This is a genomic window from Kribbella sp. NPDC031520, from assembly GCF_055580825.1.
On sequence record NZ_JBVIKS010000007.1, the window covers coordinates 1 to 110,656 of the forward strand.

Genomic DNA, 110,656 nt, shown 5'->3' on the forward strand with positions numbered 1-110,656 from the left:
TAGACAGCTCCACTTCACAACCGGAGGCCTTCACCTGTCACACAGACTCACCGCCACCGACCGGGACAACCTCCCTGGACATCACATCTAGAGCTGCTTCGCGAAACAGCGTGAGACGACCTCGTTCTCGAACGGAGGGTACGGCGGCGTCGGGTGGTAGCCGTGGTTCGTGTAGAGCGCGATCGCCTCGACCTGCTTGGTGCCGGTCTCCAGCCGGAGGTTGGTGAGGCCAACGGATCGGGCCTGCTCCTCGACAGCCTCCAGCAGCAGCCGCGAGAGCCCCCAGCCGCGCGCGGAAGGGGCGACGTACATCCGTTTGATCTCCCCGAGACCAGGCCCCACGGGTTGCAGGCCGACGCAACCGACCGGTGCCCCGTCGAGTGCGAGCAGCGTGAACGTGATGTCCGGGTGCAGACCTACGAGCGGCTGGTCCTCGCCGTACAGAGCGGCGAGCTCCGTCTGCTGCGCGGTGGTCAGAGCCAGGACGTCCGGGTCTGTCGGCGGCGCGGTGCGCAGTTCCACTCCCTCGATCACCATGCCATCGGACGGTAGCAACTTGGCATGACGCTGCTGTTTCCGTTTCCTCTCCGTGGTCTGATGTGCGAGTGAGGACACTGCAGGAGATCGCCACCGGGGTGCAGGACGGCACGCTTGACCCAGTAGACCTCGTCGAGGAAGTGCTGGCGCGGGCCGCGGACGCCGCCGGCCTGAACGCCGTCGTGCACCTCGACGTGGACGGTGCCCGCAAGGCCGCGGCCACGCACGACCGCACCGGCGCGCTCGCGGGCGTACCCGTGCTGGTGAAGGAGATCATCGAGGTCGAGGGCCTGCCGTACCGGTGTGGGTCCGCGTCGATGAACCGGACCGGTCAGCAGGACGCGGAGGTCGTACGGCGATTGCGCGCGGCCGGGGCGATCGTGATCGGGCTGTCCCACACGCACGAGTTCGCGTACGGCTGCACCGGTACGTCGAACCGCGTCGGCCCGTGCCGCAACCCGCACGACCTGACGCGAATGACCGGCGGCTCGAGCTCCGGCTCAGCCGCCGCAGTCGCCGCCGGCGTGGTCCCCCTCGCGATCGGCACTGACACCGCCGGCTCAGTCCGCATCCCGGCTGCGTTGTGCGGGGTCGTTGGCTTCAAACCGGCCTACGACACCCTGCCCACCGACCGAGTCTTCCCGCTCGCGCAATCCCTCGACCACGTCGGCCTCCTCACCAGAACGGCCACCGACGCGACCTACGCCCTGACCGCCCTGACCAAGCCGTCCACCCGGCCCACGCCGACCGTCCTACACACCCCTCGCTTGGGCGTAGTCACAAACCCGGAGTACCTCCAGCTCAGTCCTGAGGTCAGCAGCGCATGGACAGCTGCAGTACAAGCGTTCGGAGCAGTCGAGGTACAGCTTCCCGACTGGGACCACAGCTTCACCACAGCAGCCAACCTCCAAGGACCCGAAGCATCCGCCAACCACGCCACCCGCGCCCGCGACCGCTACCAACCCGACGTCCAACAGCGTCTACGTGAGGCCGCACAAGTCCAGCCGGCCGACTACGAGCGAGCGAAACAACAAGCAGAGGTCGTCAGAGCCGAGCTGGATGTTGTTCTTGGACAGGTCGACGCTGTGATCACCCCGACCGTCCTCACCACCGCACCACTCATCACCGCAGCCGACACCTCAGACGGCGGCCTGGAAGTACGCAGGCAACTCCTCAACAACACCCGCCTGGCGAACCTCACCCGCCACCCGGCCGTCAGCCTGCCGATCCCGGCTGACGGCCTCCCGGTCGGCCTGCAGGTCATTGCCAAGAGCAACGAACAGGCCGCCGCGATCGCGTGCTGGCTGGAAGCTCAGCGATAGACCCGCACATCCGCGAGGCTCCACCAGTTGCCGGCCCTCCCGGTCTGCGTGATCCGGACGTACCGCGCGTGCACCGGACGGATGTCCACAGTCGTGAGTTGTCCTGTGGACGAACCGGTCGCCACGGTCTTCCACGCCGAGCCGTCGTTGCTCACCGCAACCTCGTACCCGTGCGCGAAGTCCCCGGCGTTCCCACCGCTGTCCAACGCGACCTGCTTGACGGTCTCCGCCTTTCCGAGGTCGAGTTGCACCCACTGACCCGGCGTCTGCGCGGCCTTGCTCTGCCAGACGGTCGAGCCGTCGTGGTCGATCAGCTGGCCCGCGTCGGCGGAGTTGTCGCTTGCCGTCGCGCTACGCGCCGACAGCTCCTGCGGTAGGTCCGCAGGCATCCGCCCCCAGACGAACGTCGTGATCGCGCCACCAGGCACGTCGTACTCGAACGTCTTGTCGCCGACCGCGACCGCGAAGCTCCGCGGATCGTCGTTCTCGTTGTGGACGACGAGCGCAGTCGTACCGTCCGGGTTCCGGAACGCCGCCGACATCAGCTGACCGTTCCACCCGGTCGTCCCGTACGACGTACTCCCGATCCGCACCGCCCCCGGCCGCACGAACTTCGACGGGTGGCCGATCGTGTAGTACTCCGCGTCGGTGGTGACCGTACCGTCCGGCTGCAGCGTGACCAGCCCGGTGCACGTGTCGCAGCCGCCGAGGTGCGGGCCGCCGGTCGAGTCGAGCGCGAGGTTCCAGTTGACGACCGACTTCGCCCAGTTCCGCGTCGTACCGAGCATCAGCGTCCGCGCGTGCCAGGTGAGCGTGCCGCGGAAGATCTGCGGCGGGGTGTCGTTCGGCCCGTGCGAACCGGAGCACTCGGTGAACCAGATCCCCTTCGACGGGAACGCGTTGTGCAGGTCGGTCTGCTTGGACGGATCGCCGGAGTAGCAGTGGTAGGCCGTCCCCGCGATCCACTTCGCCGCCGGCGTCTGCAGCAGCTTGTACGGGTAGTCCGTCTCCGGGTCCTCGCCGGGCGGGGTCGACGCGATGTCGCCGGGATGCGTGGTCCAGTTGTGGTCGTACCCGAGGATCTTGGTCCGCGGGCTGACCTCCTGCAGCAGCGGTCCGAGGGCGGTGACGACCGCTGCCTCCTGCCGGACGGGCATGTCCGTACCGGGATAGGCGCTGGGTTTGCGGTTCTGCGGCTCGTTCTGGATGGACAGGAAGTCGACCGGTACGCCGGCCTTCGTGTACGCCTGCACGAACTTCACCAGGTAGCGCGCGTACGCGTCGTAGACCTTCGGGTCGTCCTTCAGCCGGCCGCCGACGAGCGAGTCGCCGGTCTTCATCCAGGCCGGCGGGCTCCACGGCGTCGCCATCACCTTGAGCTGTGGATCGAGCTGTTTGGCACGGCGGAGCAGCGGGAGCACCTGCTGCTCGTCGTGCGCGATGCTGAAGTGCTCGAGGCCGAAGTCGGTCTGCCCGGCCGGTACGTCGTCGTACGTGTAGTGCGTGCTCGCCGCGGTGAAGTCGGACGAACCGACAGGCTGCCGAAGGAAGCTGACGCCGATGCCCTGCTCCGGGTCGAACAGCTTGCGCATCGTCTGCTCGCGATCGGCCGGGCTGAGCCGGTACAGAACGGCGGCGGACGAGTCGGTGATCGCGGCGCCGAAGCCGTCCATCGTCTGGTACGTCGTCCGCGGGTCGACCGTGATCGTGGTCCGGTCGCTCGCCCCGTCGTGGAACGAGATCGGCGCGCGCTCGTGCAGCAGCTCGGAGCGATCGGGGGTGGTGACCCAGACGCGGACCTGGGTCGTCGGGGGATGGGCCTGGGCAGGACCGGTGAGTGACGCCGCCGCGAGAGCAAGGGCGACGCCGAAGGCTGGTGTTTTCATCGCACTCCTCGGGATGAAACAAACGGCCCCAGGACACGCCGGAGATCGACCACTGTCAAGGCCTGGGAGCGTAGGTCTAGAGTGCTGAGCGTGAAACAAGGCGATGTAACAAATGCCTCGCGCTAGAGCGACGATGCGCGACGTCGCGGCCGCGGCCGGCGTCTCGCTCGCGACCGTGTCCCGGGTGGTCAACCAACTCGATGGCGTGACGCCGGAGACCCGGCGGCTCGTGGAGCAGGCCATCGAGGAGCTCGGGCTGCCCGCGCCGCAACCTCGGGGCGGTACGGCGAAACCGGTCGAGGGCGCCGTCTACGTCCGCTGCCCGTACGTCCTCACCGACTACTTCGGCCTGATCGTGTCGTCGATCGCCGAAACGCTCGAGCAGCACGGCCGGCAGGTCGTCCTGAACGCCGGCGAAGCCGCGGCGCACGATCCCGTACTGACCCGGCTCGGCTCCCGGCGTGGCATCGGCGGCGCGATCCTGATCCTGCCGCCCGAGCCGAGCGAGGATCTCGTTCGGCTGAGCTCGCGCCGATTCCCGTTCGTGGTGGTTGATCCGCGGACGACGCTCCCACGCGACATCCCATCCGTCTCCGCCGCGCACCACTCCGGCGCCCGGCAGGTGACTGCCCACCTGACCGCGCTCGGGCACCGGCGGATCGGCGTGATCGCAGGGCCACGCGAGTGGCTCGCTGCGGACGCCCGCCTCAGCGGCCACTCCGCCGCGCTCGCCGACGCCGGCATCCTCCCCGACCCGTCGCTCGTACGGCACGACCAGCCGACGACCCTGCACGGCTACCGAGCCGCTCGCGAACTCCTCGCCCTCACCCCGCGTCCCACCGCGCTCGTCGCTTTCAACGACAAGGCTGCGATCGGAGCTCTACAAGCTGCTGCCGAAGCCGGGCTCAGCGTCCCCCACGATCTCTCCGTCACCGGCTTCGACGACCTCGACCTGGCCCGCGCCACGACCCCGCAACTCACCACGGTCCGCCAGCCTCTCCAGGAAATGGGCCGCATGGCAGTCAGCCTCCTGACCCGCCTCCTGGACCGCCACCAACTGGAAGCCCTGCACGTGGAACTCGCCACCGAGCTGATCGTCCGCGGCTCGACAGGTGTCCACAACTGAGCGGTAGGCAGTGCGCGAAACGGCTTGGTTGTGGCAAGTTTTGGGCATGAACCTTCGGATCGGCATTGCCGGGATCGCCATCGAGTCCAGCACGTTCTCGCCGCACCGGGCCGGGCTGGCGGACTTCGACGTACGGCGCGGAGACCACCTGCTCGAGCGGTACGACGACTTCCTCGGCAAGGACTGGGCGCAGGGCATCGAGTGGGTGCCGCTGCTGCACGCACGGTCGCTGCCCGGCGGGGCCGTCCAGCCGGAGGTGTACGACGACCTGTCCGCGGAGATCATCACCCGGTTGAAGGACGCCAGTGAGCTGGACGGGTTCTTCTTCGACATCCACGGCGCGATGAGCGTCGTCGGACGGCAGGACGCGGAGGCCGAGCTCGCCACGCGGATCCGAGACGTGCTCGGTCCCGACGTACTCATGTCCGCCTCGATGGACCTGCACGGGAACGTGTCGCGGGAGCTCGGGACGGCGGTCGATCTGATCACCTGCTACCGGATGGCCCCGCACGAGGACGCACTCGAGAGCCGCGAGCGGGCCCTGCGGAACCTGGTCGAGCGGCTGCGGTCCGGCCTCGGCAAGCCGGGCAAGGCGTGGACCCAGGTGCCGGTGCTGCTGCCGGGGGAGAAGACATCGACGCGGCTCGAGCCCGCCAAGTCGATCTATCAGCGGGTGGCCGAGATCGCGGACGAGCCGGGCGTGCTGGATGCGGCTGTCTGGGTCGGGTACGCGTGGGCGGACGAGCCACGGTGCCGGGCTGCCGTTGTGGTGACCGGGGACGACACCGAGTTGATCACCGCGCGGGCGGAGGAGTTGGCGAAGGCCTACTGGGATGCGCGCGACGGGTTCGAGTTCGTGGCTCCGACTGGGACGTTGGCGGAGTGTGTGGCGGCCGGTCTCGCGAGTACTGCGCGGCCGTTCCTGATCAGCGACTCCGGCGACAACCCGACCGCGGGCGGCGCCGGGGACGTCTCGTGGACCCTCGGCGAACTGTTGAAGGTCGCGGACCTGACGTCCGGCGCGGCCACCGCTATCCACGCCAGCATCACCGACCCGGACGCCGTGGCCGCCTGCGTCGCGGCCGGCGTGGGCAACCCGGTCGAGGTCACTGCCGGCGGCAAGGTCGACCCGGGCCCGTCCGGTCCCGTTGCGCTGTCCGGCACCGTCTTCTCGATCTCCGAGGACCCGGTCGGCGGCACGGTCGCCGTCGTCAAGGCCGGCGGTCTGCACTCGATCCTCACCACCCGCCGCAAGCCGTACCACCACCTGGCCGACTTCACGCTCCTCGGTTTGGACCCCGCGAAGACCGACCTGGTGATCGTGAAGATCGGCTACCTCGAACCCGAGCTCTACACCCTCGCCGCCGACTGGCTGCTGGCGCTGACCCCCGGCGGCGTAGACCAAGATCTCCTTCGCCTGGGACACCACGGTGTCGTCCGCCCCCTCTACCCCTTCGACCCCGAGATGGACACCCCGGACCTGACACCCGAACTCCTACCGTAGGTACCCGGATGCCGCCGGTGGCCGCCCGCTGAGGTTGCCCTGAGCATCTGTTCGACCTCTTGCTGAGGCGTAGGGCCCGGTGTAGCTTCATGACGCCTCGTGATCGTGGTGCTGGGGGTAGCGCTTACGTGGTGACGCTGATCGCTACGGAGCGTTGCCGGGGGTGGGGACCCGACGCCGGTGACGTTCCAGGCGGGGGACCCATGGATCGTCGATGTGTGTCAGGTGTGGCGCGTGCGCCGCCGTGGTTCGGCGTGCCTGACGGCTGATCTCCGACTCGCCCGTTCCCGGGGATTCGCCTGCTGACGTCCTGTGTGACCGCAGGGCGATGCCGCGTCCCCACTGTTGGGGCAGCGCCCGGACACGGCTGTGATACCGCAGTTCCGTGCTCCACATCGGAAGGGCACAAGCGTGACTTCGCGAAGCACGTCGCAGACGCTCCGGCGTCTCCGGCGACCCCTGATATTCGCGTCCACCGCGACGCTGCTGCTGGCCATGGTGCCGGCGGCCGACGCCAACCTGGCGGGCAGTACTTTCGAAGGCAACGACGGCAACATGGTCGTCAACACCACCGGCAACAAGGACTGGGTATCGAGCACCATCAACCGCGTCCGCGGTGACGACCTGGCCAGCGGCTCGACCGACAACTCGTTCGGTCAGGGCACCAAGGAAGACGACCCGGCCGTCACTGTGGTCACCGGGTCCATTCCGCCGCAGAAGAGCGACCTGACCCGCTTCTACGTCGGCAACGAGGTCGTCGGTTCCAACACGTTCCTCTACCTGGCATGGGAGCGCTCGAACGTCCTCGGCTCCGCCAACATGGACTTCGAGATCAACAAGCTGGCGCAGCCGAACCTGACCACGACCGGCCCGAAGACGCTCAACCGGAGCGCCGGCGACCTGCTGATCACGTTCGACTTCACCAACGGTGGCGGCAACCCGGTACTCGGCCTGCTCAAGTGGACGACCACGGGCTCGACCAGCCAGTGCTTCTCGGCGAACGCCTTGCCGTGCTGGGGCCAGCATGTCGACCTGAGCGCCGCCGGCTTTGCCGAAGGTGCGGTCAACACCGGCACCATCTCAGAGGCGGTCGCGGGCGGATCTCTCGCCGCACTGGAGTTCGGCGAGGCTGCGATCAACATGACCGCGGCCGGCATCTTCCCGGCGGGTCAGTGCACCGCGTTCGGCAGTGCGTTCCTGAAGAGCCGTTCGTCGGCGTCGTTCCCGGCCGAGGTCAAGGACTTCGTCGCACCGCAGCCGGTCAACATCTCCAACTGCGGCAAGATCATCATCCGGAAGGTGACCGAGAACGGTGACGCCAGCTTCGGGTACACGACCACCGGTGGACTGAGCCCGGCGACGTTCTCACTGTCGAACGGGCAGTCGGAGACCTACAGCAGCGCGACACAGGTCCAGCCTGGCAATTACAGCGTCACCGAGTCGACCTTGCCGGCCGGCTGGACGCTCAAGAGTTTGGTGTGCACGGTGTCGGGGACCGGAACCAGTGGCACGCCAAGCGGTGCCACGGTCAGCATCACCATGGCGTCCGGCGGTCTGGTCGACTGTACGTACACCAACCACGCCAACAACCACCCGACGATCGCGACAACCCTGTCGGCAAGCACGATTGTCGTCGGCGGCACCGTCCATGACTCGGCAGCGTTGACCGGAGCAACAGCGAACGCCGGTGGAACGGTGACGTACACCGTCTATACCGACACCGCATGCTCGGCCGGCGCGCAGGCGGCCGGAACGGTGACGGTGACGAACGGCGCCGTACCCGACTCCAACGCGATCACGTTCAACTCGACCGGTGACTTCTACTGGCAGGCCGTGTACAGCGGTGACGGCAACAACGACGGCGCGACCAGCCCCTGCACGAGTGAGCACCTGGTCGTAGGCAAGAAGTCGCCGACGATCGCCACCACGCTGTCCGCGACGACCATCGAGGCCGGCGGGGCCGTGCACGACTCGGCGACGTTGTCGAACGCGACCGCGACTGCCGGTGGAACGGTGACCTACACCGTCTACACCGACACCGCGTGCTCGGCCGGCGCGCAGGCGGCCGGAACGGTGACCGTGACGAACGGCGCCGTACCCGACTCGAACGCGATCACCTTCAACACTGCAGGTGACTTCTACTGGCAGGCCGTCTACAGCGGCGACGCCAACAACAACGGAGCGACGAGTGCCTGCACGAGTGAGCACCTTGTCGTGACGAAGGCAAGCCCGGCGATCACCACGGCGCCGAACCTGCTGCCCAACGACGACGCCACGATCAGCGGCGGAAAGTCTGCGACCGGCACTGTCACGTTCAGCCTGTTCGCTCCCGCTGACGCCACGTGCGCCGGCGCCCCTGCGTACACCCAGACCGTGACTGTGAGCGGCAACGGCACGTACAGCACGTCCAACACGTCGTTCATCGCGAGCACCCTTGGTACCTGGCGTTGGCAGGTCACCTACAGCGGCGACGCGAACAACAACCCGACCAGTTCGGCCTGCGGTGTGGAGCGGTTCACGCTCGCCAACGGCTGACCCGAAGGACCGGGGCCGGCCTGACGGGTCGGCCCCGGTCTACAACTTCCGCAGCAGCTGCAGGGCCTCGATCGCGTGCTCGACGAGGTGCTCGGGAGAGTACGGGCGGTCCTCTTCGAGCAGGCCGGACCATTCGATGGCCAGGTCCTCGGTGTACGAGAGCCAGGCGTGGACGCGGAGGTACTCCGCCGACTTCGGGTCGTCGGCCACCTCGGGTACGCCGAGGTACGTGAGGACCCGCTTGGTCAGGCCCGCGCGGGTCTCGTCGTACACCTCGACGGCGAAGTCGTCGCCGCCGGCCGCGCCGCGGACGAACGAGATGTACGCCGTCCGCCGGCGCGTGATGAACGCGACGAACTGGACCAGCATCTCGCGGAGCTGTTGCTCCGGCGAGAGCGACTCGTCCGGCTTGGTGACGCGGAGCAGCCGGCGGCCGGCCGCGGCGATCACCGCGACGTAGTAGTCCCGCTTGCTCGGGAAGTAGTGGAACAGCAACCCGCGGGAGATCCCTGCCTCGGCGGCGATCGCGTCGACGGACAGCTCGTGGATCGGTTTGTCGCGAAGCATCATCAGGCCGATCTTGACCAGTTGCTTCTTGCGGTCGTCCGCTGTCAGACGGTGTTCCATCTATTGAGCATTGCTTAGAGCCTGAGCTACGGTCAAGCCGAGGAGAGGAGTCTTGATGGGGTTCGAACCTTCGGCCCGGGCGCAAGCGCTGATCGGACGCGTGGACAGCTTCCTGCGCACCGAGATCGAGCCGGTCGAGGCCGAGTTGCACCAGGCGATTCGCGCGGCCGGTGATCCCTGGCAGCCGCAACCGATCGTCAAGGAGCTGCAGGCGAAGGCGCGCGAGGCCGGCCTGTGGAACCTCTTCCTGCCACTGGCGGAGCCTGGCAACGAGCAGTACGGCGAAGGCCTGAGCAACCTCGACTACGCCCCGATCGCGGAGCTCACCGGCCGGTCGTTCATCGCGCCGTACATCTTCAACTGCAACGCGCCGGACACCGGCAACATGGAGGTTCTGCTCCGGTACGGCAACGACGAGCAGAAGAAGCGCTGGCTGGAACCGTTGCTGGACGGCACGATCCGGTCCGCGTTCTGCATGACCGAGCCGGACGTCGCGTCCTCGGACGCCACCAACATGCAGGCGACCGCGATCCTCGACGGCGACGACGTCGTACTGAACGGCCGCAAGTGGTGGAGCACCGGCGTCGGCCACCCGGACTGCGAGCTGCTCATCTTCATGGGGCTCACCGACCCGGACGCCCATCGGTACGCGCGGCACACGATGGTCCTCGTACCGCGCGACACCCCGGGCGTGAAGGTCGAGCGTCTGCTGCCGGCGATGAGCCGGTACGACGAGCCGCACGGCCACGGCGAGGTGTCCTTCACCGAGGTACGGGTTCCGGCCGCGAACATCCTGGTCGGACCGGGCAAGGCGTTCGAGATCGCCCAGGGCCGGCTCGGTCCGGGCCGGGTGCACCACTGCATGCGGCTGGTCGGTCTTGCCGAGAAGGCGCTCGAGCTGGCGCTGCAGCGCGGTACCAGCCGGACCGCGTTCGGCAAGCCGCTCGTCAATCTCGGCGGCAACCGTGAGCGGATCGCGGACGCGCGGATCGCGATCAACCAGGCACGGTTGCTCGTACTGCAGACGGCGTACCTGCTGGACACCCAAGGCTTGGCCGGTGCGTTGAGCGAGGTCAGTCAGATCAAGGTCGCCGTACCGCGGATGGCGCAGGACGTCATCGACATGGCGATCCAGCTGCACGGCGGTGGCGGGCTGTCCGACGACTTCCCGCTCGCGGCCGCATGGACGAGTGCCCGCGCGTTGCGGCTGGCCGACGGGCCGGACGAGGTGCATCGTGGGGTGATCGCCAGGATCGAGCTGGCGTCGTACCTCTCCGCCGTTCAGGAGGCCAAGTGAGTCGTGTCCTCGTCACCGGCGCCGCAAGCGGTCTCGGCGCGGCGCTGGTCGCCCGGTTCGTTGCCGACGGCCATCAAGTGCTCAGTACCGACGTGGCTGACGAAGGGGGTCCTTCGTACCTGAAGCTCGACGTCCGGAGCCCGGCGGACTGGGACGCGGCGGTCGCGTGGTGCCAGGACAACTGGGGCGGCCTGGACATCCTGGTGAACAACGCCGGGATCGCGACCGGCGGCCGGATCGACGTCGAGACGCTCGACGAGTGGGACCGGGTCGTCGACATCAACCTGATGGGCGTGGTCCGCGGGTGCCGGGCGTTCGTGCCGATGTTCAAGCGGCAGCGGTCCGGGTACATCGTGAACACCGCGTCGGCGGCCGGGCTGGTGCATCCGCCGATGATGAGTTCGTACAACACGGTGAAGGCCGGGGTGGTCGCGTTGTCCGAAACGCTGTCGCACGAGCTGCATCCGTACGGCGTCAGCGTTTCCGTGGTCTGCCCGTCGTTCTTCCGCACCAACCTGGCCGATTCGATCCGCGGCGCCGACAGTGCGATGGGTGCGACCGCACGGCAGCTGATCGAGAAGTCGCCACGCACTGCCGACGACATCGCCGCGGCGGTCGTTGCCGGGATCAACAAGAAGCGGCACCTGATCATCCCGGACCGGCCGGCCCGGGTCGCGTACTGGACGAAGCGGCTGGCCCGGCCGCTGTACAACAGTCAGATGCGCAGGATCGCGGAGCGGGCGCGGCAGCGGTCCGAGGCCAAGGATGGCTGATGGCGCGCGGGCCGTCCGCGAAGAGGACGCCTTCGACGTACCCGCGGTGGATGCTTGGCTGCGGCAACAGACCGCGGTACCGGACGGTCTGCCGGAGGTTCGACAGTTCTCCGGCGGCGCGTCGAATCTCACGTATCTGTTGAGTTATTCCGGGCACGACCTGATATTGCGCCGTCCGCCGGCTGGTACGAAGGCGAAGAGCGCGCACGACATGGGCCGCGAGTTCCGCATCCAGAAAGGGCTCAAACCGGTCTTCCGGTACGTCCCCGAGATGGTTGCCTATTGCAACGACGAGTCCGTGATCGGTTCCGAGTTCTACGTGATGGAGCGGGTCGCCGGGACGATCCCCGGGCACCATTCGCTCGGCGCCGACCTGACGGCGGCGCAGACGAGGCAGCTCGGGTTCACGTTGATCGACACGCTCGCGGAGCTGCACGCGGTCGATCCCGCGGCCACCGGTCTGCAGGATCTCGGGCGCGGCGCCGGGTACGTCGGACGCCAGGTCAGCGGCTGGTCCGAGCGGTACCGCAAGGCGAAGACGTGGAACGTACCGAGCTACGAACGCGTAATGGCCTGGCTCGCGTCGAACCAGCCTGTGGATGTCCGGACCTGTGTTATCCACAACGACTTCCGGCTCGACAACGTCGTACTCGATCCGGACGATCCGCTGCGCGTGGTCGGCGTACTGGACTGGGAGCTCGCCACACTGGGCGATCCGTTGATGGATCTCGGCAGCGCGCTCGCGTACTGGGTACAGGCCGACGACGACTGGGCGTTCCGCCGGTTCCGCCTGCAGCCGTCCGACGTACCGGGCATGCTCACGCGGGACGAGATCGTGCAGTACTACGTGAAGCAGTCCGGACTGCCTGTGGACAACTGGGCGTTCTACGAGGTGTTCGGGCTGTTCCGGCTCGCGGTGATCGCGCAGCAGATCTACTACCGCTACCACCACAAGCAGACCCGGAACCCGCGGTTCAAGAACTTCTGGCTTCCGGTGAACCTGCTCGAGCGGCGTTGCCGCAGGATCATCCGGCAGGCGTGAGTGGGTGCCATCTACCTGATCCGGCACGCCCAGGCGTCGTTCGGTGCGCACGACTACGACAAGCTGTCGCCGCTGGGTGAGGAGCAGGCTGCGCGGCTGGCTGGGGTTTTGGCGGACGTTAAGCCGGGGCTGGTGGTTTCGGGTTCGATGCGTCGGCATCAGCAGACGGCGTCGCTCGCCGGGTTCACGGCGGAAGTGGATGCGGGGTACGACGAGTTCGATCATCAGGAGGTGCTCGTCGCCTACAAGCCGTCGTACAAGCTTCACGCGGTGATGGTGGCTGATCTTGCGCGTACTGGGAACCCGCGGCGGGCGTTCCAGGACGTGTTCAGCGCCGCGACGCAGCGGTGGATCGACGGCGGCGACGGGTACTCCGAGACGTTCCAGGCGTTCTGCGACAGGTCGGAGGCAGCGGTACGACGTACTGCCGAGCGACTCGGGAAGAGCGAGACTGCGCTCGTGTTCACGTCCGGTGGTCCGATCGCGGCCGTGGTGGGACGGCTGCTGTCCGGCGGCGACGGGCTGTGGACGAAGCTGAACCCGGTGACGATCAACACGGCGATCACGAAGGTCGTGTCCGGGCGGGCCGGGCTGACTGTGGTGAGCTACAACGAGCACGTCCACCTCGGTGCCGACCTGCTCACCTATAGATAGGACACCCGATGCGACGGAACATCCTGATCACCGGTGCCAGTTCGGGCCTCGGTGCGGAGATGGCGCGGCAGTTCGCGGCGAACGGGCACAACCTGGCGCTGACGGCCCGGCGTACCGAACGACTGGAAGCGCTCCGGAACGAGCTGGCCGAGCGTCATCCACAGCTTTCGGTGGTTGTCCACAGTCTGGATGTGACCGATCACGACCAGGTGTTCAAGGTGTTCCGCGCGATCGACGCGGAGCTGCCGCTGGACCGGATCGTGGTGAACGCCGGTCTCGGGAAGGGCGCGCCGCTCGGGAGCGGGCAGTTCGAGGCGAACCGGGACACCGCTTTGACGAACTTCGTCGGCGCGCTCGCGCAGGTCGAGGCGGCGCTGGAGCTGTTCCGGGCGCGGAACGCCGGGCACCTCGTGCTGATCGCGTCGATCTCCGCGCTGCGCGGGTTCCCGAAGACCGTCACGACGTACGCCGCGACGAAAGCCGGCCTGGCGTCGATCGGTGAAGGTCTGCGGCTCGAGCTGATGGCCAAGCCGATCAAGGTCAGCACTATCTACCCCGGGTACATCCGGTCGGAGATGAACGAGCACGTACCGAAGGCGCCGTTCATGGTCGACACCGAGCCGGGCGTGCGGGCGATGGTCGCCGCGATCGAGGCGGAGAAGGCGAAGGCGTACGTTCCGGCGCGGCCGTGGTGGCCGCTCGCCCAGGTGCTGCGGGTGGCGCCGCTGCCGTTGCTGAAGAGGATGATCTGAATGCGTTGGGGGCTGACCGTTCCGCTGACCGGCGTACCGCTGCGTGAGCACCGTGCGCTGATCTCGGAGCTGTACTCGTTGGGGTACACCGATCTGTGGTCGGCCGAGGTGGCCGGCGCGGATGCGTTCACGCCGCTGGTGCTCGCGTCCGAATGGGACTCGTCCTTGCGGTTGGGGACGGCCGTGGTGCCGGTGCACACCCGCGGGCCGGCCGCGCTCGCGATGAGTGCGGCGGCGTTGGCGGATCTTGCCCCCGGACGGTTCGTCCTCGGGATCGGGGCGTCGTCCGAGACGATCGTGACCGGGTGGAACGGGATCGCGTACGACCCACCGCTCGCGCGGACCCGCGACGTACTGCGGTTCCTGCGGCAGGCGTTCGCGGGGGAGCGGGTGGACGGGAAGTTCGACAGCTTCACGATCCAGCGGTTCCGGCTGGAGAAGGCGCCCGACGTACCGCCGTCGATCATGCTCGCCGCACTCCGACCACAGATGTTGCGGCTCGCCGCACGCGAGGCCGACGGCGCGATCACCAACTGGTTGTCGGCGGACGACGTACGGCAGGTCCGCGCCGAACTCGGCCCCGGCAAGGAACTCGCCGCCCGCATCTTCGTCTGCGTCACCGAAGACGCGGAGATGGCCCGCAACATCGGCCGCTACCTCATCGCCACCTACCTGACCGTCCCCGGCTACGCCGCCTTCCACGACTGGCTGGGCCGAGCTTCCGTGATGAAACCCATGCGCGACGCCTGGTCGACCGGCGACCGCAACGCCGCCATGGCCGCCATCCCCGAGTCCCTGGTAGACGACCTGATCGTCCACGGCACCCCCGCCCAATGCCGAACCCAAATCAACCGCTACGTCGAGAACGGCCTGGACACCCCCATAATCGCCACCCTCCCCACCGCCACCAGCCTCGTAGAAGCCGCCCGAGCTCTAGCCCCCAACCAGCCCACGTAAAAGGACACCGCTTCGCGGCGGCTGTCTTGTGGCGCCTTCGGCGCGCCCGGGGAGGTGGTGCGGGACGGAGGTACTCGCGGGGGACGGCTGTACTACCGGGATTGCCGCGGCGGCTCGGCTCGAGGTGATGCGTGAGAGTCCGCCCGCGGCCGGCTGCGCGGACCGATTGGGGGTGGCGTGTTCACCGTGTACGCTGTGTACACCAGCTGGAAGGGGTGCGATGGGTTCGCAGGTTGAGTATCGGAGTGTTCGGGATGCCCGGGAGCACTTCAAAGACATCTTGGATGCGGCTGAGGATGGACGGCCGGCGACCGTGACGCGGGATACGCGGCGGGTGGCGGCGGTGGACGCGGATCGATTGGTGCATTTTCTGACCAGCGTGCATCCATCGGGTGCGCTCGTCGTTGCCGAGAACGACGGCTGGTCGATCATGATCCCGGGGCTTCCGGTCGCCGCGGATGGAGGGACGCTCGACCAGGCGGCGGAGGAGATGGTTGACGCGCTCCGTGCGTACGCCGACGAATGGGTCGACCACCTGCGGCTGGCACCCAACCACGCAGATAACTGGGGGCTCGTCCAGATCGTCGCGTTGTCGTCGGACGAGCAGCTCCATGCGTGGCTGCTGGCCTGAGGACGCATCGTGAGTGAGCATCGCCGTCCGGCCACCCGCACAGATCACCAGAGCTTTTGCCTCGTCGAAGGTTGGACCGAACGCCGGCGCGCGACCGGTAGACGAGGAACCCACCACGTCAACTACGAACTGCCGCTGCCGGACGGACGCATCCTGTACACACGGATCAGCCACCCCGTCGACCGCACCGACTACGGTCCTTCGATCTGGGCACACATCTTGCGCGACCAGCTCGCGGTGTCCGCTGACGAGTTCTGGGCGTGTGTCGAGGACAAGGTGGTCCCGGATCGGCAAGCGCCGGCGGCTCCAGTTGAAGCCATACCTGCTGGACTTGTCCGGGCTCTGGTTGTCGATGCACGTATCCCGGAGGCCGAGGTACGCGCGATGACCAAAGCGGAAGTGGTCCAACGGCTGGCTGACTTCTACACGAACGGCACGTAGTTCAGCCGGGCACGGGTACGCACGGGCTGGGTGTGGCAGCGGGGTCAGGTCAGGCGGTGGGCTTGGAGCCAGGTGGTTGCGCGGCGGGGGGAGGCTCGGGAGAGCCAGGCGTCTTGGATGATCTCGGTCAGTTCTTGTTTGGTCAGGGCGCCTAGGTCGCGGGCTCGGATGAGGACGGAGGGGTGGCCGTCGAAGTGGGGCGTGGTGAAGAACGGGGTCGAGTCGCCGTTGACCAGGGCCAGCTTTTCGGCTTCGGATTCGACCCAGATCATGATCACGTCGTCGTACTTCTCGCCGGTGGCGGGATCTACCGCGTCGGGGCGTGGGGTGCGGAAGAAGACGAAGGACTTGCCGCCGACCTGGTACACGGGGCGGTCGGTGCCGTCGTCGCGTTCCCACTTGGTGACGTGGGGCATGCCGGCGGCGATCTCGTGGACGTCCGCCAGGCGGGCCTTGCGGGGTGCCATGGTCAGTGCTGCAGCGACGTCAGGCGAACGCAGAGTGGGCGGGACGGGACGTCCATGATGTCGACGGTACCGCTCAGCGGGGCGGAGCCGTTCGTCGTGCCGGAGAACGGGACCGAGATCCGCGGGTAGTAGCTCGGTACCGAGACGCCTGGTCCGGTGACTGCCAGCTTGGTGGGTGCGTCGACCATCACGATGAGTTGGCCGGTCAGCAGTTTCCTGCTCTCCTCGCAGCCGAGCGCGGTGGCGTGCGCCTGGTCGTTCGCGTTCAAGTACGCGATGAACCTGGTCGCGAGTGTCCTGGCCTCCGCGAGGCGTGGGGTGGCGGTTGCCGGTGTGGTCGGTGGCGGGACCTGACTCGGGCCGGCGCTCGGTTCCGAGGTGGCGGTGGGTGGGAGCGGGGCGGTCGACGGTTGGGTTGGTCCGCCCGCGTCGTCGCTGCTGGAGCGGGTAGCGAGCAGCACGCCGACGCCGAGCAGGGCCAGCAGGACCAGTACGACGACGACGCCGAGCGCGACGAACAACGGCGCGCGCCGCGGCCCACGACCTCCGTACCGCGGCCCGCCGCCGGGCGGGTACCCCGGCCCGCCGGGCGGGTACCCCGGCCCGTATCCAGGTCCAGCCGCCGGCCCGCCGTACGGCGCCTGACCCGGTCCTCCGTACGGAGGTTGCGCGGGACCGTTGCCGTAGGCGGGCTGTTGTTGCCGGCCGTTGTTCGGAGGGCCGTACGGACCGGGGGCGTTGGGGGGCTGCGTCACCCGGACAGTGTGGCAGCGGAAGGGAGCCAAATCGTGAACGTGGAACCCGATCCGGGACGGCTGGTCACGGTGATCCGGCCTTGGTGGGCTTCGACGAGGTGCTTGGTGATGGCGAGTCCGAGGCCGCTGCCGCCGGTCGTACGGGTGCGGGAGACGTCGGCGCGGTAGAAGCGGTCGAACAGGTGCGGGAGGTGCTCGGGCGCGATCCCGGTGCCGTTGTCGGTGACGCTGAGGTTGTAGCCGTTGTCCACAGGCCGTACGCCGACCACCACGCGGCCGCCGGTCGGTGTGTACCTGATCGCGTTCGACACGAGGTTTCCGAGAGCCTGACGAATGCGGGCGCTGTCGACAACGGCTGGTGCGGGCCCGGACGTTGTGGACGTGAGGGTGACGGAGGCTGCCTCGGCGGTGGGTTGGTGGGCCAGTACGACTTGTTGGGCCAGCTCGGTCAGGTCACGGGGAGCGGGGTGCAGACGCAGCATGCCGGCGTCGGCCAGGGCCAGGTCCTGGAGGTCTGCGACGAGGTGCTCCAGCAAGCCTGTCTCCTCCAGCAGAGAGGTGACGAGGGCACCGTCGAGGGGGACGACGCCGTCCTCGGACGCCACCAGGTAGCCCTTGATGTTGGCTAGTGGGGTCCGCAGCTCGTGCGCCACGTCGCTCACCATCGCCTTGCGCTGGAAGTCGTGCCGCTGGATCGCCTCCGCCATGTCGTTGAAAGCGTGGCCGAGCCGCGCCACCTCGTCCTTTCCGCTGACCGGGACCCGGGCCGCGTGGTCGCCGTTCCGCATCCGTTGCGCCGCTCCGGTCAGCGCGACGATTGGCCGCACCAACCGTCGCCCCGCGAAGATCATCACCAGCGCCGCGATCAGCACCACGCCGAGCGCGGTCGCCGCCGTACGGGCCAGTCCCTCGCCCGAGAACACGTTGAACGTACTCTTCGCCCCGAGGTACAGCTTCGCCGGCGGAGCGACGTACGGCGTCAGCGCCTGCACGTGGGCCTGGGTCACGCAGTTCACGAACGTGTCGTCGAGGTCGGCCTTCGCGATCGGCTCGACGGATCGCAGACCGAAGTAGTCGTTGATCTTGTACCCGATCCCGGCGGCGTCGAGGCAGGCGGTGGAGCGCCGTACCTCGTCGTCGTTGACGATCTTCGCCTTCGCACTCGGCGCGTTCAGCCCGGGCGGCAGGCACTCGTCCTCGCCGGGTGTGCTCGCGTTCACCCGCATCCCGGCCACCGACTGCGTCGACTGGATCATCACCTGTGGAACCGTTCCGGCGCCGTCAGCCACACTCGCCGCCTTGCCCTTGGCGGTCAGGCAACCCACCGCCTGCTTCGCGAGCTGGTTCCGCTGCTTCAGCTCGTCGTCGGTCAAGCCCCAGTCGGGATACGCGCTGAACGGCGGCCCGATCGAAGCCGTCGCGGCGAAACCGCCCGTGATGGTCACCGGCTTGCGGGCCTGCAATACGGTCGTCCCGCTGAGCTTGCCGATCCCGCTGCCGCGTGCGTCGATGGTTGCTGCAGGCACCGATGGGAGTTCGGGGGCGGCGCCGAGCATCCGGGCCGAGTCCGCGATCACCGTCCCGTCCTCGGTGGTCACCGCGATCCGCCGGCCGAGTCGATTCGCGAGGTCGTGCACCACCTTGTCCACTCCCGACCACGTGGGATGGTCGGCCGCGTACTTCGACAGCTCGCCGTAGATCTCGCCGTCGACCTGCAGCTGACCGGTGTTCGCGTCGATCTCACCCTGCAGCTTCTCCGAGGTGCTGTACGTCGCGATCAACGCGGTCGCGATCACCGCGCCGAGCGCGACCGCGAGCGACAGCCCGAGGAAACGAACTAGCACGCTATGCCGCATGTGCCGCCTCCACCAGCTTGTACCCGACGCCGTACACGGTCTTCAGGTACGTCGGTACGCCCGGCGACGGCTCGATCTTCTTCCGCAGGTTCATCACGTGCACGTCGACGGTCCGGTCGAACACGTAGTGGTCGAAGCCGAACGCGTGCTCGAGCAGCTGTTGCCGCGAGAACGCCCGCCCCGGCGAGGCGGCCAGGCAGGCGAGGATCTTGAACTCGGCCGGCGTCAGGTCGATCGGCCGGCCCGCCAGCCGTACCTCGTGCCGCGACGGGTCGATCTCCAGCTCGCCGACCCGGTACACCTCGCCCTCGGACCGGATCCGCGTACGGCGCAGCACGGTCCGGACCCGGGCGACCAGCTCGCGCGGGTTGTACGGCTTGGTCAGGTAGTCGTCGGCGCCGAGGTCGAGCCCGAGCAGCAGGTCGTCCTCGGTGGAACGGGCCGTCAGCATGATGATCGGTACGTCCCCGTCCGCGCGCAGCACCCGGCAGACGTCGAGACCGTCGACCTTCGGCATCATCACGTCGAGCACCAGCAGGTCGGGGCTGCGCCGACGGGCCTCGTCGATCGCCTCCCGCCCGTCGTGCACGACGACGGTCAGGTGCCCTTCCCGTTCGAGGTACCGCCGGATCAGCTCCGCCTGCTTGAGATCGTCTTCGGCGACCAGAATCCGCGCTGGCATACCGACAATGTCCCTGAGGTTGATGAGAATCCGATGAAGATCGGCTGAGAGCATCGGGTGCATACCGGTCCTTCACAGGTTCTTCACGGCCGCGGCGGCACGCTCCACTGCCATGAAGAGAACAGCATTGGCCGTCATCGCGGTCCTGGCGCTGGCCGGTTGCGGAAACGACAAGGCTCCGGTCGCGTCCGATCAGAACAGCGGCAAGAGCCCGCTCGCGGAGTACATGGGCGACGGATTCGTCAGCTCGTCCGGTGGCGGCACGTTCCGGATCGCGACCCGGGCCGGTGGGGCGCAGCAGCCGTCCGAGGAGGACCTGGCCAAGCAGCGCAAGGTCGAGGACGCGACCGCCGCCTGTATGAAGGCGGCCGGGTTCGAGTACGTCGCCGTACCGCCGCAGCAGAACGCGAAGGGCAAGTTCAACGACGCGTTCAACCTGCCGCCGGACAAGTTCGCCGCGCAGTACGGGTACGGGGTCAGCACGATCGACTGGTCGAAGGCCGGCGACGACGACACGAACCCGAACACCAAGATCCGCAACGCACTCTCGCCGGCCGCGCAGAAGGCGTACGACAAGGCGCTGAACGGGCCGAACGCGAATGGGAACGGCTCGGTCGTGATCCAGGGCAGCGGCGGCGGTCCGAGTACGGGCGGCCAGGAGGACCTCGGCTGTCGCGGCAAGGCGGTCAAGCAGGTGTACGGCGACAACAAGGGCGCCGTCGACTTCAAGAAGTTCGACAGCCTGTTCAAGGACATCCAGGCGCTGCAGAAGCGGATCGACGACGACCAGCGGGTCGTGGACGCGACCACCGCGTGGACCGACTGCATGGCCGACGCCGGGCACGCCGGGTACAAGAAGGTCTCGGATCCGCGGGACGAGATCCAGCACAAGCTCGACGCGCTGACCGGTACGCAACCGCCGGCCAAGGGTGGGCCGGCGAAGGGCTTCACCGGCCCACCGTCGTTCGACAAGGTCGACGCGGCCAAGCTGTCCGACCTGCGCAAGCTCGAGATCGCGCTCGCGGTTTCGGACCAGAAGTGCAAGGCCAAGGGGTACGACGACGCGTACAAGAAGGTGCAGTACGAACAGGAGAAGGAGTTCGTCGACCAGCACAAGGCCGAGCTCGAGGCGTACCGCGACGAGATGGCGAACCGGTGACCGCTTCGCCCAAGTCCCGCCGGCGGGTGCTGGTGAGCGTGGCCGGGGTGGCCGTCGTCTCGCTCGGGATCGGGGTCGCGGCGGGCAGCCGGATCAGCTCACCGGAGGACGCGGCGGCGAAGACCGCGCCGCCGTCGGCCTCGCAGATCACCGTTCCGGTGGCGAAGAAGGTGCTCTCCAGCAAGGTGGTGGGACGGGGTGACGCGTCGTTCGACGGTGCCGTCAACATCCGCGTCGAGACGAGCGGGCTGACCACGCCGGCGATCGTCACGGGCAAGGTACCGGCGGTCGGATCGACGATCACCGAGGGCAAAGCCCTGCTCGAGATCACCGGGCGGCCGGTGATCGGGTTGGCCGGCGTACTGCCGATGTACCGGACCTTGTCGCCGGGGAGCAAGGGACCGGACGTGCTGCAGCTGGAGCAGACGCTCGATCGGCTCGGGTACGACCCGGGCACCGTTGACGACGAGTACACGCTGGACACGTCGGCGGCGGTGGAGAAGCTGTACGAGGCCGCCGGGTACGACGCGCCGGAGCCGGATGAACGGTTCACGCAGGCCGTCGACCAGGCGAAGAAGCAGGTCGACGCCGCGAAGAAGCAGCTCCGCCAGGCGCAGTCGCAGCTCAAGGCGGCCAAGACCGCTCACGCCAAGGACACTACGGTCCAGCAGGGCGCCGTGGACGACGCGGAGCAGAACCTGTCCGATGCCAAGACGAGCCTGAACGATGCCGAGTTCAAGGCCGGTACGCCGCTACCGGTGTCGGAGGTCGTCTACGTGAAGACGCTTCCGCGCCGCGTCGACGACGTGAAGGTCGAGCGCGGCGGGACCGTCAACGGTGTCGTGATGTCGGCGAGCGGTGCGTCGCTGGTCGTCACGGTCAAGGTCGACGCGGAGACGGCGCAGCGGTTGAAGGCCGGGATGGCGGCCTCGCTCGATGTCGACGGTACGCCCGTCGCGGCAAAGGTACGGCGGGTCTCCAAGAACGGTACGCAGTACGACGTCGTGGTCGCGCCGAACGCGTTGACCGCGAGCCAGTTGGCCGTACTGCGGGACGCGAACGTGCGGGTGACGATCCCGGTGAAGAGCACCAGCGGCAAGGTTCTCGCCGTACCGGTGGCCGCTCTGTCGTCCGGGTCGGACGGCGCCTCGCGGGTCGAGGTACTGCGGAACGGGCAGGTGGAGCTGGTGCCGGTGACGGTCGGGCTGTCCGCGGACGGGTTCGCGCAGGTGACGCCGAAGGGCGACGCGAAGTTGTCCGAGGGCGATCAGGTGGTGGTCGGGAAATGAGTACCGCAGTTGCTCTGCCGGCGCCGGTGGTGGAGATGATCGGGGTCCGGCGATTCTTCCCGGGACCGCCTGAAGTGCGGGCGATCAAGGGGATCGATCTGACCATCGGGCAGGGGGAGTACCTGTCGATCGTCGGGCCGTCCGGGTCCGGGAAGTCGACGTTGCTGCATCTGCTCGGGTTGTTGGACAACCCAACGGACGGGGTCTACCGGTTGGACGGCGTGGACACGATGAGCCTGCGCGAGCGGCGGCGCGCCGTACTGCGTGGGCAGCGGATCGGGTTCGTGTTCCAGTCGTTCCATCTGCTCGACCATCGGACCGTACTGGAGAACGTCGCGCTGTCGATGGTGTACGTCGGGGTGCCGCGGCGGGAGCGTCTGGCCCGGGCGCGGGTCGCGCTGGAGCGGGTCGGACTGGCGCATCGGATGGAGTTCGCGCCGACCACGCTCTCGGGTGGGGAGCGGCAGCGGGTGGCGATCGCCAGGGCACTGGTCGCGGAACCGAGCCTGCTGCTCGCCGACGAGCCCACCGGAAATCTGGACAGTATGAACGCGGAGGCGATCCTGCAGGTGTTCGACGAACTGCATACCGAGGGCATGACGCTGGCCGTCATCACCCACGACGACAACGTCAGCCGCCGGGCCCAACGCCAGGTGCGCATCGTCGACGGAACCCTCCAGTGGTAACCCAAGCAGGCCTCCCGGACCCGACCGGCGGGCCGTCCACGTCGCGTCGACGCCGGCTCAGGTCCCGTCCAGCGGTAAGAGATCTGCTGGACGAGGCACTGGCCGGTGTCGCCGCTCGACCTACTCGACTCATCCTCACCACGCTCGGGACGGTGCTCGGGGTCGCCGCACTGGTGGGGACCGTCGGGCTGGGGCAGACCGCCGCCGGGCAGATCACGCAGCGGTTCGACCTGGCTGCTGCTACCCGGGTAGTGGTGGAACCGGACGACAACGGCGGTCAGGAAGGAGAGGCGGCGACCCAACTTCCGTGGGACGCCCCGGCCAGGATCCAACGCTTGAACGGCGTCGAAGCAGTCGGCACCGTCAGCAACCTGGAGATCGGCTCGGACCTCGTCCAGAACGTGACCGGCCTGGACGACGGGTCCGGCAAGGCGCTCCCGGTGATGGCCGGATCGGCCGGTCTCTGGGATGCTGTCCGCGCGGTGTTGAAGACCGGCCGGTTCTTCGACGACGGCCACGACCGCCGCGCCGACAAGGTGGTTGTCCTGGGCAAGCATGCCGCGGAACGCCTCGGTATCAACCGGGTGGACGCGCAACCGGCGGTGTTCATCGGCGACGAGCCGTACACGGTGATCGGCATCCTCGACTCGGTCAGCGGCCGTGCCGAGCTGAACGACGCACTGATCATGCCGAACGGCGCCGCACGGCAGGCGTACAACTTGGAATCACCCGACGCGGTCGAGATCCGTACGGCGGTGGGCGCCGCGCAACTGATCGCCCAGCAGGCCCCGATCGCCATCCAGCCGAACGACCCGAGCACCTTGAGCGTCGACGCCCCGCCCAAGCAGGGCGCCGTACGCAAGGGTGTCGAGTCCGATCTGAACGCGCTGTTCCTGCTCCTCGGCGCAGTCGCACTTCTCGTCGGCGGCCTCGGTATCGCGAACGTGACGCTGCTGTCCGTCCTGGAACGCATCTCGGAGATCGGTCTGCGCAGAGCGTTGGGCGCGGCGCGAAGACACATCGCCGTTCAGTTCCTGGTGGAGAGCGTGATCGTCGGCTTCCTCGGCGGGCTACTCGGTACGGCGGTCGGCGTGATCCTGACCGTCAGCGTGTCCTGGATCCGTGACTGGACGCCGATCCTGGACAACCGGCTCGCGTTCGGTTCGCCCTTCCTGGGCGCGTTCATCGGACTCGTCGCCGGTACGTACCCCGCCTGGAAGGCCTCCGCCATCCAGCCGATCACCGCGCTGCGAGGCACGTGAGTACAGCACGGCGCTGATCGCGAAGCCGACCACGATCAGCGCGAGCACTGGGTACGACTTCCCGCTGGCGGGCAGGATCGCCGCGCCGAGTGCGGCCGCCGAGACCTGCCCGACGTTGTAGATCATGTCGTAGAGCGCGAAGACGCGGCCGCGGTACTCGTCGTCGACACCCGTCTGAACGAGGGTGTCGACGCTGATCTTGATGCCCTGCGCGCAGAACCCGGTGAGGAACCCGCCGATCACCAGCGCGGGCTTGGTATAGAACCCGATCGGTACGGCGCTCACGACCGCGGCGCCGGCGAACAACCAGGTGATCCACCAGTGCAGCGACAGCACGCGCGTACCCCACGGTGTGATCAGCGCGGCGACGAACAACCCGGCGCCGACCGCACCGGTCGCGATCGCGAGTGCGCCGAACGCCTCGTTGAGCTGACCGGGGCCATAGAAGTAGTTGCGGTACAGCAGGATCATCGCGACCGTCATCAGCCCGAAGAAGAACCGGAGCGACCCGATGGCGAGCAGGCCGAGCGCGGGCTGCCGGCGTTCGCGCAGGTGCCGGCCGCCGTCGAGCAGGCCGGTAGCGATCGTCCGGAGCGCCTCGAGGATGCCGGGTTCGTCGCCCTTCAGGTCCGGGCCGAGCTGGTCGCGGCGGAGCCTCAGCGCGAGAAGGGATGCGGCCGTGTAGATGATCACGGTCAGCCCGAGGACGGCGAGGTCCGAGTCGGCGAGCAGCTTCAGGCCGGCGCCGATCCCGCCGCCGATCAAGAAGGACGCCGTACCGGACGTGGGCGTGACCGCGTTCGCCATCACCAGCTCGTCGCGCTCGACGACGTGGGGGAGACCGGCGGACAGTCCGGAGAGCAGGAAGCGGTTCACGCCGAGGGTGAGTAGTACGGCGAGGTAGAACGGCACCCCCGCGCTGTCGGCGGCGACGATCGCGCCGATGCCTACGACGAGCGCCGCGCGGGTCAGGTTCGCGCCGAACAGGATCTGCCGGCGCGACCAGCGGTCCAGGAGTACGCCGGTGAACGGGCCGAGGATCGAGTACGGCAGCAGCGACACCGCGAACAGCCCGGCGATTGCAGCCGCGTCCGGCGCCCGCTCAGGCGAGAACAGCACGTACGACGCCAGTGCGACCTGGAACACCCCGTCCCCGCACTGCGACGTCAGCCGAACCGCGAACAACCGCCGGAAGTCCCGCCGCTGCAACAGCGTCCAAAGATCCCGGATGAACCGCACGCCTGCACTGTAGCCGCGCTAGTGCTTGAGGCGCTCCGCTGCGGTGTCGCCGCGCTTGCCCACCGGTACGACCCCCTGGACGCGGCCGAGCCCGAGGAGAGGCATGTTGCCGTAGATCGTCTCCGTGTTGCCCGCGGGTACGACGTACGTCTCGTGCCAGATGCCGACGGCGCCGCCCTTGTAGGAGTTGCGGAAGAAGTCGACCCAGGAAGGACGGTGCTTCCGGCCGGCGTCGTTCGCGAACCCCTGGAGCTTCTCGACCGACTCCCAGTACTGCACGAGCGTGACACCGCGCCACGACGGCAAGGTCCGGAAGCCGAGCAGCCCGCTCTCCTTGTCCTTTGACAGCTCCTGCAACATCGGCCCCATCGCCCGCACCACCGGCAGCCACTCGCGCACCTTCAGCACCGAATTGACGCGCACTCCGATCAGGAACACCACCAGTTCCCCGTCGTACGCCGCCGACTGCCGCCCCTCGATCACATCACCCATGTCCATCCCCCTCACTCGTCAGGAGATAGTTCACCACGGCCAAGGGCTGTCCGAGCATCGGAAAATGCGCTCCCGGCACCTCGTCCGGCATAACCCGAGCCGCTCCCAGGTCACCCGCCGCAGAAACTGCGCGGGAAACAACAGGTCGTCCCGCGCCTCACTGCCCGCGTCGGGACCTCCGGCCACACCTCGAAGGCACACGGATCGTTCATCGGCCCGTCCGACTGCGTCCGCAACCGCCGCCGCGCCTCCGCCGCGAACGCCGGTGGCAGATCGTCGAAGAACGTGTCCACGTCGTCCTCGACCCAGGCGTATCCGGTGTTGCCCCACCACTCGCTGACCCGTTCGCCCGAAAGGCCATCCCCGACGCGTCGCAGGGCGGCGACGACGCCGTACCGGAGTAGTGTCCCGTGAGCATGGAGCGTGACGCGTACCCGCACCACCTGGCGATCACGCTGCGGTGGAAGGACAACGACGTCTACGGGCACGGCAACAACGTCGAGTACTACAGCTTCTTCGACACGGTCATCAACGACTTCCTGATCCGCTCGGGTGGGCTCGATATCCACGGCGGGGACGTGATCGGGCTGTGCGTGGACTCGCAGTGCACGTTCAAGCAGCCGCTCTCGTTTCCGGGGGTCGTGGACGCGGGGTTACGGTGCGGTCAGTTGGGTAATTCCAGCGTGCGGTACGAGATCGGCTTGTTCCGGGAGGATTCGGACAAGCCGGCGGCGGTCGGGCGGTTCGTGCACGTGTTCGTCGACCGGGCGGATCGGCGGCCGGTGCCGGTACCCGAACGGATCCGGGAAGCGCTCGAAGGGATCACGCGATGATCGTGCGCGGCGCCGTACTGCGGGAGATGGGCCTGCCGGCGCCGTACGCCGACTCGCGCCCACTGCGGATCGAGGAGTTGGAGCTCGCGCCACCCGGCCCGGGCGAACTGCTGATCCGGATCCGCGCTACTGGCCTGTGCCACTCGGACCTGTCCGTCATCGACGGCTCCCGCCCCCGCGTGATGCCGATGCTCCTTGGGCATGAAGCCACCGGCGAGGTCGTTCAGTCCCGCGCCGAAGGGTTCGCCCCCGGCGACGTGATCGCCTGCGCCTTCGTCCCCGCCTGCGGGACCTGCGCCCCCTGCACCGAAGGCAGAGCCGCCCTCTGCGAACCAGGCGCCGCTGCCAACACCGCAGGCTCGCTGTTGTCGGGTGCGCGCCGCCTGGCGGGTAGCGGACAGGGTGAGGTGCACCATCATCTGGGCATTTCCGGGTTCGCGGATCATGCGGTGATCTCGGCGCGTTCGGCCGTGAAGATCGACCCGTCGCTCCCACCGGAGATCGCCGCGTTGTTCGGCTGCGCCGTCATGACCGGCGTAGGCGCCGTCGTCAACACGGCTCAGGTCCGCGCGGGCCGCAGTACGGCGGTCTTCGGACTAGGAGGCGTCGGGCTGTCGGCGTTGCTCGGCGCCGTGCTCGTCGGCGCGAACCCGATCGTCGCGGTCGACGTCGTACCAGCCAAGCTCGACCTGGCCCGCGACCTCGGCGCGACCGCGGTCGTGGACGCCCTCGACCCAGACGCGGTCGAGCAGGTGCGGCACGCGACAGCCGGCGGTGCCGACTACACCTTCGAAACAGTCGGCAGCGCCAAGGTCCTCGAACAGGCGTACGCGGCAACCAAACGCGGCGGCACCACGATCACCGTCGGGCTACCGCATCCGTCGCAGTCCTTCAGCGTCCCCGCCGTCAGCCTCGTCGCCGAGGAACGCACCGTGAAGGGCTCGTACCTCGGCTCATCGGTCCCGTCCCGAGACATCCCGAGGTACGTCGCCCTGCACCGGGCCGGCCGCCTCCCGGTCGACCGCCTGCTCTCGGCAACGATCGGCCTGGACGACCTCAACCGCGCCTTCGACGACCTCGCCGCCGGTGCGTCGATCCGTCAGGTGTTGCTCTTCTGAAGGTTCTCGGCTGCCTTCGCGAACGTGACATCGTTCCGGTCGCGCGCCTCGTCGGTGTAGTTGTCACCGAAGAACTCCGCCGTCGCCACCGGCCGGATCTCGAGCAACCCGGACGTCTGGGGATCTCCCATCCCCTTCGCGTCGGCCGCGATACACCGCCAGCCCCACTCGATCGCCTCCTCCCGGGACGCGACCTCGATCAGGCAGAACCCGGCGATCAGCTCCTTCGTCTCGGCGAACGGCCCGTCGATCACCCGCCGTTTGCCCTCGTCCAGCTGCATCCGGAACCCGTGCGAACTCGGCAGCAACCCGTCGCCCGCGAGCAGTACGCCTTTCTCCGCCATCTCGGCCATCACCAGGCCCATCGCGGTCAGGCCCTCTTCGCTCGGCGGCTGCCCTGCCTCGGACTCGGCGTTGCCCTTGAACACCATCATGAACCGCATCGGAACCCTCCCAAGTCGGCGTTAAATCCCGAGACGAATCTATACACCGGTGGGGACCTTCGGGCAGGCTACGCACAGTACGTTCGCGTACACCGTTCGTGAAGATGTCAAGTGAGGCACGCCGAAGTACCCGAGGAGTCCCCGCCCGATGCCAACCCGCCCCCGCCGGATCGGTGCCTTCGCTGTCGCCGGCGTCGTCGCCTTCGGAGCGCTCGCTGTCGCGCTCGGCAGCCAGGCCGACGCGAAGCAGCCCGCCCCACTCCCCATCGACCAGTTGCTCGGCCAGGAGCAGCAGGGCCAGGCCGCACTCGGGCGGATCCAGTCCCGTCTGACCGAGGTCGCCGCGAAGAACAAGCTCACCACCGAGCACCTCCGGCAGATCCTGAGCAGCGACAAGACCGCGTGGCTCGACCAGGGCGGCCGGCTGTTCTACCGCGAACCGGTCGCCACCGCGCCTGAGCGTAAGGCGGACGCCGCGGCGTCCCCGCGCTGGGCGACGACGGCGACCGCGGCCGCGACCGGTCCGGCCTTCGAACTCCACAGCAAGCCCGGCTCGAACCGGGTCGTCTACCTCGACTTCACCGGCCACACGATCACCGGCACGGCGTGGAACCAGAACGGCAAGCCCGCGACGGTCAACGTCACGCCGTACGACACCGACGGCAACACCAGTAACTGGAGTACGGCCGAGCAGGACGTCGTACACGATGTCTGGGCTCGCGTCGCCGAGGACTACGCGCCGTTCGACGTGGACGTGACCACGCAGGAGCCGACCGCCGCCGCGATCGACCGGTCCGGGACGTCGGACCAGCAGTACGGCACGCGCGTCGTCATCGACCCGACCACCTGGTACCAATCCAGCTGCGGCTGTGGCGGGGTCGCGTACGTCGGTGTGTACGACAACACGAGCCAGCACGCGTACTACCAGCCGGCGCTCGTCTTCACCAAGGGCGTCGGGACCGGTGCGAAGAACATCGCCGAGGCCGCCGCGCACGAGGCGGGCCACAACGTCGGCCTGTCGCACGACGGGACCTCCTCCGTCGGGTACTACGCGGGGCATGGTGCGTGGGCGCCGATCATGGGCGTCGGGTACTCCAAGGCGATCAGCCAGTGGAGCAAGGGCGAGTACTCCGATGCCAACAACAAGGAAGACGACTACGCGGTCATCGGCCAGAACGGGCTGACCCTGCGGGCCGACGACCACGGCAACACCACTGCTACTGCCGACCCGCTGACGCTCGGCGCCGGCGTGAAGGGCGTGTACGAGCAGGACACCGACGTCGACATGTTCCGGATCGACCTGCAGGCCGGCACGTACAAGTTCGCCGCTGACGCGGCCGCGTCGGGCGCCGACCTGGACATCAAGCTGCAGCTGCTGGACTCGTCCGGCGCCGTCCTAGCGACCGCCAACCCGGCGTCCGGTCAGTCCAACGCCTCCACACCGACCGGCCTGGGTGCGAGCCTCAGCCGCCAGGTCACTGCCGGCCGCTACTACCTACGCATCGAAAACTCCGGCTACGCCAACCCACTGAACACCGGCTACTCAACCTACGCCAGCCGCGGCACCTACACCGTGCACGTAACCCCCGCCTAACACCTACACCACCCGGCACCTGCACCACCCGGCACCTGCACCACCCGGCACCTGCACCACCCGGCACCTGCACCACCCGGCACCTGCACCAGTCCGGACCTGCACCAGTCCGGACCTGCACGAGTCCGGACCTGCACCAGTCCGGACCTGCACCAGTCCGGACTTGCACCACCCGGGCACTGCTCCACCGGGTACTGCACCACCCGGGCACCTGCACCACCTGCGCCACCCGCCACCCCGGACCTGCACCACCCGGGACCTGTGCCACCGGGGCCGTCGATCCCACCGAGATCGACGGCCCCGGGTTTTGGATCCGCCCGCCCGGGGGGCTTGGGCAGCATGTGTCGTCTCGTTAGATGGCGCGGGCGAGTGGGGCGGTGAGGGCTAGTGGGGCGATCTCCACGCCGTCGAAGCGCCAGCCGTTGGGGGTGCGGCGGGCGGTGTAGTGGTGGACAGCGGCGGCGATCTCCTCGGTCATGTCGTCGCGGACGAGGACCGCGACGTCGTTCGCGCGTACTACCGCGGTGTCGCCGTCGATCTCGATCACCAGGTTGGACTTGTTGTGCAGCGTGCGCGCATAGGCGTCGTGCCCTTTGCGTGCGATCTGGATGAGCGCCTCGATCCCGGTCGCCTCGCCCCGGAGGGACTTGACTACGACGTCGTCGGTGAACAGTTGGTCGGATTCGTCGTACCGGAGCTCGTCCAGCCACAGGCTGTGGCGCGCTACGAGCTCGGCCAGCTCGCTGCGGTCCAAGAGTTCGCGAAGGTCGGTCATGATGCACTCCTGAAATCGTTAGGAAGACTAATGTTGGCGCCGCCAATCAATGTAGATCGTTAGTCCGACTAACGCAAGAGGCGTACGCTATGACCATGCAACCTGCCGACCTCACCCCGAAGACGGCCTGACGGAGACGGCCTGACATGGACGACGACCTGCGGTTCGACCACGGCAACCAGACGCCCGAACGCCTCAAGGCGCAACTGTCCCGCCTCGTCGGCATGACCGCTGCCCAGGCCCAGCGCATCTCGGCCGACGCCCTCCGCGCGATCGGCGCCCACAAGGACCACTTCGTCGTACTGGCCGCCCTCGAGGAATTCGGCCCCGCCAGCCAAGCAGCGGTCGCCGGCCGCGCCCGCGTCTACAAGAGCGACCTGGTCGCCGTCCTCAACACCCTGTCCGACGACGGCCTGATCAGCCGCGCCCCCGACCCCGACGACAAACGCCGCAACACCATCACCATCACGCCCGCGGGCCGCACCCGTCTGGCCGAGCTGGACGCCGTCCTGGCCGAGGTCAACAACTACATCACCGCCCCGCTGACCCCCGCCGAACGCACCCAGCTCTTCGCTCTCCTAACCCGAATAAACACTCACCTCGCTAATCCAGTGGAATGAGATGGCGCGCCGCCAGTTGCGCCAGCGCGGCAGCGTTGTCGGCGAGTACGGCGTCGTCGAAGCGAACGATGCTGGAGTGGTTGGACGGCGCCTCCGCCGCGGTGACGTCGTCAGGGCGAGCACCAACCATCGTGAACGCACCGGGCACCTCGCGCAGCACCATCGAGAAGTCCTCCGCGCCCATCAACGGGTTCGCCAGCTGCTGCACTCGTTCCGCACCGAACAGACCGGTGAGCACCTCGGTCGTCTCTGCCGTACGCTCGGCGTCGTTCACCGTCACCGGGTATTGCGGATTCAGCTGCGCGTCGACCGTGCAGCCGTGCGCCGCAGCGATCCGTTCCGCGAGCGCGGGCAGGTCACGTGTCAACTGCTCCAACCTCGCGTCGGACAACGTACGCACGGTTGCACCCAGCCGGGCCGTGTTCGGTATGACGTTGATCGCCACGCCGGCCTCGAGCTGCGTCACGGTGACCACCACCGGATCGAACACGTCGACCCGCCGCGTCACGTACGCCTGCAACGCGAGCACGAGCTCCGCGACGACCGGCACCGGATCGATCGTTGTCGACGGCATCGATCCGTGGCCGCCCTTGCCGTGCACAGTGATGTGCAGCTGGTTCGAACTCGCCATCATCGTCCCCGGCCGCAGCTGGAAGATCCCCTTCGCGGCCTGCGCCCAGACGTGCAGGGCGTACGCCGCGATCGGTTTGTAGCCGGCCGCATCGAGCAGGCCCTCGCGGAGCATGTACCCGGCGCCGCCGAGCCCTTCCTCGCCGGGCTGGAACATGAAGATCACGTTCCCGTGCAGTTCCTCGCGATGCGCGCTCAGCACGCGTGCTGCGCCGACGAGACCCGCGGTGTGCAGGTCGTGGCCGCAGGCATGCATGTTGCCGTTCTCGGCGGCGTACTCGAGCCCGGTCTCCTCGACCACCGGCAACGCATCCATGTCGCCCCGCAGCAACACAGTCGGCCCCGGAGCCCCACCGCGTAGAACTGCCACCACGGACGTCACCTCACGCCCGGTGCTGACCTCCAACGGAAGACCAGCCAGCGCATCCAGCACGACCTGCTGGGTCCGCGGCAACACCAACCCAACCTCAGGCTCCCGGTGTAACACCCGCCGCAAGTCGACCAACCCGGCCAGCAGCCCAGCACCCTCACCAACGAGATCCACCAACGCTCCTCTCGACCACACCGTTGTCGTCACGTCATCCACACTGTCGCGTCACCGTACCCGTCCTGGCCACGCCGTCCGCCCCAGGCCAGAAGCCCGGTCGCCTCGGCATCCGGTAGAGCTGTCAGGCCGTGCGTGTCAGACCTCCTCGTGAGCCGGCTGGATGGTGGGGACGAGCAGGCGACAGCGTTGGCCGGGAGCTGGTTGTCGGGCTTGCAACCCCGGACAGGGCTACTTGGCGGGCTGTCGGCGGTAGGTGGATCGCGTTGGACGTGTACGCGGACTCGGCGGTCCGGATCTCGTGGTCCAGGTGGGTGAGCAGGTTCTCGGCGGTCAGGCGGGACTTGGTTGCGGCTAGGTCGGGTGGGGTCAGTTCGTAGACGTCCAGGTGGCTGAGGCCGGAGCGGAGGATGGACTCGAGGCGGGAGCGGGTTTCGGCGCCGGGTGCTTCGAGGTCGGGGAGTCGGCTGGAGTTGTAGACGAGGTCGACCAGCAGCGCGAACTGGTCGGCTGCGGTTTGGCGGTTGAGGTCCTGGATGACCTGGCCGGCGGGCAGTCCGGTGCGGGTCTCCAGGTCGGCTGCCAATTCGCGGACAGCAGGGACGAAGGCGGGGTAGTAGCCGCCGGAGCGGACCGTGTTGATGCCGGGGGCAACTTTGTCGATGCCGAGGCGGTTGATGTACTCGTCGAGGTGGTCCTGCGCCCAGGCTTCGGTGACGCCTTCCTCCAGTTGGCGGCTGCCGGGCTTGATGAAACCGTCGCGGGCGGCCTCCTGAGTGGCGCCGGACGGGCCGAGGAAATGGGCATGCTCGTGGAGCAACGTGGCGAGGGCCTCGCGGTAGGCGAGCAGGGTCGGGGGAGATTGGTTCTCGCCTGCGTGTTCGTACAGTTGGTGGATGGGATCGAGGATCACCTCGTTGTCGAGGTAGAGCGTGCCGTCCCAGTGCGCCAGGCCGAGCATGGCGCCCGACGTACCGACGACGCGTCCGTTCCAGGCGGACTGGTCGGCGCCGGCGAGCTCGCGGGCCGTTTCGCCGCTGACGGTGAGCAGCTCGCTGACAGAGGTGGGCGCCAGCAGAGTCGCGGTCACGAGCGCATCGCGATCGCGAGCCGGACGAGCGAGTCGGCCGTGCGTCGGTACCGCGCTTTTTCGGCCGGATCGTGTGCGGCGGCGGCGAGCCGGCTGAGCTCGGTGATCAGCCAGTCGTTGCGGGCTTGGCGTTGGGCATGGCGGTCGGCGCTGGTCGTCGTACCGGTCGAGTGCTCCATGGGTTGTCCTCCCGAGTTGTGAATTCGGCGGAGAACATACGGAGATCGGCGCCGTTTCTACGGGGGACTTTTGGAACTGTGGATAACCAGGCCGCTAGAACAGCGTCGGCGGCTCGGCCTCGACGGGCTCGGGGAGGGGAGCGAGCGTCGGCACGGCGGCGGCAACGGTCGCGTGGAAGCGGCGGGCGAGGTTGAGCGCCTCGACGTTGTCCGGGGTGTGCAGGAAGATCGTCGGCGAGCGTCCTTCGGCGATCCAGTTGACGACCAGGTCGACGAGGTACGACCAGCCGTCGACGGTCTCGTCCACGGAGTCGCGGCCGATGTAGCGGACGATCGGATGAGCTGTCAGCGCACGGGTCCGGCGGGCGACCCGCGGCTTCTTCATCCACGCGTCGCGTTCGGCGAAGCTGGTCGGGCGGCGGGCGAACAGTGTGCCGGTGTCGAACGGGATCCACTCCGCCTGGGCTCGCGCGAGCACCCGTTCGAGGTTCGCGGCGGCCTGGGGATCGTCGAAGAACGAGCGATGCCGGACCTCCACGGCGTACCGATGATCGGCGGGTGCCTTGTGGAGAAAGGCGGCGAGCGTACCGAGGTCGGTGGGGGAGAAGGCGGCCGGCAGTTGGATCCAGACGGCGTGGTTGCGCGGACCGAGCGGCTCGATCGCGCTCAGGAACCCGCGGAGCTCGGCGTCGACATTGGTGAGCCGCCGTTCGTGCGTGATGACCTGCGGCAGCTTCACGACGAACCGGAAGTCGGGCGGCGTCTGCGCAGCCCAGTTCTCAACCGCCGACCGGGACGGCGTCGCGTAGAAGGTCGTATTGCTCTCCACCGCGTTGCACCACGACGCATACGCCCTCAATTTGTCCCGCGAAGGCTGCGGCCATGCGGCATGCGTCCACTGTGCGCATCCGACGTGCAGCAGCATGCCTACAACCTTCGCACGTACTGCCGACACACATGCACCCGCCCGAACCGCTCCCGCATCACGGCCTCACTCGAGGAGTCGCGTTGCCAGGCCGCGGCGCTGGTGGTCGGGGTGTACTGCGAGGACGGCGATCGTCGCGCGGTCCGGGAAGAGTTCGACGTCCATCAGGGCGACGATCGTGTCGTTGTCGACGGCCACCAGGCGGTGGGCCGGGTTGTCGAACGCGGGGCGCTCGACCTCGACATCGTCGAAGTACTCGGTGCCGAAGAAGCTCAGCAGGCGGCAGCGGAGCCAGCCGGCCGCGTCGGAGTCGTGGTACTCACGGATCTCGGTCATCCGGCGTCATGATGGCACGCCGCCCGGCACCCGGCGAGGGTGCGGGCGGCGCCCAATCAGAACGCGTTCAGCGGTCGACCTCGCCGCGGATGAATTTCTCGACGAGGTCGCGGCAGACGTCGTCGGCGTACTGCTCCGGCGGCGACTTCATGAAGTACGACGACGCGGAGAGGATCGGGCCGCCGATGCCGCGGTCCTTGGCGATCTTCACCGCGCGGATCGCGTCGATGATGATGCCGGCCGAGTTCGGGGAGTCCCAGACCTCGAGCTTGTACTCCAGGGACAGCGGGACGTCGCCGAAGTTGCGGCCCTCGAGCCGGATGAAGGCCCACTTGCGGTCGTCCAGCCAGGCGACGTAGTCCGACGGGCCGATGTGCACGTTGCGGGGCTCGATCTCGTCGCGCAGCTGCGACGTGACGGACTGGGTCTTGCTGATCTTCTTGGACTCCAGCCGCTCGCGCTCGAGCATGTTCTTGAAGTCCATGTTGCCGCCGACGTTCAGCTGGTACGTACGATCCACGGTGACGCCGCGGTCCTCGAACAGCTTGGTCAGCACGCGGTGCGTGATGGTGGCGCCGATCTGCGACTTGATGTCGTCGCCGACGATCGGTACGCCGGCCGCGGTGAACTTGTCCGCCCACTCCTTCGTACCGGCGATGAACACCGGCAGCGCGTTCACGAACGCGACACCCGCGTCGATCGCGCACTGCGCGTAGAACTTCGCCGCCTGCTCCGAACCCACCGGCAGGTAGCAGACGAGGACGTCGACAGCAGCCTCACGCAGCGTCGCGACGACGTCGACCGGCGACGCGTCCGACTCGGTGATGGTCTCCCGGTAGTACTTGCCGAGGCCGTCGAGGGTGTGACCGCGCTGCACCGTCACGCCGGTCGGCGGTACGTCGCAGATCTTGATCGTGTTGTTCTCGCTGGCGCCGATGGCGTCGGCGAGGTCCAGGCCGACCTTCTTGCCGTCCACGTCGAACGCGGTCACGAACTCCACGTCGCGGACGTGGTAGTCACCGAACTGGACGTGCATCAGACCGGGGACGCGCTCTTCCGGCTTCGCGTCGCGGTAGTAGTGCACGCCCTGGACGAGCGAGCTTGCGCAGTTGCCGACGCCGACGATCGCCACGCGGATCGAGGTCATCTGGAATCTCCTTGGATAGGCGGATGGTGCTGGTCGTGGGGCCGTTGCTGCCGCCGCTCGCCGTCGATCAACTCGTTCAGCCAGCGGACCTCGCGCTCGGCCGACTCCAGGCCGTGCCGTTGCAGCTCGAGGGTGTAGGCGTCGACCCGCTCCGCCGTCCGGCTCATCGCCGCCCGGAAGTTGGCCAGCCGCTCCTCCATCCGGGCCCTGCGGCCCTCGAGGATGCGCAACCGGGTGGCCGGATCGGTCCGGCCGAAGAACGAGAAGCGGACGCCGAAGGTGTCGTCCTCCCAGGCCGACGGACCGGCTTCGTGCATCGCGTGCGCGAAGTAGTCCTTGCCGTCGGCGGTGATCGTGTAGACGATCTTGGGCCGGCGACCCGACTCCGGCGTCCCGGGGTCGGCCGTGATCAGCCCGTTGCGGAGCATCGCCTTCAGACACGGGTAGAGCGAACCGAACGACAGCACGCGTCCCCACCCGAACTGGGCGTTGACGCGCTTGCGGAGCTCGTAACCGTGCATCGGCGCTTCGTGCAGCAGACCGAGTACGGCGAGCTCCAGGACCCCACTGCGGTTTCCCATGAGCCACCTCCCTCGGTCTAGTTTGTCATGACGTGATGTATCGGCTCGATACATCGTGGTGCCACTGTAAGCAGGCCCGATGCCTGTGGACAACTCTTGACAAAGCCAACCTTTGTCACCTCGGCGCTCGGCCGCGGCCGGAAACCTGTTACGTCAGGCGCCGATCCGCGTTAATCGAATGACACCCAGCGTCGTGGCCCGGGAGCGGACGGTAATGACCGACAGTCATGGGAAGCACGCCAGATCGGACATCGAGGCCGAGCGCGTGCTCGCCCGGCTGGCCCTGAGATTCAGCGCGTTCACCGAGAAGTGGCTGCCGGACGCGTTCGGGTTCGTCCTGGTCGGTACGTTCGTGGTGCTGCTGTTCGGGCTGGTCACCGGTGAGCCGCTGCTGAAACGCCCCGACGACCCGGCGGCCACCACGGGATTCGGGCTGGTCGACGCCTGGGGTGTAGGGTTCTGGTCCCTGATCACGTTCACCCTGCAGATGGCGATGATCATCATCGGCGGGTACGCCGTCGCGACCAGCGGGCCGATCGCCCGGTTGATCACCCGCCTCGCGCGGATCCCGAAGAGCCCGCGGAGCGCCGTCGCCTTCGTGGCCGCGGTCGCGATGCTCACGTCGTACCTGAACTGGGCGTTCAGCCTGATCTTCGCGGCGATCCTCGCGCGTGAGGTGGCGCGCAACGTGCCGAAGGCGGACTACCGCGCACTGGGCGCGATGGCGTTCCTCGGCCTCGGAACCGTGTGGGCGCAGGGTTTGTCCGGATCGGCGGCGCTGCAGGTGGCCAGTACGAGCAGCAGCCCGCCACCGGTGCAGGACGCGATCAAGGCGGCCGGCCATGCCAGTGGCCTGATCGCGCTCAGCGACACGATCTTCACGTGGCAGGCGCTCGTCGCGACGTTGATCGTGTACGTCGTGGGCGTCGGGACGGCGTGGTTCATCGCGCCGGGCGAAGGCAGTGCGCGGACCGCGGGTGCCATCGGCATCGAACTCAAGCCGCTGATCGGGCGCGGATCGCCGTACAACGGTCAACGCCAGGAAGCGCGGAGACCTGGTGACTGGCTGGAGCATTCGCCGCTGTTCAGTCTGCTGATCGTGCTGCTCGGCGCGGTCTACCTGGTGCGCTACTTCAGCGGCAAGAGCTTCTTCAACGCGTTGGATCTCAACACGGTCAACCTCGTACTGTTCCTGCTCGCGCTGCTTCTGCACTGGCGGCCGTGGCGGATGGCGCGAGCAGTCCGGGACGGTGCACCGGCGGCGGCCGGCGTACTGCTGCAGTTTCCCTTGTACGGCGGGATCTTCGGGATGGTCGCCTACACCGGGATCTCCGCGCGCCTGGCCGGCTGGTTGGTGGGCGCGAGCAACCAGTTCCTGTTCCCGCCACTGATCGCTATCTACTCGTGCATCCTCGGGATCTTCGTACCGAGCGGCGGCAGCAAGTGGGTGATCGAGGCGCCGTACGTGCTGCAGGCCGCGAACACGCTGAACGTCGACGCGGGCTGGATGGTCGTCGTGTACGACCTCGGCGAGGCGAGCGCCAACCTGCTGCAGCCGTTCTGGATGCTGCCGACGCTCGCCATCCTCGGGCTGAAGGCGCGGGACATCATGGGCTACACGTTCACGATGTTCCTGGCCTGCTTCCCAGCCGCACTGATCGCCGTGACATTGCTCGCACCGCACGTCGCGAGGTAACCGCTTGCACACCCTGTCGGGACCGATCGTGAGCGCCAGGTCCGGGGTTGCTAGCATCCGATGCGGATTCGGGCCCGTTACCACACCCACCGTAGTCTGTGGGGCAATGACTTCCGCGAGATCGTCGAGGATTGCACTGTGAGTGAAGGTCGTAGAAAGGCTGTCCCGCCGCCCCGGCGCAAGAAACACTGGGCGCTCCGGGTTCTCGGCTGGCTCGCCGCACTCTTCTTCCTCGGCGTCATCGGCGCGGTCGCGGCCTTCTTCATCATGTACCAGACCACGAAGATCCCGGACCCGAACAAGGAGTTCGCCACCAACACCACCACGGTGACCTACGCCGACGGCACCCAGCCGCTCGGTTCCTTCTTCGAGCAGAACCGGCACTCGGTGCCGCTGGCCCAGATCCCGAAGCACGTGCAGGACTCGGTGATCGCGGCCGAGGACCGGACGTTCTGGACCAACCCCGGAATCTCGCCACAGGGCATGGTGCGGGCGGCGTACAACATCGCGCGTGGTCAGCAGTTGCAGGGTGGCTCGACGATCACCCAGCAGTACGTGAAGGTCATGTACCTGACGCAGGAGCGGACCGTCTCCCGGAAGCTCCAGGAACTGTTCATCGCGACCAAGCTCGGCCGGCAGCAGGACAAGAGCAAGACGCTCGAGGGCTATCTCAACACCATCTACTTCGGCAAGGGTGCCTACGGCATCTCGGCCGCCGGTCAGGCCTACTTCAGCCAGCCGGATCCGCGAAAGCTGAGCGTCCCGCAGACGGCGCTGCTGGCGACCGTGCTGAACAACCCGACGCTCTTCGACGTCGACGACACCGATCCGCGGACCAAGAAGCGGATCATCGACAGGTACCGCTACGTCCTGGACGGCATGCAGCAGATGGGCACGATCACCGCGGCCAAGGAGGCGCAGTACGCCGCCAAGCTGCCCGGGCTCAACCCGCCGAAGAAGACCAGCGGCCGCAACCAGGGCCCGAAGGGCTTCCTGCTCGACATGGCCCGCAAGGAGCTACTGCAACGGGGCTTCACCGAGGATCAGATCAGCGGCGGCGGTCTGAAGGTCACGACGACCTTCAGCTACGGCCAGCAGAAGAACATGATCGCCGCAGCGCAGAACGAGCTGCCGGACAAGCGTGACAACCTCCATGTCGGGATGGCGACGGTCCAGCCGGGGACCGGAAGGCTGCTCGCGATGTACGGCGGGCCGGACTTCCTCAAGAGTCAGCTGAACTGGGCGACGACGAAGGCCAGACCTGGTTCGGGCTTCAAGCCGTTCGCGCTGGCCGCGGCGCTGGAGAACGACAAGAGCCTCTACGACATCTTCCAAGGCGACAGCCCGATCAAGATCCAGGGCCAGAAGCTCGGCAACGAGTTCAACCGCGACTACGGCGACGTGACCCTGCTGAAGGCGACCGAGCAGTCGATCAACACGGCCTTCTACGATCTCATCGACAACCAGCTGGACAACGGGCCGGACAAGCTCGTGACTGCCGCGGAAGCGGCCGGCATCCCGAAGACGAAGTACCTCGAGGACGGGCGGCACAACCCGTCGACCGTGCTCGGCCCGGACCCTTACGCGTCGGCGGTCGACATGGCGGAGGCCTATGCGACGTTCGCCGCGGACGGTGTGTACGCACCGCTGCACGTCATCAGCGAGGTCAAGGGACCGGACGGCAAGGTGCTGTGGAGTGACAAGAGCCTCGACAAGGACAAGAAGCAGGCCTTCACCCAGGACGTCGCGCGGACGGTCAACTTCGCGTTGCAGGATGTCGTGACCGACGGAACCGGTACGGGCGCCAAGGACCTCGGGCGGCCGGTGGCCGGCAAGACCGGTACGGCGGGTGGTGTCGCGGTCGAGGACCGCGCCAAGGACAAGGCGTGTGGTGGCTGCATGCAGGGCTCCGCGACCCTGACCTCGTGGTGGACCGGCTACACCCCGCAACTCTCGACCGCGGTGGTGTACCGCGCCGGCAAGACCGGTGAGAGCAACCTCGACCCGTACTCGGACGACAAGGCGTTCTTCGGCGGCAACTGGCCGCTGAAGACGTGGCTCGCGTTCATGAAGCCGGCTCTCGACGGCGTCCCGGAAGCAGATTTCCCGGAGCCGAGCGGGGACCAGACCAAGGACACGACCACCCCGACGTACACACCGCCGCCCACGCCGACGGACACGCCGACCAGCACTCCGCCACCGAGTACGCCGCCTCCGAGCACGCCTCCGCCCAGTACTCCGCCGCCGAACACCCCGACCGGTAAGCCGACCAAGACCAAGCCGACACAGACGACGACCACGCCGGTAATCCCGACGCTGCCGACCGGTGGGCCGACGAAACCGACCAACACGCAAACACCCGGCTAGTTGTCCACGCGGTCGGTCGGTCCCGGGATGAGGGACGATAGGGACGTGACTCGGGCGGATTGTGGTGGGCGGCGTGTTTGAGCGCGCCGCCGACGCGCCCGAGCCCAAGCCCAAGCCTGAGCGGCGGGCTCGGCGGGCCCGGGTCGACAGGGTCTGGTGGCATCGGTGGATGCCGTCGGCCCAGGGGCGGGAGGTGCTCGGCTGGTGGTTGGTCACCCGGGCCGCGTTGTTCCTGCTGTCGATCTCGGCGCCGCTGCTGTTCAACCGGTTCAGCGACTACCCGAACGTCTGGAAGGCCTGGCTGCAGTGGGACGTCGCGCACCTGAACGCCGTCGCCCAGTACGGCTACAACCACGGCGAGCCGTCCGGTGCGCCGTTGGCCGCGTTCTTCCCGGGGTTCCCGTTGCTGGTGCGCCTCGTCAGCTACACGGGCATCGGGTACGTTGCCTCGGGCATCGTGGTGTCCGCGGTCGCCAGTGCGGTCGCGGGTGTGTACCTCGCGCGCCTGGCGCAGTACGAGTTCCCGGAGCTGAAGGACATCGGGCCGAACGCGGCCATGGTCTGGTACGGCGCTCCGGTCGGCGTCTTCCTCGCCGCCGGGTACACCGAGTCCCTGTTCTGCGCGTTCGCGTTCCCCGCCTGGCTGGCGGCGCGGCAGGGGCGCTGGGCGCGGGCGGCCGTGTTTGTGGCGCTGGCGTCGACCGTGCGCGTGTCCGGGCTGTTCTTGATCTTCGCGCTGCTCGTCGAGTTCCTGACGTCCAAGAAGCGCGACTGGCTGTCGCTGCCCTGGTTGGCGTTGCCCGTCGTACCGGTGCTGGGCTTCATGGCGTACCTGAAGCAGATCCACGGGTCGTGGTTCGCGTGGCACGAGGCACAGGAGAAGGGCTGGCCCCGCAAGTTCACCTGGCCATGGACTTCGCTGCAGCACACGCTGCACGCCGCGAACAAGGGCGGCTTCGCTGCGGACCGCACCGACTGGACGTGGATGTTCCGGGCGGAGCTGGTCGCGCTGTTCGTCTGCCTGCTGCTCCTGGTCTGGCTGCTCTGGAGACGGTCCTGGGGCGAGTCGGCGTGGGTCGCTGCCACTCTTGGTGCCTTCTGTACGTCGTACTGGGTCTTCTCGCTCACCCGGGCCACCCTGCTCCTGTGGCCGCTGTGGATCGGCCTAGCTGTCCTTACGAGGCGTAAACCATGGCTCGGCCGGCTCTACCTGGGCCTCGCCATACCGCTGGCTGCCGTCTGGGCGGCCGCCTTCTTCACTGGTCGCTGGTCCGGCTGAGTTCGTGGCACCCCCTGTCGTTGTCCGGCATGTGGACAGTTTTTCGATGAGGCAACCCTCGGACGGGTTCGAGCGTCGATAGGGGTGAAGGGGTGGCAGTCCGGGCGGGGACCGCCACCCCTCCTCGAGTTCCGGCGGAACCTCTCAGGGGCAGGCTCCGCCGGGTAATCCGGTACCGAGGGCGATGGCAGGCAGCCGTCGCCCTCGCGTCGTGATGCAACCTCCGGGCGGCCTCACCCCGTAGTTGCAGGGTGGAGATCACCGACGACGGGAGGGCCGGCCGTGAGCGACCGGGATGCGGAGTTCCTCGAGTACGTGACCGCGCACCGCGGCCGGGTGCTGCGGACCGCCCGGCTGCTGGCCTCGGGTGACGCGCACTGGGCCGAGGACCTGGTCCAGGTCGCACTGACCAAGCTCTACGTGCACTGGGCGAAAGTGCGCCGGGAGGACGGCCCCGCACGGTACGCCGACCGCATTCTGGTGAACAGCTTCCTCGACGAGCGCCGGCGGATGTGGCGTCGGCGAGAGTCGACCACCGAGGAGCTGCGCGACCCGGCGCCGCCGCCGAGTCAGGACCCGGCCGAGCGGCTGACCGTACTGGACGCGCTGGCGAAGCTCCCGCGCCGCCAGCACGCGGTCGTCGTACTGCGGTACTTCGGCGACCTCGACATCCACACCACCGCCGAGCTGATGGGCTGCTCGGAAGGGACCGTGAAATCCCAGACCTCCCGCGCCCTGGCGACGTTACGCGATCTCCTGCACGAGCCCCTCGAAACCCTGGAGAGCCTGCGATGACCGACCTGAAGAACCTCCTCGACGAGGCCGCGGGTCCCGAGCCCGGTGTCACCGACGCCGACCTGACCGCCGACCTGCTCCGCGGACAGCGGGCCCTGAAGCGCCGCCGGATCACCGGTGTCGCGGCCGGCGCGGTCGCCACCGCACTGGTCATCGGCGCCGGCTGGTCGGTGCTCCCGTCCGGTACGACGTCCGGCGCACCGGCGACGAACGTGACCACGAACCCCGGACCGACCTTCCGCGATCCCGACAAGCGCAAGCCGCCGGTCATCCCAGCAACTGCGGTCCCGTTGGTCACGAACCCGAAGGCGTTCCCCGGCGTGATCACCTGCGACCTGATCCCGAAGGGCTGGGCGGTCCGGGTCGCCTACGCGTCCCCGATCGCCCAGCAGCAGGATCTGTACGACCCGAACCTGGACGCGAAGAAGTTCCACGGCGCGACGTACACCGTGACCATCCGGCAGACCGAGCTGATCGACGAGGGCGAGGGCCCCACGGTCGACAAGTACTCGACTCCGTGGACGAAGCTGCCGAAGGTTCGTGCGGGCAAGTACCTGGCGGTGACGAGCGGCGTACCGGGCAGTCCGAACGGCCGGCAGGAGGTCTACATCAAGCCGGGCAGCAGCAACAAGATCGTTGGCGTCAGCAACCACGCCTACAACCTGGCCTGGGACATGAACACGCTGCTCAGGTTCGCCGGCTCCTGCCACTACAAGTAGCGGCAGGAGCCGGCCACGGCGATCAGCCCCAGTTGCGGTCGATCGGTTGTGAGGGGGTCGGGCTCGGCTTCGTCTCGGCGACGCGCTGGTCGCTCGGGTGCGCGCCGGCCTCGACGCCCTTCAGCGTGCCGAGCAGTTCGAGCTCGGACAGCGTGACGCCGTCAGTTGCCGGAGCGAACACCAGGCGGTACTGCGTGTACGCCTTGGGCGACGCCACGCTGAAGGACCTCGTGTACGACGCCCACGCCCAGGACTCACCGGTACGACGATCCACGGTCGTCCACGTCGTACCGTCGTTCGAACCCTCCAACGTCCACGCGGACGGCGCCGTACCGGTGGCACCACTCGTCAGCGTGTACATGCCGACCGGACGGCCCTGCGGCAGCGCGACCGTGACGGTCGGCTGTGCGCCGGTCAGCGTGACCTGTGTCTTCGCGTCGTTGTCGATCAGCGACGACACGTCCGTACCACCGGCACCGATCACCGCACCGGTGTCGGAGGTGGAGTCCCGCCACGTCATCGGGTCCTCGCCGGGCTTGGTGATCGACGGCGGGGCGTCGTTGCGGCCGGTGCCCCACGTCGTCGGCCGGTCGGTCATCTCGAACTCGATCTTGCCGCCTCCCGCGATCAGGTCGTGCGGCAACGACGTCGACGTCCACGGCTTCCCGTTGACGCGAACGCTCTTCACATAGATGTTGCTGGAGCTGTTGCCTGGTGCACTGACCACGAGCTTCTTGCCGCCCGCAAGCTTGATCGTCGCCTTGGTGAACAGCGGCGAGCCGATCGCGTACGACGGCGAACCGACCTGCAGCGGGTAGAAGCCCAGCGAGCTGAAGATGTACCACGACGACATCTCGCCGTTGTCCTCGTCACCTGGGTACCCCTGCCCGATCTCCGAGCCGGTGTACAACCGGGACAACACCTCGCGCACCTTCTCCTGCGTCTTCCACGGCTGCCCCGCCACGTCGTACATGTAGGTGATGTGGTGCGACGGCTGGTTGCTGTGCCCGTACTGGCCCATCCGGACGTCACGCGCCTCGAGCATCTCGTGGATCGTGCCGCCGTACCCACCGGTGTGCAAGGCGTCCTCGGGGATGCTGAAGAACTCGTCGAGCTTCTTCGCCAGGCCCTCGCGACCGCCGTAGATCGCGGACAGGCCGGCCCCGTCCTGCGGCGCCGAGAACGCCATGTTCCACGCGTTCGTCTCGGTGTAGTCGTGGCCCCAGTCCTGCGGGTCGAACGTACTGGTCGAGTTGCCCCAGACGCCGTTCGGGTCCTTGCCCTGGAAGAAGCCGACCGCCGGGTCGAACAGCGTCACGTAGTTACGGGCCCGGTTCAGGAAGTACTTGTAGTTGTCGAGGTACTCCTGCTTGCGCGGGTCGTTCTTCTTCGCGGTGTCGTACAGCTTCTTCGACATGTTCGCGATGCCGAAGTCGTTGATGTAGCCGTCCATCGACCAGCTGAAGCCTTCACCGGTGGTGTTGGCCGTGTAGCCGTTGAACGTGGACAGGTCCATTCCCTTGCGGCCGACGTTCTGCGACGGTGGTACGACGGACGCGTTCTTCACCGCGGCGTCGTACATCGCCTGGACGTCGATGCCCTTGATGCCCTTCAGGTACGCGTCCGCGAAGGCGACGTCGGACGAGGTACCGACCATCAGGTTCGCGTAGCCGGGGGAGGACCAGCGGGAGATCCAGCCGCCGTCCTTGTACTGCTGGACGAAACCGTTCACCAGCGCGGCCGCGTCGTCCTGCGCGAACAGCGAGTACGCCGGCCACACCGTGCGGTAGGTGTCCCAGAAGCCGTTGTTCACGTACGTCTGGCCGGCCACGATCTTGGAACCGGTCGTGGTCGGGGTGTCCGTACCCACCTTCGGTGAGGTCGGCGACGCGTACTCGATCACCGGCTTCGCGGCGGTACCGGTGTTCTCGGAGCCGTTGTTCGGGTAGAGGAACATTCGGTAGAGATTCGAGTACAGGGTGGTCAGCTGGTCGGCCGTGGCGCCCTCGACCTCGATCGTGCTCAGCTTCTTGTCCCACAAGGCCTGCGCGTCGTCCTTGACCTTGCTGAACTTCGACCCCTCCGGCAACTCTTGGTCGAGGTTCTTCTTAGCCTGTGCGGTGCCGATCAGCGAGGTGGCGATCCGCAGCTGCACCTGAGTGGTCTTCGCGTCGAATCTGAAGTACCCGCCGACGTCGGCACCGCCACCGTCGGACAGCTTGCCCGAGGCAACGACCTTCTGGTCCACGATGCCGTACACGAAGAGCCGGCCGGCGCCGGTGGACAACCCGCTCTTGATGTCGGAGTACCCCGTGACCACCCCGGTCGCCGGGTCGAGGGTCAGGCCGCCGCTGTTGTTGACGTTGTCGAAGACCAGCGACGCCTTGCCGGCCGGGAAGCTGAAGCGCAGCATCGCGGCGTGGTCGGTCGGCGCGATCTCGGCCGCGTTGCCGTTGTCGAACGTGACGCCGTAGTAGTACGGACGGGCGATCTCGTTGTCGTGACTGAACGACCAGGCGCGCGCCTTGCGATCCGCGGTCGGTGTGTCCGCAGTGGAGGGCATCACTTGGAACGTTTGCCGGTCGCCCATCCACGGGCTCGGCTCGTGACTGATCGACAGCGCCTGCAGGGTCGGCCGGTTGGCCTCGTTGTTGCCCTTGGCATAGTCGTACAGCCAAGACGTGGAGCCGGCGTTCGTCACCGGCGTCCAGAAGTTGAAGCCGTGCGGTACGGCGGTCGCCGGGAAGTTGTTGCCCCGTGAGAAGCCGCCGGTGGCGTTCGTACCGCGGGTCGTCAGCGCCAGGTCCGACGGGTGCTTGGCCGCGGTCTTCTGGGCCGCACGATCCGGGTTGATGGCCGCGGCGATCCGGATGTCGTCGAGCCAGCCGCGGAAGTCGGCCGGTCCGGACGGCTTGTCGTAGCCGACCAGGATCCGCTTGATCGTCTTGCCCGCGGCAACCTTCCCCAGGTCGGCCTCGACGTTGTTCCACTGGTTCGTGTACAGCGCCTTCGAGTCGCCCTGACCGCGCGGGCTCAGCTCGAACCCGTGGTGGTCCTTCGCCTTCAGGTCGCTCAGGTACGTCCCGTCGTCGAACGCCAGGTCGACGGCGGCGTACGTACTCGGATAGCTGAGGTCGCCCTCGACGTGCTCGGGGAAGATCTTGTACGACAGCCGGGTGTCCTTGCCGACCTCGAGGTCGACGTCGGAGATCTTGTTCCACGTGTAGCCGCGGCCCGTCGCGTCCTGGTGACCGGCGTACCGGAACGACTTGACGCCGGTGAAGCCGACCCGGGCGCGGGCGTTGTACGCGCTGGTCGGACCGGAGTCGAGCCGCGACTCGGCGACCGGGCCGGGCGGCGGCAGCGGGTCGCCGTTGGAGAGGTACCAGTCGGCGAGCTGGACGATGTTCTCGCCGTGGTTCAGCGTGATGTCGAGCTTGAAATACGTGTACGCCGTGTCGTTGGCGAAGCTGTACTCCTTGGTCTGGAAGCGGTTCTCGAAGCTCTGGCCGGTCTGGGTGTCCAGCGTGGTCCAGGTGGTCCCGTCATTCGAACCGGAGACGGTCCAGTTCTGCGGGTCGCGGCCGTCGGCGTCGTTCGCCGAGGTCAGCGCGTACTTCTTGATCACCACCGGGGCCGAGGTCTGGTAGACCAGCCAGCCGGTCGGCTCGAACACCAGCCACTTGGTGAACTTGTCACCGTCGGCGGCGTTGGTGGCGATCTCGCCGCCGCCGGTGTTCTCGCCGTTCGCGGTCACCTTGGTGACCTTGTCCATCTGGCTGCCGCCGATCCCGGTCGGCGTCGGTCCACGGACACCCTCGGTGCGCGGCTTCCCGTCCGGGCCGGTCTCGACGGTGTCGGTGTAGCCGGGTTGCGGCTGCCCCGGCTCGAACGAGGTGAAGTACGACGAACCGCTGACCACCGGCTGCTCCGAAGCAGCAGGTGACGCGGCATGCGCTGGCGTCATGGCAGCAGACATTGTCACAACCAACGTGAGAGACGTGACGAGCCCCAGTGGGCGGCGGAGATCCATCTACGCTCCTTGCACGGCCGGACCGACGCGACCCCCGTCCGCCGGTGTGGGTGCGCGACCCCGATGACAAGGTTGTCAGCCCGCGCCCGGGGGTGATCCTGCCCAGCTTCGTAACCCCCCGTCAATAGTTCGTAGCGCACTGTCGACCCATGATGGTGGACCGACACCCCGGCGGTAGGTTGAAGCCATGGACGATCGTGTGTTGGTCACCGGGGCCTCTGGGTTTATCGGGCGGGCCGTGGTGGCTGCTCTACGCCAGCGTGGCGTGCCGGTTACTGCGGTGGATCGGGAGCCGGCGGACTCGTCGTGGGATGACGGGGTGCACGTGGTGACGGGAGATCTTGCGGAGCAGGAGACCTGTGTGGCGGCGTTCGAGACGCGGCCGACTGCGGTGGTGCATCTGGCGGCGTTGACCTCGGTACTGCGGTCGGTGGACGCGCCGATGCAGACGTTCGCGCAGAACGTGACGATCACGCAGGTTCTGCTGGAGTTGTCACGGGGTAGTGGCGTGGATCGGTTCGTGCTCGCCTCTACGAACGCGGTCGTCGGCAATGTCGGTACGTCGACCATCAACGCGAACCTTCCGCTGCGGCCGTTGACGCCGTACGGGGCGACCAAGGCGGCGTGCGAGATGTTGCTCTCGGCGTACTCGGGGAGCTACGGGATGGCGACTGCCGCCCTGCGGTTCACGAACGTGTACGGACCGGGCATGTCGCACAAGGACAGCTTCGTGCCGCGGATGATGCGGGCCGCGCTGAGTGGGACCGGGGTGCGGGTGTACGGCGACGGCAAGCAGCGGCGCGATCTCGTGTACATCGACGACGTGGTGAGCGGTGTGCTGCTGGCGCTCGACAGCAAGTACGACGGGCGCGCGATCATTGGGTCCGGCCGCTCGGTGTCTGTGCTGGAGATGATCGAGACGGTGCGGACGGTGACCGGATGCCCGGTGCCGGCCGAGCACATCGAGGCGCCTGCTGGTGAGATGCCGGCCGTGGTCGTGGACATCACCAACGATCTCGGTTACCAGCCAACTGTTTCCTTGGAAGAGGGTCTGGGCCGGACGTGGCAGTACTTCCGAACGCAGTGAGGAAGCAACAGCTGCTGAAAGCAGCAGTAAGGAAGCACTGGCTGCTCTTCGTCTTCCTCACACTCGGCTTGGTACTACGGGTGCTTGCGACCGTCGCCTACACGCCGGCGATCGTCTACACGGACTCCGTGCAGTACCTGACGAACATGGACAAGCTGAGCCCCGACCAGCTCAACCCGATCGGCTACGACTTCGTACTCGGTCCACTGGTCTGGCTGGGCGGCCTCAAACTCGTCGTCATCGTCCAGCACCTGGTAGGCCTCGGCCTCGGTGTCGCGATCTACGCACTCGCCCGCAAGCTGACCGTCTACCGCTGGTTGTCCGCGGTGGCCGCCGCGCCGATCCTGCTCGACGCGTACCAGGTGCAGATCGAGCAGAACATCATGGCCGAGACCACGTTCGACGTGATCCTGGTCGCGATCCTCTGGCTCCTGTTGGCAAAGGGCGTACCAGGCTGGCGCCGGGCGGCGATCGTCGGCGTACTGATCGGCGCCGCCTTCGCCGTCCGCGCGATCGGCATGGTGCTTCTGATCGCCGTCGTGCTCTACCTGATCGTCGTCGGCAACGCCTGGCGTAAACGCCGCACAGACGTGGTACGCCGTACCGCTGCCGCCATCGCCGGATTCGCGATCGTGTTCGCGGCGTACGGCGGGTACTACCGGATCGACACCGGCCGCTGGGGCTTCACCGGCGCCGAGAACCAGGTCCTGTACGGACGGACCGCCACGGTCGCGAACTGCGACAAGCTCCCGCTCGACGAGGGCACGCGCCTGTTCTGCCCGAAGGAACCGCTGGGGCAGCGCCTAGGCGTGGACAAGTACGCCCACAACCACTACGGCGACCCGAACTGGCCGGGCCCGTTGCCGCCCGGTACGACGAAACGCCAGCTGGCGACGGAGTTCGCGCATCTCGTCATCACGCACCAGCCGCTGGACGTGACCTGGGCCGCGCTGAAGGACTTCGCGAAAGGCTTCGCGCCGACCAGGACCAGCTCGCCCAACGACGTACCACTGGACCGCTGGCAGTTCCAGTTGGTCTACCCGAACCTCAAGGACCCCAACACGGCCAAGGCCGCAGTGAAATGGGGAGGGGCCGAGCCGCACGTCTCCCACGTACCTGCGGTCATCCTTCGCGCCTACCAGCTGCACGGCGGCTACACGTCCGGCACCCTCCTCGGGCTGTGCCTGTTGATCGCTCTCGCTGCTGTAGCCGGGCTAGGACGCGCCAAGACCTCAGGACTCCGCTCGGCCGCGCTACTGCCTGCAGCAGCCGGGGTGATCCTTCTACTCGGTTCAGCCGCGTTCGAGTTCTCCTGGCGCTACCAACTGCCGGGGCTGATCTTCTTCCCGCTGGCCGGTGTCATAGGCCTGCGGGCGATCCTCGGCAAGGACCAGGCACGACCGGCGATGGCCGACTATCCGGACGCCGTGGATACCGCAGCAGCAAAGAACATGCGCCAAGAGAGCTTCGCACCGATCGTCGTCGTCATCGCGGCGTACAACGAGGCTGCCGGCATCGGGCCGGTTCTCAAGAACATGCCCAAGACGTGCGCCGGCATGCCTGTCGACGTCCTGGTCGTGGCCGACGGCGCCACCGACGACACCGCGGAGATCGCCCGTACGAACGGAGCGCACGTCTGCGTTGCCCCGAGCAATCGCGGTCAGGGCGCCGCGCTCCGCCTCGGGTACCACCTGGCCGCCGCAGGCGGAGCGCAGTACGTCGTGACCACCGACGCCGACGGGCAGTACGACAACGACGAGCTCGAGGTACTGCTCGAGCCGATCCTGCTCGATCGGGCCGACTTCGTCACCGGGTCCCGCCGCCTCGGAGCGGAGGACGCGGACAGCCGGCTGCGCTGGGTCGGCGTCCGGGTGTTCGCCGTACTCGCGTCGATCCTGACCCGGAAGAAGCTCACCGACACGTCGTTCGGGTTCCGCGCGATGCGGGCGGACCTGGTCACGGCGGTGACGCTGCGCGAGCCGCAGTACCAGTCGTCGGAGCTGTTGCTCGGTGCGCTCGCGCTCGGCGCGCGGGTGGTCGAGCTGCCGATGACGATGCGCCGTCGCGGCGACGGGAGCAGCAAGAAGGGCCCGGGGATCGTGTACGGCGCGAACTACGGGCGGGTGATGACGACTACGTGGCTACGGGAGTACGTGCTTCGGCCGCGTCGACACCGTCGGGGACAGGCTTGGCGAACACCAGCCGATCGAACAGCACGAACTTCGCGATGAACAGCACCGCGTAGGTACCGAGGTACGAACCGGTCACCAGGAGTGTCTTCCACGCGTGGGACTCGATCGGCTGCACCAGGTGATCGGTCAGCGAGGTGACGAGCGCGGCGGTGACCGCGGAACCGACCACGATGATTGTGTACGGCAACTTCTGGCCGCTGCGGCCCCAGGTGTAGCGCCGGTTCAGCGTGTAGTTCGGGATCGCGCCGGCCAGCCAGGCGACCAGGGTCGCGACCAGCGCCGGCGTACCGAACCAGTAACACAGGGCGAACGCCACCTGGCTGACCACGGTGGCGACCACGGAGGATGCCGAGTACCTCGCCCACAGCAACAATCGGCCGGAACGAGGTCTGAGCTTGGTGAGGGCGCGCATCGGGGCCTATTCTGCACCTCCGCACCAGTGCGCGGCAGGCGGCAGGAAATTTTCAGCCTATTGCCAGCGAACATGTCTGGCAGATCACGTTACTGGAGCGGGTACTCGGGATATGAAGGACCCTGACGACGTTTCCCGACCGGAAGGCGGCCGAGCCGTGCGCGTACTCGTCCTGGGCGGTGACGGCTACCTGGGGTGGCCGACTGCTCTGCACCTCTCCGATCGCGGCCATGACACGGCCGTGCTCGACAACATGGCCCGGCGTGGTTACGACCGCGAGCTGGGTGTCCAGAGTCTGGTCCCGATCGAGGATCTCGAGTCCCGGGTGCAGGCCTGGAAGGAGGTCTCCGGCAAGACCGTTCCGGCGTACGTCGGTGACCTGCTCGACGCCGATTTCGTGTACCGGGTGCTGCAGGAGTTCGCACCGGACGCGATCGTGCACTTCGCCGAGCAGCGCGCCGCGCCGTACTCGATGATCGACCGCGAACACGCTGTGTACACGCAGCACAACAACGTGGTCGGCACGCTGAACCTGATGTACGCGATCGCCGAGACCAACCCGGACATCCATCTGGTCAAGCTCGGCACGATGGGTGAGTACGGGACGCCGAACATCGACATCGAGGAAGGCTGGCTGGAGGTCGAGCACAACGGCCGCAAGGACCGGATGCTCTACCCGAAGAAGCCGGGCTCGTTCTACCACCTCAGCAAGGTGCACGACTCGCACAACCTCGAGTTCGGCTGCCGGATCTGGGGCATGCGGGTCACCGATCTCAACCAGGGTGTCGTCTACGGCCAGCAGACCGACCAGACCGTGCAGGACGCGCGGCTGGCGACGCGGTTCGACTACGACGCCGTGTTCGGCACCGTGCTCAACCGGTTCTGCATCCAGGCCGTCCTCGGCGAGCCGCTCACGGTGTACGGCGCCGGCGGTCAGACGCGCGGCTTCCTGGACATCCGGGACACCGTCGAGTGCATCCGGCTCGCGGTGGAGAACCCGGCGGACGCCGGCGAGTTCCGGGTCTTCAACCAGATGACCGAGAGCTACTCGGTGGCGCAGCTCGCCGAGCTGGTCGCGGAGTGCTTCCCGGGCCCGGTCCAGGTCGAGCACCTGGAGAACCCGCGCGTCGAGCAGGCGGAGCACTACTACAACGTGAAGCACACGGGCCTCGTCGGCCTCGGCCTCCAGCCGCACTTGCTGTCGGAGACCCTGATCGAGTCGATGTTCGACATCGTGTCCGCGAACAAGGACCGCGTCGACCCGGCCGCCCTGCTTCCGACGGTCCGCTGGAAGGGCCACCTCAAGCAGTAGGTCTCGGTCGGAGCCCACCCGTCAGCGGTGGGCTCCGACGAGCAACGTCGGTACGACGGCCAGGAACCGATCGCGCCGTCCCCGGCGGGCCTGCTCCGCGAGCCAGCTGTCCGCGTCCTCCTGCGTGATCAGCGCCTTCTCGACCGCCGCGCGTGCGGCAGCCTTCAGCTGCGGCGCCAGCTGCGCGTGCTCGGTGACGACCTCGGTGTGTACGGCGACCTCGACGTACTGGAAGCCGGCGTCGAGGAGCACGTCGCGCAGGGTCCGGGTTGCGCGCGGCGATACCGTCCGCGACTCCAGTCCGAGGCAGATCACATCGGTCAGGTCCTGGTCGGAGCTGTCGATCAGCAGGAATCCGTAGTCCTGCCCGCCGACCACGATCCGCCCGCCGGGCCGCAGTACCCGACGGGCTTCGCCGATCGTCGGGACCGGATCCTCGAGCAAGTGGAACAGCCGCAGAGCGCGGTACCCGTCCATCGACCCGGCCTCGAGCGGCAGGTCGTCGGAATGTGCCACGTGAAACATCGCCCCGGGCGTGCGCTCCCGGGCCGCCGCGACCGCATCCGGATCGGCGTCGATCCCCGTCATCTTCAGGCCCTTACGCGCGAGCTCAGCCACCGCGTGACCCGCACCGCAGCCGACGTCGACGCAGGTCGCGCCGCGTTTCAGCCCCAGCATCCGGTACGACGCCGCCCGCACCTCAGCCGCACCGGACCGCTCTTCGATCCGCTCCAGAAAGCTCATGAGTCCACGCTGCAACTTCACGTGGACCTTAAGTCAATCCATCGACACCTTGTCGAACGTGGTGGTCGTGTAGCGGACGTCGAGGTCGACCTCGTCGCCGACCGCCGGCGGGGCCACCGCGGACGGCAGGAACAGCATGCTGGCCTGCATGTGCGGTGGCTCCGCGAACCAGCGCTGCTTGCCCTCGATGCTGAACGGCGACAACGCCAGGCCGGCCGCGTCCAGGCTGCCCTTGGCCATCGCGATCGCCCGCTGCCGGACGGTCGCCGCGCCGGTGGGGGCCTCCAGCCCGACGCCGTGCGCCGTACCACCGGAGACGATGATGATGTGCCCGTCGCCGCTCACCCGGCGCTGGCGGTACCCGACGCGCTCACCGCGCCGTACCGAATGCACGTCGAGGACGGTCGCCTTCACCGAGAGCGCGCCGCGGTCGCCGAGCCAGAGGCCGGTACCCATCCGGAGTTTCACGTCGTCGCCGATGTCGGCCAGCTTCTGCGCCGGTACGTGCGACACCCACAACGTCTTCTTCCGTACGTCGAGGGCCGCCTTGGCCAGCTGCTGCGCCTCGCGGAGGTTGGCCGACGTACCGCCCGCGCCCATCGGGAAGTGCAGCGACCAGCCCTCGAAGCGGATCCGGTCGAGCGCGTTCAGCAGCATCGTGTGCCGCAGTTCGCGGGCGCCGATACCGTGCCGGCGCATCGAGGTCATCACCTCGATCAGCACCCGGCTGCCGGCCGGGATCGAGACCAGGTCGGCCAGCCGGCTGACCGTGTGGATCACGTTCTGGCTCTTCGGCATCTCCAGGAACGGCCGCCACGGCGACAGCACCACGACGTCCTCGCGCGGCTCCGCGGGGACCTCGAAGTACGTGCCGACCGCGATCGTCCGGGCGCCGAGCGCGCGGGACTCCGCGAACAACCGGTGGTTGCCGAACCCGTACCCGTTGCCCTTGGCAACCGGAACGATGTCGGGGCTCCAGGTGGAACGCAGGTGATCACGCCATCGATCGGAATCGACGTGCAGGACTAGGGGCATGGTGTCAACGCCGTCTCATGTAGAGGTCGAATGCGGTGTAGAGCGCCTTGTTCAACGGCAGATCCCACTCACCGACGTACTCGACGGCCTCGCCGCCGGTACCGGTCTTGAACTGGATCAACCCGACGTGCGGGTCGTTCGGGTCCAAGGTGTCGGTGATGCCCCGTAGGTCGTACACGGACGCGCCCGCCGCGAGTGCGTCCGTCATCATGCGCCACTGGATCGCGTTCGATCCGCGCACGTCCCGCTTGGCGGTCGAGCTGGCACCGTAGGAGTACCAGGAGTGACCGCCGACCCGGACCCAGATCGTCGACGCGACCAGGTCGCCCTCGTGGTGGGCGTTGTAGATCCGGAAGTCACAGCAATCGGCCGGCTGGTTCGCCATCGCGGCGTACATCTTCTCGAAGTACGGCAGCGGTCGCGGCGTGAAGTGGTCGCGCTCGGCGGTCTCGACATACAGCCCGTGGAATGCCTTGATGTCCTCGGGCCCGCCCTGCGTCACCTCGACGCCGGCCTTCGCGGCCTTCTTGATGTTCCGCCGCCAGAGCTGGTTCATGCCCTTCAGCAGGTCGTCCTCGGTACGGCCGGCCAGCGGCACCTGGAAGACGTACTGCGGCTGACCGGCCGCGAAACCCTCCGCGATCCGCGGCGGCTTCCAGCCGAGCTTGCGGAGCTGGTCGGCGACGGTCGCGCCGGACGGCTCGATCACGTCCGGGCGGACGTCGCCGAGCCGCGGTTGCTGCCCGCCGGCGATCGCGTCCTTGATCGTCTGCGCGCCCCACCGCCGGGTCGCCACCGGCGGACCCATCCGGATCCCGAACGCGCCGCGCTCGGCCAGGTGCCCGGCCAGCGGACGCAGGTAGCTGCCGAGGTCGATCGCGTCCCAGTTGATCACCGGGCCTTCCGGCAGGTACGCGAGGTAGCGCTTCACCTTCGGCATCTGCCGGTAGAGCACCAGACCGACGCCGACCAGCTCGCCGGGCGTGCCCGGTTCGTACCAGCCGAGTGACTCCGCTTTCCACTCGCTCTTCACCGCGGCCCAGCCGGGGGTCTGCAGGAAGCTCGCCGCCGGCTGCGCCGCAATGTACGCGGCGTGCTCGTCGGTGGTGATGGTCCGGATGCTCAAGTCACTCACGGTGGGTCAGGCTACCGGCCCGGCCGCGGGAACCGTAGCCGAGCGGGTGCTGTGATCAAACACGGTAGGTTCATGGCAGGGAGGGAAGAATGACCGGACGTCCGCTGCGGGCCGACGCCCAGCGCAACCGCGAGCAGATCCTGGCCGCCGCGGCGCTGGCGTTCTCGCGGTGCGGGCTGGAGGCGACGCTGGAGGGGATCGCGAAGGACGCCGGCGTCGGCATCGGGACGCTCTACCGGCACTTCCCGACGCGCGAGCTGCTGATCGAGGCGGCGTACCGCAGTGAGCTGGCCGCCGTCTGTGACGCCGCGCCGGAGCTGCTCGACCGGCTGCCACCGCTCGAGGCGCTGCGGGCGTGGATGGATCGGTACGTCGACTACATGGCCCGCAAGCTCGGCATGGCCGACGCGCTCCGCGCCGTGATCGCCTCCGGCGCAAACCCGTACGCGCAGAGCCTCGAGCTGCTGACCGGCGCGATCAAGCCGCTGCTGGCCGCGGCCGCCGCGGCCGGAGAGATCCGCGCCGACACCTCCGCCGACGACCTGCTCGCCGGCCTCTGCGGAGTCGCGCTGGCGACCGGCTCCAAGCGTGAACAGGCCGACCGCCTGCTCAACCTCCTCCTCGACGGCCTCCGGTACGGCGTATGAAGGTCGCGCTGGTGACCGGATCGACCTCGGGGATCGGAGCGGCGACCGTACGGCGACTCGCCGCGGACGGGATGACCGTCGCGGTGCACTCGCGTTCGACGCAGGATGCTGGCGTTGCGCTCGCCGCCGAACTCGGCGGGTCGTACCACCAGGCCGATCTCGCCGACGACGAATCCGCCGCGGCACTGGTACCGGAGGTGCTGGCCGCACACGGGCGTCTCGACGTACTCGTGAACAACGCGGGCATCAGCTGGCCGGTGCCGCACGCGGACCTGGACGCGCTGACCGCGTCCGACTGGCGGCAGCTGCTCGACGTGAACCTGATCGCGCCGTGGCTCCTTTGCACCGCAGCGCTGCCCGCGTTGCGTGAGGCCGACGGCTGCATCGTGAACGTGACGAGCCACGCCGGTGTCCGGCCGAAGGGCAGCTCGATCGCGTACGCCGCGTCGAAGGCGGCACTGAACCACGTCACGAAGCTCCTCGCCGCCGCGCTCGGACCGTCGGTGCGGGTCAATGCGGTCGCTCCCGGCCTCGTCGACACGCCGCTGACCGAATCGTGGACCGAGGCGCAGAACCTGTGGAAAACCTCGAGTCCGATGCGCCGCGCGGCGCAACCTGCGGATGTCGCCGACCTGATCTCGGCAGTTGTCCACAACTCGTACCTGACCGGTGAGGTGATCCTGCTCGACGGCGGCCTGAACCTGCGCTGATTCTGTCGGTGCTCGCTCATACCATCGCGGGATGTCTTTGGGTCGAGACTTCCGTCGGTTGTGGTTGGCGTTCACGGTCAGTGCGTTCGGATCGGCGGTGGGACTCGGCGCGTTGCCGTTGGTCGCCGTACTCGCCCTGGACTCCACGACCCTGCAGGTCTCGATGCTCGCCGCGTTCTCCGCGCTGGCGGGCGGTGCGCTCGCGTTGCCGATGGGTGACTTCATCGAGCAGCGGCACAAGCGGCCGGTGATGATCGCGTCGGACCTGATCCGGTTCGTCGCGCTGGCGTCGGTGCCGGTCGCGGCCGCGTTCGGCGTACTGACCTACGCGCACCTCTGCGTCGCGGGCGTGCTGCAGGCGGCGGGGACGATCGCGTTCCAGGCCGCGAGTGGCGCGCATCTGAAGGCGCTCGTCCCGGCGGCGGACCGGGCCGAGGCGAACAGCCGCTTCGAACAGACGAACTGGGTGTCGTTGACCGTAGGCCCCGCGATCGGCGGCGCATTGGTGAGTCTCGTCGGGGCGACCGTGACGCTGGCGGTCGACGCGGTCTCGTTCCTCGGATCCGCGCTCGGCATCCGGCGGATCCAGCAGCCCGAGCCGGAGCCGGTCAAGCGCGAGGGCAAGCGCGACATCACCGCCGGCTGGCGGTACATCCTGCGGCACCGCGGTCTGCGCGTACTGTTCTGGAACTCGCAGCTGTTCGGCGGTCCGGTGATGATGACCTCGCCGCTGCTGGCCGTGTTCATGTTGCGCGACCTCGGTCTCGCGCCGTGGAGCTACGGCGTGATGCTCGGCATCTCGTGCATCGGCGGGGTGGTCGGCGCGCGGATGGCGCCGCGGCTGACCAAGCGGTACGGACTGCCGTGGATGTTGCGCGTGTTCGGCGTACTGCGGGCTCCCTGGTTGTTGCTGTTCCCGCTCGCACCGCACGGGTGGGGCGGTTTCGTACTGATCACCGCCGCCGAGACGGCGCTGCTCGTCGGCGCGGGGGCGTTCAACCCGTCGTTCACGACGTACCGGATGGAGGTCACCGAGGACGGGTACATGGCGCGCGTCGTCGGGTCGTGGTCGATCAGTTCGCGCTGCGTGCAGCCGGCGTTCATGGCGCTCGGCGGCGTACTCGCCACGGTGGTCGGGATGCGCGGCGCGCTGTGGGTCGCGGGCATCTGCTGCACGCTGAGCGCCGTACTCCTGCCGTGGAAGGCGGCTGAACCAGCCGCGGTGCCTGAGCCGGCCTGACAACCGGGCCGACGCCGCGCCAGGTCAGGGGACCCATCAGCCGGGGCGCCCCGCTCGTCGAGCAGTTCCCGGCGGACGGCTGCCTAGCCTCATTCTGCGCTACCGTCACTGCCATGGCGCAGTCAGACTCCGAGCCCGCCCCGGCCGCCGGACCCGAGGACCCGACGGACCCGACGGTCTCCAAGCCTTCTGCGGACTCTGCGAGTTCTGCGGACGCTGCGGACTCGAAGGGCGAGTTGAAGAAGGAGCCCGAGGAGGATCCGGCCGAGCGGGCCCGGCGGACGGTCCGGGCGTTCGAGTGGTCCTGCGCCTGGCTCACGCTGCTGGCCGGCGGGTTCGTGGTTTCCGGCATGGTGCAGAACGACGCGAAGTTCACCGGCCTCGCCTGGCTCGGCGCGATCGTGGTCGTCGTCTGCGTCCTCGCCCTGATCGCGCTGTACGTCGGCTTTGCGCGCGACAAAGTCACCCTGCGCACCCGCCTGTTCGGCGCGGTCGACCTGTTCCAAGCCAGCACCGTGGTCATCGTGGTCGCGGTGGTCTGCGGTCTCGTCGTACCGACCGACAACCAGTCGGCCCTCTCGCTGCTGCTCCCGTGGGCCCTGACGTACTGGATCTACGGCATGAAGCCGCCGGCGGACTCGACCCCTACGACGTGAGGTGCGCCCGGAGGTAATCGAGATCGGCCTTCTGGCCGTTGTCCGCGTTCGGGGTCTCGACGACGACCGGGGCGCCGGCCGCCTCGACGACCGCCACGATCTCGGCCGGGTCGATGTGGCCCTCTTCGAAGTTGCTGTGCCGGTCCGCGCCGGAGCCGAACTCGTCGCGGGAACCGTTCGCGTGCACCAGGTCGATCCGGCCGGTGATCGCCAGCACCCGCTCGACGATCGTCGGCAGGTCCTCGCCGGCCGCGTGGAAGTGGCACGTGTCCAGGCAGAAGCCGACGTTCTCCAGGCGGTCGTTGCCGGACGCCTGCACCGCCTCCCAGAGCCGCGCGATCCGGTCCAGCTGGCGGGCCATCGCGTTCTCCCCGCCGGCGGTGTTCTCGATCAGCAACGGCACCGGGAGCTCGGCCCGCTCGATGCACTTGCGCCAGTTGTCGAACCCGGCCTCCGGGTCGTCCTCGTCGCCGACGTGCCCGCCGTGCACGATCACGCCCTTGACGTCGATCTCGGCCGCCTTGTCGAGCGTCTGCTGCAGCAGCTTCCGGCTCGGGATCCGGATCCGGTTGTTCGTGTTCGCCACGTTCAGCCGGTACGGAGCATGCACATACAGGTCCACGCCTGCCGCGGCCGCCCGCTCCTTCAGCGCGGCCTCGCCGTCCGCGTATGCAAGCTTGGGCGCCTTGTAGTCCTGCGGATTCCCCAGGAAGAACTGCACCAGATCGGCACCCCGATCAGCGGCCTCCGCCAACGGGTCTTCCTGGTCCACATGCGCACCAAGCTTCACAGTCATACCCACCACCCTAGAACCGCCCGCCGACAGTTCACGAACCCCAGCCGGCGGACCGGGTGACCTGGCGCTGGTCCGGGACGGGCGGTCGGACAGGGCGTCCTTCGAACTCTGTGGACAACACGATGTGGGTGTTCATTTCGCCGTGCTCACCGAGGCGTTCGAACAGGCCCTCCAGATGCCGCATCGACGTCACCCGAACCCGCAGCATCGAGCAGGAGTTGCCGCTGAGTTTGTGGATCTCCAGGACCTCGGGGAAGTCCTCGGCGCGGGTGGTCTTGAGCAGGCAGCGGCCCGTCGTGCAGCGCATCTGGACGAACGCCGACAGCGGTTGACCCGCGCGGGCCGGGTCGATCTCGGCGCGGTAGCCGGTGATGACGCCGGCCTCTTCGAGGCGCCGTACCCGATCGGCGACGGCGGGTGGGGAGAGGTTCACCCGCTTGCCCAGCTGGTTGAAGGAGAGGCGGCCGTCGTTCTGCAGCTCTGCCAGGATCTGCCAGTCGGTGGAGTCGAGTTCACGCTCCTGAAAGGTCATGTGTCCAGAACACCTTTCAGATCGCTCCTCCACAAGGCCCTAGACCTTCAGTTCTGCATTCAACGGGCCGCCGCGGCTTTCTAGCGTTGTGCACATGCTGATCCCCGTCGTTCTGGCCGCCGCCCTGATGAACGCCGCGATGGTCGCCGCCAGCGCAGTCAGCGCGATCCTGATCGCCGACGACCTCGGTCCGGCGCTGGCCGGCCTCCCCAACACAGCAGGAGTACTGGGCACCGCCGCCGGCGCAGTGCTCGTCGGCCGCTGGACAGCCCGCCTCAGCCGCGCACAGGCTCTCAAGACCGGGTACGGCGTTGGCGTAGCCGGCGGGGCGTTCACCGTCCTCGCCGCTGTCGGCGCCCCGGTCGCCCTGCTCTTCGTCGGCATGTTCCTGCTGGGTGTAGGCAACGCAGCAAGCCTCCTTTCCCGCTACGCCGCAGCCGACGCGGTACCGCCCGTACGACGCTCCAGAGCCATGAGCAAAGTCGTCTGGGCAAGCACACTGGGCGCCGCGGGCGGCCCGTTCCTCATGGCTCCCTCTCAGGCCACCGCCGCTAGCGCCGGCCTACCTGCGATCGCGGGACCGTTCTTGCTCGCACTGGCGGCGGTCTTCTCCGCACTGGTCGCGTCGACGTACATCCGCCGTACCAGAACCACTGCCGCACCACAGGTACGCGAGGACTCCAACAGACAGCCTGTGCGCCTGGCGGCCGGAGTAATGATCGTCGGCCAGCTGGTGATGGTCTCCGTGATGACAGCCGTGCCTATCCACACCCACCTCCACCACAGTGGGCTCGGTGTCCTCGGCGTGATGCTCTCTGCCCACACCCTGGGGATGTTCGCGCTGTCGCCGTTGACCGGCTGGCTGATCGACCGCTGCGGCCCACGGATCGTGACGCTCGCCGGACTCGCCGGCCTGCTCCTCGCCGCCGTACTGGTCACGCGGACCGGCACTGTCTTCACCCCGGCGCTCTTCCTGCTCGGCTACGCCTGGAACCTGTGCTACCTCGGCGGCAGCGCGCAGCTCGGCTCGGCCGCCGTGGAGAGTCGGGTCGAGTCGTCGATCTGGGCCGTGTCCGCAGTCGCTACCGCAGCCTCACCCTGGCTGTTCACGCTCGGCGGTTTCCCCGTACTGGCTGCGGTCTCGCTCGTCCTCGCCGTACCGCTCCTGGTGGTGGTACTCCGTCGACGCGAACACGTTGTGGTGACGATCTGACGCAGAGTCACCGGAACAGGCCTGTGGATATGTTCAAGAGGGCGTCCGAACGCTGGTACTCTTTTGGTTGTGGCCCGGTCCATCGACCGGGCTCGTTGCTTGGCGCCGGCGGCAAGAGCCGGCGTGCAGCAGACCGCATCGCCCTCCTGCCACGGAGAGACCGTGGCCGCCAAGTCCGAAGGAGGTGGAGTTCGCGCATGCGTCGTTACGAAGTCATGGTGATCCTCGACCCGGAGCTCGATGAGCGCACCGTGGAGCCGTCCATCGACCAGTACCTGAACATCGTCCGCAAGGAAGGTGGCACGGTCGAGAAGCTCGACATCTGGGGTCGTCGGAAGCTTGCCTATGACGTGAAGAAGAAGTCCGAAGGCATCTATGCCGTCGTCGACCTGACCGCCGAGCCGGCGGTCGTGAAGGAACTCGACCGTCAGCTCACGCTGAATGAGTCGATCCTGCGCACCAAGGTCATCCGGCCGGACCAGCACTGACCCTGGGGTCGTCAGCAGCCATCGGTACTGTCGGCTCCAGCCGATACCAATAGCTGTAGACACAGCCACACCCGAAAGCAGGAGGAACGGCAATGGCAGGCGAACCACCCATCACCCTGATCGGAAACCTCACGGGTGATCCCGAACTGCGCTTCACGCCCTCCGGGGCCGCGGTGGCGAATTTCACCATCGCGTCGACCCCGCGGACGCTGGATCGGCAGAGCAACGAGTGGAAGGACGGGGAGACCCTCTTCATCTCGTGTTCGGTGTGGCGGCAGGTCGCCGAGAACGTTGCCGAGTCACTCACCCGCGGTTCCCGGGTCGTCGTGCACGGGCGCCTCAAGGCGCGCAGCTACGACGACCGCGACGGGAACAAGCGCACCGTCTTCGAGTGTGACGTCGAGGAGATCGGCGCCAGCATGCGGTACGCGACGCTGAAGATCTCCAAGACCTCGCGCTCCGACGGTGGCGGCGGTGGCTTCGGTGGTGGCGGCAACCAGGGTGGCGGTGGTTACCAGGGTGGCGGCAACCAAGGCGGCGGCTACGGCGGCGGCCAGGGTGGCGGCCAAGGTGGTGGCAACCAGCAGAACGACCCCTGGGCCACCCCGCAGGGCGGCGGTCAGCCCGCCCAGCAGAACGACCCCTGGGCCAGCCAGGGCGGCGGCTCGATGGAGGAGCCTCCGTTCTGATCGGCCCGCAATTCATCAGTCAGTGACCATTCCGGCAGCTCTGCCGGGCTCTGGAAATAGGAAGAGAGCACCACAATGGCCAAGATCATTCGGAAGCCGAAGAAGAAGATCTGCGGCTTCTGCAAGGACAAGGCGACGTACGTCGATTACAAGGACACCGCGCTGCTGCGGAAGTTCATCTCGGACCGCGGCAAGATCCGCGCCCGCCGGGTGACCGGGAACTGCGTGCAGCACCAGCGCGATGTCGCGACCGCTATCAAGAACGCTCGTGAGGTGGCCCTGCTGCCGTACACGAGCACCGCTCGCTGAGGGAGGCGCGGACCATGAAGCTCATCCTGTCTCAGGAGGTCGAGGGCCTCGGGGCTCCCGGCGACATCGTCGAGGTCAAGGACGGCTACGGCCGGAACTACCTCGTCCCGCGCGGCCTGGCCATCGGCTGGACCCGCGGTGCGGAGAAGCAGATCGTCACGATCAAGCGGGCGCGGGACGCCCGGGCGATCCAGGGCAAGGAGCACGCGAGCGAGGTCAAGAACCAGCTCGAGCAGCTCGCCGTCAAGCTGGACGTCAAGGCCGGTGACACCGGCCGCCTGTTCGGTTCGGTGACCCCGGCCGACATCGCCGGTGCCATCAAGGCCGCCGGCGGCCCGCTGGTCGAGAAGCGCGCGATCGCGATCGCGTCGCCGATCAAGACCACCGGCAAGCACCAGGTCTCGGTGCAGCTGCACCCGGAGGTGGCCGCCACGGTCCGCCTCGAGGTCGCGGCCGGCTGATTCCGCAGTAACGCACGAAGGCCCGCGTTCCCCGCAAGGGGACGCGGGCCTTCGCTCGTGTCAGGACGTCGCCCCTCGCTTGCGCCCCCGCACGCTGCATCCCGGGCGCTGCGGGTGGGGGAACCGCGGCTCAGCCTGGGTACGGCGAGGGCGTCGGCCACGTGACCGGCTGTGGCTCCGACGGCTGTCCCGACTTGTCGGGCGGGTCGACCGTCGGCCAGGCGGTCGGCTGTGGTTGGTTGTTGTCCGCCAGCGCGTGCGTCGACGGAGCGAGCAGGACACCGACCGCGGCGAGCGCCGCCAGGATCCGCGCCGTCCGGCGCCGGGCGCTCACTTGCGGTCCAAGGCGTAGAGGAACGAGTCGTACACCACGATCGCGTGCGAACCCGCGATACCCCACGGCCGCGTGACCGCCGCCAACGGGTATTGGTTCCAGTTCGACGAGATGGCGACCGGCTTGCCGTCCAGCGTGCCGTAGATGAACCCGCCGGTCAGCGAGAGCGGCCTGAAGCCGGGGACCATGTGAATCTTGCGGCTGGACAGGTTGATCAGGCACTCACCCCAGGCCGCGGCCGTGCGTTTCGGGTCCGGGACCCAGTCCCAGTCGTCGGTGGCATGTTCCTGCTGGGTCTGGCAGACCGCGACCAGCTTGCCGCTGGCCGTGGACTGCACGACCGGGATCACCTGGCTCGGGTCCTTCGCGAGAGTCCAGAGCACCAGGACGTAGTCCGGGCTGGCTGCCACCACCTGCTTGACCTGGCCCGCGCCGCCCGGCTTCTCCAATGTCAGCGTCGTCAACGGCTTGTCCGGCTGCAACCAGTAGACCGGACCGTCGTACCGCGAGACCAGCACCCGGTCGCCCTCGGCGAGCAGGATGGTCGACAGCAGCGGCGCCTCGGGGATCGCCTTGAGGGCGCCGCCCGAGACGACCATCGCGCCCGCCTGGTCACCCTGCAGCATGATCAGCGGCGACTTGCCGAAGAACTGCACGGTGGCGCCGTCGGGGAGCTGGATCTCCTTGGGCAGCGCGCCGTCGCCCTCCCAGTAGTACAGCGTGTCCCGGGTGGTGATCGCGAGCACCACCTTCGAGTCGATCGTGGTGTAGACCGGGCTGTCCGCATCCCTCGGGACCTTGTCCTGCCACAGCACCTTGCCGCTGCTGTCGAACACGACGACCTTCTTGCCCGACGAGTCCGGGTCCTGCACCAGGATGGCGACCTCGGTGCCGTCCGGCCGGATCGCCGGCGTACTGTCCTTCGCGATGGCGACGACCCAGTCGGCGTGTGCGGTGTAGCCCGGCGGCTGGGACTTCGGAGCGAAGTCGTCGACGTGGGTGCTGGGGGCCGGCAGCGACGGCAGCTTCGGTGACGTGGTCGCGACCGGCTTGCGATCGCCGAGCTTGCTGAAGACCGTCAGGTAGAGCACGGTCCCGCCGAGCAGTACGACGGCGAGGACCATCGCCAGGACGATCGGCCAGATCGGCTTCTTCTTCCCCGCGTTGGTGTCGACCGCGTCGACCTGTCCGTCCGGGTGCACGATCAGCGGCCAGGAGGCGCCGTCCGCCTCGACCGCGGTCACCTTCACCGGGCGGCCGAGCTGTGCGGCCTGCTCAGCGACCAGCTGGAGCGCGGCCGCCCGCGGGTCCATGTTGTTGAGCGGGTGGCTGCGGCCTGCGATCTTCACTTCGGCGTTGTGGTCGTCGTAGAGCCGAATTGTGACCTTTGGCCAGGAAGGGATCTTCTCAGCCACAGTGACCTCTCATTCCCGCCACAGACATCCCTCGCTCGTTCGGTTCCGGCGTCCTCGTTCTAGCATGTCCCCCGCACGAGGCATGCCAGGGATTCCGGGCACGCAGAAACCACGCGGGCCCGGCGGCTCGACTGACCCCGACAAGGGGGTAGAAACATCCTCGCCTGTGGATGGGTCACGAAAGTACACCCGGAAAGCGAGAGAATACGGTGGGCGACAGCCTGTGACGCACCGCGAGAGGAGGGGCCATGACGCAGAATCCGTGGACACGGGAGCAGTCTCCGGGTCCGCAGCAGCAGCCGTCAGCCGGCCCCGGACCTCGGCCGGACATCACCCCGCGGGGGCCGTCCGCCCCGCAGCACGGGGTGCCGGCGCCCGCGGAGGATCAGCGCCTGCCCAAGTTCGCGATTCCGGCGGCGGACACGCTGTGGTGGGTCGGGGTGCACGGTGGCGCCGGCGAGACCACGATGTCCACGCTGCTTCCGGGGACCCGGGCGGCCAACCACCGTTGGCCGATCCCGCCACCGCCGGTGCCGACACCGGTGATCCTGGTCGCCCGGACCCACGGGTCCGGACTGCGCGCCGCGCAGCGAGCTGCGATCGAGTGGGCCTCGGGAGTCGTCCAGGGTGTCGCCGTGCTCGGCCTGGTGCTGATCGCGGACGCCCCGGGTCGGCTGCCCCGAGTGCTCGACGACTTCGCCGACATCGTCGGTGGAGGTGTCCCGAGGGTCTGGGACATTCCGTGGATCGAGGAGTGGCGCCGAGGGGAGGCTCCCACGCCTGACAACACGCCGGACGAGGTCTTCGAAGTACTTGAATCCATCTACGCACTTCGCGCGTCAAACCCAGCGGACTACCCCGCCCCGTACTGAAAGGGTGCTTTCACCATGATGTTGCTTCACATGGCTTCCGAACTGCCCACCGTGCTGCCGATGGCCACCATGCCGCCGGAGGTTACGAACAAGCTCAACGATGTCGTCACCTGGGTCCAGACCATCGCGTACATCATCTGCGGCCTCGGCATCATCATCGCCGGCGGCATGATGGCGATCGGTCAGCGCCGCGGTGAAGGTGGCGAGCACGCCGCCCGGCTCGGTTGGGTGCTGGCCGCCTGCATCGTCATCGGCGCGGCGAACGGCCTCGTGACCGCCCTGAGGTGACGGTTACCCGACCTGTAGGAACCTGCATGGAAGGCTGATCGTAGGTGGGACTGTTCGGCAGGACCCCGGACTCGGGAGACGACACCGACGGCGAAGGTACTGGCATGCTCGACAACCGGACCTTCGTCGCATCGGCGATCGTCGTCGTGGCGCTGGTCCTCTGTCTCGTGGCGTACCTGGTTCTGCGCGGCGGCTCGGGCACGCCGAAGGCCACGCCGAGCCAGACACCGAGTACGCCCACGGGACAACCCACCGACGTGCCCACCGACGAGCCGAGTGAACCGCCCGCCACGCCGGATCCGACCGCGACGCCGACGATCCCGCGGGTCACTCCGCCGCCGGCCAACAACACCGTCGGCGGCTGCCACGTCGCGAAGCCCTCGCAGGCGATCCCTCGGTACTTCGCGCCGACGGCGGTCACCTGGCAGTTCGACGGTGCCATGCTGATCCCGCTGCAGGTCGCCGGTGGGCCGGCGGCAACCAGGCCGAACGGCGTGAAGTACTGCTTCGCGCACTCGCCGACCGGCGCCGTGCTCGCGGCGATGGTTCTACTCGGTCAGGTGCAGAACCGGTCCATCGCGCTCGACGTACTGAAGGAGCGAGTGGTGCCCGGGCCAGGCCAGGTCAAGGCGATCGCCCAGGCGAAGCTGGACATGGCCACGCCGCCGGACTCCACCAGCGTGCAGTTCGTCGGTTTCAAGGTGGTCTCCTACCCGAAGGACGGCTCCCAGGCGATCATCCAGGTCGCCTCCCAGGTGGCCGACCAAGGCGTCGGCGCGCTGCTGGTCACCATGCAATGGTCCAAGGGCGACTGGCGTGCGGTGCTGCAGGACGACGGGAGCTTCAACGGAACGGTCGAACCGGACATCCTGTCCTCCCTCAACGGCTACGTAAGGTTCAGTGGTTCCTCATGATTGCGCTCGGATGTTCGTGGTGGCCGGGGGACTGGAAAGAATGCATCGTCAAGTACATCGTCGAGCCGCTCACCGGGTTCATCGGAATGCTGTTCGGCAAGATCTTCGAGGCGGTCCGCGACGTCGTCCTCGGGGCCGTCGCCAGTGTGATCAAGGCCGTCGGCTTCGCCTGGATCTACCTCTCGACCCCGAACGTCGACGCGAACGGCCCCGCCAGCTGGGTCCAGGCCCACACGTACTTCATCGTCGTGGCGATCGGCTCGATCGCGGTGATCGTGGGCGCGATGCAGATGGCGTTCCTGCAACGCGGCGAACCGCTGCGCGAGATCCTGAAGTCACTGCTCACGCTGGTGGTCGTGTCGGCCGGCGGCTCGGCGTTCGCGGCCACGCTGATCAGCGCCTCCGACAGCTTCTCGAAGTGGATCATGGACGCGGCCCTGCTGCCCACCAACGCCGAGTGCCACGGTGACAAGCTGGACGAAGCCGCCAAGCATGTCTGTTCGGACGCGGCGGTCTCCAAGCTGACCGAGGTGCTGATCAATCCGCTCAAGGGCCCGCAGGAGATGTTCGGCTTCATACTGGTGATCTTCGTCGGCATCCTGATGGTCATCACCGCGATCATTCAGCTGGCCCTGATGATCGTCCGGTACGGGATGCTCGTGCTGCTGGTCGGCGTCCTGCCGCTGACCGCGGCCGCGACGAACACCGAGATGGGGATGATGTGGTTCAAGCGCACGCTCGGCTGGTTGGTCGGATTCATCATCTACAAACCTGTCGCGGCGTTGATCTACGCGACAGCCATCCTGTTGATCGGCGGCGCCCCGAAGCCGCCCGGCGCACCGCAGGGCACCTCCGAGACTCTGAACATGGTCATGGGCATCACGCTCATGGTCGTCGCGGTCGTCGCATTGCCGGCCATCCTCCGGTTCGTCTCACCGAAGACGTCCTGACATGATCGCGCTCGGTTGGGTCGACATACTCAAGAATGCGTTCCAGGCCGTCGTGAACGGTGCCGGAACCCTGATCAATGGTCTGATCAATATGATCTTCGAACCAATCCTGAACGCGATAGCCAAAGCCGTCGGCGTCATCATGAGCACGATCGGTACCTTCTGGATCAAGATGCCGACGCCGGCCGTCGGCAGCGTCGACTCGCAAGGGAATCCGACCGGAACGCCGGCCAGCGGCACGGTCAGCTGGGTCTGGGATCACACCTCGTTCATCAGCATCTCGATCGCCACCATCGCTCTGATCGTCGGCTGCATCCGGATGGCCTGGAGCCAGCGTGGGGAGTCGGCCCGCGATCTGCTCAAAGGGCTGATGACTCTCGCGGTCGCCTCCGCCTTCGTGATCGCGGTGGCGCAGCTGCTGATCGGCTGGGCGGACACATTCTCGGACTGCCTTGTCACGTCGTCGCTCATGCACGGCTCGGGGGCCGGTTGGGTGTGTCCTGGGGACCCGATACCCGCGGGCCAGGACGTGGACTTCGGCAAGGCGATGTTGCTGTTGCTCGGGTTCACTACGGCCGCGGGCGTGGTCGCGCCCGCGGCCGGTCCGCTCGGTATCGGTCTGCTGATCTGCATCGGTCTGCTGTGCATCATCGCCGGCGTGATCCAGGTCGTGCTGATGATCGTCCGGAGCGCGATGCTGATCCTGCTGCTCGGGGTGTTGCCGATCGCGGCGGCCGCGACCAATACCGAGATGGGGAAGGAATGGTTCAAGAAGATCCTGTCCTGGATCTTCGCCTTCATCCTCTACAAACCGGTGGCCGCGATCGTCTATGCCACCGCCATCCGGCTGACCTCGAACAACGGTGACCTCTCCTTCAACCCGACGGAGGTCGGAGGTGAGGTCATGAACCTGGTCACCGGTGTCACGATGCTGGTGCTCGCGTTGTTCGCACTGCCGGCACTGATGCGGTTCATCGTGCCGATGGTCGCGGCGACCGCGGGCTCGGCCGGCGCCGGCATGCTCGCGGCCCGGATGGTCGGGATGGAAAAGCTCGGCGACATGGCGAACAAGGGCGCCGAGTCGGGGTCGGACAGCGGCAGCGGCGGTGGCAGCGACGGGCCGACCGGCGCACAGAATGTCGGCAACGCCCGCCAGCAGGCGCCGAGCAGTGGACCGAGTGGTGGCGAAGGTGCCGCGGCCGGTGGTGAAGGTGGCGCGGCCGGTGCCGCCGGCGGTGCCAGCGGCGGGGCAGCCGGAGGTGCTGCGGGTGGCGCTGCCGGCGGTGGCGCTGCTGCTGGTGGTGGCGCTGCTGCTGCCGGTGGTGGCGCGGCGGCAGCTGCCGGACCGGCTGGTCTCGCGGTGGCGGGCGCGATCGAGGCCGGCAAGAAGGTGAAGGAAGGCGCGGCGGCCGTGGGCGAGGAAGCCATGGGCCCCGAAGCTGCCGGTGGCGGCGGCGGTGGCGGTGGCGGTGGTGGTGGTGGAGACGGCGGCGGCCCGTCCGGCAGCGCCTCGGGCGGCGACCCGGGCCGCGACCGCCAGCGGCAGCAGCGGTACGACGACGACAGGGCTCGAAGCAACGAGCCACCACCAAGAGCACCGGACGGACCAAGTGGCAGCGGCTGACAGCGTACGACGCGCACCTCGCACCTACGGCAACTGGCGGCAGCCCGCCTCGGCGGGCATCGCCGGCCTGGGCATGCTCGGTACGGGCATCCTGATGGGTGGCCTGCTGCTGGTGGTCATCGCGACGATGACCGGCGGTATCAAGTCCGCCTTCATCATGCTGGTGATCGTCGGTGTCACGATCGGGCTCCTGGTCACCAAGGACAAGCACGGGCAGTCGACGCTGCAACGGCTCTCGACCAGCATTGGATGGCAACGAGCAAAGATGGCTAAGCACAACCTGTACCGCTCCGGCCCGCTCGGTCGGACCGCCTGGGGCAAGTTCCAGCTCCCCGGCCTGGCCGCGGCATCCCAGTTGAGTGAGTACCAGGACTCGTACGGCCGGCCGTTCGCGCTGCTGTACTACCCGAGCACCCGGCACTTCACGGTCGTCATCAACGCCGAGCCCGACGGCGCGTCGCTGGTCGACGAAGAGCAGGTGGACGTCTGGGTGGCGCACTGGGGCCAGTGGCTGGCGTCGCTCGGCCACGAGCCGGGCATCGTCGCCGCCTCGGTCACGGTGGAGAGCGCACCGGACACCGGTATCCGGCTGCGCCGCGAGGTCGGCAACAACATGATGGACAACACCCCGGCGATCGCCCGGGCGATGCTCACCGAGGTCGTACAGACGTACCCGGAGGGCTCCGCGCTGGTGTCGGCCCGGGTCGCGCTGACCTTCAAGGGCACCGACCGGAGCGGCAAGCGGCGCAAGGAAGACGACATGGGCCGCGAGCTGGCGGCCCGGCTGCCCGCGCTGACGCAGAGCCTGAACGCCACCGGTGCCGGCGCCGCCCGCCCGGTGAGCGCCCAGGAGCTGTGCGAGGCGATCCGGATCGCGTACGACCCGGCATCGGCTGCGCTGATCGACGAGGCCCGCAGCCAGGGCATGCCGCCCGAGCTGCAGTGGACCGACGTCGGCCCGGCCGCGGCCCAGGCGTTCTGGGACAAGTACCGGCACGACTCGGCCTGGTCGATGACCTGGCAGATGTCGCAGGCGCCCCGTGGTGAGGTGTTCTCGTCGGTGCTGTCGCAGCTGGTCGCGCCGCACCCCGACATCGACCGCAAGCGCGTCACGCTCGTCTACCGCCCGCTGGACGCCGGTACGGCAGCCCGCATGGTGGAGGCCGACAAGCGGAACGCGTCGTTCCGGGCCACCACGTCCGCGCGGCCGTCCGCGCGCAGCCTGGCCGAGGCCCGGGCCGCCGACCGGTCCGCGCAGGAGGAGGCCCGCGGCGCGGGTCTGGTCAACTTCGGCATGGTGGTGACCGGGACGGTGATGTCAGCGGAGCAGCTGCCGGACATGGTCGCGGCGATCGACAACCTCGGCGCGACCGCCCGGGTGCTGCTGCGGCCGGCGTACGGCTCGCAGGACTCGGCGTTCGTCGCCGCGCTGCCGCTCGGCGTCGTCGTCTCGAGCCACCTCGCGGTGCCCGCCGGACTGCGGGAATCCCTATGATTGAGCGGAGCGCAGTGGCGTCTGGGGAGTCACAGTGAGCGACAAGAAGAAGCAGAAGAAGCCCGTCGACCCGAGCCGCCGCGGCCGGCGGCCGATGCCGCGTGGCTGGCCTGGTCCGGGCGGGGGCTACTCGACGTACCTGCAGGCTCCGCAGGAGTGGCGCGGTACGACGGTGCAGGTCTGCGGGATGTGGCCGTTCTCTGCCGGTACCGGCAGCCCGATGGTCGGCGTACCGATCGGCCGGAACATCCTGTCCGGCGCGACCATGTGCTGCGACCCGATCAGCTGGTTCATGCGGGCCAAGCTGATCTCGAACCCGTCGATGTTCGTCCTCGGCAAGCCCGGTCTGGGCAAGTCGACGATCACCCGGCGGATGGCCCTCGGCCTCGCGGGGTACGGCGTCCAGCCGCTGGTGCTGGGCGACCTGAAGCCGGACTACAAGGACCTGATCGAGGCTCTGGGCGGCCAGGTCATCCAGCTCGGCCGTGGCCGTGGCCACCTGAACGTACTGGACCCTGGCGAGTCCCGGGAGGCCGCGCTCCGGCTGACCGGCAAGGCGCGCGAGGCGATCCAGGCCGACGCCCACGGCCGCCGCCAGACGATGGTCTCGGCGCTGATCGCGATCATGCGTAACCAGAACCCGAACGACCGCGAGGAGACCATCCTCGACGAGGCGCTCAAGGTCCTGGACGAGCGCTTCCAGGGCACCCCGGTCCTGAAGGACCTGCTCCAGGTCATCCAGGACGCCCCGGACCGGGTCCGCAACGTGGCCCTGGACCGCGGCAGCCTGGACCGCTACCGGCAGATCACCGAAGGCCTCGAGGCGTCCCTGATCGGTCTGGTCGGCGGCGGACGGCTCGGCGAGATCTTCTCCGCGCCGACCGACAACCCGATGCAGATGGACCGTCCGGTGGTGTTCGACGTGTCCAACGTCGACGACTCCGAGACCAGCCTGCAGGCCGCCGTACTGCTGGCCTGCTGGTCGTACGGGTTCGGCGCGGTCGCGGTCTCGCAGGCACTGGCCGACGCCGGCCTGGAGCCGCGGCGGCACTACTTCGTCATCCTCGACGAGCTGTGGCGGGTACTGCGGGCCGGTAGCGGCCTGGTCGACCGGGTCGACGCGCTGACCCGGCTGAACCGGCAGCGTGGTGTCGGCATGGCGATGATCTCGCACACCATGTCCGACCTGCTGGCGCTGCAGAACCCCGAGGACCGGATGAAGGCGAAGGGTTTCGTCGAGCGTTCCGGCATGGTGGTCCTCGGCGGTCTGCCGCGCGCCGAGATGGACAACCTGACCGAGGTCGTGGCGATGTCCCAGGAGGAGCAGAACATGCTCATCGGCTGGCAGGACCCGCCGGCCTGGGACCCGGCCACCGGCAAGGAGGCCGCACCTCCGGGCCGAGGCAACTTCCTGATCAAGGTCGGTGGCCGCCCGGGTATCCCGGTGCACGTCGGCCTGACCACGGTCGAGCGCGAGATCAACGACACCAACAAGCTGTGGAAGACCGGCGCGGACGGCAAGCCGCAGATGGTGGAGATCGCACCGGACGGCACCGAGGCCGTCGTCGGTGAGTACAGCCTGGACGACCCGGCGCTGCTGCCGCCCCCCGACCCGACCACGCGCGTGGTCGCCCGAACGGGAGTTGACGAGTAAATGGCCCAGGGCAAGCGGAGTACCGGACCGGGCTCGGTCTCACCCGAAGCGATCTTCATCTTCGTCGTCGTCGGCGCGGTCGGGCTGGTCGTGTCCGCGCTGTGGGGCGCACTGAAGGTCGCTGCCGCGATCAACGGTACGCACCCGGCCGGGAACCCGTTCGAGGCAGTCGTCGAGCTGGCCAAGGGCAGCCTGCACTGGTCCGGCGCCGCGACCGGTGTGCTGGTGGTCGAGATCGTGGTGCTGCTCGCGATCGCCGGCGGCGTCTGGTGGCTGGTGCGGAACCGGCAGCAGTCGATCGGGCGGGTCGACCGGCAGGCGTCGCTGATGGCGAAGCGGTCGGAGATCTTCAAGCTCACCCGCGAGGGCGCGCAGGCGAAGGCGAACCAGCTCGGCATCGCCGACGCCGGCCCGGGCATCCTGATCGGCCGGACCGTGACGGACAACCTCGAGGTCTTCGGCAACTGGGAAGACATGCACGTCGACATCTGGGGTCCCCGTACCGGTAAGACCACCTCGCGGGCGGTGCCGGCGATCCTGGACGCCCCGGGCTGCGTCGTCGCCACCTCGAACAAGCGGGACATCGTCGACGCCACCCGCGGTCCGCGTTCGGACAAGGGCCCGCTGTGGGTCTTCGACCCGCAGGAGGTCTGCGAGGAGCCGCCGAACTGGTGGTGGAACCCGCTCACGTACATCACCGACGAGACCAAGGCGCGCGAGCTCGCCGAGCACTTCGTCGCCTCGCAGCGCGTCGTCGGCGCCCAGACCGACGCGTTCTTCGACGCCGCCGGTACGGACCTGCTCGCCGGTCTGCTGCTCGCCGCCGCGGTGGCGAAGCGGCCGATCACGCAGGTGTACAGCTGGCTCGCCGACCAGCGCAACGACGAGCCGGAGCGCATCCTGCGCAACACCCCCGGCCTGCAGATGTCCGCGGACGGACTCGCCGGCGTCATCAACGCGCCGGACAAGCAGCGCGCCGGTGTCTACGGTACTGCCCAGCAGAGCGCCCAGTTCCTGATCAACCGCAAGGTCACCCGCTGGGTGATCCCGAACGGCCCGAACGACAACCGCCCGCAGTTCAACCCGCACGAGTTCGTCCGCCAGGGCGGCACGCTGTACAGCCTTTCCAAGGAAGGCGCCGGTACGGCCGGACCGCTGGTCACCGCGCTCACCGTCGCCGTCGTCGAGGCCGCCGAGCAGTACGCGCGCGGCTGCGCACTCGGCCGGATGCCGAAGCCGCTGGTCGGCGTACTCGACGAGGCCGCGAACGTGTGCCGGTGGAAGAACCTCCCCGACCTGTACTCGCACTTCGGTTCCCGCGGCATCGTGCTGATGACGATCCTGCAGTCCTGGGCGCAGGGCCAGGAGTGCTGGGGCGACCACGGGATGGAGAAGCTCTGGGGTTCGGCCAACATCCGCGTGTACGGCGGTGGCGGTGCGGACACGAACTTCCTCGAGCGGCTGAGCAAGATGGTCGGCGACTACGACATCCAGTCCAACTCGGCGTCGTACAACGAGGGCAAGCGCGGTACCAGCCAGCAGGTCCAGCGGCACAACATCCTCGAGGTGTCCGAGCTGGCCGCGATGCCACCCGGCCGCGCGGTCGTGCTGTCGTCCGGTAACCCGGCCACGATGGTGAAGACCGTCCCGTGGTTCACCCGGCCGGACGCCGGTGCGGTGAAGGCCTCGCTGGCGAAGTACGATCCAGGGGCCGCGCTGAACAGCCCGGTCAGCAACAACCCGTGGGTGGCGTCGCAGCAGCCGGCGATCCAGCAGCGTGGTCCGGAGCGTCCGGTCTGGGAACAGCACGAAGGGAACAGCAGCGGTGGATGGTGAGCAGGAGCTCTTCTACCCGCACGTCGCGGAGTTCGTGGAAGACCGGCTGATCTACCTCTACACGCGCCGCCTGGGGCAGCAGTTCGTCTGGTGCCCGGAGTGGTACCGGCACGCCGAGGCGCTCAGCCGGTTGGACTCGATCTGGCGGGCCTGGGAGCACCTGCGGCTGGACCCGGCCACCGGTATGTCGGTCTGGTGGCGGGACCACGCGGACCCGCACATGATGGCGCTGCTCGACCCGGACGGCCCGTTCGCGGCCTGCCGGAACAACCAGCACACCGACTACCCGATCCCGCCGCTCCCGGTCCAGGAGCCGCCCGCGGGCCTGTTCTTCGACCAGCGGCAGCCGAACATCCGGGGCGTCTGAGGTGTGGAAAGCAACTAACCTGCTGGTCGCCTTCGCCGTCGAAGTCATTGCCCTCGGCATCTTCGCGTGGTGGGGCTGGGCCACCGGCGGTACGACGCTCGTACGGCTGATCCTGGCGATCGGTCTGCCCGCGGTCGGGGCCGTCCTCTGGGGCCTGTTCGCGGCACCGACCGCCAAGCGCGGCCAGGTGCCGCGCTGGACGGTGAAGGTCCTGGTCTTCGGCCTGGCAACCGCCGCCCTCTGGGCCCTGGGACACCCGCCGCTCGCCATCGCCTTCATCGTGGTGGTCGCGGCCAACCTCGCAATCATCAACACCCAGAAAATGCAGCCTACCGCTCGCGCGGCCGGTCCAGGCTGAGATCAGGCGTGCTGGAACGGCTGGGCTCTTTCCCCGGGCCGTTGCGCAGGTGCTGCCGCTCCTGCGGTTCCAGGACCGCGGGGGTTTTCGACGGCGGAGTGCGTACGGCCTCGGCCGCGTCCGGCTGGACGCTCACCCGGTACTCGCGGGCGAAGTCCTCGTCCGCGCGGTCGTCGTCGGCGTTCACCTGGTACCCGTCGAGCTCACTCGCGCGGACATTCCGCCGGCCCGCGGCAGCCAGCTCGTCGGCGCCTAGCTCATCGGGTCTCGCGGCCGCCTCGTCCTGTTTGTGTTGCCCGCGTGCCTGCAGGCTGAGTTCGCGCTGTTCCCGGTTCGCTGCGTAGGCGCGGCGGCGTTCGGCCGCCTCGTCCGCGGACTCCGCGAAAGCGACCCGGTGTGCTCGAGTGGCCTCTGCAACGTCGGCCCGGTCGCGCAGTTCCAGACGCTCCCGGTCCTCCGCCCTGCCGAGCGTCAGCTCCTCGTCCCCGCGGAGGGCCGCGTCGTCGGCCTCATGGCGAGCGTGCAGCTCGTCCTCGGCCTTGCGTCGCGCGCGAACGGCTTCCCGGAGCTCACGCTCGGACTCCGTGTACTCGTCGCCGCGGTCCCATTCCTCGGGAGTGGGCTCGACGGACGGCTCCTGGTCGGTGTCGGGCATGCCGCTCCTTTCCTTCTGCTCCACGATGCCGTACCGCGGGGTCAGCGGGTAGCCCCGGTGACCAGCCAGCCGTCGCGGCGCTCGCGGGTGGTGAGGGTGAGGAATCGCAGCAGCATGTACCCGCCGAACGCCCACCAGAGCGCGACGATCCCGCCGCCGAGCCACAGCACCGCCAGCGCCAGCGGTACGTACAGGACGAGTGCGACCACCCCGGCCAGCGCCAGGTACCGCCCGTCACCGGCGCCGATCAGTACGCCGTCCAGTACGAACACGACCCCGTTGATCGGCTGCCACAACGCAGACACGATCAGAACGGCGGCGAGCGTACGACGTACGTCCGGGTCCGAGGTGAACCACGGGACGTACACGCCGCGCAGACCCCAAAGCGCCAGCCCGCCCAGTACGCCGGAGAACAGGCCCCACCACATCATCCGCCGGGTGATCGCCCGGGTCCCGGCGACGTCGCCGGCGCCGAGCGCCCGACCGGTGAGCGCCTGTGCAGCGATCGCGATCGCGTCCAGCGCCAGCGCGAGGAACGACCACAACGTGAACGCGACCTGATGGGCCGCCACCGACGTCGTCCCCAGCGCGGTCGCGACGAACGTCAGCAGGACGATCGCCGCGCGGAGCGTCAATGTCCGGATGATCAGTGGTACGCCCATCTGCGCCGAGGCGAGGATCCCGGGCCGGTCCGGGCGCAGCTTGGCGCCGTCCCGGCGGGCGCCACGAACCACGACGACCACCAGCGCGACCCCGGCGCCGGTCTGCGCGAGCGCCGTACCGAGGGCCGAGCCGGCGATGTTCAGGTGGACCCCGTAGACGAGCGTGACGTTCAGCGCGATGTTCGCCAGGTTGGCGGTGATCGCGACGACCATCGGCGTCCTCGTGTCCTGGAGACCGCGGAGTACGCCGGTCGCGGCCAGGAGGAGCAGCATCGACGGGATGCCGAGGCAGGAGATCCGCAGGTACGTCACGGCGTACCCCGCCACCTCGGGCGACGGGTCGAACGCGCCGATCGCCTGCGGCGCGAGCGCCAGGCCGAGCACGGCGAGTACGACGCCAAGCAGCAGCGCCAGCCAAAGCCCGTCGATGCCCTGGGCCAGCGCGCCTTTGTGATCACCGGCGCCGATCCGCCGGGCGACCGCGGACGTGGTGCCGTACGCGAGGAAGACGCAGATGCCGACCAGGGTCTGGAGGATCGTTCCGGCGACGCCGAGCGCGGCGAGCTGTGGAGTACCGAGGTGGCCGACGATGGCCGAGTCGGCGAGCAGCATCAACGGTTCGGACACCAGCGCGAAGAACGCCGGGACGGCCAGCCGGAGGATTTCGCGATCCTGTTCGCCTACCCGTCGTCTCACCGGAGCGAGGTTACCCAGCCGGCGCGGGCGTGTCGGAAATTGGTCTCAGACTTTTTCTCCTCCACAGTTGTGCACCGAAGAAACCGCAGGTCAGGGCCGGGTTGTGGGTTTCCGTCCCCAGATATCCACAGGGTTGTGCCCAACCTGTGCACAGCCCGTAGCCGGGTTATCCACGATTCGTCCACAGGGGGTGTGGACGACCGAGTGGCCATCGGTGACAGGACCGGCGTACGGTCGCGAGGCTGGTGCCAGGACCAGCGCCGGAGACTGTCGGTGGGCATGGCTAAGGTTCGAGCAGGTGTTCGAACCCGGCCCCGGCGGCTGGGGTGGCGACGAGGAGGTCGGACGAAGTGAGCGTGGCGGAGTTCCGCGGGGGCCAGGACGGCGGCCACGAAGAGCGCAGGCCGGAGATGGGCTTCGACCGCACCCCTCCCCAGGACCTGGCCGCCGAGCAGTGCGTGCTCGGCGCGATGATGCTGAGCAAGGACGCGATCGCCGACGTGATCGAGAACTTGCGCAGCACCGATTTCTACCGGCCGGCGCACGAGGTCGTCTTCGACGCGATCACCGACCTGTACGCGCGCGGCGAGCCGGCCGATGCGATCACGGTCGCCGCCGAGCTGAACAAGCGCGGCGAGATGACCCGGATCGGCGGCGCGCCGTACGTTCACACGCTGGTCGCGTCCGTCCCGCTCGCGGCGAACGCGTCGTACTACGCGCACATCGTCCGGGAGAAGGCGATCCTGCGCCGCCTGGTCGAGGCCGGTACGAAGATCGTCCAGCTGGGGTATGCCGGTGAGGGCGAGGTCGACGACGTCGTCGACGAGGCGCAGGCGGAGATCTACTCGGTCACCGAGAAGCGCACCGCCGAGGACTACGCCCCGCTGAAGGACATCATGGAGGGCACCCTCGACGAGATCGAGGCGATCGACTCCCGTGGTGACGCGATGGTCGGCGTACCGACCGGGTTCACCGACCTGGACGAGCTGACCAACGGGCTGCACCCCGGTCAGATGATCATCGTCGCCGCCCGTCCCGCGATGGGTAAGGCGCTCGCCCTCGACACCCCGCTGCCGACGCCGACCGGCTGGACAACGATGGCCGAGGTCGCGGTCGGCGACCAGTTGCTCGACGCCGAGGGCCTGCCGACGACCGTGGTCGCGGCCACCGAGGTGATGGTGGACCGCCCGTGCTTCCGGCTCTCGTTCTCCGACGGCAGCACGATCGTCGCCGACGCCGAGCACCAGTGGCGGGTCGAGGACGGCGGCCGCCCGGTGATCTGCACGACCGAAGACCTCTACACGGCGATGTCGGCGAGTCCCGGACTGACACCGCCGGTCCCGGGGTCGGCGCCGCGGCAGATCGCCGGGCACGGCTACCCGGCCGCGCTGACCGGCGAGGGGGAGCGGCGGCTCGAGTGGGTCGACCCGGTGGACAGCGTCCCGGTGCGCTGCGTCGAGGTCGACAACCCCGACCACCTGTATTTGGCCGGCAAGACGATGATCCCGACCCACAACTCCACCCTGGGCCTGGACTTCGCCCGGTCCTGCTCGATCAAGCACGGCCTGACCTCGTGCATCTTCTCGCTGGAGATGAGCCGCAACGAGATCACCATGCGGTTGCTCTCCGCCGAGGCTAAGGTCCCGCTGCACCACATGCGCAACGGCAAGATGACCGACGAGGACTGGGCCCGGCTGGCCCGCAAGATGGGCGAGGTCTCCGAGGCCCCGCTGTTCATCGACGACTCGCCGAACCTGACGATGATGGAGATCCGCGCCAAGGCCCGCCGCCTCAAACAGCGCCACGACCTCAAGCTGATCGTCATCGACTACCTCCAGCTGATGACCTCCGGCAAGAAGGTCGAGTCCCGCCAACTCGAAGTCTCCGAGTTCTCCCGCTCCATCAAGCTCCTCGCCAAGGAACTGGAACTCCCGGTCGTCGCCATCTGCCAGCTGAACCGAGGCTCCGAACAACGCTCCGACAAACGCCCCATGGCCTCCGACCTCCGCGAGTCGGGCAGCTTGGAGCAAGATGCCGACGTTGTCATCCTGCTTCACCGGGAAGATGCGTACGAACGTGAGTCGACCCGGCCCGGTGAGGCCGACTTCATTGTGGCCAAACACCGGAACGGGCCTACGGCGGATGTGGTTGTCGCGTTCCAGGGCCACTACTCGCGGTTCGTGGACATGGCTCACGACGGGTAGTGGGTTAGAAGCGGGTTACTGCTACGAAGGCTGCTAGGGCAAGTAGTACGGCGTTCATTGCGGCGTTCGGGTACTCCGAGCGGCGGGTGTGGGTGATGATCGCGCCGAGCATGGTGATGGCGAGGCCGACGGCAGCTACCGGGGTTAGCCAGGGGGCTATGTCTAGGGCTCGGGGGAGGATCAGGCCGATGGCGCCCGCGATCTCGGCCAGGCCGATGAGCTTGATCAAGTTGATCGGGAACGGGGCTGCCCAGCCCATCCGGGGGTTGGTGGCCAGGGAGGCCTTGGTGGCGGGGACCTTCATCACGCCGGACATCAGGAAGAGCGCGGCGAGCAGGCCGGAGACGATCCAGGCGGTGACGTTCATGCCGCCACCGGCTCGCCGGCACGGACCTGCTGCAAAGCACGCGCCCACGACTCGAGCTGATCGAAGAGCACGCCGGCCTGGTCGGCGTACTGCGGGCCCGGGCGGAAGACGCTGAAGTTCTCGAAGTCGTTGAACAGCGAGAACGACAACTGCTGACGGACGTGGGCGATCTGCAGTTCGGCGCTGATCGCACGCAGGTGCTCGATCGCCCGTGCGCCGCCCAGCGAGCCGTACGACACGAACGCGGCGGCCTTGTTGTTCCACTCCGCGTAGAGGTAGTCGATCGCGTTCTTCAGTACGGCGGACGTGGAGTGGTTGTACTCCGGCGTGACGAACACGAACCCGTCGTACGACGCGATCGTCGACGCCCAGGCCTTCGTGTGCTCGCCGGCGTACTGCCCGGCCGACGGCGGGATCGCCTCGTCCAGGTGCGGCAGCGGGAAGTCGAGCAGGTCGATCAGCTCATAGGTCGCGCCGGTCCGGCTCTGGGCCTGGGACAGCACCCAGTCGGCCACCGCCTTGCCGTTCCGGCCGGGGCGGGTGCTGCCGAGGATGACCGCGATCTTCAGGTCGCTCATCGCGACGACTCCTTCGAGAAGGTGATGACTTGAATGTTCATGTCAATAGACACGATAAGCCGCATGACGTGAACGTTCAAGTCATTGACCCGCTGGCTATGCTGCACCCATGGGCACCCAAGCAGCGCAGGAGGCGGGCGAGCCGCGCTGGCTGAAGGCCGACGAGTTGGAGACCTGGAGGACCCTGCAGCTGACCATGGCGCTGCTCACGACCGCGCTCGGAGAGCAGTTGCAGCGCGATTCCAACCTGAGCTTCCTGGAGTACTACGTACTCGCCGGCCTCTCGGACCAACCCGAGCACACGATGCGGCTGAGCCATCTAGCGGTGCTCGCGAACTCCGAACTCTCCCGCCTGTCACACCTGATCCGCCGGCTGGAAACCCGCGGCCTGGTCCGCCGCGAGCCCGACCCGGCTGACGGCCGCTTCACCAACGCGATCCTCACACCCGACGGCTATGCCGAACTGGTCAAGGCCGCGCCCGGGCACGTCGAACTGGTACGCAAACTGGTCTTCGACCCGCTGACCGAGGCCGAAGGCCGCGCCCTGCAGAAGACGATGGCGAAGCTGTTGCCGGGGCTGGTTGGGGAGTGTTAGCGGTTTTTCCAGCGTTCGGCTGAGATTGACTCCTGGGCGAGTAGTCGGAGTGAGGCGATCAGGGTTTCGCCGAGGAGCGTGCCGATGACGACGGATTCGGCGAGTTGGTCGCGGGTCGGGTTGGCGGTGACCGCGTCGATCTCGAGTGCGGTGAAGGCCTCGACGGAATCGGCGTACGTGTCGAGGTGCGCGACCAGGCTGTCCTGACCGAGCGACCGGAGGGCGGCGATGGTGTCGATCAGTGTCGCCAGGGCGGGCGCTTCGGGGTCGACGGTCCAACCGCGGTTGTGGATCAGGTCCGCTACCTGGGTCGCCGCGGCGGTGCGGGACTCGTCGGTCGCGGACAGGCGGCGGGTCGGCGTGAGGGCGCGATGGGCGCGGCCGATCTGCTCGTGCAACGGTTCGGTGTTCGCGTCGAGTGACTCGAGAATCTCCTTCACGGTCGCGACCGGTACCTGGGCCAGCTCGATCAGGGCGCGGATCAGGCGCAGCCGGCGGACGTGTGTCTCGCCGTACGACGCCTGGTTCGGGCTGCTGAGTTCGCCGGCCGGTAGCAGGCCCTCGCGCAGGTAGTACTTGATCGTCGGCACCGGGACGTCGGTGGCCTTGCTGAGTTCCCCGATTCGCATCGCTTGCCTTCCTGTTGCCTGTGATGGATAGTATCAGTATCCATAAGCGGATACCTGAACTATCCATAGGAGGTGAGCCGGTTGATCCCGCTCGTACTGATCCTCGGCACCGTCGGCTTCCGGACGCTGGGTGCGTTCGGCGTCCGGCGGTTCACCAACTGGCCGGCCGCCGCGGCGCACGCGATGGCGGTGATGCTGGTGCTGACCGCGAGTGCACACTTCGTCCCGGCGAGCGTGACGGTGATGCCCAACCACGCCGACATGGTGCGGATGGTCCCGCCGTTCCTGCCGTACGCCGACGCACTCGTCTACCTCACCGGCGTCTTCGAACTGGCCGGCGCCTTCGGTCTGGTGATCACCGCGACCCGCAAGCCGGCCGGCTACGCGCTCGCAGCGTTGTTCGTGACCCTTCTGCCCGCCAACATTCACGCAGCGGTCGCCCACGTACCGTTCGCCGGCGGCGAGGCGACGCCACTGTGGCAGCGCATCCCCGAACAGATCTTCTACCTCGCCGTCGCGCTCTGGGTAGCGCGGACGGCAACCAGCACCACACCAGCCAAGGAGCATGTGTACGCATGACCAGTGCATCCCGCATCATCGCCGGCGTCATCCTGCTGACGATCGTGACGATCCAGTTCGGCGGCTACTTCATGACGAAGATCGTCCGCGGCCAGATCCCGATGACCGGATTCCAGAAGTCCTTCGCGCGCGCCGGCCACGCCCACGCCGGCGTCCTGGTGATCCTCAGCCTGGTCGGCCTGCTGTACGTCGACCAGACCGGCTTCACCGGGTTCTGGCTGTGGGTCGCCCGCCTCGCGATCCCGGTCGCCGCGGTCCTGATGTCCGGCGGCTTCTTCGCCTCCTCCGCCGGCAAGGACCGCACCGAACCCAACCAGTTCCTCTGGGTCCTCTGGCTGGGCGCCGCCGCCCTCGCCGTCGGCGTCCTGACCCTGGGAATCGGCCTGATCGTTGCCTAGGCCCTGTCTGGTAATCCATCGAACGACCGGGCGAGCCGGACGCCGACCGAGCTGATCAGTGCGGAGGTTTCCGGGCTTGCCTGGTCGACGGTGAACGGGGCGAGGGCGGCCAGTGCGGCTACCTGGGTGAGGAGCATCGCGGGGGTGTCGGCGCTGAAGCGGACCCTGCACGACGAGTCGTCGATCGGCGTCACGATCCCACGGACGACGCCTTCGAAGGTCGACGTGACTTCGGACGCCGGAGCCTCGATGGTCAGTTCGACGGTGTGCTGGTACTGCGCGGAGACGAACGACTCGACGAGGTACGACGCCCCGTCGATCACCCGGGGCGTGAAGCGGTGCAGGACCGGGGTCACGTCGGTGATCCGGTCGGCGCGGAAGATGCGCCAGTCGTCGCGGTCCGGGTCGAACGCGAGCAGATACCAGCGCCACGCCAGCGTCAGCAGTTGATGCGGCTCCACCCGCCGTCGCGTCGTACCGCGGGCCCGGCCGTGGTAGTCGAAGGCAACGAGCTCGTGGTTTCGGCAGCAGCGGGCGAGTACGGCGAGAACCCCCGGGTCGACCTGCGGTACGCCGGGGCGCGGGATCGCCTCGGCGGCCGAGCCGACCGCGGCGAGCTGCGGCCGGAGCCGTGCCGGGAGGACCTGCTCCAGCTTCGCCAGCGCGCTCATCGAGCTGTCCGCCATCCCGCTGACGTTACCGCCGGCCGCGCCGACCAGGCCGAGCGCGACGGCGATCGCCTCGTCGTCGTCCAGCTGCAGCGGCGGTAGATGCGTACCGGATCCGAGCCGGTACCCGCCCGCGGTGCCGGTCGTCCCGGTCACCGGGTAGTCGAGCGCGCGCAGCCGGCCGATGTCCCGCCGTACCGTCCGCTCGGTGACGCCGAGGCGGTCGGCCAGCTCGCGGCCCGACCACTCGCGGCGACTCTGTAGCAGCGACAGCAGCCGCAACAACCGGCCGGGCATGTCTCTCATGCGGGCAAGTATTCCTTGCGGACAGCTTGTGTCCGCAAGGACTCCTAGCGTGAGATTCATGATGCTGACGACGACAAGCAAGGGGTACGACGAGGCGCGGCTCGGGTTCCAGCGGCGGGACCCGCACCGGCCGGCGGTGGTCTTCCCGGTCACGAACGCCGACGAGGTGCAGGACGCGGTCCGGTACGCGATCGACCACGACCTGCGGATCGCGGTGCAGGCGTCGGGGCACGGGCTGATCCAGGGGATCGACGGCGGCGTACTGATCGCGACCGGCGGTTTCAACGGCGTGACCGTCGACGCCGACAGGAAGACCGCCTGGATCGAGGCGGGCGCGACCTGGCGGGACGTGCTCGCCGCGACCGCGCCGTACGGGCTCGCGCCGCTGTCCGGGAGTTCGCCCGGCGTCGGCGCGATCTCGTACACGCTCGGTGGGGGACTGGGGTTGATGGCCCGGCGGCACGGGTACGCCGCGGACCACGTCCGGCGGATCGAGGTCGTGACGACGGACGGCGTACGACGGAACGCCGAGGAGGATCCGGACCTGTTCTGGGCGCTCCGCGGTGGCGGCGGGAACTTCGGCGTCGTCACGGGGATCGAGGTCGACCTGTTCGACGTACCGGCGATCTTCGGCGGCAGCCTGTACTTCGACCTCGCCGAGTACCCGGAGGTACCGGAGGCGTGGCGGGAGTGGACGCGGACTGTGCCGGAGGAGGTGACGTCGGCGATCGCGATCCTGCCGATCCCGGACATCCCGCAGGTACCGGCGCCGGTGCGCGGGAAGTACATCGGGCAGATCCAGCTCGCGATCCTGGGCGATCGGGGCGAGGAGCTGGTCGCGCCGCTGCGGGCGATCGGTACGCCGGCGCTCGACACGGTCGGCGTACTTCCGTACGTCGACTCCGGGCAGATCTTCGCGGAGCCGGAGAACCCGGACGCCTACAGCTCCTGCAACGTGCTGCTGGATGATCTCAACGCGCTGAAGATGTTGCCGGCCAGGATGCACGTGATCGCGATCCGCCACCTCGGCGGCGCGCTCGGTCGTCCGCCCGAGGTCCCGAACGCGGTCGGTCACCGCGAGGCGGCGTACTCGCTCACCGTCCTCACGCCAGGCGCAGGTGATGCCGCGCGCGAGGTGCTCGAACCGTGGCGCGAGGCAACTATTGGCCGTGCCCTCAACTTCAGCTTCGAGAAGCTCACCCCGGAAGAGATCGCCGAGGCGTACGACGACTACGACCGGCTCGTCGAACTCAGGCGCCGGTACGACCCGGACCGTCGCCTGTGGGCGAACCACCAGCTCTAGCAAGCAGCTCCTCGACCAGCGCCCCTTTGCCGGAGACGTACGCGGTGCGGTCGGTGGTGAGCAGGTGCGCCAGTTCGCGTTTGCGGACGGCGTACCGCTCGCGATCGGCCGCGTCGATGCGCAGATGATCGCGGAGCAACACGTGGTCCCGTAAAGCTTTGTTGCCATCGACAACGACATACAGGTGGTGGTAGTGCACCGCATCCGGCGGCAGCGCGAACGCCTCGCGGCCGGGGATCCCCTGGTCACCCTCGTGCCGGTAGCCGGCGGCCGCCAGGCGGGAGATTGCGGCCGGTACGAGGTCGGCTCTCGGTACGACGATGTCGACGTCGATGATCGGCTTCGCCGCCAGCCCGGGTACGGCGGTGCTGCCGACGTGCTCGATCCGGTGCGGAAGCTCAGCGAGGTACGGCGTCAGCCGTCCGCGGATCTCCGCGAACCACAGCGGCCAACGCACGTCATAGTCCACCACCTCGGCGGGGACGATCACAGCGCCGCCGTGACGTCGATCTCGACGAGTTGGCCGGGGAATCCGAGCTGGGCGACGCCGAGCAGCGTGCTCGCTGTCGTGAACGCCGCCGCGATCGGAGACGCGTTCAGCTGGGTCCAGACCGCGCTCAAGTCCGAGCGGTCGGAGCTGGCGACGTAGATGACCGTACGGACGACCTGATCGGGTGTCGCGCCGACGCTCTTCAGCGCGGTGAGGATGTTCGTGATCACCTGCGCGGTCTGCCCTTCCAGACCACCCGGAGCCAGCTCGCCGGATGTCTGCAACGGGCACTGCCCGGCCAGGTACACCAAGGTGTCCGCCTGCACCCGCGTCACATGGTGATACCCGGGCGTGGCATGCAGACCCTCAGGATTGCTTCGCTCGATCGTCACGCCCCGACCCAACGTGATCCCTCACTCCGCGGTCAACAGGTTTTGCACGTACCGCTTCTGCCACGGCGTTTCCACGGCATGTTTGTCGTAGTGCTGCCGGACGTAGTCGACCGCCTGATCGGCGGGGACGCCATCAAGTACGGCGAGGCACGCGAGCGCCGTACCGGTCCGGCCGCGGCCGCCGCTGCAGACCAGCTCGACCCGGCCGGTCGCGGTCCGCTCGAGCGCCTCCCGGAACGACGTCAACGCCTGTGGACGATCGACGGGCAGCCGGAAGTCGGGCCACTTCACCCAGTGCCACTCCCACGGCACGTCCGGCGGCTCGTGCCCGAGCAGATACACGCCGTACGTCGGGAACGGCGCTGCCGCCGGGCCGTGCCGCAGACCGCGTCCGCGAACCAGCCGCCCCGACGGCAGCTCCATCACACCTGGTGCGTCCTTACTCCAAAGGCCCACAAGGTCAAACTACCGAGGCCCTGTCTCGCAATCCATCGCCTACTGCGGGGCACTCGGCACGGCACCTCGCCGCACGGGTGCAAAGGCCACGATGCTCCGCATCGAGACCTTCGCCCCCGCACGCCGATGCACCGCACCGAGCACCTCCTCGCTACGGCGCTGGATTACGAGACAGGACCTAGCCGCTCCTCCGTGGAGGTGGAGAAGAGGTGCAGCTTGTCGGGGTCCGGAGCCAGGTAGACCTCGTTGCCCTTCTCGTTGTGCAGGCGGGTGCCGATCCGGGCGATGATCTGCTGGTTCTCGGCGTGGTCGGCGGAGCCGTACAGGAAGGCGTCGGAGCCGAGTTCCTCGATGACCGAGACCTTTACCGGCAGGCCCTTGTCGGCCAGGTGCAGTGCCTCGGGGCGTACGCCGAGCGTCAGGGTCTTGTCGTCTCCGGCCTTGGCCAGCAGTTCGCGGGCGATCGGTACGACGTAGTCGCCGACCTTCGCGCCGCCGTCGACGATCTCGGCCTCGATCAGGTTCATCGCCGGCGAACCGATGAAGCCGGCGACGAACTTGTTCCGCGGCCGGTCGTACAGGTTCAGCGGGGTGTCGACCTGCTGCAGTACGCCGTCCTTCAGTACGGCGACCCGGTCGCCCATCGTCATGGCCTCGACCTGGTCGTGGGTGACGTACACGGTGGTGACCCCGAGCCGGTGCTGCAGCTCGGCGATCTGGGTGCGGGTCTGGACGCGCAGCTTGGCGTCGAGGTTCGACAGCGGCTCGTCCATCAGGAAGACCTGCGGGTTACGGACGATCGCGCGGCCCATCGCGACGCGCTGACGCTGACCACCGGACAGTGCCTTCGGCTTGCGGTCGAGGTACTCCTCCAGACCGAGCAGCTTGGCCGCCTCCTGGACGCGCTGGGCGCGTTCGTCCTTGTGGATGCCCTGCATCTTCAGGGCGAAGCCCATGTTGTCGGCGACCGACATGTGCGGGTACAGGGCATAGTTCTGGAACACCATCGCGATGTCGCGTTCCTTCGGCGGGGCGTTCGTCACGTCCCGGTCGCCGATGAAGATGGCGCCCTCGTTGACCTCCTCGAGTCCGGCCAGCATCCGCAGTGCGGTCGACTTACCGGAACCGGACGGGCCGACGAGCACCATGAACTCGCCGTCCTCGATGTCCAGGTCGAGCTTGTCCACTGCGGGGAGGTCGGTGCCCGGGTAAACCCGGGTGGCTCCCTTGAAGGACACAGTTGCCATGTCGCTTCCTTTCCTTCGCCGGCAGGAACGTGCCGGACGATCCGTAGCAAAGGCCCCCAGGTCTTGGGTGTCTACGTCGGTGACGCATCACCGAAGCAAGGAGTACAACGGTCGTTCGCCGACTTACATTCCCTGGTGTATCAACGGCACCTAGAAGTACCGGCCGCCGGCCGCATCGGCGATCAGGTCCAGCAGGGCGGTGACCGCTCTGCTCGGTCGCCGTCCGGCGGCGGTCGCGACGGACAGCGTCCAGACCAGGCCGGCATTCTCGATCGGGAGCTTGGCCACGCCAGGCTCCGCCGCCAATTCGACGTCCGGGACGATCCCGACCCCCAGTCCGGCTCTGACGTAGTCCGGAATCGTGGTCAGTTCCGGGACCTCGACCTGGATCCGCCGCGGCAACCCGATCGCGTCGAAGGCCCGGTCGACCATCTTCCGGTTCCCGAATCCGCCCGGCATGTCGACGAACCGCTCGCCCGCCAAGTCCTCCAGCCGTACGGCGGACTTCCGGGCCATCCGGTGCGCCGCGGGCAGCAGTACGACGAACGGCACCGTGGCGATGTCGCGGATCTCGAGTCCGGAAAGCTCCGGCTTCGGCAGGCCGAGCAGCGCGACATCGAGCCGGCCATGCCGTACGTCGTCCGCGAGGCCGCTCGACCCGGTCGGCGAGGTGGCGACCTGTACCTCGACCAGCGGGTACTTCCGGTGGAAGGCGCCGAGCAGGTCGGCCAGGTTGACCAGGCTGAGCCGCGCGAGCGTACCGATGCGGACGTTGCCACGGAGACCGGTCGATGCCTCCTCAACCGCGGCCCGCGCCCGGTCGAGGGCCTCCAGCGCGGCCTTCGCCTCGGGCAGTAGGGCCTGTCCGGCGGTCGACAGCACCACCCGCCGGGTCGAGCGGTCGAAGAGCGTCGTCTTCAGGTCGGTCTCGAGCGCCCGGATCGCCGCGGACACCGTCGACTGCACCGTGAACAGGCGTTGCGCCGCGCGGGTGAAGCTCAGTTCCTCGGCGACGGCGACGAAGTACTCCAACTGCCTGCTGTCCACAGATCCAATTATCGTCAACACCGATAAGAGCGTGCAAGAACTTTCGTTGGACTCGATAGATCCGGCGCAGCACCCTGGAACCATGTCAACCATGACGTCTTCGCGAACCGGCGTACGGATCCGGTTCGCTCATGCTCCCGGCTTCTGGGTGATCGCGGCGGCCTTCCTCACCACGATGGCCTTCTCGACGATCCCGACTCCGCTCTATGCGATCTACCAGCACCGCGACGGCTTCCCGACGTACGTGATCACGGTGATCTTCGCCAGCTACGCGATCGGTGTGATGGCGTCGCTGTACCTGGCCGGGCACGTCAGCGACTGGCTCGGGCGACGTCGCGTCGCGCTGGTCGCCGTACTGGCGGAGGCTTTGTCCGCAGCCATCTTCCTGATCTGGCCGGCCGTTCCCGGGCTGCTGCTGGCGCGGTTCATCTGCGGCGTCGGTGTCGGCGTACTGACGGCGACCGCGACGGCGCATCTGTCCGAGCTGCGGCAGATCGCGCGGCCGGGGGAGGACCCGAGCCGGTCCGCGCTGATCTCCAGCATGGTGAACCTCGGCGGCCTGGCGTTCGGCCCGCTGATCGGTGGACTGCTCGCGCAGTACGTCGACGCGCCGCTGCAGCGTCCGTACGAGATCTTCCTGGTGCTGTTGCTGCTCAGTGCGGTCGGGATCGCGTTGGTGCCGGAGACCGTGGAGCGGTTGGAGGAGCGTCCGGCGTACCGTCCGCAGCGGGTCGCGTTGCCGTCGTCCGCGCGTCCGTTGTTCTTCGCGTCGGCGATCGGGGCTTTCGCGGCGTTCGCGATCTTCGGGTTGTTCACCTCGCTGGCGCCGACGTTCCTGGCCGGGGTTCTGCACCACACGTCGCGGTTGCTGGCCGGCGTGGTCACGTTCGCGGTCTTCATTGCCGGCGCGGCGAGCCAGGTCGTGTTCGTGCGGTTGTCGCGACCGCACCAGCTGCGTCTCGGGCTGGTCGCGATGAGCGCGGGTCTGGTCGGTGTCGCGGCCGGTGGACTGGTCCCGAACCTCTGGCTGTTCGTCATCGGCGGCGTCGTCGCGGGTGCAGGCGTCGGCCTGGTCTTCCGCGGCGCCGTCGCGACGGCCGCGTCGCTCGCGGATCCCTCGTCCCGCGGCGAGGTTCTGGCCGCGCTGTTCCTGATCGCGTACGCCGGCCTCGCGATCCCGGTCCTCGCGATCGGACTGGGTATCGCGCTGCTCCCGGCCCAGGTCGCGCTGCTGCTGTTCTCCGCGTTGATCCTGATCCTCGTCAACGCGGCGGTAATCCGAATGCTGTCCGCCCAGAAGTAATGATCTGATGCAGGCGTGGACCTAGAACGCGACTACGGGCTGACCGTCGACGAACTCGTACCGCACGACGGCGGGTTCGCTACCGAGGGCTGGGTAGCGGACCGCCGCTGGTTCGTGAAGCGGTGGAAGGACGGCTCGGAGCCCTCGGGGCTGACGCAACTGGAGGAGTTGCACGAGCTCGGTCTACCGGTCGTCCAACCGCTCCGGACGGTGCGCGGCGAGTTGTTCGCACTGAGCGGGTCCCAGGCATACGCCGTTTTCCCTTATGTAGAAGGGCGTACGGCGACGTCGGACGACTGGCAGGTGGTCGCGCAGGCGCTGCGCCAGGTGCACGAGGCGCCGGTACGGGTTTCGCTGCCGCCCTCGGACGTGAGCGAACCGCAGATCCAGGGGCTGGCGCAGTACCTGCAGCACCCGTGGATCGCGGACCGCGCCGACGTGCTGCGGACCGCGATGGCCCGGCTGGACGACGTACGGTCGCGACTCGAACCGGTGCGGGAGGTCGTGTGCCACACCGATTTCCACCGGCTGAACATGCTGATCGGCGCGGGTGGTCAGGTGGCGGCGATCCTCGACTGGGAGGGCGCCGTGATCGGACCCCGCGAGTACGACCTCTGGGTTGCGGCCGACGGGGAGTCGCTCGTGGAGTTCCTCGACGCCTATGGTGCCGACGACCTGGACGCGGACCACCTGGAGTTCGCGCTGCTCGCTCGCGGGCTGCGGGACCTCGCGGCGCGGGTGATGACCGACGCCGACCGCCCCGGCGTCGACACCTGGGGCTTCGACCGGATCGACGCCGTGGACCGGAACCTCGAGATCTTCCGCCGGTACTGCAGTTAGGCGCCGGGGCCGGGGAGTACTTCGACGTCGTCGGCGTGCATCGGTTTGCCGCAGTTCGCGCAGGTGAGGTCGACGTGGCTGATCTCGCCGCAGGCGTGGTGCCGGTAGAGCACCGGCGGGCCCGCCGTACCGGCCAGCCATTTGTCGCCCCAGGCAACCATCACCATCAGTACGTCGACCAGCTCGCGGCCGCGGTCGGTCAGTACGTACTCGTACCGCGGGCGGGCGTCGTACGGACGGCGCTCGATCACCTCGCGGTCGACCAGGTGGTTGAGTCGTTCGGTGAGCACCTTGCGGGAGATGCCGAGGTCGGCCTGAAGTTGCTCGAACCGGGAGAGCCCGACCCAGATGTCGCGCAGGATCAAGGGCGACCACGGCTCGCCGATCACGTCCAGCGTGCGCGCGATCGAGCACCTCATCTCACTGAAGTCTGTGCGCTGCATGGAATCAGTCTACCCGTTGGGGTTCCCTTAAGGAACCCAAGCATGTTAGCGTTCCTTCAAGGAACTCCAAACGGAAGGCAGCCACGATGAGCAAGGTCTTCGCCGCCCTCGCGGTCTCGGTCGACGGGTACATCACCGGGCGCGGCTCCGGTCCTGATCACGGCCTCGGCGACGCGCCGATGCTGTTCGACTGGTACTTCAACGGGGACACCCCGAGCCAGGCGTTCGACGGCTTCAAGCTGAGCGCGCCGAGTGCCCGGGTGTTCGACGCCGCCGCCACCCGGGTCGGCGCGGTGATCGCCGGCCACAAGACGTACGACGACTCCGGTCACTTCGGCGGCAACAGCCCGCACCCGCACGCGCCGCTGGTCGTACTCAGCCACGGTCCGGTGGCGGAGCTCAGCGAGCGGCAGACCCTCGCCCACACCATCGAGTACGCGGTCGAGGCCGCTCGGAAACTGGCTGACGGCAAGGACGTCGGTCTGATGGGCGGCGGCGTGGTGACGTCGGCGTTGCGGGCGGGACTGGTCGACGAGGTCCTGTTGCACCAGGTCCCGATCCTGCTCGGCGCCGGCCGCCCGTTCTTCCAGGAGTTGCCGGAGCACATCCGCCTCAACCTCCTCGAGGCAGTACCCGCGCCTGGCGTCACCCACCTCCACTACGAAATCGTCCGCTGAAGGAGCGCTGCCATGTTGAAGCCCGCCGTACGCGCCGCCGTCGAAAGCAAGTCGATCGCCCACCTGGCCACCGTCCTCCCGGACGGCTCGCCGCACTCGATCCCGCTCTGGGTCAGCACCCTCGACGACAAGATCATCTTCCTGACCGGTCCGAACTCCCAGAAGGCCCGCAACCTCCGCCGCGACCCGCGCGTCGCCCTCTCCCTCGCGCCTGTCGACAACCCGTACGAGCCGATCATCATCCGCGGCCGCGTCGTCGACTGGATCACCGGTGACGAAGGCTGGGAACTCGTCGACCAGATCGCCCAGAAGTACATCGGTCAGCCGTACTCCCGGGATCTCGAGCGGATCATCGGCGTCATCGAGGCGGATCACCAAACCGTTGGGATCTAGGATGCGCGCATGGGTGTGACGGTGACGGTCGGGGAGCAGGACGCGTATCTGGCGCGGGTGGGGCACGCCGGGATGTTGATGTTGCCGATGATCACGGGGATCGGCGAGCAGGTGCGCGAGTGGGCCGACGAGCTGGCGGGGGAGGGCATTACTGCGCTGGCGTGGGATCCGTTCAAGGGACGTAGTACGGACAACGCCTCCCGGGAAGAGCTCAGCGGGATGCTGCGGCAGATGTCCGATGATGCCGCGCTCGCGGAGCAAAGCGAGCTTCTCGACTACCTGTTCGACGAGCTCGGGTGCAGGAAGGTCGGTGTGATCGGCTGGTGTCTCGGAGGACGGTTCGCGCTCCTGCTCGGGGCGCGGGATCAGCGGGTGGCGAACGTCGTCGCCTTCCATCCGACGGTGCCGTCGCAGCGGCCGGCGCATCACGCGCACGACGCGATCGCCGAGGCGGCCGGGATCGCCGCGCCGGTGCTGGTGAGCTACCCGAGCGCGGACGCCGCCGTACCGAACGCGGACTTCGAGACGTTACAGACCGTGCTGCAGGCGCGGACCGCCGGCGCGACGTTCGCGCAGTACTTCCCAGGCGCGGACCACGGGTTCTCGGACAAGTCGCGGCACGGCAAGGACGTCAACGCGGACGCGTTCCGGCTGGCGTGGCCGCAGGCGCTCGCGTTCATGAGGTCGACGGTCGCCTGAGCTCGGCCTCCAACTGCCGGTGCAGCTCGCCCAGCCGGCTGCGGCCGGGCGTGCCGTCGGGGTAGCGCGCGATCACGTTCCGGACCGTGTCCGGCACGCGCTCCAAGGCCCACCGGACGAACGCATCGGCGGCCGCGGGATCGCCGGTCGCGAGCTCCTGCGCGTACGCGGCGTACTGCGCGGCGCCGACGATGTGCTTCACCTGCGTTGCGGCCGCGAGCGGATGCAGGTACGCCGAACCCGCCGCGGCGACCGCGGCCCGCGCAGCTGCCTCGGCCGCGGGGTCGGTCAGCTCACCCGCTGCCTTCAGGGCCGCGAATGCGGTCGTCCGGATCGCCTTGGTTCGGTTGCCCCCAGCACCGAATTCACGGACCGCCGCGATCGCCGCACCTGGTCGCGGATCGTCCGGTACCAGTGGCAGCGCCTGCTCGGCACACTCCGCCGACCACAGGGCGAGCTGCCGCAGTTCGTCCAGAGCCAACTCCATGAGTCTCAATCGTATCGTTGAACCCGGGCGTTGAGGCTTTCACGCCGCCCGGCGGTGGTCCGTAGGCGTGATCCCGCGGACCCGCTTGAACGCAACGCTCAACGCGAAGGCGTTCGCGTACCCGACCCGGCGGGCGATCGTCTCGACCGTGTCGCGGGTCGAGCGGAGCTGGTCGGCGGCGAGCGTGATGCGCCAGCCGGTCAGGTAGCTCATCGGTGCCTCGCCGACGACCGCGGTGAAACGCCGCGCGAGTGAGGCGCGGGAGACCCCGACCCGATCGGCGAGCTCGGTGACGCTCCAGGCGTACGCCGGATCCTCGTGCAGCAGGCGTAACGCCGTACCGGCGACCGGGTCGGTCTGCGCCTGGTACCACCCGGGTGCGTGCGACTCGGGCCGGGCGAACCAGGCGCGTAGGGTGGTGATCAGCGCGAGGTCGAGCCACCGGTCGAGAACGGTCTGCTGGCCGGGTACGTCGCGCTGGATCTCGCTGGTGATCATGTCCATCACCGCTCCCGCGACCTCGGCCGCCGGGACGGCGAGCACCGAGGGCAGCGCGGTGACGAGTCGCCGGCTGACGTCGCCGGCCACCGAATAGGTGCCGCTGGCAACCATGATCTCGCCGGTCTTGCGCCCGCCGTACGTCCGCACGCCGAGCTGCGCCGAGTAGTCGATCGGTGCCCCGGGCAGCCGTTCGCAGACGCCGCCGGGGTGGATCCGGAGCACCGGCTTCGTCTGCAGGGTGTCGCTGACGACGTACGGCTCCGGGCCGGTGATGATCGCGACGTCACCCTGCCCCATTCGCTGCGGCTCGACGCCTTCCCGGGTGATCCAGCCGGAGCCGCGGACGATGGTGGCAAGCGCCAGCGGCGCCTCGTCGCGGATCTCCAGCGCCCAGGGCAGATCCAGGATGGTCAGGTTGAAGACGCCGTCCTGCGCGCGGGTTCCGGTGAGCAGTTCGTCGAGCACGTCCATGAGGTGAGCCTAGATCAGGTTGAGCGTTTCGAACATCAGAATGCGCTGCACAGCGGTGGTTTGTCTCACCGCGAGCCGTTGGACTGGCTGAAGGAAGCGGACAAAACCTGGCCGCTACTCGTGGCAAGCTGAGTGCATGGCCGCAACTTCTGCCCGTCTTCTCGCGCTGCTGTCGTTGCTGCAGGCCCGGCGTGACTGGCCGGGTGCCCTGCTCGCCGAGCGGCTCGAGGTGAGCCCGCGGACGGTACGCCGCGATGTCGACCGGCTGCGCGATCTCGGCTACCCGGTCCGCGCGACCAAGGGACCCGACGGTGGGTACCGCCTGGACGCGGGCGCCGAGCTACCGCCGTTGCTGTTCGACGACGACCAGGCGATCGCGGTCGCGGTGGCGTTGCAAACCGCAACGACCACGGTCACCGGGATCGAGGAGGGCGCGCTACGTGCGCTGGCCACGGTCCGTCAGGTGATGCCGGCACGGCTGCGGCAACGCGTCGACGCCCTGCAGGTCACCACGGTCGACCGGTACGCGCATCGCCGTACGACGGTCGACTCGGACCAGCTGATCGCGATCGGAACGGCGGTCCGCGCCCAGGAGGTACTGCGCTTCGACTACGCCGCACCCGGTACGCCGGACGGCGAGTGGGCGCCGCCCCGGAAGGTCGAGCCGCACCACCTGGTGACGTGGGGCGGGCGGTGGTACCTGGTCGGCTGGGACCTGGATCGCAAGGACTGGCGGACGTTCCGCGTGGACCGGATGACGCCGAAGACGCCGACCGGTCCGCGCTTCGTCCCGCGCGAACTGCCCGCACCCGACGTGGCGACGTACATCTCCAGCCGCTTCCACGGGCAGGACCAGAACCCGTGCCGGGGCGAGGCGATCCTGCAGGCGAAGGCGTCGGACATCGCGCAGTGGGCCGGCCACGGCGCCTTCGTCGAGGAGCTCACGCCGACGAGCTGCCGGCTCGCGCTCACCGGCTGGTCGTGGACCGGGCTGGCCGCGATGTTCGGCATGTTCGAGTGCGACCTCGAGTTCGTCGGCCCGCCGGAACTGAAGGACGCCGCCACCCAACTCGCCGCCCGCTACCAGGAGGCTGCCTCATGACCAGTGAGTTGATCGTCGTCGACGCCGTTGCGTGGCGGGAGTGGCTCGGGGTGAACCACGGTGACTCCGACGGCGTCTGGCTGGTGCTGGCGAAGAAGAACGTGACCGACCCGACGAGCCTGACGTACGACGAGGCGCTCGAGGAGGCGTTGTGTCACGGGTGGATCGACGGGCAACGACGCGGGCGCGACGAGCAGACGTTCGTCCAGCGGTACACCCCGCGCCGCGCGCGGAGCATGTGGTCGCAACGGAACGTCGGCATCGTCGCGCGGCTGGAGCAGGACGGGCGGATGCGGGACGCCGGCCGGGCCGAGGTCGAACGGGCGAAGGCGGACGGCCGGTGGGACAAGGCGTACGGCGGGGCGAGTGCGCGGGACGTTCCGGACGACCTCGCGACGGCGCTGGCCGCCGAGCCGAAGGCGCTGGCGATGTTCGAGATCCTGACCAGCGCGAACCGGTTCGCCGTGATCTATCGCGTCAACGACGCGAAGCGCGCCGAGACCCGGGCGAAGCGGATCGCCCTGTACGTCGAGCAGCTCGCCCGCGGCGAGACGATCTACCCGCAGAAGCGGACCCTCTAGACCGGGTCGAGCGTCGCCTCCTGGCCGTCCGTCAGCGGGAAGTACGCCAGGAACGTGACGCCTTCGTCCTCGGTGTCGAAGCGGGCGATCCGGTCGACGGCGGGCTCGTAGAAGACGTCGCCGGGGTGCAGGACCTGCGGTTCGTCGTCGGCGCCCTGCTGGTAGATCGCGGACCCCGACACGATGTTCCCGAACACGGGTCCGTTGTGCACGTGGGCGCCGACTGCGGTGTGCGGCTCGATGGTGATCCGCCGTACCTCGACGCGCTGTACCGGAAGGGGTGCGGGCAGGAGCTGGTCGAGGACGACGACACGGCTGATCGATTCGGTCATGCCGTACATACTAATAGGTACAGAGTCCGGCCGCAGCCGGCATCCGTCAGTAGAGGATCGGGTTCAGCGGCGAGGAGACGGTCTCGCCAGGCTGGTTGCCCGGCATCCAGGTGGCGAGGTCGAGCACCTGGTTGTTGTTCACCGGTTCCGAGATCTCCATCGAGGCGTCGACGTAGATCACCGTCATCACCCGGCGGGGGATGTCGGTGGTGTTCGGCGGCGCGTGGTGGAACGTCCAGCCGAGGTGGTAGCTGACCTCGCCGAGCTCGAACGGCTCGGAGATCTCGGTGAAGTCCTGCTCCTTCAGCGCCTGCTGCAGGACGCGCTCCGACTCGTCGCTGATCGGCAGGTCCCGGCCGTGCTCGAACCTCTGGCTGCCGGCCGCGAACGACAGCGGACCCATCTCCATCGGGGTCTCCTGCAGCGGTACCCAGATCGTCACGCAGCGATCGGTCGCGAACGGCCAGTAGTACTGGTCCGCGTGCCAGGGGGTGACGCCGCCGCCGGACTCCTTGTAGAGCGCCTGGTCGTGGTACAGCCGGACCGACTGCACGCCGAGCAGCTGCGACGCGATCCGCGCGAGCCGCGGCGAGGACACGAACTCCAGCACCTGCTCGCTGTCCTGCCACAGGTTCGAGACCTGCAGGAACGCCTTGCCGTAGGTGTCGCGCTCCTCCAGCGGCAGGTGTTGCGTGTTCAGCTCGATCACCTTGCCGGTGATCTCCGGCTCGTACTCCGCGATCGTTTCGGCGCTCAGCACGTTCTTCAGCTTGACGAATCCGTGCTCGGCGAAGTGCGCGATCGCGGACCGGGTCAGCGTGTAGTCGGTCTCCAGCTCCGGGCGGATCAGAGTCATGGGAGACAAGAGTTCCCGTACGTTCCATCGCTGTAAAGATCAGTGATCAAATCTTTGCTCTTGGTGCACGTGCATTTGCTAGAGGACTCCCGTGTATGTCAGCGCAAAGGTCCCGCACGGGAAGAGGAACAGTGCGGCCAGGATGATGATGCCGCGGAAGGACTGCTGTGGGCCGATCAGCCTGCGGTACGCGGCGATCAGTACGGGGACCATCACGACCTCGAGCAACAGCATGCTGCGCGGGATGATCGTGCCGGTCGCGGCGAGGATCACCGACAGCGCGGCGGCCGCGATCCACGCGCCGTACCCGATCAGGTACGTCGTCCGTGCGCCGAAGCGGACCGCGATCGTGTGGTAGCCGGCGGCTCGGTCCGCTTCCAGGTCGGCCAGCGTGGTCGGCAGGTAGAGGCCGACGGCGGCGAGCGTGCCCTGCAGGCCCATCAACCAGGGGAAGTCGCTCAGGTCCGGGTTGATGGCGGCCCAACCGGCGAGCGGCCCGAAAGCCCCTAGCGCAAGGGCATTCACCGCGACGTCGAACCCGGCGCGCGTCTTCAGCCGAACCGGCGGGACGGAGTAGGCGTACCCGAGGAGCACGGCGAGCAGCACGCCCAAGGCGAACACGACGCCCACGAGCAGGCTCAGCCCGACCGCGGCGACCGCGGCCGCGAAGGCCAGTCGCGTCGCCGCCCGGAGCGTGATCCGCCCGTCGAGCAGCGGCGACTTGGCCTTCCGCGGGTTGAGCCGATCGCTCGGCAGGTCGTACGCATCGTTGACCGCGAGTACGGCGAGCCACACCAGCGGACCCATCACGACGGCGCCGACCACGAGGCGCGGCCAATCCGCGACCGGCGGGATCAGCCGATGCGTCGCGAGCAGGATCCCTGTGTAATAAGGAACGATCGACACCACCCAGAACGCGGGCCGCCCGACCGCAACGACGTCACGAACCCGCGGTCCCCGTACCTGCACGTCCGTGCTCACAACACCACTGTCCACCTCGACGGCGCAGCGCGTCCTCCCTCCACCGAGTGAACCTGCTCACCCGCGCGGCTGGATGTGAGCCACGGAACCCTTCTCGAGTGCGACCCACACCGAACCGTCGACGTACAGCCCGTGCGGTTCGGTGCCGGCACCGAATGCGAACTCCTCGGTGATGTTGCCCTTGGCATCGATGTGGACCAGGGACGACGCCGCCCACAAGGTGAGCCAGCAACCGTCCGGTGTCGCCGCCGCGGCGTGCGGCTTCGAATCGGCCGGCAGGGTGAACTCCTCGATCTCCCCGTCGACGGTGATCCGGCCCGCCTGGTTCGCGAGGATCTCGGTGAACCAGACGCTGTCGGGTCCGGCGCTGATCCCGACCGGCCCGGCGGCCGCGGTCGGCAGGGGATAGGTGGTGACCTCGCCGGTCACCGTCATCCGCCCGATCGCGTTCGCCTGGTTGAGCGTGAACCACAGGTCCCCGGCGTACGAGGTGATCATGCCCGGGAACGCGCCCGTGGTCCCGATCGGGTACGTCGTCACGTCACCGTCGACCGTGATGCGGTTGATCGAGTCGTTGCTCATCGTCGTACACCACAACGCGCCGTCCGGTCCGACGCACAGCCCGTACGGCGCGCCGGCAACCTCGACCGCCGAGACGACACCGTCGTACCCGATACGCCCGACCCGGTCGTCGCCGTTCCGGGTGAACCAGACCGCCTCGTCCGGTCCGTCGACGATCACGCTCGGGCGCGACTCCGGTGCGCCGAAGTCGAACACCCGCCCGGAGACGGTAGCGACCCGGCCACTGTGGACAAGCGTCGTCCACACCTCACCACCGGCCGCAACCACGCCGTACGGCGCGCCGTCGACCTTGTACTCACTGACTGACATGGCATCCCCTAATGCGACGAATGTTGCGTTAGGGTACGACGGCCTCACTGTCGACGCGGTCTCCGCACGTTCCGGCGTCCATCGCACGACGATCTACCGACGGTGGAAGACCGTGCCCGGCCTGCTCGTCGGCCTGCTGCGTCGGCCGATGACGCGTGCGCAGGCGAACCACCACGCCCGGGTCGCCGCTAAACACTTTGCGAGTGCCGACGGCGCCGACCTACCGTGACCGTTATGGGCACATCCCTTTACGCGCTGTCGTTCGACGCAAAGGATCCGGCCGGGCTCGCGCGGTTCTGGGCCGGTCTGCTCGGGTTCGAAGCGGCCGAGGGTAACGAGCTGGTGCCGCACGACAACACCGGGTTCCGGCTGCGGTTCCTGCAGAGCGATGTCGAGAAGGACCGGCCGAACCAGATTCACCTGCACCTGACCAGTGAGACGCCCGAGCAGCAGCCGGAGACGGTGGCGCGGGCGGTCGAGCTCGGCGGCCGGCACCTCGACGTCGGACAGCTGCCGGAGGAGGAACACATCGTCCTCGCGGATCCCGAAGGCAACGAGTTCTGCGTGATCGAGGCGGGGAACAAGTTCCTCGCGGACACCGCGTTCCTCGGTGAGCTCTCGTCCGACGGCACCCGCGCGGTCGGGTACTTCTGGAGCAAGGCGCTCGACTGGCCGCTGGTCTGGGACCAGGACGAGGAGACCGCGATCCAGGCGCCGTCCGGCGGTCCGAAGATCAGCTGGGGTGGCCCGCCGCTGAACCCGAAGGCGCCGAAGAACCGGCTGCACCTCGACCTGACCGCTGACGGCGACGTCGAGGCCGAGGTCGAGCGGCTGGTTGCCCTTGGTGCCAGCCGGCTGGACAGCGGCCAGGAGGGTGCCGCCGCGATCCCGATGGCCGATCCCGACGGCAACCAGTTCTGCATCCTGCTCGACCCGGCTCGTCCGGTGTCCTAACTCGGTGGCCCGGGGTGGTAGGCGCACTCCGAGGTCAGGTCGCCGGTGTTCGGTTTGGCCGTGGCGCGCGGTTGGGTCGTGGTGGTCGGAGTAGCCGTGGTCCGGCGCGGCACGGGTGTCGTGCGGTGGGCCGGGTTGATCGCCTGAGCGACGATCGCGCGCATCGCCGCGTAGTTCGGGTTCTGGCCGGTGGGGAAGTTCTTCTTCTTGTCCAGGTCGACGTTCGCGATCTTCGCGTTCTTCACCCGTTGCCCGACCACGACGAGCTGCCCGAGGACGCTCTGCGGGATGTCGGTCCGGACCAGTTGCTCGCCGGCCTTCGCGACCGAGTCGAAGTTGGCCAGTACGTTCTGCGGGGTGGCGCGCTCGACGATCGCCTTGACGGTGCAGCGCTGCCGGGACTGCCGGGCGAGGTCCCCGGTCGGCACCCGGTACCTGCCGCGGGCGAACCAGAGCGCGTCGCTGCCCTTGAGCGGTACGTTCGGCCCGGGCTGCAGCCACCGGCTGGGCGGGATCTTCTTGTCGTCGTTGCCGCCGACCGGTACCGGGTAGTTGATGTTGACGGTGATCCCGCCGAGCGCGTCCACCAGCTTCGCGAACCCGGCCAGGTTGACCTGTACGTAGTAGTGGATCTGCAGGCCGAGGGCCTCGCCGACGGACTGCTTGAGCACGTCCGCCCCCTCGTTGTCCGACGGGCCGAGGATGCCGGGGTGCAGCTTCGGGATGTTCCGGTACATCGCGTCCAGGTAGAACTCGGGCTGCTCCTTCTTCCCGTTCGGATCCCAGAAGCCGGTCGGGTAGATCTTGTGCAGCGGTGAGTCGGCCGGGAACGGCATCCGCATGAAGTTCCGGGTCAGCGAGATCAGCGACGTGTTGCCGGTCTTGGTGTCGATACTCGCGACCATCACCGAGTCGGTCCGGACACCGTCGCGGTCCGCGCCGTCGTCCGCGCCGAGCAGCAGCACGTTCAGTCGTGGCAGCTGGTCCGAGATGTCCTTCTTCGTGTTGATCGTCGGCCGCGTCTGGCTCTTCGACTGCTCGCCGCCGAACACCTTGTTCACCAGCTCGCGCTGCGCCATCAGCGTCTGCGCGCCGGTCGCCGTACTCACGGTCATCGCGAAACAGAGCACGCCGATCACGAGCGCACCGAGCGACCGCGCGGCCGGTCCGGCGGTCAGCGGGCGGAGCATCTTGTACGACGTGACCAGAACCGCGATCCAGGCGAGCGCGACCGCGGCCAGGCCGACGATCATCCAGAGCAGTGCCGACGGATCCAGCGCCCACGCGATCACCGCGTCCCGCTTCCGCAGGCCGACGTACGCCGCCGCGCCGTACAGGGCGAGGCTCAGTACCGTGACCACCGTGCCGAGCTTGAACCGGCGCGCGACGAGGTACGCCGTACCGGGCAGCAGCACGCCGAGTACTGCGATCGCGAGTGCGCCGATCCCGGTCGGCCTTCGGGCTCCGGTTCGGTGTGGTCCGGTTTGCTGTGGTCCAGTTCTGTGCGGTCCTGCTGGGCGGGCGCGGGCGGCGCGCTGGGCTCTGCTCGGGGCCATGACCTCTTCGATTCACCGACCCGGCAAAAAGTTGGCAGAATCGGCCAGGTGATCGACATTCAGGTACGACGAGCGAAGCCGGACGATGCGGAGTCGCTGGTCCGCTTGCGCGGATTGATGCTTGCTGCCATGGGCAACGACCTCGGCGGACCGGACGCGCCGTGGCGGGCGATCGCGCTCGATTGGTTCGCGGAGCAGCTCGCTTCACCGGACACGTTCGCGGCGTACGTCGTCGACGACCCGAGGGCTGGCGTGGTCGCGGGCGCGGCCGGGAACGTGCACGCCCATCCGCCAGGCCCGCACGACGTGACCACGGTTCGAGGGCACCTGTACAACGTCAGCACCCACCCGGACTTCCGGCGGCGCGGTCTGGCCAGGGCGTGCGTGGTCGCGGTGGTGGACTGGTTCCAGGCGGAGACCGCCGTCGGTCAGATCGAGCTGAACGCGACCGACGACGGTATCGACCTCTACCGGAACCTCGGCTTCATCGAGTCGAGGTTCCCGTCGCTGCGTTTCCGGACCACCAAGGCGTAGTCCGGCTGGTGTCGCGGAGTGCGTTGGTGGCGCAGTGCAGGTCGCCACCGCCGAGGTGTGCCCAGAAGAAGTCCTCGACCCAGTGCACCTGTACGCCGTTCCGCTGGATCGCGCGCTCCGTCGCCTGCTTGAAGACGTCCTGGCCGTGCAGTCGCGGCCCGTGCGGATCGGGTGCGGCGAAGTTGCGAGCGGTTACCGAGAGACCGTTCGTCAGGCCCGGAGTCATTGCCTTGAGCAATCCGAAGCCGGGCACCTTGTCGAAGATCACCGGTAGCCGGACCAGCTCGCTCTCCTCGAGGCCGGTGGCCTTCAGCAGGATCTTCAGTTGGTCGTCGATGTGCTCGGCGGCTTCCTCGTTGCCGGGCAGCCCGCCGCTCAGCAGCTCGTCGACCGTCGGCTTGTAGGTCGAGTTCGTGTCCGCGAACAGCCGCGCGTTCCCACCGCCCCGACGTTGCACGTCGCGCAACAGCCGTGCGGCGAGCCGGGGGTCGGCGACCGCGAGGGTCCAGCCGCGGGCATTGTTCGCGCGTACTACATGCGTCGTCTCGTCGGTGTGACCGACCATCAACCAGGAGGTGTCGACCACGACCGGTGGCTGGTACCCCTGGCCGGTCACCATCGTGATGAACCCGGCGTCAGGGTGCCGCTTGCCCGACCCGTACACGATTCGCCCGTGCGGATATCCGGCGTACGGCGGGAGCGACTCGATGTTGCCGCCCATGTTCAGCAGGTCGTCGAGCCCTGGCGCCGCCTTGCCGGCGAGCTCCTGCACGACACCGACATCCGGTCCGCGCAGGTCGCGGTACAGGAGCCGGCCGGACGGGCGTGGTGTGTCCGCGGCCGGCAGGTCCCAGACGTTGCCGGAGCGGATCAGGATGCGCATCGTGTGCGGACCTCCGACGGCCGGCATGCTCGCGGTCGCGGGCTCGAACGAGTCCTGCAGCCACATGTCCTTCCAGCCCTCCGGCGTGCCTTGGACGAACCGCACCTTGGTTGCCTTGCGCAACGTCTGCGCGAACTCCGGCCATTCGCCAGGTGCACCCTGCTGGTACGGCGGTGTGCGGCCCCACCAGCCCTGACCGGCGTTCGGCCGGCCCGCCAGGACGGTCTGTGCAGGTTGCAGGTCGTTCTGCAGCATCAGCGGGGCGACGCGCATCCGTACGGCGTCCGTCGCGGTGCGACCGTGGTCGGTGACGGACAGCGTGACCGTGATCTGGCCGTTCCACTTCTTCGGGTCGCGGACGATGTCGCGGCCTTCGAGCTGCAGCCGGACGCCGCGCCGCAGGTCTTGCGCGGTCAACGTGCTCGGGAAGACGCGCGCCTTGTCTGCCGGGGCGATCGTGATCGTACCGGTCGCCTCGCCGGAAAGGTTGCGTTCGGCATCGATCGACAGCGGCGCCAGGTCCGCGGCGTCGCGTGGTCCGTTGATCCGGTCGTCGGCCGCATCGTTGCAGGCGGCAAGCTTGTCGTCGACCGCGCGACCGGGTGCGTTCAGGTCGGCCGGGTCGACCGTGCAGCGGTGCTCGTCGTCGTCCAGGTTCGGCAGGAAGATCGCGCCGCGGGTGTCGGTCCAGGTGGTCTTGCCGGCGTCGTCGGCGTGGGTCAGTACGCCGTCGCGGTTGACGTCGGCGGTCAGCCGGGGCGCCGGACCCACGGCGGTGAAGGTGGGGGTCACGGCGGTCAGCAGGGTCGCAAGCCCCGCGGTCCAGAGTCGCATCGAAGGCTCCTATTTGATACAGGTGTGCTTCTTCGATGAAACTACCGAGCCGGGGCCGGAACCGGCAGGTGGAAATCCGGTCTCCACCCGTGGGCGGAGACCGGGTGTCTCACAGCTGAATGATCGACAGGATGTTGCCTGCCGGGTCCTTGAACCAGGCGATCAGTGGACCCTGGCTGCGGTTGATCCCGAGCTCGTCCTGGTCGTCGTTGTACTTCTCGAACGTGACGCCGCGCGCGGTCAGCTCGCGCGCCGTCGCCTCGATGTCGGCCACCGGGAAGTTGAGCACCGTGTACTCCGCCGGGACGTGGTTGTCCTTCGGGTACACGAGCACGTTGTTGCCACCGCCGGTCCGCAGCCGCAACATCCCGTTCTCCTCGCCGACGTCGAGACCCAGCGTCGTCGCGTAGAACTCCTTGGCCCGCGGTATGTCGTCCACCGAGAACCCACTGAACGCCTTGCTGTCCTGAAGCATCTGATGCCCTCCTAGTCACTCGACATCAGCTACGTCGTTACCACCAACGCGTTTTCGACACCAGGCCCTAGTTGTGAGACAGGGCGGGATCCATGGCTGCGGCGACCGAGGCGGACTCGAGGCCGTCGGCGACCGTGTGCAGCAGGCGGGCCAGGTGGGCGGCGTCGGCCGGGCCGAGGATGCCGGTGATGACGTCGAGGACGCGGACGGTCAGCCCGTCGAGCTGGGACAGGCGGGCCTGGCCCGTTCCGGTGACGGCCAGAGCCGGTGTGGTCCGGACCATGCCGAGCGCTTCCAGGTCGGCGATCGCCAGCTCGGCCTCGCCGGGCGTGATGCCGACCTGCTTGGCGACCTGGTGGGCGGAGGTCCGCCCGTTCGCGATCGCGCTCAGCACGAGCGCGGCCGGCATCTTGATTCCGACCGCTTCCTGCAGGCCGAGGATCAACGGGTGCGCGTGGCCGCGGACGCGTTCGACCGCGTCCAGCAGACGCAGGGCGTCGCCGACATCGCTGATCAGGTGTTCGGTCTGGACGGCCGCCATGCCCGCGGCGCCGGGCCGGACCGGTGAGGCGACGACGCCGCCGATCACCCGCTCGGGCACGACCAGGGCGTTCGCCACGGTCTGCTCCTCGCCTCCGTCCGCGGATCCCTTGGTGAGCGGCCTGATTCCAGCGTCTTCGATGGTCACCCCTCCAGCCTACGGAGCCGTTCCGACAGCTTCGGCGTGTCCAACCTGAGGAATCCCTGTGAATCTCGTGACGTCGTTGTCGTACCCTCCGCCCATGCAGCTGAGTGCGAAACGAGCCCTGGTGATCGGCGGCGGTGGCGGCGGGATCGGCCGTGCGACAACCGAAGCCCTCGGCAACGAAGGCGCGTCGGTAGTGGTCGCGGACCTCGACCCGGCCCGTGCCGCCGAGGCGGCGGACGCGGTCCGCGCCGCGGGCGGTACGGCGTACCCGGTGTCCGGCGACGTTCGCTCGATCGAGGATATCGAGGCGATGGTCGCGGAGGCGGTACGGCAGCTCGGCGGGCTCGACGTACTGGTCACCGTGGTCGGCGGGCAGGTTGCGTTCGTACCGGCGGTCAAGCTGCACGAGATGGCCGACGCGGACTGGGACACGATCTACGAGGTCAACCTCCGGTACGTCGCCCGCGCGGTCCGCGCCGCGCTCCGGGTCTTCCTCGACCAGGGCACCGGCGGGGCGATCGTCAGCGTCGGGTCGGTCACCGGATTCATGGCGGCGCCCGAGCAGGCGGCGTACGGCGTGATGAAGGCCGGCATCCTCAGCCTGGCCCGGACGGTCGCCGCGGAGTACGCGCGGGACGGGATCCGGATGAACGTCGCCGCGGCCGGCGCGATCGCGACCGCGGTCGCCAACGGCGTGGTCGACGCCGGGGTCGTCGAGGAGATCCCGGCCGGCCGGTTCGGGCAGTCCGAGGAGGTCGCCCGGGCGGTGGTGTACCTGGCGTCCGACGCGGCGTCGTACATCACCGGCCAGCAGATCGTGCTGGACGGCGGCGTCTCCGTACGCGGGCCGTTCGGGTAATCGAAAACACGTACGAATTAATTGGGTTCTGATCGGTCCGGAAAGTTTTGCCGATTGCCCAGAATTTCCGGATCCGGGCGTGACCTGGGCTCTGCGTCCTCCGTTGGAAGTGACGTGACGGTGAACACAACACGGCGCACCGGCACCGCGCTCGCCCGCGTTTTCCAGGCCGTCCACCCCTTGAAGTTCAGCCAGGAGGACCAGTGACAACCGCCACCGCCACCCAGACCGTTCAGCGCCGACGCGTGCGTGTCTGGTTCGGTGAGCACGTGATCGCCGACTACAACGCCGAGCCGGCGTTGGCCGAGCGGTACGCAGACGCCATGAGCCGACGGTTCGCCGGTCTCCGGGTCACCAACGACCCGATGCCGATGATCGACAAGCTCCCCGACCCCCTGCCCGGCGAGCGCATGTGGGACGTAGCGCCCCGCTGAGAAGATCTCCGGTACCTTTCGCGTTCCGAACTCACCAGACAACCCACCCGGAACGTGGCCCAGGTCGAGCACCTCACCTCGATCACCAAGGGACCGGTAGTGGGCGGCAAGCGAGCGTGGGCGTTCTGCCCCTCGCTTGCCGCCCTTTTCTCCCCTGCAAGAATGCGCCTGATTGAATAGCAAATCCCGTTCGCACCGGATCCCCCAGGTCCGGTGCGAACGTTTTTCACTTATTGGTGTAGTACTCGGGTTTCATCTGGATCAGCTGGACGTAATTCCCGTCCGGATCGATCAGGGTCGCGAACCAGCCGATCCCGCGGTCCTCCGGGTGCACCAGCCAGTCGACGTTCAGCGTCCGAAGGTGCGCCGCGGCCGCCTCGATGTCGTCCACCGCGAAGTTCACGATGTGCCGCCCCGGCTCCGGGTTCTTCCCGGCAACGTCGTCCCGCTGCTCGATCACCAGCCCGAACCCACCGAGATCCAGGTTGCCGTACCCGTCGACCTCGGCCCGGAACCCGTCCCGGTACCAAGCCTTCAACCGCTCGGCGTCCGTACTCCCGAGCAACATGCTGTTCAGAATCACGATCTCTCCTTAGCTCCGGCCTTCATCCAGTACGTCGGAGCTGTTGGAGAGCTTTCGACACGACCTCAGCAGTACGCGCGACAGCCGTGGTCGACGCCGTACCGGCGTTTGGCGAGGGCGACAGCTGACACCGGCGACAGCTGCCGACCGGCATGCCAGCTGTTGAGGAAGGGCTGAGGCGCTACGGCGCCGCGGCGGATCCACCAGACGTTCTTGCCGGTCGGCCAGCTGATCCCGAAGTGCAGGTGTGGAGTGGTGTAGCGGGCGCTGCCCGTCTTGCCGGTCCGGCCCAGGAGCTGGCCGGCGCGGACCCGTACGCCGGGCTTGATGCCGGCCGCGATCGAGGAAAGGTGCGAACCGTAGTACCGGACGCCGTCGACGCCGATGATCGAGACCGACAGGCCGCCGCGGTCGGCGCCGAGGTTGGTCTTCGGGTTCCAGCGGTCGATGCGGTTGACCTCGTCGACGCGCCCGGCGACCGGAGCGACGAACTTGCAGCCGACCTTCGCGAAGATGTCCGACGCCGGGTAGTCGTGGTGACTCTGCGACGCGTCGGCCCGGCACCCGGCGACCGGGAACACGTACCGCCGGGTGGTCGACGGCAACACGACCTTGGCGGGTGTGTCGATGATGTAGAACGGCGTCCCCGGCTCGGACGCTGCCGCAGGTTGCAGTTGTAGCCCAACCGCCGCACCACCTGCGGCAACCAACGCCGCCGCCAGCAAACCGGCCCAAGCCTGACGCATCACGAGCTCCCCCAGTGTCGGAATTTCCCCGTCGGACATTGAAGTCCTGTCACCGTCCGTTGTCCATCCCCCGGATCACTGGCACCAGGCGGCTGACCCCTTCAGTACGTCGGGGAGGTCGCCGACGACGCCGAGGCGTTGGGTGCAGCGGGTGAGGGCCACGTACAGGTCGCGGAGGCCGCGAGGTGACTCGATCACGATGCCGTCCGGGTCGACGACCAGTACCGAGTCGAACTCGAGGCCCTTCGCCTCCCGAGCGGTCAGGACGGTCACGCCGGACAGGCCGTCGACCGCCTCCTGGATCAGCTCGAGCCGGCTGCGGGACGTGATCACGCCGACCTCGCCGTACGCCGTCTCCTCGGTCGCCATCTTGTAGACGTACAACGCCTGCTCGGCCGCCGGTACATCGAGATGCCATGGACGTACGCCGGTCGAACGGACCGACTGCGGCGGCTTCGCCGACGGGTCGACCTCGCGCAGTACGGCGTTCGCCAGCTCCATCACCTCGGCCGGCGTGCGGTAGTTCAACGTCAGCTCGGCCAGCCGCCAACGATCGCCGAAGGTCTCGCCGAGCGCGCTCGACCAGGACGTACCGCCGCCGACCGAACTCGTCTGCGCGACATCGCCGACGACCGTCATCGACCGCAGCGGGGACCGGCGCGCGATCGCCCGCCATGCCATCGGCGACAGCTCCTGCGCCTCGTCGACGATCACGTGCCCGTACGTCCACCGCCGGTCCGCCGCGGCCCGGTCCGCCAGCGTCCGGTCGTCGTCCGCCTCGTACCGTTCGGCGAACGCCGCGGCGTCCAGAATGTCCTTCGCGGTCAGGATCTCCGCCTCGTCGCCCTCGTCGAAGTCGGTCGACCCGGAACCGGACAGTACGTCCAAGGCCCCTTGTGCGTAAGCGATCGCGCGCGCCCGGGCGGCACGTTCCCGCGCCGCCTCGGACCCGTCGTCGCCGAGCAGTTCCGCGGCCTCGTCGAGCAGCGGTACGTCGGCCGGGCTCCAGTCGGCGCCGTACCGCAGCAGGTGCTCGCGATCCAGCGCGGACAGCTGCGGCGCCGCGGACGCGAGCCGATCCTCGTCGCCGTACAGGTCCTCGAGCAGCTTCTGCGGAGTGAGCAGCGGCCAGAGCTGATCGAGCAGGGCCTGTACGGCGGGCTCCGCGAGCACCTCGTTGCGTAGCTCGGCGAGGTCGTACTCGTCGAGCAGTTGCTCGCCGTCGAGCGGGTCGGTGCCGATGAGTTCGGCGTACTGATTAGTGAGGTGGTCGGTGTACTCGTTCAGGACGAATGGCCGTGCCTGGTTGTGGGTGAGGTTGCGGTTGGCGACCCGGGCGTGGATCTCCTTGCAGACCTCGGGATCCAGCGTGAGTTCAGTGCGCTCGACGGTCACGTGGACCGGCGCATCCGGGATCCACTGGCGGTCGGTCACCGCGCGGGCGATCACGTCGGCCATCACGGTCCGCCCCTTGACCTCGGCGCTCTCCGGCGACTCCGGCCGGGTGGCGTTGATCCCCGGGTAGAGCTCGGCGATCGTGACCAGGCGGACGCCGTCCTCACCGAGCGACGGGAGTACCTGGCCGATGAAGCGCAGGAACGCCGCATTCGGGCCGACGACGAGAATTCCGCGCTTTTCCAGTTGCTCACGGTGGGTGTAGAGCAGAAATGCCGCGCGGTGCAGGGCGATTGCGGTCTTTCCGGTACCCGGGCCGCCTTGGACGACCAGGATTCCGGGCAGTTCGGAGCGGATGATCCGGTCCTGGTCGGCCTGGATGGTCTGGACGATCGACTCCATCCGGCCGGTCCGGCGGGCCTCCAGTGCCTTCATCAGCACCGCCTCGCCGATCACGCCGGTGCCGGGTTTCGACGGGTCGGCGGCCTCCCGGCCGAGGTCGAGCTGCTCGTCCTGGACGTCGATCACCCGGCGCAACCGGGTCTGCACGTGCCGGCGGCGGACGACGCCGAGATTGGCCACCGCGGTCGCGATGTAGAACGGCCGCGCGGCCGGGGCGCGCCAGTCGACCAGGAGCGGGTCGTACTCGTCGTCGTGCAGGCCGATCCGGCCGAGGTGCAGGATCTCGCCGTCGGCGGTGTCCAGGCGGCCGAAGTACAGCCCCTCCTCGGCCGCGGTCAGCCGGGCCTGCCGCAGCTTGAGGTCGCGGATCCGCCCGTCGCGCTGATGCAACGCCTGCGCGTTCCGCGTCCGTACCAGTTGCTCGTCCTCGGCCCGCGCATCGGTCCGCTCCCGCTCCGCGTCGAGCGCAGCGTAGAACGTTGTCAGGCTGACCTGTTCACCGTCAACAGGAGCAGAGGTCCCGTGAAGAGGTGGAGCCTGCTGCGCGCCGCCCCGCGGGCGCTGGGCGGCGTTGTCGTCGGTCGCCGGGACTCCGTCCCGTCTCCCTCCTCCGCCTTGCCCAGCATCCCGCGGATGCGGCGCTCGCGACGGCTCCACCTCTTCACGCGACCTCTTCGTCAATTCCCCATCCCTCGTGTTAAAATACGCGCGTTGGTTTTCGGGTGGCATTTCCGGAATTCGCTCCGACGCAGCCACAAATCCTTGAGTTTATCTCCTGGCGGGGTTTTCCTGTAGTGGTGTTCCAGTCCATCGTCCCGCCGTATCTGCTCGAGCAGCTCGAGCGGTCCGCGGTCGACCCCAGCGTCCGAGCCCGGATCCGGCAGTCGTTGCAGCACGACGCCGTACTGCGAACCCGGCCCGCGGCCGGCCGCGAGCCCGAGGTCGCGGCGGACGGGCGACAGCGCAAGGTGTACGACGCGGAGCACGGCACCGACCTGCCCGGCACGCTGGTCCGCTCCGAGGGCGACGACCCGGTCCAGGACC

General features: G+C 68.3%; 117 protein-coding genes (1 of these 117 cut by a window edge). 65 read left to right on the forward strand and 52 right to left on the reverse strand.

Translation table 11 applies throughout. The features are described from left to right. Positions 1-87 precede the first annotated feature (87 nt). Complete coding sequence (locus ACZ5BU_RS32470; RefSeq protein WP_465704270.1) at positions 88-537, reverse strand: GNAT family N-acetyltransferase; 450 nt, start codon at positions 535-537, stop codon at positions 88-90. A gap of 68 nt (positions 538-605) precedes the next feature. On the opposite strand from ACZ5BU_RS32470, the gene ACZ5BU_RS32475 reads away from it, so the two are divergent. Beyond that, positions 606-1,859, forward strand: coding sequence for an amidase (locus ACZ5BU_RS32475; RefSeq protein WP_465704271.1), 1,254 nt, complete (start codon positions 606-608; stop codon positions 1,857-1,859). Here ACZ5BU_RS32475 and ACZ5BU_RS32480 read toward each other — a convergent pair. Further along, on the reverse strand, positions 1,850-3,745 hold the full coding sequence (locus tag ACZ5BU_RS32480; protein ID WP_465704272.1) for a discoidin domain-containing protein: 1,896 nt from the start codon (positions 3,743-3,745) through the stop codon (positions 1,850-1,852). The genes ACZ5BU_RS32475 and ACZ5BU_RS32480 overlap by 10 nt on opposite strands. 112 nt (positions 3,746-3,857) lie before the next feature. Between ACZ5BU_RS32480 and ACZ5BU_RS32485 the strand changes: the two genes are divergently transcribed. The 3 genes from ACZ5BU_RS32485 to ACZ5BU_RS32495 all read left to right on the forward strand — a co-directional run bounded on the left by ACZ5BU_RS32485 (position 3,858) and on the right by ACZ5BU_RS32495 (position 8,910). Then, a complete protein-coding gene (locus ACZ5BU_RS32485; RefSeq protein ID WP_465704273.1) occupies positions 3,858-4,871 on the forward strand; it encodes a LacI family DNA-binding transcriptional regulator in 1,014 nt (337 codons plus the stop codon). 46 nt (positions 4,872-4,917) lie between these two features. Then, entirely contained in the window at positions 4,918-6,375 is a 1,458-nt protein-coding gene (locus ACZ5BU_RS32490) for a M81 family metallopeptidase (RefSeq protein ID WP_465704274.1), read from the forward strand. A 411-nt stretch (positions 6,376-6,786) separates the two neighbouring features. Next, positions 6,787-8,910, forward strand: coding sequence for a prealbumin-like fold domain-containing protein (locus ACZ5BU_RS32495; RefSeq protein WP_465704275.1), 2,124 nt, complete (start codon positions 6,787-6,789; stop codon positions 8,908-8,910). Between the two features lie 39 nt (positions 8,911-8,949). Here ACZ5BU_RS32495 and ACZ5BU_RS32500 read toward each other — a convergent pair whose 3' ends face one another. Continuing rightward, complete coding sequence (locus tag ACZ5BU_RS32500) at positions 8,950-9,537, reverse strand: TetR/AcrR family transcriptional regulator (protein WP_465704276.1); 588 nt, start codon at positions 9,535-9,537, stop codon at positions 8,950-8,952. Positions 9,538-9,592: 55 nt separating this feature from the next. Here ACZ5BU_RS32500 and ACZ5BU_RS32505 point away from each other — a divergent pair, with 55 nt between their 5' ends. From ACZ5BU_RS32505 to ACZ5BU_RS32540, 8 genes are all read left to right on the forward strand, one after another. Beyond that, a complete protein-coding gene (locus ACZ5BU_RS32505) occupies positions 9,593-10,834 on the forward strand; it encodes an acyl-CoA dehydrogenase family protein (protein ID WP_465704277.1) in 1,242 nt (413 codons plus the stop codon). Continuing rightward, complete coding sequence (locus ACZ5BU_RS32510; protein ID WP_465704278.1) at positions 10,831-11,607, forward strand: SDR family NAD(P)-dependent oxidoreductase; 777 nt, start codon at positions 10,831-10,833, stop codon at positions 11,605-11,607. The genes ACZ5BU_RS32505 and ACZ5BU_RS32510 overlap by 4 nt, the downstream gene beginning before the upstream one ends. Then, positions 11,600-12,649 (forward strand): phosphotransferase family protein, encoded by a 1,050-nt coding sequence (locus ACZ5BU_RS32515; RefSeq protein ID WP_465704279.1) that lies wholly within the window; start codon positions 11,600-11,602, stop codon positions 12,647-12,649. Before ACZ5BU_RS32510 ends, ACZ5BU_RS32515 begins: the two co-directional genes overlap by 8 nt. Continuing rightward, on the forward strand, positions 12,650-13,303 hold the full coding sequence (locus ACZ5BU_RS32520) for a histidine phosphatase family protein (protein WP_465704280.1): 654 nt from the start codon (positions 12,650-12,652) through the stop codon (positions 13,301-13,303). Between the two features lie 8 nt (positions 13,304-13,311). Further along, on the forward strand, positions 13,312-14,055 hold the full coding sequence (locus ACZ5BU_RS32525) for an SDR family oxidoreductase (protein WP_465704281.1): 744 nt from the start codon (positions 13,312-13,314) through the stop codon (positions 14,053-14,055). Continuing rightward, a complete protein-coding gene (locus ACZ5BU_RS32530; protein ID WP_465704282.1) occupies positions 14,056-15,012 on the forward strand; it encodes an LLM class F420-dependent oxidoreductase in 957 nt (318 codons plus the stop codon). It begins immediately after the preceding gene. Between the two features lie 220 nt (positions 15,013-15,232). Next, complete coding sequence (locus tag ACZ5BU_RS32535; RefSeq protein ID WP_465704283.1) at positions 15,233-15,643, forward strand: type II toxin-antitoxin system prevent-host-death family antitoxin; 411 nt, start codon at positions 15,233-15,235, stop codon at positions 15,641-15,643. Between the two features lie 9 nt (positions 15,644-15,652). Next, positions 15,653-16,084 carry a hypothetical protein gene (locus tag ACZ5BU_RS32540; RefSeq protein ID WP_465704284.1) on the forward strand — a complete coding sequence of 144 codons (432 nt, stop codon included), beginning with the start codon at positions 15,653-15,655 and terminating at the stop codon, positions 16,082-16,084. A 44-nt stretch (positions 16,085-16,128) separates the two neighbouring features. On the opposite strand, the gene ACZ5BU_RS32545 is transcribed toward ACZ5BU_RS32540, so the two are convergent. Genes ACZ5BU_RS32545 through ACZ5BU_RS32560 form a run of 4 tightly spaced genes read right to left on the reverse strand, consistent with a single transcriptional unit; the run spans position 16,129 to position 19,844 of the window. Next, positions 16,129-16,551, reverse strand: a complete 423-nt coding sequence (locus tag ACZ5BU_RS32545; RefSeq protein ID WP_465704285.1) for an MmcQ/YjbR family DNA-binding protein — start codon at positions 16,549-16,551, stop codon at positions 16,129-16,131. Positions 16,552-16,553: 2 nt separating this feature from the next. Further along, entirely contained in the window at positions 16,554-17,306 is a 753-nt protein-coding gene (locus tag ACZ5BU_RS32550) for a hypothetical protein (protein WP_465704286.1), read from the reverse strand. After that, positions 17,303-19,162 carry a sensor histidine kinase gene (locus ACZ5BU_RS32555; protein WP_465704287.1) on the reverse strand — a complete coding sequence of 620 codons (1,860 nt, stop codon included), beginning with the start codon at positions 19,160-19,162 and terminating at the stop codon, positions 17,303-17,305. Before ACZ5BU_RS32555 ends, ACZ5BU_RS32550 begins: the two co-directional genes overlap by 4 nt. Next, entirely contained in the window at positions 19,152-19,844 is a 693-nt protein-coding gene (locus ACZ5BU_RS32560) for a response regulator transcription factor (protein ID WP_465704288.1), read from the reverse strand. Before ACZ5BU_RS32560 ends, ACZ5BU_RS32555 begins: the two co-directional genes overlap by 11 nt. A gap of 112 nt (positions 19,845-19,956) precedes the next feature. On the opposite strand from ACZ5BU_RS32560, the gene ACZ5BU_RS32565 reads away from it, so the two are divergent. From ACZ5BU_RS32565 to ACZ5BU_RS32580, 4 genes are read left to right on the forward strand one after another with little or no spacing between them, the layout of a single operon-like run. Beyond that, positions 19,957-21,003 carry a hypothetical protein gene (locus ACZ5BU_RS32565; RefSeq protein ID WP_465704289.1) on the forward strand — a complete coding sequence of 349 codons (1,047 nt, stop codon included), beginning with the start codon at positions 19,957-19,959 and terminating at the stop codon, positions 21,001-21,003. Further along, the gene (locus tag ACZ5BU_RS32570) at positions 21,000-22,292 is read left to right on the forward strand and encodes a peptidoglycan-binding protein (protein WP_465704290.1); all 1,293 of its coding nucleotides are present in this window, start codon (positions 21,000-21,002) and stop codon (positions 22,290-22,292) included. Before ACZ5BU_RS32565 ends, ACZ5BU_RS32570 begins: the two co-directional genes overlap by 4 nt. Next, positions 22,289-22,978: an ABC transporter ATP-binding protein gene (locus tag ACZ5BU_RS32575; protein WP_465704291.1), complete on the forward strand. Its 690-nt coding sequence runs from the start codon at positions 22,289-22,291 to the stop codon at positions 22,976-22,978. Before ACZ5BU_RS32570 ends, ACZ5BU_RS32575 begins: the two co-directional genes overlap by 4 nt. Continuing rightward, positions 22,972-24,240, forward strand: a complete 1,269-nt coding sequence (locus ACZ5BU_RS32580; RefSeq protein WP_465704292.1) for an ABC transporter permease — start codon at positions 22,972-22,974, stop codon at positions 24,238-24,240. Before ACZ5BU_RS32575 ends, ACZ5BU_RS32580 begins: the two co-directional genes overlap by 7 nt. A gap of 1,257 nt (positions 24,241-25,497) precedes the next feature. Here ACZ5BU_RS32580 and ACZ5BU_RS32585 read toward each other — a convergent pair. Beyond that, the gene (locus ACZ5BU_RS32585) at positions 25,498-25,971 is read right to left on the reverse strand and encodes a DUF4188 domain-containing protein (protein ID WP_465704293.1); all 474 of its coding nucleotides are present in this window, start codon (positions 25,969-25,971) and stop codon (positions 25,498-25,500) included. A gap of 110 nt (positions 25,972-26,081) precedes the next feature. Next, complete coding sequence (locus ACZ5BU_RS32590; RefSeq protein ID WP_465704294.1) at positions 26,082-26,411, reverse strand: hypothetical protein; 330 nt, start codon at positions 26,409-26,411, stop codon at positions 26,082-26,084. On the opposite strand from ACZ5BU_RS32590, the gene ACZ5BU_RS32595 reads away from it, so the two are divergent. After that, positions 26,388-26,804, forward strand: a complete 417-nt coding sequence (locus ACZ5BU_RS32595; protein ID WP_465704663.1) for an acyl-CoA thioesterase — start codon at positions 26,388-26,390, stop codon at positions 26,802-26,804. The genes ACZ5BU_RS32590 and ACZ5BU_RS32595 overlap by 24 nt on opposite strands. Then, a complete protein-coding gene (locus ACZ5BU_RS32600; protein ID WP_465704295.1) occupies positions 26,801-27,922 on the forward strand; it encodes a zinc-dependent alcohol dehydrogenase family protein in 1,122 nt (373 codons plus the stop codon). Before ACZ5BU_RS32595 ends, ACZ5BU_RS32600 begins: the two co-directional genes overlap by 4 nt. On the opposite strand, the gene ACZ5BU_RS32605 is transcribed toward ACZ5BU_RS32600, so the two are convergent. Continuing rightward, positions 27,904-28,365 (reverse strand): YciI family protein, encoded by a 462-nt coding sequence (locus ACZ5BU_RS32605; protein WP_465704296.1) that lies wholly within the window; start codon positions 28,363-28,365, stop codon positions 27,904-27,906. The genes ACZ5BU_RS32600 and ACZ5BU_RS32605 overlap by 19 nt on opposite strands. Positions 28,366-28,513: 148 nt before the next feature. On the opposite strand from ACZ5BU_RS32605, the gene ACZ5BU_RS32610 reads away from it, so the two are divergent. Beyond that, positions 28,514-29,959, forward strand: a complete 1,446-nt coding sequence (locus ACZ5BU_RS32610; protein ID WP_465704297.1) for a M12 family metallo-peptidase — start codon at positions 28,514-28,516, stop codon at positions 29,957-29,959. Between the two features lie 352 nt (positions 29,960-30,311). Here the strand turns inward: ACZ5BU_RS32610 and ACZ5BU_RS32615 are convergent, their stop codons facing one another. Then, positions 30,312-30,734 (reverse strand): nuclear transport factor 2 family protein, encoded by a 423-nt coding sequence (locus ACZ5BU_RS32615; RefSeq protein WP_465704298.1) that lies wholly within the window; start codon positions 30,732-30,734, stop codon positions 30,312-30,314. Positions 30,735-30,880: 146 nt separating this feature from the next. Between ACZ5BU_RS32615 and ACZ5BU_RS32620 the strand changes: the two genes are divergently transcribed. Continuing rightward, entirely contained in the window at positions 30,881-31,354 is a 474-nt protein-coding gene (locus tag ACZ5BU_RS32620; RefSeq protein WP_465704299.1) for a MarR family winged helix-turn-helix transcriptional regulator, read from the forward strand. Here ACZ5BU_RS32620 and ACZ5BU_RS32625 read toward each other — a convergent pair. The 7 genes from ACZ5BU_RS32625 to ACZ5BU_RS32655 all read right to left on the reverse strand — a co-directional run bounded on the left by ACZ5BU_RS32625 (position 31,338) and on the right by ACZ5BU_RS32655 (position 36,786). Further along, positions 31,338-32,528: a M20 metallopeptidase family protein gene (locus tag ACZ5BU_RS32625; RefSeq protein WP_465704300.1), complete on the reverse strand. Its 1,191-nt coding sequence runs from the start codon at positions 32,526-32,528 to the stop codon at positions 31,338-31,340. The two genes, ACZ5BU_RS32620 and ACZ5BU_RS32625, sit on opposite strands and share 17 nt — an antisense overlap. Positions 32,529-32,652: 124 nt before the next feature. Beyond that, entirely contained in the window at positions 32,653-33,618 is a 966-nt protein-coding gene (locus ACZ5BU_RS32630) for a hypothetical protein (protein ID WP_465704301.1), read from the reverse strand. Next, positions 33,615-33,797, reverse strand: coding sequence for a hypothetical protein (locus ACZ5BU_RS32635; protein WP_465704302.1), 183 nt, complete (start codon positions 33,795-33,797; stop codon positions 33,615-33,617). Before ACZ5BU_RS32635 ends, ACZ5BU_RS32630 begins: the two co-directional genes overlap by 4 nt. Positions 33,798-33,891: 94 nt before the next feature. Continuing rightward, complete coding sequence (locus ACZ5BU_RS32640) at positions 33,892-34,722, reverse strand: DUF72 domain-containing protein (protein WP_465704303.1); 831 nt, start codon at positions 34,720-34,722, stop codon at positions 33,892-33,894. Positions 34,723-34,788: 66 nt separating this feature from the next. After that, complete coding sequence (locus tag ACZ5BU_RS32645) at positions 34,789-35,058, reverse strand: GNAT family N-acetyltransferase (RefSeq protein ID WP_465704304.1); 270 nt, start codon at positions 35,056-35,058, stop codon at positions 34,789-34,791. Positions 35,059-35,125: 67 nt separating this feature from the next. Then, positions 35,126-36,205, reverse strand: coding sequence for an inositol-3-phosphate synthase (locus tag ACZ5BU_RS32650; RefSeq protein WP_465704305.1), 1,080 nt, complete (start codon positions 36,203-36,205; stop codon positions 35,126-35,128). Then, positions 36,202-36,786 (reverse strand): helix-turn-helix transcriptional regulator, encoded by a 585-nt coding sequence (locus ACZ5BU_RS32655; protein ID WP_465704306.1) that lies wholly within the window; start codon positions 36,784-36,786, stop codon positions 36,202-36,204. Before ACZ5BU_RS32655 ends, ACZ5BU_RS32650 begins: the two co-directional genes overlap by 4 nt. A 214-nt stretch (positions 36,787-37,000) precedes the next feature. Here ACZ5BU_RS32655 and ACZ5BU_RS32660 point away from each other — a divergent pair, with 214 nt between their 5' ends. From ACZ5BU_RS32660 to ACZ5BU_RS32680, 5 genes are all read left to right on the forward strand, one after another. After that, positions 37,001-38,482 carry a short-chain fatty acid transporter gene (locus ACZ5BU_RS32660; protein ID WP_465704307.1) on the forward strand — a complete coding sequence of 494 codons (1,482 nt, stop codon included), beginning with the start codon at positions 37,001-37,003 and terminating at the stop codon, positions 38,480-38,482. A 138-nt stretch (positions 38,483-38,620) separates the two neighbouring features. After that, complete coding sequence (locus ACZ5BU_RS32665) at positions 38,621-40,849, forward strand: transglycosylase domain-containing protein (RefSeq protein WP_465704308.1); 2,229 nt, start codon at positions 38,621-38,623, stop codon at positions 40,847-40,849. Positions 40,850-40,922: 73 nt separating this feature from the next. Continuing rightward, positions 40,923-42,128, forward strand: coding sequence for a mannosyltransferase family protein (locus ACZ5BU_RS32670; protein WP_465704309.1), 1,206 nt, complete (start codon positions 40,923-40,925; stop codon positions 42,126-42,128). 282 nt (positions 42,129-42,410) lie between these two features. After that, a complete protein-coding gene (locus ACZ5BU_RS32675; protein ID WP_465704310.1) occupies positions 42,411-42,923 on the forward strand; it encodes a SigE family RNA polymerase sigma factor in 513 nt (170 codons plus the stop codon). Further along, positions 42,920-43,642 carry a hypothetical protein gene (locus tag ACZ5BU_RS32680; protein ID WP_465704311.1) on the forward strand — a complete coding sequence of 241 codons (723 nt, stop codon included), beginning with the start codon at positions 42,920-42,922 and terminating at the stop codon, positions 43,640-43,642. Before ACZ5BU_RS32675 ends, ACZ5BU_RS32680 begins: the two co-directional genes overlap by 4 nt. Before the next feature lie 22 nt (positions 43,643-43,664). On the opposite strand, the gene ACZ5BU_RS32685 is transcribed toward ACZ5BU_RS32680, so the two are convergent. After that, positions 43,665-47,609: a GH92 family glycosyl hydrolase gene (locus tag ACZ5BU_RS32685; protein ID WP_465704312.1), complete on the reverse strand. Its 3,945-nt coding sequence runs from the start codon at positions 47,607-47,609 to the stop codon at positions 43,665-43,667. A 253-nt stretch (positions 47,610-47,862) separates the two neighbouring features. On the opposite strand from ACZ5BU_RS32685, the gene ACZ5BU_RS32690 reads away from it, so the two are divergent. Next, a complete protein-coding gene (locus tag ACZ5BU_RS32690) occupies positions 47,863-48,762 on the forward strand; it encodes an NAD-dependent epimerase/dehydratase family protein (protein WP_465704313.1) in 900 nt (299 codons plus the stop codon). Then, positions 48,759-50,993: a glycosyltransferase gene (locus tag ACZ5BU_RS32695; RefSeq protein ID WP_465704314.1), complete on the forward strand. Its 2,235-nt coding sequence runs from the start codon at positions 48,759-48,761 to the stop codon at positions 50,991-50,993. The genes ACZ5BU_RS32690 and ACZ5BU_RS32695 overlap by 4 nt, the downstream gene beginning before the upstream one ends. On the opposite strand, the gene ACZ5BU_RS32700 is transcribed toward ACZ5BU_RS32695, so the two are convergent. Beyond that, on the reverse strand, positions 50,896-51,366 hold the full coding sequence (locus ACZ5BU_RS32700) for a GtrA family protein (protein WP_465704315.1): 471 nt from the start codon (positions 51,364-51,366) through the stop codon (positions 50,896-50,898). The two genes, ACZ5BU_RS32695 and ACZ5BU_RS32700, sit on opposite strands and share 98 nt — an antisense overlap. 157 nt (positions 51,367-51,523) lie before the next feature. Between ACZ5BU_RS32700 and ACZ5BU_RS32705 the strand changes: the two genes are divergently transcribed. Then, positions 51,524-52,678 carry an NAD-dependent epimerase/dehydratase family protein gene (locus tag ACZ5BU_RS32705; protein WP_465704316.1) on the forward strand — a complete coding sequence of 385 codons (1,155 nt, stop codon included), beginning with the start codon at positions 51,524-51,526 and terminating at the stop codon, positions 52,676-52,678. 21 nt (positions 52,679-52,699) lie between these two features. Here the strand turns inward: ACZ5BU_RS32705 and ACZ5BU_RS32710 are convergent, their stop codons facing one another. Genes ACZ5BU_RS32710 through ACZ5BU_RS32720 form a run of 3 tightly spaced genes read right to left on the reverse strand, consistent with a single transcriptional unit; the run spans position 52,700 to position 55,592 of the window. Beyond that, on the reverse strand, positions 52,700-53,422 hold the full coding sequence (locus ACZ5BU_RS32710) for a methyltransferase domain-containing protein (protein ID WP_465704317.1): 723 nt from the start codon (positions 53,420-53,422) through the stop codon (positions 52,700-52,702). A gap of 33 nt (positions 53,423-53,455) precedes the next feature. Continuing rightward, positions 53,456-54,457, reverse strand: a complete 1,002-nt coding sequence (locus ACZ5BU_RS32715; protein ID WP_465704318.1) for an alanine racemase — start codon at positions 54,455-54,457, stop codon at positions 53,456-53,458. A gap of 4 nt (positions 54,458-54,461) precedes the next feature. Next, positions 54,462-55,592 carry a lipid II:glycine glycyltransferase FemX gene (locus ACZ5BU_RS32720; RefSeq protein ID WP_465704319.1) on the reverse strand — a complete coding sequence of 377 codons (1,131 nt, stop codon included), beginning with the start codon at positions 55,590-55,592 and terminating at the stop codon, positions 54,462-54,464. 89 nt (positions 55,593-55,681) lie between these two features. On the opposite strand from ACZ5BU_RS32720, the gene ACZ5BU_RS32725 reads away from it, so the two are divergent. From ACZ5BU_RS32725 to ACZ5BU_RS32740, 4 genes are all read left to right on the forward strand, one after another. Then, complete coding sequence (locus ACZ5BU_RS32725) at positions 55,682-56,239, forward strand: TetR/AcrR family transcriptional regulator (protein ID WP_465704320.1); 558 nt, start codon at positions 55,682-55,684, stop codon at positions 56,237-56,239. Then, positions 56,236-56,949, forward strand: a complete 714-nt coding sequence (locus tag ACZ5BU_RS32730) for an SDR family NAD(P)-dependent oxidoreductase (protein ID WP_465704321.1) — start codon at positions 56,236-56,238, stop codon at positions 56,947-56,949. The genes ACZ5BU_RS32725 and ACZ5BU_RS32730 overlap by 4 nt, the downstream gene beginning before the upstream one ends. A 31-nt stretch (positions 56,950-56,980) precedes the next feature. After that, complete coding sequence (locus ACZ5BU_RS32735) at positions 56,981-58,189, forward strand: MFS transporter (protein ID WP_465704322.1); 1,209 nt, start codon at positions 56,981-56,983, stop codon at positions 58,187-58,189. Between the two features lie 113 nt (positions 58,190-58,302). Continuing rightward, positions 58,303-58,845 (forward strand): hypothetical protein, encoded by a 543-nt coding sequence (locus tag ACZ5BU_RS32740; RefSeq protein ID WP_465704323.1) that lies wholly within the window; start codon positions 58,303-58,305, stop codon positions 58,843-58,845. Here the strand turns inward: ACZ5BU_RS32740 and ACZ5BU_RS32745 are convergent. Both ACZ5BU_RS32745 and ACZ5BU_RS32750 read right to left on the reverse strand, forming a co-directional pair. Then, positions 58,835-59,641 carry a deoxyribonuclease IV gene (locus ACZ5BU_RS32745; protein ID WP_465704324.1) on the reverse strand — a complete coding sequence of 269 codons (807 nt, stop codon included), beginning with the start codon at positions 59,639-59,641 and terminating at the stop codon, positions 58,835-58,837. The two genes, ACZ5BU_RS32740 and ACZ5BU_RS32745, sit on opposite strands and share 11 nt — an antisense overlap. A gap of 31 nt (positions 59,642-59,672) precedes the next feature. Then, positions 59,673-60,173: an Lrp/AsnC family transcriptional regulator gene (locus ACZ5BU_RS32750; RefSeq protein WP_465704325.1), complete on the reverse strand. Its 501-nt coding sequence runs from the start codon at positions 60,171-60,173 to the stop codon at positions 59,673-59,675. 94 nt (positions 60,174-60,267) lie between these two features. On the opposite strand from ACZ5BU_RS32750, the gene ACZ5BU_RS32755 reads away from it, so the two are divergent. The 5 genes from ACZ5BU_RS32755 (at position 60,268) to rplI (ending at position 63,333) form a co-directional block, all read left to right on the forward strand. Further along, entirely contained in the window at positions 60,268-61,386 is a 1,119-nt protein-coding gene (locus ACZ5BU_RS32755; RefSeq protein ID WP_465704326.1) for an MFS transporter, read from the forward strand. Positions 61,387-61,583: 197 nt separating this feature from the next. After that, positions 61,584-61,874 (forward strand): 30S ribosomal protein S6, encoded by a 291-nt coding sequence (rpsF, locus tag ACZ5BU_RS32760; protein WP_130386399.1) that lies wholly within the window; start codon positions 61,584-61,586, stop codon positions 61,872-61,874. Positions 61,875-61,966: 92 nt separating this feature from the next. After that, complete coding sequence (locus ACZ5BU_RS32765) at positions 61,967-62,563, forward strand: single-stranded DNA-binding protein (protein ID WP_465704327.1); 597 nt, start codon at positions 61,967-61,969, stop codon at positions 62,561-62,563. Between the two features lie 75 nt (positions 62,564-62,638). Continuing rightward, positions 62,639-62,872 carry a 30S ribosomal protein S18 gene (gene rpsR / locus ACZ5BU_RS32770; RefSeq protein ID WP_133798335.1) on the forward strand — a complete coding sequence of 78 codons (234 nt, stop codon included), beginning with the start codon at positions 62,639-62,641 and terminating at the stop codon, positions 62,870-62,872. Positions 62,873-62,886: 14 nt separating this feature from the next. Next, complete coding sequence (gene rplI / locus ACZ5BU_RS32775; protein WP_387655589.1) at positions 62,887-63,333, forward strand: 50S ribosomal protein L9; 447 nt, start codon at positions 62,887-62,889, stop codon at positions 63,331-63,333. A gap of 130 nt (positions 63,334-63,463) precedes the next feature. On the opposite strand, the gene ACZ5BU_RS32780 is transcribed toward rplI, so the two are convergent. Then, positions 63,464-63,667, reverse strand: a complete 204-nt coding sequence (locus ACZ5BU_RS32780; RefSeq protein WP_465704328.1) for a hypothetical protein — start codon at positions 63,665-63,667, stop codon at positions 63,464-63,466. Further along, a complete protein-coding gene (locus tag ACZ5BU_RS32785) occupies positions 63,664-65,082 on the reverse strand; it encodes a hypothetical protein (RefSeq protein WP_465704329.1) in 1,419 nt (472 codons plus the stop codon). The genes ACZ5BU_RS32780 and ACZ5BU_RS32785 overlap by 4 nt, the downstream gene beginning before the upstream one ends. A 248-nt stretch (positions 65,083-65,330) precedes the next feature. On the opposite strand from ACZ5BU_RS32785, the gene ACZ5BU_RS32790 reads away from it, so the two are divergent. From ACZ5BU_RS32790 to ACZ5BU_RS32835, 10 genes are all read left to right on the forward strand, one after another. After that, on the forward strand, positions 65,331-65,954 hold the full coding sequence (locus tag ACZ5BU_RS32790) for a DUF6668 family protein (protein WP_465704330.1): 624 nt from the start codon (positions 65,331-65,333) through the stop codon (positions 65,952-65,954). Positions 65,955-65,984: 30 nt separating this feature from the next. Further along, positions 65,985-66,242, forward strand: a complete 258-nt coding sequence (locus tag ACZ5BU_RS32795; protein WP_465704331.1) for a TrbC/VirB2 family protein — start codon at positions 65,985-65,987, stop codon at positions 66,240-66,242. Between the two features lie 104 nt (positions 66,243-66,346). Beyond that, positions 66,347-67,156: a DUF8175 domain-containg protein gene (locus ACZ5BU_RS32800; RefSeq protein WP_465704332.1), complete on the forward strand. Its 810-nt coding sequence runs from the start codon at positions 66,347-66,349 to the stop codon at positions 67,154-67,156. Continuing rightward, positions 67,153-68,106 (forward strand): type IV secretion system protein, encoded by a 954-nt coding sequence (locus tag ACZ5BU_RS32805; protein WP_465704333.1) that lies wholly within the window; start codon positions 67,153-67,155, stop codon positions 68,104-68,106. The genes ACZ5BU_RS32800 and ACZ5BU_RS32805 overlap by 4 nt, the downstream gene beginning before the upstream one ends. 1 nt (position 68,107) lies before the next feature. After that, a complete protein-coding gene (locus tag ACZ5BU_RS32810; protein WP_465704334.1) occupies positions 68,108-69,730 on the forward strand; it encodes a TrbL/VirB6 family protein in 1,623 nt (540 codons plus the stop codon). Beyond that, positions 69,717-71,225, forward strand: coding sequence for an SCO6880 family protein (locus ACZ5BU_RS32815; RefSeq protein WP_465704335.1), 1,509 nt, complete (start codon positions 69,717-69,719; stop codon positions 71,223-71,225). Before ACZ5BU_RS32810 ends, ACZ5BU_RS32815 begins: the two co-directional genes overlap by 14 nt. A 34-nt stretch (positions 71,226-71,259) precedes the next feature. Continuing rightward, positions 71,260-72,879, forward strand: a complete 1,620-nt coding sequence (locus ACZ5BU_RS32820) for an ATP/GTP-binding protein (protein ID WP_465704336.1) — start codon at positions 71,260-71,262, stop codon at positions 72,877-72,879. Next, entirely contained in the window at positions 72,880-74,715 is a 1,836-nt protein-coding gene (locus ACZ5BU_RS32825; RefSeq protein WP_465704337.1) for a type IV secretory system conjugative DNA transfer family protein, read from the forward strand. It begins immediately after the preceding gene. After that, a complete protein-coding gene (locus ACZ5BU_RS32830) occupies positions 74,705-75,082 on the forward strand; it encodes a DUF4913 domain-containing protein (RefSeq protein WP_141856453.1) in 378 nt (125 codons plus the stop codon). The genes ACZ5BU_RS32825 and ACZ5BU_RS32830 overlap by 11 nt, the downstream gene beginning before the upstream one ends. A 1-nt stretch (position 75,083) precedes the next feature. Beyond that, positions 75,084-75,440 (forward strand): YrdB family protein, encoded by a 357-nt coding sequence (locus ACZ5BU_RS32835; protein ID WP_465704338.1) that lies wholly within the window; start codon positions 75,084-75,086, stop codon positions 75,438-75,440. On the opposite strand, the gene ACZ5BU_RS32840 is transcribed toward ACZ5BU_RS32835, so the two are convergent. Then, positions 75,412-76,095 (reverse strand): hypothetical protein, encoded by a 684-nt coding sequence (locus tag ACZ5BU_RS32840; protein WP_465704339.1) that lies wholly within the window; start codon positions 76,093-76,095, stop codon positions 75,412-75,414. The two genes, ACZ5BU_RS32835 and ACZ5BU_RS32840, sit on opposite strands and share 29 nt — an antisense overlap. 41 nt (positions 76,096-76,136) lie before the next feature. Next, positions 76,137-77,453 carry an MATE family efflux transporter gene (locus ACZ5BU_RS32845; RefSeq protein WP_465704340.1) on the reverse strand — a complete coding sequence of 439 codons (1,317 nt, stop codon included), beginning with the start codon at positions 77,451-77,453 and terminating at the stop codon, positions 76,137-76,139. A gap of 350 nt (positions 77,454-77,803) precedes the next feature. Here ACZ5BU_RS32845 and dnaB point away from each other — a divergent pair, with 350 nt between their 5' ends. Continuing rightward, positions 77,804-79,657 (forward strand): replicative DNA helicase, encoded by a 1,854-nt coding sequence (gene dnaB, locus ACZ5BU_RS32850; protein ID WP_465704341.1) that lies wholly within the window; start codon positions 77,804-77,806, stop codon positions 79,655-79,657. A 4-nt stretch (positions 79,658-79,661) separates the two neighbouring features. Here the strand turns inward: dnaB and ACZ5BU_RS32855 are convergent, their stop codons facing one another. Then, positions 79,662-80,024: a DoxX family protein gene (locus ACZ5BU_RS32855; protein ID WP_465704342.1), complete on the reverse strand. Its 363-nt coding sequence runs from the start codon at positions 80,022-80,024 to the stop codon at positions 79,662-79,664. Further along, the gene (locus ACZ5BU_RS32860; protein WP_465704343.1) at positions 80,021-80,602 is read right to left on the reverse strand and encodes an NADPH-dependent FMN reductase; all 582 of its coding nucleotides are present in this window, start codon (positions 80,600-80,602) and stop codon (positions 80,021-80,023) included. Before ACZ5BU_RS32860 ends, ACZ5BU_RS32855 begins: the two co-directional genes overlap by 4 nt. 109 nt (positions 80,603-80,711) lie before the next feature. Here ACZ5BU_RS32860 and ACZ5BU_RS32865 point away from each other — a divergent pair, with 109 nt between their 5' ends. Then, positions 80,712-81,197 carry a MarR family winged helix-turn-helix transcriptional regulator gene (locus tag ACZ5BU_RS32865; RefSeq protein WP_465704344.1) on the forward strand — a complete coding sequence of 162 codons (486 nt, stop codon included), beginning with the start codon at positions 80,712-80,714 and terminating at the stop codon, positions 81,195-81,197. Here the strand turns inward: ACZ5BU_RS32865 and ACZ5BU_RS32870 are convergent. Further along, a complete protein-coding gene (locus ACZ5BU_RS32870; RefSeq protein ID WP_465704345.1) occupies positions 81,194-81,826 on the reverse strand; it encodes a MerR family transcriptional regulator in 633 nt (210 codons plus the stop codon). The genes ACZ5BU_RS32865 and ACZ5BU_RS32870 overlap by 4 nt on opposite strands. Before the next feature lie 72 nt (positions 81,827-81,898). On the opposite strand from ACZ5BU_RS32870, the gene ACZ5BU_RS32875 reads away from it, so the two are divergent. Both ACZ5BU_RS32875 and ACZ5BU_RS32880 read left to right on the forward strand, forming a co-directional pair. Continuing rightward, positions 81,899-82,405, forward strand: coding sequence for a DoxX family protein (locus tag ACZ5BU_RS32875; RefSeq protein ID WP_465704346.1), 507 nt, complete (start codon positions 81,899-81,901; stop codon positions 82,403-82,405). Beyond that, the gene (locus tag ACZ5BU_RS32880) at positions 82,402-82,803 is read left to right on the forward strand and encodes a hypothetical protein (protein WP_465704347.1); all 402 of its coding nucleotides are present in this window, start codon (positions 82,402-82,404) and stop codon (positions 82,801-82,803) included. Before ACZ5BU_RS32875 ends, ACZ5BU_RS32880 begins: the two co-directional genes overlap by 4 nt. Here the strand turns inward: ACZ5BU_RS32880 and ACZ5BU_RS32885 are convergent. Next, positions 82,800-83,777, reverse strand: a complete 978-nt coding sequence (locus tag ACZ5BU_RS32885) for a helix-turn-helix transcriptional regulator (RefSeq protein WP_465704348.1) — start codon at positions 83,775-83,777, stop codon at positions 82,800-82,802. The two genes, ACZ5BU_RS32880 and ACZ5BU_RS32885, sit on opposite strands and share 4 nt — an antisense overlap. A gap of 58 nt (positions 83,778-83,835) precedes the next feature. Here ACZ5BU_RS32885 and ACZ5BU_RS32890 point away from each other — a divergent pair, with 58 nt between their 5' ends. Next, a complete protein-coding gene (locus ACZ5BU_RS32890; protein WP_465704664.1) occupies positions 83,836-85,080 on the forward strand; it encodes an FAD-binding oxidoreductase in 1,245 nt (414 codons plus the stop codon). Here ACZ5BU_RS32890 and ACZ5BU_RS32895 read toward each other — a convergent pair. The 5 genes from ACZ5BU_RS32895 to ACZ5BU_RS32915 form a co-directional block, all read right to left on the reverse strand. Next, positions 85,028-85,570, reverse strand: coding sequence for a GrpB family protein (locus ACZ5BU_RS32895; RefSeq protein ID WP_465704349.1), 543 nt, complete (start codon positions 85,568-85,570; stop codon positions 85,028-85,030). The genes ACZ5BU_RS32890 and ACZ5BU_RS32895 overlap by 53 nt on opposite strands. Next, the gene (locus tag ACZ5BU_RS32900; protein WP_465704350.1) at positions 85,567-85,962 is read right to left on the reverse strand and encodes a RidA family protein; all 396 of its coding nucleotides are present in this window, start codon (positions 85,960-85,962) and stop codon (positions 85,567-85,569) included. Before ACZ5BU_RS32900 ends, ACZ5BU_RS32895 begins: the two co-directional genes overlap by 4 nt. Positions 85,963-85,983: 21 nt before the next feature. Next, positions 85,984-86,418 carry a protein-tyrosine phosphatase family protein gene (locus tag ACZ5BU_RS32905; RefSeq protein WP_465704351.1) on the reverse strand — a complete coding sequence of 145 codons (435 nt, stop codon included), beginning with the start codon at positions 86,416-86,418 and terminating at the stop codon, positions 85,984-85,986. A 164-nt stretch (positions 86,419-86,582) separates the two neighbouring features. Continuing rightward, positions 86,583-87,665 (reverse strand): ABC transporter ATP-binding protein, encoded by a 1,083-nt coding sequence (locus tag ACZ5BU_RS32910; RefSeq protein WP_465704352.1) that lies wholly within the window; start codon positions 87,663-87,665, stop codon positions 86,583-86,585. A gap of 150 nt (positions 87,666-87,815) precedes the next feature. Next, positions 87,816-88,712 (reverse strand): LysR family transcriptional regulator, encoded by an 897-nt coding sequence (locus ACZ5BU_RS32915; protein WP_465704353.1) that lies wholly within the window; start codon positions 88,710-88,712, stop codon positions 87,816-87,818. A 91-nt stretch (positions 88,713-88,803) separates the two neighbouring features. On the opposite strand from ACZ5BU_RS32915, the gene ACZ5BU_RS32920 reads away from it, so the two are divergent. Both ACZ5BU_RS32920 and ACZ5BU_RS32925 read left to right on the forward strand, forming a co-directional pair. After that, entirely contained in the window at positions 88,804-90,015 is a 1,212-nt protein-coding gene (locus tag ACZ5BU_RS32920; protein ID WP_465704354.1) for an MFS transporter, read from the forward strand. A gap of 15 nt (positions 90,016-90,030) precedes the next feature. Beyond that, the gene (locus ACZ5BU_RS32925) at positions 90,031-90,855 is read left to right on the forward strand and encodes a phosphotransferase enzyme family protein (RefSeq protein ID WP_465704355.1); all 825 of its coding nucleotides are present in this window, start codon (positions 90,031-90,033) and stop codon (positions 90,853-90,855) included. Here ACZ5BU_RS32925 and ACZ5BU_RS32930 read toward each other — a convergent pair. Next, on the reverse strand, positions 90,852-91,298 hold the full coding sequence (locus tag ACZ5BU_RS32930) for a winged helix-turn-helix transcriptional regulator (RefSeq protein ID WP_465704356.1): 447 nt from the start codon (positions 91,296-91,298) through the stop codon (positions 90,852-90,854). The genes ACZ5BU_RS32925 and ACZ5BU_RS32930 overlap by 4 nt on opposite strands. An 86-nt stretch (positions 91,299-91,384) precedes the next feature. On the opposite strand from ACZ5BU_RS32930, the gene ACZ5BU_RS32935 reads away from it, so the two are divergent. From ACZ5BU_RS32935 to ACZ5BU_RS32945, 3 genes are read left to right on the forward strand one after another with little or no spacing between them, the layout of a single operon-like run. Beyond that, the gene (locus ACZ5BU_RS32935; RefSeq protein ID WP_465704357.1) at positions 91,385-91,975 is read left to right on the forward strand and encodes a dihydrofolate reductase family protein; all 591 of its coding nucleotides are present in this window, start codon (positions 91,385-91,387) and stop codon (positions 91,973-91,975) included. A 12-nt stretch (positions 91,976-91,987) separates the two neighbouring features. Further along, positions 91,988-92,368, forward strand: coding sequence for a TIGR03618 family F420-dependent PPOX class oxidoreductase (locus ACZ5BU_RS32940; protein WP_465704358.1), 381 nt, complete (start codon positions 91,988-91,990; stop codon positions 92,366-92,368). A gap of 9 nt (positions 92,369-92,377) precedes the next feature. Continuing rightward, positions 92,378-93,067 carry a dienelactone hydrolase family protein gene (locus tag ACZ5BU_RS32945; protein WP_465704359.1) on the forward strand — a complete coding sequence of 230 codons (690 nt, stop codon included), beginning with the start codon at positions 92,378-92,380 and terminating at the stop codon, positions 93,065-93,067. Here the strand turns inward: ACZ5BU_RS32945 and ACZ5BU_RS32950 are convergent. Both ACZ5BU_RS32950 and ACZ5BU_RS32955 read right to left on the reverse strand, forming a co-directional pair. Further along, on the reverse strand, positions 93,045-93,554 hold the full coding sequence (locus ACZ5BU_RS32950; protein ID WP_465704360.1) for a putative immunity protein: 510 nt from the start codon (positions 93,552-93,554) through the stop codon (positions 93,045-93,047). The genes ACZ5BU_RS32945 and ACZ5BU_RS32950 overlap by 23 nt on opposite strands. Before the next feature lie 39 nt (positions 93,555-93,593). Continuing rightward, a complete protein-coding gene (locus ACZ5BU_RS32955; protein WP_465704361.1) occupies positions 93,594-94,526 on the reverse strand; it encodes an AraC family transcriptional regulator in 933 nt (310 codons plus the stop codon). Between the two features lie 136 nt (positions 94,527-94,662). On the opposite strand from ACZ5BU_RS32955, the gene ACZ5BU_RS32960 reads away from it, so the two are divergent. Both ACZ5BU_RS32960 and ACZ5BU_RS32965 read left to right on the forward strand, forming a co-directional pair. Then, positions 94,663-95,628: a helix-turn-helix transcriptional regulator gene (locus ACZ5BU_RS32960; RefSeq protein ID WP_465704362.1), complete on the forward strand. Its 966-nt coding sequence runs from the start codon at positions 94,663-94,665 to the stop codon at positions 95,626-95,628. Then, positions 95,625-96,209 (forward strand): YdeI/OmpD-associated family protein, encoded by a 585-nt coding sequence (locus ACZ5BU_RS32965; protein WP_465704363.1) that lies wholly within the window; start codon positions 95,625-95,627, stop codon positions 96,207-96,209. The genes ACZ5BU_RS32960 and ACZ5BU_RS32965 overlap by 4 nt, the downstream gene beginning before the upstream one ends. Here ACZ5BU_RS32965 and ACZ5BU_RS32970 read toward each other — a convergent pair. The 4 genes from ACZ5BU_RS32970 to ACZ5BU_RS32985 form a co-directional block, all read right to left on the reverse strand. Further along, on the reverse strand, positions 96,206-96,541 hold the full coding sequence (locus tag ACZ5BU_RS32970) for a cupin domain-containing protein (RefSeq protein ID WP_465704364.1): 336 nt from the start codon (positions 96,539-96,541) through the stop codon (positions 96,206-96,208). The two genes, ACZ5BU_RS32965 and ACZ5BU_RS32970, sit on opposite strands and share 4 nt — an antisense overlap. Before the next feature lie 46 nt (positions 96,542-96,587). Continuing rightward, positions 96,588-97,397 carry a phytanoyl-CoA dioxygenase family protein gene (locus ACZ5BU_RS32975; RefSeq protein WP_465704365.1) on the reverse strand — a complete coding sequence of 270 codons (810 nt, stop codon included), beginning with the start codon at positions 97,395-97,397 and terminating at the stop codon, positions 96,588-96,590. A gap of 78 nt (positions 97,398-97,475) precedes the next feature. After that, positions 97,476-98,378, reverse strand: coding sequence for a UbiA prenyltransferase family protein (locus ACZ5BU_RS32980; protein ID WP_465704366.1), 903 nt, complete (start codon positions 98,376-98,378; stop codon positions 97,476-97,478). Between the two features lie 57 nt (positions 98,379-98,435). Further along, on the reverse strand, positions 98,436-99,269 hold the full coding sequence (locus ACZ5BU_RS32985; RefSeq protein ID WP_465704367.1) for a Vgb family protein: 834 nt from the start codon (positions 99,267-99,269) through the stop codon (positions 98,436-98,438). Between ACZ5BU_RS32985 and ACZ5BU_RS32990 the strand changes: the two genes are divergently transcribed. Continuing rightward, positions 99,268-99,498 carry a TetR/AcrR family transcriptional regulator gene (locus ACZ5BU_RS32990; RefSeq protein ID WP_465704368.1) on the forward strand — a complete coding sequence of 77 codons (231 nt, stop codon included), beginning with the start codon at positions 99,268-99,270 and terminating at the stop codon, positions 99,496-99,498. The two genes, ACZ5BU_RS32985 and ACZ5BU_RS32990, sit on opposite strands and share 2 nt — an antisense overlap. A gap of 5 nt (positions 99,499-99,503) precedes the next feature. After that, on the forward strand, positions 99,504-100,223 hold the full coding sequence (locus ACZ5BU_RS32995) for a VOC family protein (protein ID WP_465704369.1): 720 nt from the start codon (positions 99,504-99,506) through the stop codon (positions 100,221-100,223). Here ACZ5BU_RS32995 and ACZ5BU_RS33000 read toward each other — a convergent pair. Next, positions 100,220-101,779: an LCP family protein gene (locus ACZ5BU_RS33000; protein ID WP_465704370.1), complete on the reverse strand. Its 1,560-nt coding sequence runs from the start codon at positions 101,777-101,779 to the stop codon at positions 100,220-100,222. The two genes, ACZ5BU_RS32995 and ACZ5BU_RS33000, sit on opposite strands and share 4 nt — an antisense overlap. A 48-nt stretch (positions 101,780-101,827) precedes the next feature. Here ACZ5BU_RS33000 and ACZ5BU_RS33005 point away from each other — a divergent pair, with 48 nt between their 5' ends. Beyond that, positions 101,828-102,313: a GNAT family N-acetyltransferase gene (locus tag ACZ5BU_RS33005; protein WP_465704371.1), complete on the forward strand. Its 486-nt coding sequence runs from the start codon at positions 101,828-101,830 to the stop codon at positions 102,311-102,313. Here the strand turns inward: ACZ5BU_RS33005 and ACZ5BU_RS33010 are convergent. From ACZ5BU_RS33010 to ACZ5BU_RS33020, 3 genes are all read right to left on the reverse strand, one after another. Then, positions 102,264-104,030 carry a protein-arginine deiminase family protein gene (locus ACZ5BU_RS33010; RefSeq protein WP_465704372.1) on the reverse strand — a complete coding sequence of 589 codons (1,767 nt, stop codon included), beginning with the start codon at positions 104,028-104,030 and terminating at the stop codon, positions 102,264-102,266. The genes ACZ5BU_RS33005 and ACZ5BU_RS33010 overlap by 50 nt on opposite strands. A gap of 109 nt (positions 104,031-104,139) precedes the next feature. After that, positions 104,140-104,505, reverse strand: coding sequence for a VOC family protein (locus tag ACZ5BU_RS33015; RefSeq protein ID WP_465704373.1), 366 nt, complete (start codon positions 104,503-104,505; stop codon positions 104,140-104,142). 67 nt (positions 104,506-104,572) lie between these two features. Beyond that, entirely contained in the window at positions 104,573-105,193 is a 621-nt protein-coding gene (locus ACZ5BU_RS33020; protein ID WP_465704374.1) for a MarR family transcriptional regulator, read from the reverse strand. Between the two features lie 94 nt (positions 105,194-105,287). Here ACZ5BU_RS33020 and ACZ5BU_RS33025 point away from each other — a divergent pair, with 94 nt between their 5' ends. Both ACZ5BU_RS33025 and ACZ5BU_RS33030 read left to right on the forward strand, forming a co-directional pair. Further along, positions 105,288-106,052, forward strand: coding sequence for an SDR family NAD(P)-dependent oxidoreductase (locus tag ACZ5BU_RS33025; protein ID WP_465704375.1), 765 nt, complete (start codon positions 105,288-105,290; stop codon positions 106,050-106,052). 203 nt (positions 106,053-106,255) lie between these two features. Then, the gene (locus ACZ5BU_RS33030) at positions 106,256-106,486 is read left to right on the forward strand and encodes a hypothetical protein (protein ID WP_141856379.1); all 231 of its coding nucleotides are present in this window, start codon (positions 106,256-106,258) and stop codon (positions 106,484-106,486) included. Between the two features lie 226 nt (positions 106,487-106,712). On the opposite strand, the gene ACZ5BU_RS33035 is transcribed toward ACZ5BU_RS33030, so the two are convergent. The 3 genes from ACZ5BU_RS33035 to ACZ5BU_RS33045 form a co-directional block, all read right to left on the reverse strand. Next, positions 106,713-107,069, reverse strand: coding sequence for a VOC family protein (locus ACZ5BU_RS33035; protein WP_465704376.1), 357 nt, complete (start codon positions 107,067-107,069; stop codon positions 106,713-106,715). 65 nt (positions 107,070-107,134) lie between these two features. Continuing rightward, the gene (locus ACZ5BU_RS33040; protein WP_465704377.1) at positions 107,135-107,815 is read right to left on the reverse strand and encodes a M23 family metallopeptidase; all 681 of its coding nucleotides are present in this window, start codon (positions 107,813-107,815) and stop codon (positions 107,135-107,137) included. A gap of 75 nt (positions 107,816-107,890) precedes the next feature. Continuing rightward, complete coding sequence (locus ACZ5BU_RS33045) at positions 107,891-110,293, reverse strand: HelD family protein (protein WP_465704378.1); 2,403 nt, start codon at positions 110,291-110,293, stop codon at positions 107,891-107,893. A 116-nt stretch (positions 110,294-110,409) separates the two neighbouring features. Between ACZ5BU_RS33045 and ACZ5BU_RS33050 the strand changes: the two genes are divergently transcribed. Further along, on the forward strand, positions 110,410-110,656 hold the 5' end (the start) of the coding sequence (locus tag ACZ5BU_RS33050) for a M4 family metallopeptidase (protein ID WP_465704379.1). It continues 863 nt past the right edge of the window; 247 of the gene's 1,110 nt are visible here — the first part of the coding sequence; the start codon lies at positions 110,410-110,412; its stop codon lies off the right edge, out of view.

Coding starts and splice junctions, on each gene's coding strand:
- ACZ5BU_RS32955 (WP_465704361.1), bottom strand. CDS start 94,526: ATGGACGTGCTCGACGAACTGCTCACCGGAACCCGCGCGCAGGACGGC.
- ACZ5BU_RS32655 (WP_465704306.1), bottom strand. CDS start 36,786: ATGGGAAACCGCAGTGGGGTCCTGGAGCTCGCCGTACTCGGTCTGCTG.
- ACZ5BU_RS32870 (WP_465704345.1), bottom strand. CDS start 81,826: ATGCGAATCGGGGAACTCAGCAAGGCCACCGACGTCCCGGTGCCGACG.
- ACZ5BU_RS32730 (WP_465704321.1), top strand. CDS start 56,236: ATGAAGGTCGCGCTGGTGACCGGATCGACCTCGGGGATCGGAGCGGCG.
- ACZ5BU_RS32560 (WP_465704288.1), bottom strand. CDS start 19,844: ATGCCAGCGCGGATTCTGGTCGCCGAAGACGATCTCAAGCAGGCGGAG.
- ACZ5BU_RS33000 (WP_465704370.1), bottom strand. CDS start 101,779: ATGGCCCCGAGCAGAGCCCAGCGCGCCGCCCGCGCCCGCCCAGCAGGA.
- ACZ5BU_RS33015 (WP_465704373.1), bottom strand. CDS start 104,505: ATGCTTCAGGACAGCAAGGCGTTCAGTGGGTTCTCGGTGGACGACATA.
- rpsF (WP_130386399.1), top strand. CDS start 61,584: ATGCGTCGTTACGAAGTCATGGTGATCCTCGACCCGGAGCTCGATGAG.
- ACZ5BU_RS32960 (WP_465704362.1), top strand. CDS start 94,663: ATGGCCGCAACTTCTGCCCGTCTTCTCGCGCTGCTGTCGTTGCTGCAG.
- ACZ5BU_RS32645 (WP_465704304.1), bottom strand. CDS start 35,058: ATGACCGAGATCCGTGAGTACCACGACTCCGACGCGGCCGGCTGGCTC.
- ACZ5BU_RS32860 (WP_465704343.1), bottom strand. CDS start 80,602: ATGAGCGACCTGAAGATCGCGGTCATCCTCGGCAGCACCCGCCCCGGC.
- ACZ5BU_RS32965 (WP_465704363.1), top strand. CDS start 95,625: ATGACCAGTGAGTTGATCGTCGTCGACGCCGTTGCGTGGCGGGAGTGG.
- ACZ5BU_RS32515 (WP_465704279.1), top strand. CDS start 11,600: ATGGCTGATGGCGCGCGGGCCGTCCGCGAAGAGGACGCCTTCGACGTA.
- ACZ5BU_RS32470 (WP_465704270.1), bottom strand. CDS start 537: ATGGTGATCGAGGGAGTGGAACTGCGCACCGCGCCGCCGACAGACCCG.
- ACZ5BU_RS32660 (WP_465704307.1), top strand. CDS start 37,001: ATGACCGACAGTCATGGGAAGCACGCCAGATCGGACATCGAGGCCGAG.
- ACZ5BU_RS32505 (WP_465704277.1), top strand. CDS start 9,593: ATGGGGTTCGAACCTTCGGCCCGGGCGCAAGCGCTGATCGGACGCGTG.
- ACZ5BU_RS32840 (WP_465704339.1), bottom strand. CDS start 76,095: ATGCCCGACACCGACCAGGAGCCGTCCGTCGAGCCCACTCCCGAGGAA.
- ACZ5BU_RS32700 (WP_465704315.1), bottom strand. CDS start 51,366: ATGCGCGCCCTCACCAAGCTCAGACCTCGTTCCGGCCGATTGTTGCTG.
- ACZ5BU_RS32555 (WP_465704287.1), bottom strand. CDS start 19,162: ATGCGGCATAGCGTGCTAGTTCGTTTCCTCGGGCTGTCGCTCGCGGTC.
- ACZ5BU_RS32575 (WP_465704291.1), top strand. CDS start 22,289: ATGAGTACCGCAGTTGCTCTGCCGGCGCCGGTGGTGGAGATGATCGGG.
- ACZ5BU_RS32855 (WP_465704342.1), bottom strand. CDS start 80,024: ATGAACGTCACCGCCTGGATCGTCTCCGGCCTGCTCGCCGCGCTCTTC.
- ACZ5BU_RS32545 (WP_465704285.1), bottom strand. CDS start 16,551: ATGGCACCCCGCAAGGCCCGCCTGGCGGACGTCCACGAGATCGCCGCC.
- ACZ5BU_RS32890 (WP_465704664.1), top strand. CDS start 83,836: ATGATGCTGACGACGACAAGCAAGGGGTACGACGAGGCGCGGCTCGGG.
- ACZ5BU_RS32795 (WP_465704331.1), top strand. CDS start 65,985: ATGGCTTCCGAACTGCCCACCGTGCTGCCGATGGCCACCATGCCGCCG.
- ACZ5BU_RS32865 (WP_465704344.1), top strand. CDS start 80,712: ATGGGCACCCAAGCAGCGCAGGAGGCGGGCGAGCCGCGCTGGCTGAAG.
- ACZ5BU_RS33010 (WP_465704372.1), bottom strand. CDS start 104,030: ATGCGACTCTGGACCGCGGGGCTTGCGACCCTGCTGACCGCCGTGACC.
- ACZ5BU_RS32680 (WP_465704311.1), top strand. CDS start 42,920: ATGACCGACCTGAAGAACCTCCTCGACGAGGCCGCGGGTCCCGAGCCC.
- ACZ5BU_RS32880 (WP_465704347.1), top strand. CDS start 82,402: ATGACCAGTGCATCCCGCATCATCGCCGGCGTCATCCTGCTGACGATC.
- ACZ5BU_RS32745 (WP_465704324.1), bottom strand. CDS start 59,641: ATGACTGTGAAGCTTGGTGCGCATGTGGACCAGGAAGACCCGTTGGCG.
- ACZ5BU_RS32525 (WP_465704281.1), top strand. CDS start 13,312: ATGCGACGGAACATCCTGATCACCGGTGCCAGTTCGGGCCTCGGTGCG.
- ACZ5BU_RS32640 (WP_465704303.1), bottom strand. CDS start 34,722: ATGCTGCTGCACGTCGGATGCGCACAGTGGACGCATGCCGCATGGCCG.
- ACZ5BU_RS32650 (WP_465704305.1), bottom strand. CDS start 36,205: ATGACCTCGATCCGCGTGGCGATCGTCGGCGTCGGCAACTGCGCAAGC.
- ACZ5BU_RS32690 (WP_465704313.1), top strand. CDS start 47,863: ATGGACGATCGTGTGTTGGTCACCGGGGCCTCTGGGTTTATCGGGCGG.
- ACZ5BU_RS32800 (WP_465704332.1), top strand. CDS start 66,347: ATGCTCGACAACCGGACCTTCGTCGCATCGGCGATCGTCGTCGTGGCG.
- ACZ5BU_RS32825 (WP_465704337.1), top strand. CDS start 72,880: ATGGCCCAGGGCAAGCGGAGTACCGGACCGGGCTCGGTCTCACCCGAA.
- ACZ5BU_RS32620 (WP_465704299.1), top strand. CDS start 30,881: ATGGACGACGACCTGCGGTTCGACCACGGCAACCAGACGCCCGAACGC.
- ACZ5BU_RS32920 (WP_465704354.1), top strand. CDS start 88,804: ATGACGTCTTCGCGAACCGGCGTACGGATCCGGTTCGCTCATGCTCCC.
- ACZ5BU_RS32740 (WP_465704323.1), top strand. CDS start 58,303: ATGGCGCAGTCAGACTCCGAGCCCGCCCCGGCCGCCGGACCCGAGGAC.
- ACZ5BU_RS32975 (WP_465704365.1), bottom strand. CDS start 97,397: ATGACTCTGATCCGCCCGGAGCTGGAGACCGACTACACGCTGACCCGG.
- ACZ5BU_RS32940 (WP_465704358.1), top strand. CDS start 91,988: ATGTTGAAGCCCGCCGTACGCGCCGCCGTCGAAAGCAAGTCGATCGCC.
- ACZ5BU_RS32885 (WP_465704348.1), bottom strand. CDS start 83,777: ATGAGAGACATGCCCGGCCGGTTGTTGCGGCTGCTGTCGCTGCTACAG.
- ACZ5BU_RS32735 (WP_465704322.1), top strand. CDS start 56,981: ATGTCTTTGGGTCGAGACTTCCGTCGGTTGTGGTTGGCGTTCACGGTC.
- ACZ5BU_RS32530 (WP_465704282.1), top strand. CDS start 14,056: ATGCGTTGGGGGCTGACCGTTCCGCTGACCGGCGTACCGCTGCGTGAG.
- ACZ5BU_RS32945 (WP_465704359.1), top strand. CDS start 92,378: ATGGGTGTGACGGTGACGGTCGGGGAGCAGGACGCGTATCTGGCGCGG.
- ACZ5BU_RS32710 (WP_465704317.1), bottom strand. CDS start 53,422: ATGAGCTTTCTGGAGCGGATCGAAGAGCGGTCCGGTGCGGCTGAGGTG.
- ACZ5BU_RS32615 (WP_465704298.1), bottom strand. CDS start 30,734: ATGACCGACCTTCGCGAACTCTTGGACCGCAGCGAGCTGGCCGAGCTC.
- ACZ5BU_RS32605 (WP_465704296.1), bottom strand. CDS start 28,365: ATGCGGTTCATGATGGTGTTCAAGGGCAACGCCGAGTCCGAGGCAGGG.
- ACZ5BU_RS32755 (WP_465704326.1), top strand. CDS start 60,268: ATGCTGATCCCCGTCGTTCTGGCCGCCGCCCTGATGAACGCCGCGATG.
- ACZ5BU_RS32600 (WP_465704295.1), top strand. CDS start 26,801: ATGATCGTGCGCGGCGCCGTACTGCGGGAGATGGGCCTGCCGGCGCCG.
- ACZ5BU_RS32765 (WP_465704327.1), top strand. CDS start 61,967: ATGGCAGGCGAACCACCCATCACCCTGATCGGAAACCTCACGGGTGAT.
- rplI (WP_387655589.1), top strand. CDS start 62,887: ATGAAGCTCATCCTGTCTCAGGAGGTCGAGGGCCTCGGGGCTCCCGGC.
- ACZ5BU_RS32790 (WP_465704330.1), top strand. CDS start 65,331: ATGACGCAGAATCCGTGGACACGGGAGCAGTCTCCGGGTCCGCAGCAG.
- ACZ5BU_RS32485 (WP_465704273.1), top strand. CDS start 3,858: ATGCCTCGCGCTAGAGCGACGATGCGCGACGTCGCGGCCGCGGCCGGC.
- ACZ5BU_RS32910 (WP_465704352.1), bottom strand. CDS start 87,665: ATGGCAACTGTGTCCTTCAAGGGAGCCACCCGGGTTTACCCGGGCACC.
- ACZ5BU_RS32500 (WP_465704276.1), bottom strand. CDS start 9,537: ATGGAACACCGTCTGACAGCGGACGACCGCAAGAAGCAACTGGTCAAG.
- ACZ5BU_RS32970 (WP_465704364.1), bottom strand. CDS start 96,541: ATGACCGAATCGATCAGCCGTGTCGTCGTCCTCGACCAGCTCCTGCCC.
- ACZ5BU_RS33040 (WP_465704377.1), bottom strand. CDS start 107,815: ATGCGTCAGGCTTGGGCCGGTTTGCTGGCGGCGGCGTTGGTTGCCGCA.
- ACZ5BU_RS32805 (WP_465704333.1), top strand. CDS start 67,153: ATGATTGCGCTCGGATGTTCGTGGTGGCCGGGGGACTGGAAAGAATGC.
- ACZ5BU_RS32610 (WP_465704297.1), top strand. CDS start 28,514: ATGCCAACCCGCCCCCGCCGGATCGGTGCCTTCGCTGTCGCCGGCGTC.
- ACZ5BU_RS32950 (WP_465704360.1), bottom strand. CDS start 93,554: ATGGAGTTGGCTCTGGACGAACTGCGGCAGCTCGCCCTGTGGTCGGCG.
- ACZ5BU_RS32490 (WP_465704274.1), top strand. CDS start 4,918: ATGAACCTTCGGATCGGCATTGCCGGGATCGCCATCGAGTCCAGCACG.
- ACZ5BU_RS32685 (WP_465704312.1), bottom strand. CDS start 47,609: ATGACGCCAGCGCATGCCGCGTCACCTGCTGCTTCGGAGCAGCCGGTG.
- ACZ5BU_RS32985 (WP_465704367.1), bottom strand. CDS start 99,269: ATGTCAGTCAGTGAGTACAAGGTCGACGGCGCGCCGTACGGCGTGGTT.
- ACZ5BU_RS32565 (WP_465704289.1), top strand. CDS start 19,957: ATGAAGAGAACAGCATTGGCCGTCATCGCGGTCCTGGCGCTGGCCGGT.
- ACZ5BU_RS32715 (WP_465704318.1), bottom strand. CDS start 54,457: ATGCCCCTAGTCCTGCACGTCGATTCCGATCGATGGCGTGATCACCTG.
- ACZ5BU_RS32930 (WP_465704356.1), bottom strand. CDS start 91,298: ATGCAGCGCACAGACTTCAGTGAGATGAGGTGCTCGATCGCGCGCACG.
- ACZ5BU_RS32635 (WP_465704302.1), bottom strand. CDS start 33,797: ATGGAGCACTCGACCGGTACGACGACCAGCGCCGACCGCCATGCCCAA.
- ACZ5BU_RS32935 (WP_465704357.1), top strand. CDS start 91,385: ATGAGCAAGGTCTTCGCCGCCCTCGCGGTCTCGGTCGACGGGTACATC.
- ACZ5BU_RS32750 (WP_465704325.1), bottom strand. CDS start 60,173: ATGACCTTTCAGGAGCGTGAACTCGACTCCACCGACTGGCAGATCCTG.
- ACZ5BU_RS33025 (WP_465704375.1), top strand. CDS start 105,288: ATGCAGCTGAGTGCGAAACGAGCCCTGGTGATCGGCGGCGGTGGCGGC.
- ACZ5BU_RS32810 (WP_465704334.1), top strand. CDS start 68,108: ATGATCGCGCTCGGTTGGGTCGACATACTCAAGAATGCGTTCCAGGCC.
- ACZ5BU_RS32595 (WP_465704663.1), top strand. CDS start 26,388: ATGGAGCGTGACGCGTACCCGCACCACCTGGCGATCACGCTGCGGTGG.
- ACZ5BU_RS32585 (WP_465704293.1), bottom strand. CDS start 25,971: ATGGGTGATGTGATCGAGGGGCGGCAGTCGGCGGCGTACGACGGGGAA.
- ACZ5BU_RS32535 (WP_465704283.1), top strand. CDS start 15,233: ATGGGTTCGCAGGTTGAGTATCGGAGTGTTCGGGATGCCCGGGAGCAC.
- ACZ5BU_RS32990 (WP_465704368.1), top strand. CDS start 99,268: ATGGCATCCCCTAATGCGACGAATGTTGCGTTAGGGTACGACGGCCTC.
- ACZ5BU_RS32480 (WP_465704272.1), bottom strand. CDS start 3,745: ATGAAAACACCAGCCTTCGGCGTCGCCCTTGCTCTCGCGGCGGCGTCA.
- rpsR (WP_133798335.1), top strand. CDS start 62,639: ATGGCCAAGATCATTCGGAAGCCGAAGAAGAAGATCTGCGGCTTCTGC.
- ACZ5BU_RS32995 (WP_465704369.1), top strand. CDS start 99,504: ATGGGCACATCCCTTTACGCGCTGTCGTTCGACGCAAAGGATCCGGCC.
- ACZ5BU_RS32725 (WP_465704320.1), top strand. CDS start 55,682: ATGACCGGACGTCCGCTGCGGGCCGACGCCCAGCGCAACCGCGAGCAG.